The organism is Rhodococcus sp. 15-2388-1-1a (assembly GCF_002259145.1).
Taxonomy (GTDB): domain Bacteria; phylum Actinomycetota; class Actinomycetes; order Mycobacteriales; family Mycobacteriaceae; genus Rhodococcoides.
The window spans coordinates 518,485-633,827 of the sequence record NZ_NPFP01000008.1; the positions used below are offsets into that span (position 1 = coordinate 518,485).

The 115,343-nt window shown below is 65.6% G+C and carries 104 protein-coding genes (2 of these 104 only partly in view); 78 read left to right on the top strand and 26 right to left on the bottom strand.

The features are described from left to right. On the top strand, nt 1-551 hold the 3' portion of the coding sequence (pdxS, locus tag CH302_RS06985) for a pyridoxal 5'-phosphate synthase lyase subunit PdxS (RefSeq protein WP_082323586.1). It extends 391 nt beyond the left edge of the window; the window shows 551 of its 942 coding nt (coding positions 392-942); the start codon falls outside the window, past its left edge; it ends in the stop codon at nt 549-551. 10 nt (nt 552-561) lie between these two features. Here the strand turns inward: pdxS and CH302_RS06990 are convergent, their stop codons facing one another. Next, nucleotides 562-1,212 carry a hypothetical protein gene (locus CH302_RS06990; RefSeq protein ID WP_230596215.1) on the bottom strand — a complete coding sequence of 217 codons (651 nt, stop codon included), beginning with the start codon at nt 1,210-1,212 and terminating at the stop codon, nt 562-564. A 41-nt stretch (nt 1,213-1,253) separates the two neighbouring features. Here CH302_RS06990 and CH302_RS06995 point away from each other — a divergent pair, with 41 nt between their 5' ends. From CH302_RS06995 to CH302_RS07050, 12 genes are all read left to right on the top strand, one after another. Beyond that, a complete protein-coding gene (locus CH302_RS06995; RefSeq protein ID WP_037189431.1) occupies nt 1,254-2,105 on the top strand; it encodes an acyl-CoA thioesterase in 852 nt (283 codons plus the stop codon). Next, a complete protein-coding gene (gene pdxT / locus CH302_RS07000) occupies nt 2,102-2,704 on the top strand; it encodes a pyridoxal 5'-phosphate synthase glutaminase subunit PdxT (RefSeq protein ID WP_037189430.1) in 603 nt (200 codons plus the stop codon). Before CH302_RS06995 ends, pdxT begins: the two co-directional genes overlap by 4 nt. Nucleotides 2,705-2,791: 87 nt before the next feature. Then, on the top strand, nt 2,792-3,550 hold the full coding sequence (locus CH302_RS07005; RefSeq protein ID WP_037189429.1) for a YebC/PmpR family DNA-binding transcriptional regulator: 759 nt from the start codon (nt 2,792-2,794) through the stop codon (nt 3,548-3,550). Nucleotides 3,551-3,656: 106 nt separating this feature from the next. Next, complete coding sequence (ruvC, locus tag CH302_RS07010) at nt 3,657-4,274, top strand: crossover junction endodeoxyribonuclease RuvC (RefSeq protein ID WP_037189428.1); 618 nt, start codon at nt 3,657-3,659, stop codon at nt 4,272-4,274. Continuing rightward, the gene (gene ruvA, locus CH302_RS07015) at nt 4,271-4,876 is read left to right on the top strand and encodes a Holliday junction branch migration protein RuvA (RefSeq protein WP_037189426.1); all 606 of its coding nucleotides are present in this window, start codon (nt 4,271-4,273) and stop codon (nt 4,874-4,876) included. Before ruvC ends, ruvA begins: the two co-directional genes overlap by 4 nt. Before the next feature lie 54 nt (nt 4,877-4,930). After that, nucleotides 4,931-5,959, top strand: a complete 1,029-nt coding sequence (ruvB, locus tag CH302_RS07020) for a Holliday junction branch migration DNA helicase RuvB (RefSeq protein ID WP_052047563.1) — start codon at nt 4,931-4,933, stop codon at nt 5,957-5,959. A 138-nt stretch (nt 5,960-6,097) separates the two neighbouring features. Continuing rightward, on the top strand, nt 6,098-6,508 hold the full coding sequence (gene yajC / locus CH302_RS07025) for a preprotein translocase subunit YajC (protein WP_037189424.1): 411 nt from the start codon (nt 6,098-6,100) through the stop codon (nt 6,506-6,508). Nucleotides 6,509-6,669: 161 nt separating this feature from the next. After that, on the top strand, nt 6,670-8,463 hold the full coding sequence (gene secD / locus CH302_RS07030) for a protein translocase subunit SecD (RefSeq protein ID WP_176460656.1): 1,794 nt from the start codon (nt 6,670-6,672) through the stop codon (nt 8,461-8,463). 1 nt (nt 8,464) lies between these two features. Continuing rightward, entirely contained in the window at nt 8,465-9,646 is a 1,182-nt protein-coding gene (secF, locus tag CH302_RS07035; protein ID WP_037189423.1) for a protein translocase subunit SecF, read from the top strand. A 24-nt stretch (nt 9,647-9,670) separates the two neighbouring features. Next, entirely contained in the window at nt 9,671-11,374 is a 1,704-nt protein-coding gene (locus tag CH302_RS07040) for an ABC transporter substrate-binding protein (protein WP_037189422.1), read from the top strand. Continuing rightward, nucleotides 11,371-11,910 carry an adenine phosphoribosyltransferase gene (locus CH302_RS07045; RefSeq protein WP_037189421.1) on the top strand — a complete coding sequence of 180 codons (540 nt, stop codon included), beginning with the start codon at nt 11,371-11,373 and terminating at the stop codon, nt 11,908-11,910. Before CH302_RS07040 ends, CH302_RS07045 begins: the two co-directional genes overlap by 4 nt. Nucleotides 11,911-11,982: 72 nt before the next feature. Next, nucleotides 11,983-14,457, top strand: a complete 2,475-nt coding sequence (locus tag CH302_RS07050) for a RelA/SpoT family protein (RefSeq protein WP_094649915.1) — start codon at nt 11,983-11,985, stop codon at nt 14,455-14,457. Nucleotides 14,458-14,523: 66 nt separating this feature from the next. On the opposite strand, the gene CH302_RS07055 is transcribed toward CH302_RS07050, so the two are convergent. Both CH302_RS07055 and CH302_RS07060 read right to left on the bottom strand, forming a co-directional pair. Beyond that, the gene (locus tag CH302_RS07055) at nt 14,524-15,318 is read right to left on the bottom strand and encodes a peptidylprolyl isomerase (RefSeq protein ID WP_037189420.1); all 795 of its coding nucleotides are present in this window, start codon (nt 15,316-15,318) and stop codon (nt 14,524-14,526) included. Beyond that, on the bottom strand, nt 15,315-16,178 hold the full coding sequence (locus CH302_RS07060) for a peptidylprolyl isomerase (protein WP_037189419.1): 864 nt from the start codon (nt 16,176-16,178) through the stop codon (nt 15,315-15,317). Before CH302_RS07060 ends, CH302_RS07055 begins: the two co-directional genes overlap by 4 nt. Nucleotides 16,179-16,369: 191 nt before the next feature. On the opposite strand from CH302_RS07060, the gene CH302_RS07065 reads away from it, so the two are divergent. Genes CH302_RS07065 through CH302_RS07075 form a run of 3 tightly spaced genes read left to right on the top strand, consistent with a single transcriptional unit; the run spans nt 16,370 to nt 18,979 of the window. Then, complete coding sequence (locus CH302_RS07065; protein ID WP_037189418.1) at nt 16,370-17,062, top strand: MBL fold metallo-hydrolase; 693 nt, start codon at nt 16,370-16,372, stop codon at nt 17,060-17,062. Nucleotides 17,063-17,064: 2 nt separating this feature from the next. Further along, nucleotides 17,065-18,336: a histidine--tRNA ligase gene (hisS, locus tag CH302_RS07070; protein WP_037189417.1), complete on the top strand. Its 1,272-nt coding sequence runs from the start codon at nt 17,065-17,067 to the stop codon at nt 18,334-18,336. Continuing rightward, nucleotides 18,308-18,979: a hypothetical protein gene (locus CH302_RS07075; protein WP_230596214.1), complete on the top strand. Its 672-nt coding sequence runs from the start codon at nt 18,308-18,310 to the stop codon at nt 18,977-18,979. The genes hisS and CH302_RS07075 overlap by 29 nt, the downstream gene beginning before the upstream one ends. 7 nt (nt 18,980-18,986) lie before the next feature. On the opposite strand, the gene CH302_RS07080 is transcribed toward CH302_RS07075, so the two are convergent. Further along, complete coding sequence (locus CH302_RS07080) at nt 18,987-19,457, bottom strand: DUF3237 domain-containing protein (RefSeq protein WP_037189416.1); 471 nt, start codon at nt 19,455-19,457, stop codon at nt 18,987-18,989. A gap of 123 nt (nt 19,458-19,580) precedes the next feature. On the opposite strand from CH302_RS07080, the gene CH302_RS07085 reads away from it, so the two are divergent. Further along, nucleotides 19,581-20,609, top strand: a complete 1,029-nt coding sequence (locus CH302_RS07085) for an Rv2578c family radical SAM protein (RefSeq protein WP_037189415.1) — start codon at nt 19,581-19,583, stop codon at nt 20,607-20,609. 11 nt (nt 20,610-20,620) lie between these two features. On the opposite strand, the gene ypfJ is transcribed toward CH302_RS07085, so the two are convergent. Beyond that, nucleotides 20,621-21,535, bottom strand: a complete 915-nt coding sequence (gene ypfJ / locus CH302_RS07090) for a KPN_02809 family neutral zinc metallopeptidase (protein WP_037189414.1) — start codon at nt 21,533-21,535, stop codon at nt 20,621-20,623. A 170-nt stretch (nt 21,536-21,705) separates the two neighbouring features. Here ypfJ and aspS point away from each other — a divergent pair, with 170 nt between their 5' ends. Further along, a complete protein-coding gene (gene aspS / locus CH302_RS07095; RefSeq protein ID WP_037189413.1) occupies nt 21,706-23,490 on the top strand; it encodes an aspartate--tRNA ligase in 1,785 nt (594 codons plus the stop codon). A gap of 72 nt (nt 23,491-23,562) precedes the next feature. On the opposite strand, the gene CH302_RS07100 is transcribed toward aspS, so the two are convergent. Together CH302_RS07100 and CH302_RS07105 are read right to left on the bottom strand one after the other, a co-directional pair. Further along, entirely contained in the window at nt 23,563-24,615 is a 1,053-nt protein-coding gene (locus CH302_RS07100) for a hypothetical protein (RefSeq protein ID WP_037190061.1), read from the bottom strand. A 125-nt stretch (nt 24,616-24,740) separates the two neighbouring features. After that, complete coding sequence (locus tag CH302_RS07105; RefSeq protein WP_230596213.1) at nt 24,741-25,343, bottom strand: RDD family protein; 603 nt, start codon at nt 25,341-25,343, stop codon at nt 24,741-24,743. Nucleotides 25,344-25,549: 206 nt separating this feature from the next. Between CH302_RS07105 and CH302_RS07110 the strand changes: the two genes are divergently transcribed. From CH302_RS07110 to aroB, 13 genes are all read left to right on the top strand, one after another. Next, nucleotides 25,550-28,939: a transglutaminase family protein gene (locus CH302_RS07110; protein WP_037190057.1), complete on the top strand. Its 3,390-nt coding sequence runs from the start codon at nt 25,550-25,552 to the stop codon at nt 28,937-28,939. Nucleotides 28,940-29,067: 128 nt separating this feature from the next. Continuing rightward, complete coding sequence (locus CH302_RS07115) at nt 29,068-31,791, top strand: circularly permuted type 2 ATP-grasp protein (RefSeq protein ID WP_082323585.1); 2,724 nt, start codon at nt 29,068-29,070, stop codon at nt 31,789-31,791. Then, nucleotides 31,791-32,690 carry a transglutaminase family protein gene (locus CH302_RS07120; RefSeq protein ID WP_037189412.1) on the top strand — a complete coding sequence of 300 codons (900 nt, stop codon included), beginning with the start codon at nt 31,791-31,793 and terminating at the stop codon, nt 32,688-32,690. Before CH302_RS07115 ends, CH302_RS07120 begins: the two co-directional genes overlap by 1 nt. A 155-nt stretch (nt 32,691-32,845) precedes the next feature. After that, complete coding sequence (locus CH302_RS07125; RefSeq protein ID WP_037189411.1) at nt 32,846-34,015, top strand: kinase; 1,170 nt, start codon at nt 32,846-32,848, stop codon at nt 34,013-34,015. 49 nt (nt 34,016-34,064) lie between these two features. Next, on the top strand, nt 34,065-35,474 hold the full coding sequence (locus CH302_RS07130; protein ID WP_176460657.1) for a replication-associated recombination protein A: 1,410 nt from the start codon (nt 34,065-34,067) through the stop codon (nt 35,472-35,474). 42 nt (nt 35,475-35,516) lie between these two features. Continuing rightward, nucleotides 35,517-38,183 carry an alanine--tRNA ligase gene (gene alaS, locus CH302_RS07135; RefSeq protein WP_037189410.1) on the top strand — a complete coding sequence of 889 codons (2,667 nt, stop codon included), beginning with the start codon at nt 35,517-35,519 and terminating at the stop codon, nt 38,181-38,183. Between the two features lie 5 nt (nt 38,184-38,188). After that, on the top strand, nt 38,189-38,719 hold the full coding sequence (ruvX, locus tag CH302_RS07140; RefSeq protein WP_037189409.1) for a Holliday junction resolvase RuvX: 531 nt from the start codon (nt 38,189-38,191) through the stop codon (nt 38,717-38,719). Continuing rightward, complete coding sequence (locus CH302_RS07145) at nt 38,716-40,128, top strand: endolytic transglycosylase MltG (protein WP_037189408.1); 1,413 nt, start codon at nt 38,716-38,718, stop codon at nt 40,126-40,128. The genes ruvX and CH302_RS07145 overlap by 4 nt, the downstream gene beginning before the upstream one ends. A gap of 1 nt (nt 40,129) precedes the next feature. Next, nucleotides 40,130-40,942 carry a shikimate dehydrogenase gene (locus CH302_RS07150; protein WP_037189406.1) on the top strand — a complete coding sequence of 271 codons (813 nt, stop codon included), beginning with the start codon at nt 40,130-40,132 and terminating at the stop codon, nt 40,940-40,942. 103 nt (nt 40,943-41,045) lie between these two features. Beyond that, nucleotides 41,046-41,618, top strand: coding sequence for a prepilin peptidase (locus tag CH302_RS07155; protein ID WP_230596211.1), 573 nt, complete (start codon nt 41,046-41,048; stop codon nt 41,616-41,618). 12 nt (nt 41,619-41,630) lie between these two features. After that, complete coding sequence (aroC, locus tag CH302_RS07160; RefSeq protein WP_037189405.1) at nt 41,631-42,818, top strand: chorismate synthase; 1,188 nt, start codon at nt 41,631-41,633, stop codon at nt 42,816-42,818. Beyond that, entirely contained in the window at nt 42,815-43,366 is a 552-nt protein-coding gene (locus CH302_RS07165) for a shikimate kinase (RefSeq protein WP_037189404.1), read from the top strand. Before aroC ends, CH302_RS07165 begins: the two co-directional genes overlap by 4 nt. Nucleotides 43,367-43,380: 14 nt before the next feature. Then, nucleotides 43,381-44,493, top strand: coding sequence for a 3-dehydroquinate synthase (gene aroB, locus CH302_RS07170; protein WP_037189403.1), 1,113 nt, complete (start codon nt 43,381-43,383; stop codon nt 44,491-44,493). Nucleotides 44,494-44,583: 90 nt separating this feature from the next. On the opposite strand, the gene CH302_RS07175 is transcribed toward aroB, so the two are convergent. Beyond that, entirely contained in the window at nt 44,584-45,243 is a 660-nt protein-coding gene (locus CH302_RS07175; RefSeq protein WP_037189402.1) for a B-4DMT family transporter, read from the bottom strand. Between the two features lie 106 nt (nt 45,244-45,349). Here CH302_RS07175 and CH302_RS07180 point away from each other — a divergent pair, with 106 nt between their 5' ends. The 17 genes from CH302_RS07180 (at nt 45,350) to CH302_RS07260 (ending at nt 63,812) form a co-directional block, all read left to right on the top strand. Beyond that, nucleotides 45,350-46,453 carry a M24 family metallopeptidase gene (locus CH302_RS07180; RefSeq protein WP_037189401.1) on the top strand — a complete coding sequence of 368 codons (1,104 nt, stop codon included), beginning with the start codon at nt 45,350-45,352 and terminating at the stop codon, nt 46,451-46,453. 74 nt (nt 46,454-46,527) lie between these two features. After that, nucleotides 46,528-47,091: an elongation factor P gene (efp, locus tag CH302_RS07185; protein ID WP_027496978.1), complete on the top strand. Its 564-nt coding sequence runs from the start codon at nt 46,528-46,530 to the stop codon at nt 47,089-47,091. Between the two features lies 1 nt (nt 47,092). Further along, nucleotides 47,093-47,647, top strand: a complete 555-nt coding sequence (gene nusB / locus CH302_RS07190; RefSeq protein ID WP_037189400.1) for a transcription antitermination factor NusB — start codon at nt 47,093-47,095, stop codon at nt 47,645-47,647. Between the two features lie 139 nt (nt 47,648-47,786). Next, nucleotides 47,787-48,374, top strand: a complete 588-nt coding sequence (gene pyrR / locus CH302_RS07195; RefSeq protein ID WP_037189399.1) for a bifunctional pyr operon transcriptional regulator/uracil phosphoribosyltransferase PyrR — start codon at nt 47,787-47,789, stop codon at nt 48,372-48,374. Further along, a complete protein-coding gene (locus CH302_RS07200; protein WP_037189398.1) occupies nt 48,371-49,417 on the top strand; it encodes an aspartate carbamoyltransferase catalytic subunit in 1,047 nt (348 codons plus the stop codon). Before pyrR ends, CH302_RS07200 begins: the two co-directional genes overlap by 4 nt. Further along, nucleotides 49,414-50,730 carry a dihydroorotase gene (locus tag CH302_RS07205; protein ID WP_037189397.1) on the top strand — a complete coding sequence of 439 codons (1,317 nt, stop codon included), beginning with the start codon at nt 49,414-49,416 and terminating at the stop codon, nt 50,728-50,730. The genes CH302_RS07200 and CH302_RS07205 overlap by 4 nt, the downstream gene beginning before the upstream one ends. Before the next feature lie 4 nt (nt 50,731-50,734). Further along, complete coding sequence (locus CH302_RS07210; protein ID WP_037189396.1) at nt 50,735-51,241, top strand: PH-like domain-containing protein; 507 nt, start codon at nt 50,735-50,737, stop codon at nt 51,239-51,241. Beyond that, nucleotides 51,238-52,368, top strand: a complete 1,131-nt coding sequence (gene carA, locus CH302_RS07215) for a glutamine-hydrolyzing carbamoyl-phosphate synthase small subunit (RefSeq protein WP_037189395.1) — start codon at nt 51,238-51,240, stop codon at nt 52,366-52,368. The genes CH302_RS07210 and carA overlap by 4 nt, the downstream gene beginning before the upstream one ends. After that, nucleotides 52,368-55,742: a carbamoyl-phosphate synthase large subunit gene (carB, locus tag CH302_RS07220; RefSeq protein WP_037189394.1), complete on the top strand. Its 3,375-nt coding sequence runs from the start codon at nt 52,368-52,370 to the stop codon at nt 55,740-55,742. The genes carA and carB overlap by 1 nt, the downstream gene beginning before the upstream one ends. Next, nucleotides 55,739-56,569 (top strand): orotidine-5'-phosphate decarboxylase, encoded by an 831-nt coding sequence (gene pyrF, locus CH302_RS07225; protein WP_037189393.1) that lies wholly within the window; start codon nt 55,739-55,741, stop codon nt 56,567-56,569. The genes carB and pyrF overlap by 4 nt, the downstream gene beginning before the upstream one ends. Before the next feature lie 209 nt (nt 56,570-56,778). After that, nucleotides 56,779-57,099, top strand: coding sequence for an integration host factor, actinobacterial type (gene mihF / locus CH302_RS07230; RefSeq protein ID WP_027496987.1), 321 nt, complete (start codon nt 56,779-56,781; stop codon nt 57,097-57,099). Nucleotides 57,100-57,104: 5 nt separating this feature from the next. Beyond that, nucleotides 57,105-57,716, top strand: coding sequence for a guanylate kinase (gene gmk, locus CH302_RS07235; RefSeq protein WP_037189392.1), 612 nt, complete (start codon nt 57,105-57,107; stop codon nt 57,714-57,716). 72 nt (nt 57,717-57,788) lie between these two features. Beyond that, nucleotides 57,789-58,094, top strand: a complete 306-nt coding sequence (gene rpoZ / locus CH302_RS07240; RefSeq protein WP_032377808.1) for a DNA-directed RNA polymerase subunit omega — start codon at nt 57,789-57,791, stop codon at nt 58,092-58,094. A 23-nt stretch (nt 58,095-58,117) separates the two neighbouring features. Further along, nucleotides 58,118-59,368: a bifunctional phosphopantothenoylcysteine decarboxylase/phosphopantothenate--cysteine ligase CoaBC gene (gene coaBC / locus CH302_RS07245; protein WP_037189391.1), complete on the top strand. Its 1,251-nt coding sequence runs from the start codon at nt 58,118-58,120 to the stop codon at nt 59,366-59,368. Nucleotides 59,369-59,550: 182 nt separating this feature from the next. Then, entirely contained in the window at nt 59,551-60,765 is a 1,215-nt protein-coding gene (gene metK / locus CH302_RS07250) for a methionine adenosyltransferase (RefSeq protein WP_037189390.1), read from the top strand. Between the two features lie 147 nt (nt 60,766-60,912). Then, on the top strand, nt 60,913-62,880 hold the full coding sequence (locus CH302_RS07255; protein WP_176460668.1) for a primosomal protein N': 1,968 nt from the start codon (nt 60,913-60,915) through the stop codon (nt 62,878-62,880). Between the two features lie 80 nt (nt 62,881-62,960). Then, complete coding sequence (locus CH302_RS07260; protein WP_037189389.1) at nt 62,961-63,812, top strand: cyclase family protein; 852 nt, start codon at nt 62,961-62,963, stop codon at nt 63,810-63,812. Here CH302_RS07260 and CH302_RS07265 read toward each other — a convergent pair. Continuing rightward, a complete protein-coding gene (locus tag CH302_RS07265; RefSeq protein ID WP_230596210.1) occupies nt 63,728-65,458 on the bottom strand; it encodes a diguanylate cyclase domain-containing protein in 1,731 nt (576 codons plus the stop codon). The two genes, CH302_RS07260 and CH302_RS07265, sit on opposite strands and share 85 nt — an antisense overlap. A gap of 301 nt (nt 65,459-65,759) precedes the next feature. Between CH302_RS07265 and CH302_RS07270 the strand changes: the two genes are divergently transcribed. The 3 genes from CH302_RS07270 to CH302_RS07280 all read left to right on the top strand — a co-directional run bounded on the left by CH302_RS07270 (nt 65,760) and on the right by CH302_RS07280 (nt 68,971). Continuing rightward, nucleotides 65,760-66,494, top strand: a complete 735-nt coding sequence (locus CH302_RS07270; RefSeq protein ID WP_037190049.1) for a PadR family transcriptional regulator — start codon at nt 65,760-65,762, stop codon at nt 66,492-66,494. An 87-nt stretch (nt 66,495-66,581) separates the two neighbouring features. Further along, on the top strand, nt 66,582-67,505 hold the full coding sequence (gene fmt / locus CH302_RS07275) for a methionyl-tRNA formyltransferase (RefSeq protein ID WP_037189388.1): 924 nt from the start codon (nt 66,582-66,584) through the stop codon (nt 67,503-67,505). Continuing rightward, a complete protein-coding gene (locus CH302_RS07280) occupies nt 67,502-68,971 on the top strand; it encodes an RsmB/NOP family class I SAM-dependent RNA methyltransferase (RefSeq protein WP_037189387.1) in 1,470 nt (489 codons plus the stop codon). The genes fmt and CH302_RS07280 overlap by 4 nt, the downstream gene beginning before the upstream one ends. 17 nt (nt 68,972-68,988) lie before the next feature. On the opposite strand, the gene CH302_RS07285 is transcribed toward CH302_RS07280, so the two are convergent. Then, entirely contained in the window at nt 68,989-69,378 is a 390-nt protein-coding gene (locus CH302_RS07285; RefSeq protein WP_037189386.1) for an MmcQ/YjbR family DNA-binding protein, read from the bottom strand. 36 nt (nt 69,379-69,414) lie between these two features. Between CH302_RS07285 and rpe the strand changes: the two genes are divergently transcribed. The 15 genes from rpe to ppc all read left to right on the top strand — a co-directional run bounded on the left by rpe (nt 69,415) and on the right by ppc (nt 85,561). Next, nucleotides 69,415-70,089 carry a ribulose-phosphate 3-epimerase gene (gene rpe / locus CH302_RS07290; protein WP_037189385.1) on the top strand — a complete coding sequence of 225 codons (675 nt, stop codon included), beginning with the start codon at nt 69,415-69,417 and terminating at the stop codon, nt 70,087-70,089. Continuing rightward, nucleotides 70,089-71,120: a bifunctional diaminohydroxyphosphoribosylaminopyrimidine deaminase/5-amino-6-(5-phosphoribosylamino)uracil reductase RibD gene (gene ribD / locus CH302_RS07295; RefSeq protein ID WP_037189384.1), complete on the top strand. Its 1,032-nt coding sequence runs from the start codon at nt 70,089-70,091 to the stop codon at nt 71,118-71,120. Before rpe ends, ribD begins: the two co-directional genes overlap by 1 nt. Beyond that, on the top strand, nt 71,121-71,732 hold the full coding sequence (locus tag CH302_RS07300) for a riboflavin synthase (RefSeq protein WP_037189383.1): 612 nt from the start codon (nt 71,121-71,123) through the stop codon (nt 71,730-71,732). 86 nt (nt 71,733-71,818) lie between these two features. Then, on the top strand, nt 71,819-73,108 hold the full coding sequence (locus CH302_RS07305) for a bifunctional 3,4-dihydroxy-2-butanone-4-phosphate synthase/GTP cyclohydrolase II (protein ID WP_052047558.1): 1,290 nt from the start codon (nt 71,819-71,821) through the stop codon (nt 73,106-73,108). Then, the gene (gene ribH / locus CH302_RS07310; RefSeq protein WP_037189382.1) at nt 73,105-73,602 is read left to right on the top strand and encodes a 6,7-dimethyl-8-ribityllumazine synthase; all 498 of its coding nucleotides are present in this window, start codon (nt 73,105-73,107) and stop codon (nt 73,600-73,602) included. The genes CH302_RS07305 and ribH overlap by 4 nt, the downstream gene beginning before the upstream one ends. Before the next feature lie 29 nt (nt 73,603-73,631). Further along, nucleotides 73,632-74,072: a PH domain-containing protein gene (locus tag CH302_RS07315; protein WP_037190047.1), complete on the top strand. Its 441-nt coding sequence runs from the start codon at nt 73,632-73,634 to the stop codon at nt 74,070-74,072. Between the two features lie 71 nt (nt 74,073-74,143). Beyond that, on the top strand, nt 74,144-76,234 hold the full coding sequence (gene uvrC, locus CH302_RS07320; RefSeq protein WP_094649918.1) for an excinuclease ABC subunit UvrC: 2,091 nt from the start codon (nt 74,144-74,146) through the stop codon (nt 76,232-76,234). A gap of 83 nt (nt 76,235-76,317) precedes the next feature. After that, a complete protein-coding gene (rapZ, locus tag CH302_RS07325; RefSeq protein ID WP_037190045.1) occupies nt 76,318-77,184 on the top strand; it encodes an RNase adapter RapZ in 867 nt (288 codons plus the stop codon). Beyond that, nucleotides 77,181-78,206, top strand: a complete 1,026-nt coding sequence (locus CH302_RS07330) for a gluconeogenesis factor YvcK family protein (protein ID WP_037189381.1) — start codon at nt 77,181-77,183, stop codon at nt 78,204-78,206. The genes rapZ and CH302_RS07330 overlap by 4 nt, the downstream gene beginning before the upstream one ends. Then, entirely contained in the window at nt 78,197-79,180 is a 984-nt protein-coding gene (whiA, locus tag CH302_RS07335) for a DNA-binding protein WhiA (protein WP_032398005.1), read from the top strand. The genes CH302_RS07330 and whiA overlap by 10 nt, the downstream gene beginning before the upstream one ends. A gap of 120 nt (nt 79,181-79,300) precedes the next feature. Next, nucleotides 79,301-80,320: a type I glyceraldehyde-3-phosphate dehydrogenase gene (gene gap / locus CH302_RS07340; RefSeq protein WP_037189380.1), complete on the top strand. Its 1,020-nt coding sequence runs from the start codon at nt 79,301-79,303 to the stop codon at nt 80,318-80,320. A gap of 5 nt (nt 80,321-80,325) precedes the next feature. Then, nucleotides 80,326-81,537, top strand: coding sequence for a phosphoglycerate kinase (locus CH302_RS07345; protein ID WP_037189379.1), 1,212 nt, complete (start codon nt 80,326-80,328; stop codon nt 81,535-81,537). A 3-nt stretch (nt 81,538-81,540) separates the two neighbouring features. Further along, nucleotides 81,541-82,326, top strand: coding sequence for a triose-phosphate isomerase (tpiA, locus tag CH302_RS07350; protein ID WP_037189378.1), 786 nt, complete (start codon nt 81,541-81,543; stop codon nt 82,324-82,326). Between the two features lie 118 nt (nt 82,327-82,444). Then, on the top strand, nt 82,445-82,678 hold the full coding sequence (secG, locus tag CH302_RS07355; RefSeq protein ID WP_032398009.1) for a preprotein translocase subunit SecG: 234 nt from the start codon (nt 82,445-82,447) through the stop codon (nt 82,676-82,678). Nucleotides 82,679-82,729: 51 nt separating this feature from the next. After that, nucleotides 82,730-85,561 carry a phosphoenolpyruvate carboxylase gene (gene ppc / locus CH302_RS07360; protein WP_037189377.1) on the top strand — a complete coding sequence of 944 codons (2,832 nt, stop codon included), beginning with the start codon at nt 82,730-82,732 and terminating at the stop codon, nt 85,559-85,561. A 224-nt stretch (nt 85,562-85,785) separates the two neighbouring features. Here the strand turns inward: ppc and pgl are convergent, their stop codons facing one another. Genes pgl through tkt form a run of 5 tightly spaced genes read right to left on the bottom strand, consistent with a single transcriptional unit; the run spans nt 85,786 to nt 92,220 of the window. Beyond that, nucleotides 85,786-86,532, bottom strand: coding sequence for a 6-phosphogluconolactonase (gene pgl, locus CH302_RS07365; protein ID WP_037189376.1), 747 nt, complete (start codon nt 86,530-86,532; stop codon nt 85,786-85,788). Then, on the bottom strand, nt 86,525-87,433 hold the full coding sequence (gene opcA, locus CH302_RS07370) for a glucose-6-phosphate dehydrogenase assembly protein OpcA (RefSeq protein ID WP_176460659.1): 909 nt from the start codon (nt 87,431-87,433) through the stop codon (nt 86,525-86,527). The genes pgl and opcA overlap by 8 nt, the downstream gene beginning before the upstream one ends. Further along, entirely contained in the window at nt 87,430-88,986 is a 1,557-nt protein-coding gene (gene zwf, locus CH302_RS07375; RefSeq protein ID WP_037189374.1) for a glucose-6-phosphate dehydrogenase, read from the bottom strand. Before zwf ends, opcA begins: the two co-directional genes overlap by 4 nt. A 6-nt stretch (nt 88,987-88,992) precedes the next feature. Then, nucleotides 88,993-90,117 carry a transaldolase gene (tal, locus tag CH302_RS07380; protein ID WP_037189373.1) on the bottom strand — a complete coding sequence of 375 codons (1,125 nt, stop codon included), beginning with the start codon at nt 90,115-90,117 and terminating at the stop codon, nt 88,993-88,995. A gap of 3 nt (nt 90,118-90,120) precedes the next feature. Next, nucleotides 90,121-92,220, bottom strand: a complete 2,100-nt coding sequence (gene tkt / locus CH302_RS07385; RefSeq protein WP_037190044.1) for a transketolase — start codon at nt 92,218-92,220, stop codon at nt 90,121-90,123. Between the two features lie 407 nt (nt 92,221-92,627). Between tkt and CH302_RS07390 the strand changes: the two genes are divergently transcribed. Beyond that, nucleotides 92,628-93,635 (top strand): heme o synthase, encoded by a 1,008-nt coding sequence (locus tag CH302_RS07390; protein WP_037189372.1) that lies wholly within the window; start codon nt 92,628-92,630, stop codon nt 93,633-93,635. Between the two features lie 24 nt (nt 93,636-93,659). Here CH302_RS07390 and CH302_RS07395 read toward each other — a convergent pair whose 3' ends face one another. Continuing rightward, nucleotides 93,660-94,625, bottom strand: a complete 966-nt coding sequence (locus CH302_RS07395; protein ID WP_037190042.1) for a quinone oxidoreductase family protein — start codon at nt 94,623-94,625, stop codon at nt 93,660-93,662. 136 nt (nt 94,626-94,761) lie between these two features. On the opposite strand from CH302_RS07395, the gene CH302_RS07400 reads away from it, so the two are divergent. Then, nucleotides 94,762-95,133: a hypothetical protein gene (locus CH302_RS07400; RefSeq protein ID WP_037189371.1), complete on the top strand. Its 372-nt coding sequence runs from the start codon at nt 94,762-94,764 to the stop codon at nt 95,131-95,133. Between the two features lie 139 nt (nt 95,134-95,272). On the opposite strand, the gene CH302_RS07405 is transcribed toward CH302_RS07400, so the two are convergent. Beyond that, complete coding sequence (locus CH302_RS07405; protein ID WP_037189370.1) at nt 95,273-96,259, bottom strand: COX15/CtaA family protein; 987 nt, start codon at nt 96,257-96,259, stop codon at nt 95,273-95,275. 555 nt (nt 96,260-96,814) lie between these two features. Here CH302_RS07405 and CH302_RS30980 point away from each other — a divergent pair. Both CH302_RS30980 and CH302_RS07415 read left to right on the top strand, forming a co-directional pair. After that, nucleotides 96,815-97,072 carry a site-specific integrase gene (locus CH302_RS30980; protein ID WP_371828436.1) on the top strand — a complete coding sequence of 86 codons (258 nt, stop codon included), beginning with the start codon at nt 96,815-96,817 and terminating at the stop codon, nt 97,070-97,072. Between the two features lie 201 nt (nt 97,073-97,273). Then, nucleotides 97,274-97,771 carry a hypothetical protein gene (locus tag CH302_RS07415; RefSeq protein WP_141216607.1) on the top strand — a complete coding sequence of 166 codons (498 nt, stop codon included), beginning with the start codon at nt 97,274-97,276 and terminating at the stop codon, nt 97,769-97,771. On the opposite strand, the gene CH302_RS07420 is transcribed toward CH302_RS07415, so the two are convergent. The 4 genes from CH302_RS07420 to mptB all read right to left on the bottom strand — a co-directional run bounded on the left by CH302_RS07420 (nt 97,765) and on the right by mptB (nt 102,597). Continuing rightward, complete coding sequence (locus tag CH302_RS07420) at nt 97,765-98,271, bottom strand: hypothetical protein (RefSeq protein WP_037189367.1); 507 nt, start codon at nt 98,269-98,271, stop codon at nt 97,765-97,767. The genes CH302_RS07415 and CH302_RS07420 overlap by 7 nt on opposite strands. A 935-nt stretch (nt 98,272-99,206) precedes the next feature. Continuing rightward, the gene (locus tag CH302_RS07430) at nt 99,207-100,007 is read right to left on the bottom strand and encodes an ABC transporter permease (RefSeq protein ID WP_037189365.1); all 801 of its coding nucleotides are present in this window, start codon (nt 100,005-100,007) and stop codon (nt 99,207-99,209) included. Beyond that, the gene (locus CH302_RS07435) at nt 100,004-100,948 is read right to left on the bottom strand and encodes an ABC transporter ATP-binding protein (protein ID WP_032398020.1); all 945 of its coding nucleotides are present in this window, start codon (nt 100,946-100,948) and stop codon (nt 100,004-100,006) included. The genes CH302_RS07430 and CH302_RS07435 overlap by 4 nt, the downstream gene beginning before the upstream one ends. After that, on the bottom strand, nt 100,945-102,597 hold the full coding sequence (mptB, locus tag CH302_RS07440; RefSeq protein ID WP_094634589.1) for a polyprenol phosphomannose-dependent alpha 1,6 mannosyltransferase MptB: 1,653 nt from the start codon (nt 102,595-102,597) through the stop codon (nt 100,945-100,947). Before mptB ends, CH302_RS07435 begins: the two co-directional genes overlap by 4 nt. A 337-nt stretch (nt 102,598-102,934) precedes the next feature. On the opposite strand from mptB, the gene CH302_RS07445 reads away from it, so the two are divergent. From CH302_RS07445 to CH302_RS07475, 7 genes are read left to right on the top strand one after another with little or no spacing between them, the layout of a single operon-like run. Then, entirely contained in the window at nt 102,935-103,681 is a 747-nt protein-coding gene (locus tag CH302_RS07445; protein ID WP_371828435.1) for a helix-turn-helix transcriptional regulator, read from the top strand. After that, nucleotides 103,678-105,123 carry a Fe-S cluster assembly protein SufB gene (gene sufB / locus CH302_RS07450; RefSeq protein WP_032377835.1) on the top strand — a complete coding sequence of 482 codons (1,446 nt, stop codon included), beginning with the start codon at nt 103,678-103,680 and terminating at the stop codon, nt 105,121-105,123. The genes CH302_RS07445 and sufB overlap by 4 nt, the downstream gene beginning before the upstream one ends. A 24-nt stretch (nt 105,124-105,147) precedes the next feature. Beyond that, nucleotides 105,148-106,338 (top strand): Fe-S cluster assembly protein SufD, encoded by a 1,191-nt coding sequence (gene sufD / locus CH302_RS07455; protein ID WP_094649919.1) that lies wholly within the window; start codon nt 105,148-105,150, stop codon nt 106,336-106,338. 39 nt (nt 106,339-106,377) lie between these two features. Next, nucleotides 106,378-107,154: a Fe-S cluster assembly ATPase SufC gene (gene sufC / locus CH302_RS07460; protein ID WP_032403380.1), complete on the top strand. Its 777-nt coding sequence runs from the start codon at nt 106,378-106,380 to the stop codon at nt 107,152-107,154. Between the two features lie 2 nt (nt 107,155-107,156). Continuing rightward, the gene (locus CH302_RS07465; protein ID WP_037189363.1) at nt 107,157-108,449 is read left to right on the top strand and encodes a cysteine desulfurase; all 1,293 of its coding nucleotides are present in this window, start codon (nt 107,157-107,159) and stop codon (nt 108,447-108,449) included. After that, nucleotides 108,450-108,947: a Fe-S cluster assembly sulfur transfer protein SufU gene (gene sufU / locus CH302_RS07470; RefSeq protein WP_037189362.1), complete on the top strand. Its 498-nt coding sequence runs from the start codon at nt 108,450-108,452 to the stop codon at nt 108,945-108,947. Further along, nucleotides 108,944-109,321 carry a metal-sulfur cluster assembly factor gene (locus CH302_RS07475; RefSeq protein WP_037189361.1) on the top strand — a complete coding sequence of 126 codons (378 nt, stop codon included), beginning with the start codon at nt 108,944-108,946 and terminating at the stop codon, nt 109,319-109,321. The genes sufU and CH302_RS07475 overlap by 4 nt, the downstream gene beginning before the upstream one ends. A 21-nt stretch (nt 109,322-109,342) precedes the next feature. On the opposite strand, the gene ku is transcribed toward CH302_RS07475, so the two are convergent. Genes ku through CH302_RS07490 form a run of 3 tightly spaced genes read right to left on the bottom strand, consistent with a single transcriptional unit; the run spans nt 109,343 to nt 112,266 of the window. Beyond that, complete coding sequence (ku, locus tag CH302_RS07480) at nt 109,343-110,284, bottom strand: non-homologous end joining protein Ku (protein ID WP_037189360.1); 942 nt, start codon at nt 110,282-110,284, stop codon at nt 109,343-109,345. Between the two features lie 51 nt (nt 110,285-110,335). Beyond that, the gene (locus CH302_RS07485) at nt 110,336-111,481 is read right to left on the bottom strand and encodes a lycopene cyclase family protein (protein WP_037189359.1); all 1,146 of its coding nucleotides are present in this window, start codon (nt 111,479-111,481) and stop codon (nt 110,336-110,338) included. After that, a complete protein-coding gene (locus CH302_RS07490; RefSeq protein WP_037189357.1) occupies nt 111,478-112,266 on the bottom strand; it encodes an SDR family oxidoreductase in 789 nt (262 codons plus the stop codon). The genes CH302_RS07485 and CH302_RS07490 overlap by 4 nt, the downstream gene beginning before the upstream one ends. A gap of 150 nt (nt 112,267-112,416) precedes the next feature. On the opposite strand from CH302_RS07490, the gene CH302_RS07495 reads away from it, so the two are divergent. Then, entirely contained in the window at nt 112,417-114,048 is a 1,632-nt protein-coding gene (locus CH302_RS07495; RefSeq protein ID WP_037189356.1) for an ABC-F family ATP-binding cassette domain-containing protein, read from the top strand. Nucleotides 114,049-114,079: 31 nt separating this feature from the next. Here CH302_RS07495 and CH302_RS07500 read toward each other — a convergent pair whose 3' ends face one another. Both CH302_RS07500 and CH302_RS07505 read right to left on the bottom strand, forming a co-directional pair. Then, a complete protein-coding gene (locus CH302_RS07500) occupies nt 114,080-114,646 on the bottom strand; it encodes a TetR/AcrR family transcriptional regulator (protein ID WP_037189354.1) in 567 nt (188 codons plus the stop codon). A 113-nt stretch (nt 114,647-114,759) separates the two neighbouring features. After that, a protein-coding gene (locus tag CH302_RS07505) for an aconitate hydratase (protein ID WP_037189352.1) crosses the window boundary here: on the bottom strand, nt 114,760-115,343 show its end. It continues 2,227 nt past the right edge of the window; 584 of the gene's 2,811 nt are visible here — the last part of the coding sequence; its start codon lies off the right edge, out of view; the stop codon is at nt 114,760-114,762.

Here is a 115,343-nt window from a genome sequence, read left to right on the forward strand (position 1 = left end):
ACGCCAACCACATCGACAAGTGGAACTTCACCGTTCCTTTCGTCTGTGGTGCCACCAACCTGGGTGAGGCACTGCGTCGAATCACCGAGGGTGCGGCCATGATTCGCTCCAAGGGCGAGGCCGGAACCGGCGACGTCTCGAACGCGACGACGCACATGCGCAAGATTCGCGACGAGATCCGTCGTCTCACCTCGCTTCCCGAGGACGAGCTGTACGTGGCGGCGAAAGAACTGCAGGCCCCGTACGACCTCGTCGTCGAGGTCGCCCGGGCCGGCAAACTGCCCGTCACACTGTTCACCGCCGGCGGCATCGCGACTCCCGCAGACGCAGCGATGATGATGCAGCTCGGTGCCGAGGGCGTGTTCGTCGGATCGGGAATCTTCAAGTCCGGCAACCCCAAGGAGCGCGCCGAGGCGATCGTCAAGGCCACGACGTTCTTCGACGACCCCGACGTGCTCGCCAAGGTCTCGCGCGGTCTCGGCGAGGCCATGGTCGGAATCAACGTCGACGATCTCCCCGTCGGACACCGTCTCGCCGAACGTGGCTGGTGACAGTTTTACGTCAGTTGCGTTCGAGTGCCGGGCGGTCCGGATGGTCCCATCGGACCAGAAAATCCGGCCGCTCGGCCGAGGGGTCCAGGCTGTCGTAGTAGTCGATCAGTGGGGCGCACGTCCACTGATCGGCGGCGCTGGTTCTGCGGCGTAAAGCGCTCGCGGACAGGCGTAGATGCACCGACAGGTCGGCGTTCAATCCCCGTCCGAGCAGCATGGGTCCCGCGATCAGGACGATCTGATTCGCTGCCGCCGAGGCGCTGCGGGCCCGAGCCGAACGGTCGGCGGCCTCATCCCACAGTCGCGGTAGAAAGTGACCTCCGCCACCGGGCCGCAGTGGGACGATGACCTCTCGAACGAGGGCGTCGTAGTCGAACCACAGTGTGCGATAGCTCAATTCGTCGGTGCGCGAGTACTCGAATCGAATCGATGCAGGTCGGACGTAGTCGTGCAGGTCGACGACGGCAGCCGGACGGCCCCGTGAGCGGGCGTGTTCGGCTGTGCGCGAGGCGAAGTCGACCGGCCGCGCGGCATCCGCGCCGTCGATCACGATGATCGAGCGCGCCCCGTCCTGGCACGAATCGACGATCGACTCCACCAGAAGATCGGGAAATATCGGCACCGGTTGACCCACACCGACCATCTTGCCTGGTCCGTCCATTGTTAGCCTGAGCCGTTGTCACAGAAAGGTGGACACCAGCCATGGCCAGCATCGAGGACATTCTCGAATTGGAGCGGATCGAGAACGACATCTATCGGGGACGGACTTTCCCGAGTCGGCTGCCCCGTACGTTCGGCGGTCAGGTCGCGGGCCAGGCGCTCGTCGCGGCGGTGCGCACAGTGGCACCCGAGTTTCGTGTGCACTCGCTGCACGGCTACTTCCTGCGTCCGGGAAATCCGAACGAACCGGCCGTGTTCATGGTCGACCGGATTCGCGACGGACGTTCGTTCTGCACGCGCCGCGTCACCGGAATTCAGCACGGCAAGGCGATCTTCACGATGTCTGCCTCGTTCCACGGCGACGACGACGGCATTTCGCATCAGGACGTCATGCCCGAGGTCGTGGGGCCGGACAGCCTGCCCGATCCCACCACCCTCGCCGAGTACGACCACTCGTACTACAAGGAGTGGTCGGAATGGGACATCCGTCTCATTCCTGATGACCAGACCGTCAAGCATCCCAGTTTCGCTGCGCAGCAACGTGTGTGGTTCCGCTACCGAGACACGTTGCCCGACGATCAGGTGTTCCACGTCTGCGCACTCGCCTACATGAGCGACATGACGCTGCTCGGATCGGCCAAGGTGCCACACCCGGACGCCGTCACGCAGACGGCCTCGCTCGATCACGCGCTGTGGTTCCTTCGTCCCTTCCGGGCAGACGAATGGTTGCTCTACGACCAGACGTCGCCCTCGGCCGATTTCGGGCGCGCACTGACCCAGGGGCGAATCTTCGACACGTCCGGACGGCTGGTTGCCGCAGTGGTGCAGGAAGGTCTCATGCGGTACGAGCGGGACCCCGACGCGCCCCATGTCGATCCCTTCGGGCGCAAGTGAACGCTCCGACCATCGGAGTTCTCGCACTGCAGGGCGACGTTCGCGAACATCTGGCTGCGCTCGAGTCGAGCGGCGCGCGCGGTGTCACGGTGCGTCGGCCCGCCGAGCTCGCGCAGATCGACGGACTGATCATCCCCGGCGGGGAATCGACGACCATGAGTAACCTGCTCGCCGTGTTCGATCTCCTCGAACCGTTGCGCGCCCGGTTGGCCGACGGGCTGCCCGCCTACGGTTCGTGCGCGGGCATGATCCTGCTGGCGTCCGAGATTCTCGACACCAGGCCCGACGCCCGGCATCTCGATTCTCTCGACATCACCGTGCGACGCAACGCTTTCGGCCGTCAGGTCGATTCCTTCGAGACCGACCTCGACGTCACCGGCATCGCCGGTGGGCCGGTGCGGGCGGTGTTCATCCGAGCGCCCTGGGTGGAGCGGGTGGGCGAGCACGTCGAGGTGCTCGCCACGGTGCCGCACGGACCGGCCGCCGGACGCGTGGTGGCCGTTCGTCAGAACTCCGTTCTCGCGACGAGCTTTCACCCCGAGGTCACCGGCGACGATCGAGTACACGCACTCTTCGTCGACATGGTGCGAGGCCGCTAGAACCTTCGACGGTCGGTCGGTGCCGAGCGCCGAACCGGGCGAGTAAAGTCGACAACACTGATTTCGAGCAGGAAGGGGCCCTATCGCATGAGCGGCCACTCAAAATGGGCCACCACCAAGCACAAGAAGGCGGTGATCGACGCCCGACGCGGCAAGTCTTTCGCCAAGCTCATCAAGAACATCGAGGTGGCGGCCCGCACGGGTGGCGGTGACCCCACCGGCAACCCGACCCTCTTCGACGCCATTCAGAAGGCGAAGAAGACCTCGGTTCCGATCGACAACATCGAGCGGGCCCGTAAGCGCGGAGCGGGCGAAGAGACCGGTGGAGCCGACTGGCAAACCATCATGTACGAGGGCTACGGACCCAACGGTGTCGCCATTCTCATCGAGTGCCTCACCGACAACCGCAACCGCGCCGCAGGCGAGGTGCGTGTCGCGATGACTCGCAACGGCGGAAACATGGCCGACCCGGGTTCGGTGTCCTACCTGTTCTCGCGCAAGGGTGTGGTGACCCTCGAGAAGAACGGTCAGAGCGAGGACGACGTTCTGATGGCCGTTCTCGAAGCCGGTGCCGAGGAAGTCAACGACAACGGTGACACCCTCGAGATCGTCAGCGAGCCGACCGACCTGATCGCCGTGCGCACCGCGTTGCAGGAGGCCGGAATCGACTACGACTCGGCCGAGGCGAGCTTCCAGGCGTCGGTGAACGTTCCGGTCGATGCCGACGGTGCACGCAAGGTGTTCAAGCTCATCGATGCACTCGAAGACAGTGACGACGTCCAGAACGTGTGGTCCAACGTCGACCTCTCCGACGAGGTCATGGCGGAGCTCGACGCAGAGGACTGAGCCTGGCGCACCCGACGACGTGATCGACCGGGTGTCGTATCCCTGATCCGACGGTGGGCTCCGCTACGCTATCGAACAACAGTTCGTAAGCGGAAGGTGTGGTGGCGTGCGGGTGATGGGTGTCGACCCCGGTCTCACCAGGTGTGGGCTCAGTCTGATCGAGGGTGGCGTGGGCCGAACGGTGGTCGCGCTCGATGTCGATGTGGTGCGGACGCCCGCGGACATGGATCTCGCGCAGCGTCTGCTGAGGATTTCCGAGGCCGCGGAGTACTGGCTCGATACCCACAAGCCCTCGGTGGTCGCGATCGAGCGAGTCTTCGCCCAACACAATGTGCGGACGGCGATGGGCACGGCCCAGGCCGGTGGCGTCATCGCCCTCGCGGCGGCCAGGCGCGGCGTCGACGTCTGCTTCCACACTCCCAGCGAGGTCAAGGCCGCAGTCACGGGCAACGGCTCGGCCGACAAGGCTCAGGTGACCGCCATGGTCATGCGCATTCTCGGCCTGCAGACCGCACCGACTCCCGCCGACGCGGCCGACGCTCTGGCCCTCGGCATCTGTCACTGCTGGCGAGCGCCCATGATCGCCCGGATGGCGAAGGCCGAAGCGATGGCCGCCGAACAGAAACGCAAGTACGACGCGCGTCTGGCCGAGGAGCGCAAGGCGCGTGCCGTCGTGGCACGCAGGATCGAGAAGATGGCCAAGAAGGAGGCGGGCGCACGATGATCGCGTCGATCAGGGGTTCGGTGTTCGACATCGCGCTCGATCACGCCGTGCTCGAGGCGGCGGGCGTCGGGTACCGGGTCAACGCCACTCCGGCGACGTTGGCCACGCTGCACCGGGGGAGCGAAGCGACCCTTTTGACGACCATGATCGTGCGTGAGGATTCGCAGACGCTGTACGGGTTCCCCGACAAGGAGTCGCGTGAGCTGTTCGAGTTGCTCCTCACCGTGACCGGCGTCGGCCCGCGAATCGCCATGGCAACTCTTGCTGTACACGAGCCCGATGCGCTGCGAACTGCGTTGGCGGACAGTGATATCGGAGCTCTGACAAGGGTGCCCGGTATCGGGAAGCGCGGCGCGGAGAGAATGGTCGTCGAGCTGCGCGACAAGGTCGACGCGGTGGTCGGACGAGCCGGAAGCGCGGCCGTGCCGGGATCCGGTGCGGGCAATTCGATGCGAGACCAGATCGTCGAAGCGCTGATCGGTCTCGGATTCCCCACGAAGCAGGCCGAGGAAGCAACCGACGCGGTACTCGCTCAGCAGCCGGAGGCCACGACGTCGACCGCGTTGAGGTCGGCGCTGGCGTACCTCGGCAAGTCCAGGTAGGCCCGGGTGACCGAGGACGACCAGTTCGCCGAATCCCAGGTCGGTGCGGACGCGATGTCCGACGACTTGGACGTCGAAACGAGTCTGCGTCCGAAGAACCTCACCGATTTCATCGGCCAACCTCGCGTGCGGGAGCAGCTCCAACTCGTGTTGTCGGGTGCCAAGATGCGCGGCGGCACCCCTGATCACATCCTCATGTCCGGGCCGCCGGGCCTCGGCAAGACCAGTATGGCGATGATCATCGCCGCAGAGCTGGGAACCTCGCTACGGCTCACGTCGGGTCCGGCGCTCGAGCGGGCAGGCGATCTGGCGGCGATGCTCAGCAACCTGGTCGAAGGGGACGTGCTGTTCATCGACGAGATCCATCGCATCGCCCGTCCGGCCGAGGAGATGCTGTACCTGGCGATGGAGGATTTCCGGGTCGACGTCATCGTCGGCAAGGGGCCGGGAGCGACGTCGATTCCACTCGAGGTCGCGCCGTTCACCCTCGTCGGCGCCACCACCAGGTCGGGTGCGCTGACCGGGCCGTTGCGCGATCGGTTCGGATTCGTGGCGCACATGGATTTCTACGAGCCCAGCGAGCTCGAACGAATCCTGATGCGGTCGGCAGGGATTCTGGGCGTACCGATCGACCGGGACGGCTGCGCAGAGATCGCCGGGCGCTCGCGCGGAACCCCCCGAATCGCGAACCGATTGCTCCGTCGAGTCCGCGACTACGCGGACGTCCGTGGCGACGGCACTGTCACCCAGGACACCGCGAAGGCCGCGCTGGTGGTCTACGACGTCGACAAACTCGGGCTCGACCGACTCGACCGCGCAGTACTGAGCGCGCTCATCCGGAGCTTCGGCGGGGGACCGGTGGGTGTATCGACACTGGCCGTCGCCGTCGGCGAGGAACCGTCGACGGTCGAAGAAGTGTGCGAGCCGTTCCTGGTGCGTGCCGGAATGATCGCCCGTACCCCCCGCGGGCGCGTCGCGACCGCTGCTGCGTGGCAACACCTCGGTCTGACGCCGCCGCCGGACCTCGCAGTGGGTGGAATTTCGGTCCGATCCTCGGAGGTCCAGCAGGGATTATTCGAATGAATCGGGCACAACGGGACACGAACGGACCGGACCGGTTCCAGGTAATGGCACACTGGGTAGCTGCGAGGCCCGCACCGGCGACGTTCTCGCACGAGACAATGACGTATTTCGAACCCGACTTCGAGGACTGACCTTCCGATGGATTTGCTGTTTCCGCTGCTGATCGTGGCCCTTCTGGTACCGCTGTTTCTCAATGCGCGTCGACAGAAGAAGGTGTTGGCCAAGACCACGGAAATGCAGGACTCGCTGAAGATCGGCGACGAGGTCGTCACCACCGCAGGACTGTATGCCCGCGTCGTCCTGGTCGAGGACGACACGATCGACCTGGAGATCGCCGACGGCGTCATCACCACCTGGTCGCGTGCAGTCGTACGTGAGGTGTTGCCCGACGACACCGAGTTCGACGACACCGACATCGACGCGGCCACCGAGGCGGACCTCGCGGCCCTCGGCTCGAACGACACCGCGGGTCCGTCCCTGAGCAAGGCAGACGCGACCCGGCCGGACGAGACGATCGAGCAGACGTCGAAGAGGCTCGAAAAAGAGTGAGCACGATGTGAACGAACCGCTGTCGGAGACAGTATCCGGCAGCGGTTTTCTCTGCGGTGACCGATGTGGTGCACAATCGCACCGCTCACTGCTGACACAGCGGGCCGCCAGGCCCTGCAGGAACCGACACTTTCCATCGCCTCAGAGGAGAAACACACACCGTGGCACCTTCCAGCGGACCGGTGCAACCCGCCCGCTATCTCGCCGTTTTTGCGGTGCTGATGGCAGCGGTGTACGCCATGGTCTTCTTCACCGGAGACAAAGACCCCTCGCCGAAGTTGGGAATCGACCTGCAGGGCGGCACACGCGTGACACTCACCGCGCGGACCCCCGACGGCAATGCACCGACGCAGGACAGCTTGAAGCAGGCGCAGCAGATCATCGAGACCCGCGTCAACGGTCTCGGTGTCTCCGGCTCCGAGGTGGTCATCGACGGTGACAACCTCGTCATCACGGTGCCCGGCGACGACAGCTCCCAGGCGCGCACCCTCGGGCAGACCGCGCGACTGTTCATCCGGCCCGTCGTTGGATCCGTTGCTCCGTCGACGGGCGAGGGTGCTGGCACGCAGCAGACCCCGGTCGACCCGGCCGCGCCGGTCGACCCGGCCGCGCCGGTCGATCCTGCGGCACCGGCAGACCCTGCTGCTTCGGCGGATCCGGCTGCGCCCGCAGATCCGGCCACTCCGCAGAACCGTGTGTTCCCGGCGCAGGATCCGTCTGCGGTCGATCCGACGCCTGCTCCTGCGACCGACGCACCCGCTACAGACGAACCCGCGACAGACGATCCCGCCGCGGATGCTTCGCTGTCCGACGCGGATCGCGCTGCCCAGGAGATCGCCGACGCCAAGACGCTTCGGCAGAGCGAAGACCCGCAGGTCCAGCAGCTCGCGATGCAGTCCCTCGACTGCAACGCAGCAGACCCGCTCGCCGGTAACGACGATCCGGCGCTGCCCCTCGTGGCGTGCTCGACCGACGGAACAGCCGTCTACCTGCTCGGTCCCACGATCATCGACGGTCAGCAGATATCCGACGCCACCTCCGGCTTCGACAGTCAGCAGGCCCAGTTCCAGGTCAGCCTGACGTTCGACTCGGAAGGCTCGAACACCTGGGCTCAGTTCACCGCGGCCAATCTGCAGAAGCAGGCGGCGTTCGTGCTGGACTCGAAGGTGATCAGTGCACCGGTCATTCAGGGGGCCACCCCAGCGGGCAGCGCCACCTCGATCACCGGCAACTTCAACAACCAGACCGCGTCCGAGCTCGCCAACACCCTCAAGTACGGCTCTTTGCCGCTCTCCTTCGTGTCCTCCGAGGCCGAGACGGTGTCGGCAACACTGGGATTGGCCTCGCTCGAAGCAGGTCTGCTCGCCGGTGCCATCGGACTGGCGCTGGTGTTGGTCTACTGCCTGCTCTACTACCGTGCCCTCGGGCTGCTCACTGCGCTGTCGTTGGCGCTGGCCGGTCTCGTGGTCTACGGAATCATCGTTCTGTTGGGCCGATGGATCAGCTTCACACTCGACCTCGCAGGCATCGCAGGCCTGATCATCGGTATCGGTATGACCGCGGACTCGTTCGTGGTGTTCTTCGAGCGCATCAAGGACGAGATCAGGGAGGGCCGCAGCTTCCGATCGGCGGTTCCTCGCGGTTGGGCACGCGCCCGCAAGACGATCCTGTCGGGCAATGCGGTGAGCTTCATCGCTGCCGCAGTGCTCTACGTGTTGGCGGTCGGTCAGGTCCGCGGCTTCGCGTTCACCCTCGGACTGACGACGATCCTGGACATCATCGTCGTGGTGCTGGTGACATGGCCGCTGGTGTACCTGGCATCGAAATCCACGTTCTGGTCCAAGCCGTCCGTCAACGGACTCGGTGCCGTCCAGCAGATCGCGCTCGAACGCAAGCGCGCAGCCAACAAGGCACTCGCCGTCAAGACCGGCACTGCGCCGTCGAAGGAGGCATGACATGTCGGACACGACCACGTCGACCCCATCGCCCCTCGACGATTCGGGTGTCGATCAGTCCACCCAGCCGAAGCACAGCTGGCTGTCCAGGTTGTACACCGGTACCGGTGCCTTCGACATCGTCGGTCGTCGCCGGTTCTACTACATCCTCACCGGCGTCATCGTGCTGGTGTGCCTGCTGAGTTTCCTCGTTCGCGGCTTCACCCTCGGTATCGACTTCGAGGGCGGAACCCGGATCGCGCTGCCCGCGGCCGACAACATCACTACCGAGCAGGTCGAGACCGTGTACGACGACGCGCTCGGCATGCCGCCGGTGTCGGTACAGACCGTCGGTGCGGGTGCCGCAGCAACGGTGCAGATTCGCTCCGAAGCTCTCGACCCCGCCGAAGTGGACACTCTTCGCCAGGCGTTGTTCGAGGCATTCCAGCCGCAGGACAATTCGGGTACCGCGACCCCCAACGCCATCAGCGTGTCGGACGTCAGCGAGACCTGGGGCAGCCAGATCACCCAGAAAGCTCTGATCGCGCTCGTAGTCTTCCTGGTCATCGTCAGCATCTACATCGCTGTCCGGTACGAGCGAGACATGGCGTTGGCGGCGCTGGCCGCCTTGGGATTCGACCTCCTGGTGACCGCAGGCGTGTACTCGCTCGTCGGATTCGAGGTGACGCCGGCAACCGTGATCGGCCTGCTGACAATCCTCGGTTTCTCGCTGTACGACTCGGTGGTGGTGTTCGACAAGGTCGAGGAGAACACCCGCGGCATCCTGAACCTGCATCGCAAGACGTACGCCGAACAGGCGAACCTGGCCGTCAACCAGACCCTGATGCGCTCGATCAACACCACCGTGATCGGTGTCCTCCCGGTGATCGCACTCATGATCATCGCGGTATGGCTACTCGGAGTGGGCACGCTGAAGGATCTGGCTCTGGTGCAGTTGGTCGGCATGATCGTCGGTGCCTACTCGTCGATCTTCTTCGCCACTCCGTTGCTGGTGACGCTCAAGGAGAAGTGGGGCCCCGTCGCAGTCCATACCCGCAAGGTCCACTCCAAGCGCGCCGAAGCGGCAGCCCGCGCAGCCGGCCTCGCTCCGGAGCCGGTTGCCGTCGGTGTGGCCGCCCCGAAGGCGTCGGCTCCGCAGCCGGGCAACCGCCCCACCGGGAAACGAAACAAGAAGCGTCGGTAGAACCACCCTCGACAGGGACGGAGAGTGCACGTGAGACGACGGTGGAGCGCGGCACTGGTGGCAGCGAGTGTCGGCGCAGTGTCCATCACTGCGTGTTCGTCGCCCGAGGACAAGGTGCCCTCGATCGGCTACTCGTTCGACAACGTGGTGAACACGTACAACGCCAGAACCGTCGACGGCGCGGCGTCGGGAGCCCGGCAGGCGTTCACTCGGGTGCAGGTGGGCTTCAGCTACCTCGGGCCCGAGGGAGACGCGTTGTCGGACAACGACATCGGAACAGCCACGGTGGTTCCCGGTGACACGCTGACCGTGCAGTACTCCATCGCCCCGGCCGCGACGTACTCCGACGGTGCGCCGATGGCCTGCGACGACCTGGTGTTGGCCTGGGCGGCGAACAGCGGAAGGTTCGCCACCGACCGCCCCCTGTTCGACGCGGCGTCGACAGCCGGGTACTCCGACATCGAGCGCATCGATTGTGTTCCTGGGGCCAAGGAAGCCACGGTCGTCTTCGCGTCCGGCCGCAGCTACCAGAACTGGCGCGCCCTGTTCGGTGCCACCGACCTGCTACCGGCGCACGTCGCGGCTCGGGCTGCGGGCGTGCCGAACGTCGTCGATCCCATCCTGGGCGAGGACGACGACGTGGTGAGCCGCATCGCCGGCTTCTGGAACACCGGATGGACCCTGACACCGGGCTCGATCGACCTCTCGCTACTGCCCTCGGCCGGCCCGTACCGGGTCGAGTCCTACTCCGCCGAGGACGGTCTCGTGCTCGTGGCGAACGACGCCTGGTGGGGAAACCCGCCCGAGACCGCGCAGGTGGTCGTCTGGCCCAAGGGCACCGACCTGACGGCGAAGGCTGCGGACGGCTCGCTGGACGTGATCGACCACGGGGCCGGTGCCGTCGATCTCGGGACCCCCGAGGGATTCACGACCACCGAGCAACCGTCGCGAGGCGTCGAGCAATTGACGTTCGCAACCCAGGGGGTGTTGGCCGACGCGAGTGCGCGTCGAGCAGTGGCCGCGTGCATCCCGAGATCGGATCTGTTCGACACGTTGGGTCACCCCGGTTTCGAGGCGGCTGCGGCGGGCCTCGGCTCGGGCCTCGTCGACTCTCGTCTCGTCCAGCCCGACACACTCGAGTACCCATCGGTCGCAGCGGTGGTGGGTGATCGATACCAGCGTTCGGACCTGGACCAGGCGGGCCGAGAACTGGAGGCCGCAGGCGCGGACGCACTGACCGTTCGTGTCGGCTACCGGGGACCGGACGCGCGCCGCGCCCAGGTGGTGAGTCGCATGGCTGCCGATTGCGCGGCCGCAGGCATCACCGTCGAGGACGCGAGCTCACCGGACTTCACACCGTCCGCCCTGCGGGCCGGGGCGGTCGATGCCGTCCTCGGTAGCAGCGGATCGCTTCCCGGACCGTCGGGTTCGGCTCCCGCGGTCACCGCACGGTATTCGTTGCGGACGGGCATCGGTCTGAACGTCGGCGGATACAGCAACGGCAGGATCGACTCCATCGTCGATCAGTTGGCGGTGACCGACGATCCCGAGCGCATTCTGGCGCTGGCCACCGAGGGCGAGAACATCCTGTGGAACGACATGCCGTCGCTTCCCCTGTACAACGAGCCGCGTACGACTGTCGTCAGTGACGGCATGCAGGACGTGGTGCCCAACCCGACGGCCGCTGGTGCCGGATGGAACATGGATCGGTGGGTGCTTCTTCGATGAACGACGCAGGCGGTGCAGTGGGTGCTGCCGCTGCCGTGACCAGGCTGACGCGGTGGGTCGACGACTTCCCCGTCCCCGGTGTGCGCTTCGGCGATCTGACACCGGTGTTCGCTGACGGGCCGGCGTTACGCAGTGTCGTGTCGGAGCTGGCGCAAGGGTTCGAGGACGTCGACCTGGTGGCGGGTATCGACGCACGGGGATTCCTGCTGGGGGCCGGAGTCGCCCTCGAACTCGGGTGCGGTGTGCTCGCGGTGCGCAAGGCGGGAAAGCTTCCGCCTCCGGTGCATTCACGGTCGTACGATCTCGAGTACGGAACCGCCGAACTGCAGATCCCGACTGCGATCGACGTGGCCGGACGACGAGTTCTGGTGGTCGACGACGTGCTGGCGACCGGCGGTACCGTCGATGCGACGGCTCGGTTGTTGGCCGAGCAGGGCGCGGTGATCGCCGGTGCTGCTGTGGTTCTCGAGATCGCTGTTCTGGGTGGGCGCGACAAGTGCAGTGGCTACCCGCTCGGCTGCCTGGTTCGAGTATGAGGACTAAAGTCTCTTTCACAATGCGTTGATGTTCCGGCGTCAGCGCGGAACGTGTGGCAGGAGGTGATGAGAGTGACCCGTTACATCGATCAGCCCTTGCCCGATCGGCCTGCCGTCCCCGAGCGGCCCGCAGTTGCCGATCAGACCGGCGTTACCGATCGGACCGGTGGACTCGTCACGACCGACGAGGCCGCGTCCGGAGATGCAGGCCCGGCCGTCGACACTCCGGTTTCCCGCGATCCGGTGGCGTCCGATTCGCAGGTGCCGTCGGGAACCCGTAACTCGGCACCTGTCCCCACTTCGGCGTCGCGGCGGGTGCGAGCACGTCTGGCGCGCCGCATCACCGCTGGACGCAGCGCCGCGGTCAAGCCGGTGCTCGAGCCACTGGTGAGCCTGCACCGCGAGCTCTATCCCAAGGCCGACCTGGCGTTGCTGCAGCGGGCCTACGACGTGGCGGACGAGCTGCATGCGTCGCAGATGCGCAAGTCCGGGGACCCCTACATCACGCATCCGCTCGCCGTGGCCAACATTCTGGCCGAGTTGGGGATGGACACGACCACTCTGGTTGCGGCGCTGCTGCACGACACTGTCGAGGACACCGGATATTCGCTCGCCAAGTTGACCGAGGAATTCGGCGACGAGGTGTCTCATCTCGTGGACGGAGTGACCAAGCTCGACAAGGTCGTGCTCGGAACCGCGGCCGAGGGCGAGACGATCCGCAAGATGATCATCGCGATGGCGCGAGATCCACGGGTGTTGGTCATCAAGGTCGCCGATCGGTTGCACAACATGCGCACCATGCGGTTCCTGCCTCCGGAGAAGCAGGCGCGCAAAGCCAAGGAGACGCTGGAAGTCATTGCGCCGCTTGCTCATCGGCTCGGGATGGCCACGGTCAAGTGGGAGCTCGAAGACCTGGCGTTCGCGATTCTTCATCCGAAGAAGTACGACGAGATCGTGCGTCTCGTCGCCGATCGTGCGCCGTCCCGCGACACCTACCTCGAAAAGGTTCGGGCCGAGATCAACGCGACACTCGCCGCGTCGCGAATCAGTGCCGTCGTCGAGGGTCGCCCGAAGCACTACTGGTCGATCTACCAGAAGATGATCGTCAAGGGCCGCGACTTCGACGACATCCACGACCTCGTCGGCGTCCGCATTCTGTGCGACGAGATCCGTGACTGCTATGCCGCTGTCGGCGTGGTCCATTCGTTGTGGCAGCCGATGGCGGGCCGTTTCAAGGACTACATCGCGCAGCCGCGTTACGGGGTCTACCAGTCGCTGCACACCACGGTGATCGGCCCCGAGGGCAAGCCCCTCGAGGTGCAGATCCGCACGCGCGACATGCACCGCACAGCCGAGTTCGGCATCGCTGCGCACTGGCGTTACAAGGAGACCAAGGGCAAGCATTCGCAGGACAATGCCGAGGTCGACGACATGGCGTGGATGCGTCAGCTTCTCGACTGGCAGCGAGAAGCCGCCGATCCGGGGGAGTTCCTCGAGTCGCTGCGCTACGACCTCGCGGTCAAGGAGATCTTCGTCTTCACCCCCAAGGGTGATGTCGTCACCCTGCCTGCCGGATCGTGTCCGGTCGACTTCGCGTACGCGGTGCACACCGAGGTGGGGCATCGCTGTATCGGCGCGCGGGTCAACGGTCGACTCGTCGCACTGGAACGGACTCTCGACAACGGTGAAGTGGTCGAGGTGTTCACCTCGAAAGCCGCCACTGCCGGTCCCAGTCGGGACTGGCAAGGGTTCGTCGCCTCCCCGAGAGCCAAGACCAAGATTCGCCAGTGGTTCGCCAAGGAGCGGCGCGAGGAAGCCCTGGAGGCAGGCAAGGACGGCATCGCCAAGGAGGTTCGTCGAGGCGGACTTCCCTTGCAGCGCTTGATGAATGCCGAGTCCATGTCGGCGATCGCGCACGAACTACGGTACGTCGACGTCTCCGCGCTCTACACCGCGGTCGGCGAGAATCATGTGTCCGCCCGCCACGTGGTGCAGCGACTGGTCGCCCATCTCGGTGGCGTCGGCGATGTCGAGGAGGAGCTCGCCGAGCGGTCGACACCGTCGACGATCCCGACTCGACCCCGTCAGGTCGGCGACGCGGGAGTGCTGGTCACCGGTGCCGAGGGTGTTGTCGCGAAACTGGCGAAGTGCTGCACTCCGGTGCCGGGAGACGAGATCCTCGGATTCGTCACCCGTGGTGGATCGGTGAGTGTCCACCGCACCGACTGCACCAACGCACGCTCGCTCGAAGAGCAGTCCGAACGGTTCATCGAAGTTCAGTGGGCACCGTCGGCGTCCTCGGTGTTCCTGGTCGCCATTCAGATCGAGGCACTCGACCGTCACCGGCTGCTCTCCGACGTCACCAAGGCGCTCGCCGACGAGAAGGTCAATATTCTCTCGGCGTCCGTCGCGACGTCGGGGGACCGGGTTGCGATCAGCAAGTTCACGTTCGAGATGGGCGACCCGAAGCACCTCGGGCATGTGCTGAACGTCGTGCGCAACGTCGAGGGAGTGTACGACGTGTACCGCTTGACGTCTGCGGCCTGAGCGGCAGTCCACGGAAGCAACGAGAGGGTGAGCAGATACTCTGCTCACCCTCTCGTCTTTCTGAACTCAGGCTGCGGACTCCACGATCACCGGATTCGCCGGTGCACCGTCCTCGGAGCCACCTGTGACCCCGCCCGCTGCGATGGCGTCGAGGGTTTGCAGACCGGCGTCCGAGATGGTGCCGAACACCGTGTACTGCGGCGGCAGCACCGAATCGGCGTACACCAGGAAGAACTGGCTGCCGTTGGTATCGGGGCCTGCATTGGCCATGGCCAGCGTTCCGCGGGGGTAGACCACCGGATTCTCGGCCTGCGCCGGATCGTCGGTGTACGCGGTGGTGGGGTACTCGTTGGCGAAGGTGTATCCCGGTCCGCCTCGACCGGACCCGGACGGGTCACCGCACTGCAGCACTTCGAGGCCCGGTGACGTCGTCAGACGGTGACAGGGCGAGCCGTCGAAATATCCCTGCTGGACGAGGCCGACGACGCTGTTGACGGTGCACGGTGCCTGAGTCCGGTCGAGCGTGATGTCGATCGGACCCTGATTGGTGGACAACGTCACATCGACGTTTCCGTACACGTCGATGTTGTCGGTCGCGGGCGCCTCGACCTCCTTGGCGGCCGGGGACTCGGCCGGATACGAGCAGGACACCGTGTCGGTCGTCGGCTGCGGCACGGGCGGCAACGCGCCGAAACGGGACAGATCGAGGGCAGGCCGCGGCGCGGGTGCTGCGGTCGTCGTCGTCGTTGTCGACGACGGTGTGGTGGCCGGTGCAGCTGTCGGTTCGGCCGAACTGGAACACCCTGCGAGTACCAGCGCGGTGGCCGAGACCGCGATCGTCAGCGCCGAGGTGCGCTTCACAGGTCGCTCAGCATGGACGTGATGTCGACCGGTTCGGCGGGGGCTCCGTCGGATGCGCCGCCCTCCACTCCCTTGGCTGCGATGGCGTCGAGAGTGGCGAGTCCGGTCTCGTCGATGGTGCCGAACGCGGTGTAGGCGGGCGGCAGTTCCGAATCGCCGTAGACGAGGAAGAACTGGCTGCCGTTGGTACCCGGGCCTGCGTTGGCCATGGCCAACGTTCCGCGTGGGTAGGAGATCGGGGTCTGAGCAGCGGGGTCGCCCTCGGCATAGGTATCGGTGGGGAATTCGTCGGCGAACTGATAGCCCGGTCCGCCGGAGCCGGTGCCCGTGGGATCGCCGCACTGCAGAACCTGCAGGCCCGCGCCCGTGGTGAGTCGATGGCAGGTGGTGCCGTCGAAGTAGCCCTGATTGGCGAGCGAGACGAAACTGTTGACCGTGCACGGAGACTCGGGATTGTTCAGCGTCAGCCCGATGTTCCCCGCAGACGTGGTCATGCTGTAGCTCAGCGGCTCGTCGCTGGTGGGGACGTTGTCGGTGCGCGGGGGAGTGTTCTCCTTGGCCGCAGGCTGTGTCGCGGCGGGATAGGAGCAGTTCACCGTCTCGGGCAGCGGCTCGGTGCGCCCTGCTGCGATGATCGAATCGGCGGGTGCCGACGTCGTCGACTCCTGGGCGGTGCTCGCATCGTCGTCACCGCGGGTCACCACGAACACGACCGAGACGACGGCCACGACCGCGACGACACCGAGAATGGAACCGGCGATCGTCAATTGCTTACGACGTCGCGCTCGCTCGGCGCGGCGTACGAGTTGGCGTTCGAGCTTTCGTTTGGCAGCCTCGCGCCGTTGCTCGTTGCTGGGCAATTCGTGTTCCTCCCGCTTGTCGAAAAACGACCTCGCCCGCTCGCTGCACGGACCGATCGTGTGGTAATCGGCCGAGAATCGGCCAACGCGAGTTTGCCATCACTGCCTGAGAGCATGCTGGGGGGACCCGGCGGGAGCGGCCCCACTAAGCTTGCTCGGTACTTCGGCCTCAGCCTTTAGGAGCGTTTGTCTTGCTCGTCACCGGATTCCCCGCAGGCATGTTTCAGACGAACTGTTACATCCTGGCCCAGGACGACGCGTCCGAGTGTGTCGTCGTCGATCCCGGTCAGGACGCCGCTGATCCGTTGATCGACTTCCTGACGCAGTCCTCGCTCACCCCCACCGCAGTACTGCTCACGCACGGTCATCTGGACCACACGTGGTCGGTGGAGCCGATCTGCGCAAAGTACGGCATCCCGGCGTACATCGCACCCGAGGACCGCTACATGCTGTCCGATCCGATCAAGGGAACGGGTCCGACGTTGGCGGCAGTGCTCGGCGACCTCGAGTTCCACGAACCGGCAGAGGTGATCGAGCTCACGGACGGTCTACGGCTCGAGCTGGCCGGCATCGAATTCACGGTGGTGCACACTCCCGGGCACACCCAGGGGTCGGTGGTGTTCCTCGCCCATGCCGACGGGCCCGACGGATCGGTTCCGCTGGCCCTGACCGGGGACACCCTCTTCGCGGGATCGATCGGGCGCACCGATCTGCCCGGCGGCGATCACGACCAACTGCTGAGGTCCATCGCGACTCGGCTGCTCCCGCTGAGCGACGACACGGTGGTGCTCCCGGGGCACGGCGGACAGAGCTCGATCGGCCAGGAGCGCGGGTCCAACCCGTTCCTCGTTGGACTCACCGACCCCGAGCAAGGAAAGCTGTGAGCGTGAGCAAGCCGACCGCCTTTTCCGCCCCCAAGGGGATTCCCGATTATTTTCCCCCGAACTCGGCCGAGTTCGTCGCCGTTCGCGAAGGGCTGCTCGACGCGGCCCGCAACGCCGGCTACGGCCACATCGAACTGCCGATCTTCGAGGACACCGGCCTGTTCGCCCGCGGGGTCGGGGAGTCGACCGATGTGGTGAGCAAGGAGATGTACACGTTCGCCGATCGTGGAGACCGATCGGTGACGCTGCGCCCCGAGGGCACCGCAGGGGTCATGCGCGCGGTGATCGAGCACGGTCTGGATCGGGGAGCACTGCCGGTCAAGCTCGCCTACGCCGGGCCGTTCTTCCGTTACGAGCGCCCACAGGCCGGGCGGTACCGGCAGCTGCAGCAGGTTGGTGTCGAGGCGATCGGCGTCGACGACCCGGCGCTGGACGCCGAGGTCATCGCCGTGGCCGATGCCGGTTTCCGTGCCCTCGGGCTCACCGGGTTCCGACTCGAGATCACCTCGCTCGGTGACGACACCTGCCGCCCGCAGTACCGAGAGCTGTTGCAGCAGTTCCTGTTCGCCCTTCCCCTCGACGAGGACACCCGTCGACGCGCCGAGATCAACCCACTGCGGGTGCTCGACGACAAGCGGCCCGAGGTGCGTGAAATGACCGCGGACGCGCCGTTGATGCTCGATCACCTCTCCGATTCGGCGAAGGAACACTTCGACGAAGTGCTGGCATACCTGGACGTGATGAACGTTCCGTACCTGGTGAATCCGCGGATGGTGCGTGGCCTCGACTACTACACCAAGACGACGTTCGAATTCGTGCACGACGGGCTCGGCGCACAATCGGGCATCGGCGGCGGTGGACGCTACGACGGATTGATGGAACAGCTCGGTGGGCAGGCGCTCTCCGGAATCGGGTTCGGTCTCGGCGTCGATCGCACAGTGCTGGCACTCGCCGCCGAGGGCAAGACCGCGGGCGCGACGGCACGATGCCAGGTCTTCGGCGTTCCGATGGGGGCCGGTGCCAAGCTGGCGATCGTCGACATCGCGGCTCAGCTTCGCGAACGAGGAATAGCCGTGGACATGGCCTACGGAAATCGCGGAATCAAGGGTGCCATGAAGGCCGCCGACCGATCCGGCGCGCGGTTCGCGTTGGTGCTCGGCGACCAGGAATTGGCTGCGGAATCGGTTCTGATGAAAGACCTTTCGAACGGCGAGCAGGAGACCGTTCCGATGGCCGACGTGGTCGATGCCCTCGGAGCGCGCCTTGGCCGGTGATCCTCGGCCCGGTGACTCCGGGTCCAATGCGGGGCCGGTAGCCCTGGACCTGGTCTCGGTGGAGTTCCTGGCACCGCGCCTGCGCAAGATCATCGTCGGGTCGGCCGCGATCGGGATTCTTCTCGCCGTCGTCCTGGCGCTGTTCGCGCCGGTATGGGTTGCAGTTCTCGTCGGGGTGATCGTCGGCGGTCCCGCAGTACTGTCGGGTTGGCTCGGTCTGCGCCGACGGGTGTGGCTCGACGGCCCGCAACTGTGCGCGCGGGGGTTGCGCACTCGCCGGCTGAAGATGCCGGAGGTGGTGACGGCCGAACTGACGATTCGGACGGCCGGAATCGATCAGATCTCGCTGCGGCTCTACGACGGGCGTACCCACATCGTGCTTCCCCTAGCGCTCTACACCAGGGATGGGGGCCGTGAACTGCCGATTCTCGCGTTACGCACCCTCGCCGACTCCCTGTGGACCACCGAGCTGGTGCCTGCCGCGGCGATCGCATCGGTGCTGGTGGATCAGCTGCGCGCCGAGGCACGCGACGCCGGACTCGACCAACGGCCGCTCTACCGCGCCGTCGAACTCGTCCGGAGCAAAGGACGAACTCCGCAGGCGACGCTGACCGACCGTGAGGTCGCTCAGCTGCTCGACTGAGTCGTGGTCAGGTGACCAGGAAGGCGTCGAGCACGACGGCTTCGGCGGAGCGAGATCCGGACGTGACGACGAGTGCGCGGTTGAGATAGGTGAACTTCGGAACTGCGGTCGACACGCTGAGGGTGCCGCGGAAGTAGTAGGTGGCGGGATCGACCTCACGTTCGGGATCGTTCAGAGCGTCGATGACGTCGGCAGGCCCGAACTGAACCCCGCGGTAGTCGAGCGAGAGGTAACCGCCGGTCGCCAATTCGAGAACGAGATCGCTGCTGAACTCGGTGCATCCGTCCGGCCGAGTGACGCTGACGACGGTCGACCCTGCTGCGAGGGTGCCCTCGATGTCGGGGCCGGGAGCTGCGCCGCCGAGCACGGTGGTGACCACCCGCTCACCGGCGGGTACCGAACCGATGTCGATTCCCGGTCCCAGCGTGAGGCCGAGACGCAGAATGGGTTCGAGGGTCGGTGTGTTCGGGGCGGTCACGGCGGTGCACTCCTAGGATCGACTGTGGGCCTACGCTATCGCCCTCCGGTGACCACACCCGAGCGGGTACCGGCGGGGTCGGCCGGCCTTGACACGACATAGAACAAATGTTCGACTGTGTGCATGCGATGGGCCGGTCAGACTCTCGACGCCGCGGACGACGGGGCGCTCCCGGGGCTCGAGCGGTCCGGGCTGGTCCGAAGCGTGCAGACGCCCGAGTTCGAGGGCATCACCTTCCACGAGGTGCTGTGCAAGAGCGCCCTGAACGAGGTGCCGAGCGAATCGCAGGTGCCGTTCTCCTGGACCGTCAATCCGATGCGTGGGTGCTCACACGCATGCCGGTACTGCTTCGCTCGCCCGACGCACGAATATCTGGATCTGGACTCCGGCAACGATTTCGACACGCAGATCGTCGTGAAGACGAACGTGGCGGCGGTACTGCGCAAGGAACTCTCGCGCCGGTCGTGGAAACGGGAGCCGGTGGCCCTCGGTACCAACACCGACCCCTACCAACGCGCGGAGGGTCGATATCGGTTGATGCCCGGCATCATTCGGGCACTGACCGAATCGGGCACGTCGTTCTCGATTCTCACCAAGGGCACCTTGCTGCGGCGTGATCTGCCCCTGTTGACGCTCGCCGCGCAGCAGGTCGACGTGCAGGTGAGCATCAGCCTGGCCATTCACGACGCCGACCTGCAGAAGCAGCTCGAGCCCGGAACCCCCAGTCCGCGAGCGCGATTGGACCTCATTCGTGCGGTACGTGATGCGGGACTGGACTGCGGGGTTCTGGTGGCACCGGTCATTCCGTTTCTCACCGACGGGGCCAAGCAACTGGACGGTCTGATCGGTGCCCTGGCCGAGGCCGGTGCGACGACCGTGACGGCCCTGCCGATGCATCTGCGTTCGAGCACCAAGGACTGGTACATGAGCTGGCTGGTGAAGGAACACCCCGCGTTGGTGCGTCGATACCGTCAGCTCTACGGACACGGGGCGTACGTGACTCCCGAGTACAAGCAGTGGCTGAAAGCCAGAATCGATCCGCTGCTCGACACCTACGGGTTCGCCGCAGAGCAGACCCGCTCGCTGCCCGCCAACGAGCCGGCCGATTCCCGAGAACTGGTGACCTCGGGGCCCGCTCTCACCCTGTTCTGATCGGTGCCGGTTCAGGGATTGTTCAGATCGCGTGCCGCGAACGTGTCGCAGGCCGCCACCTGTCCGGTCTCGTAGCCCGCGGTGAACCACGCCTGTCGCTGCGCGGACGAACCGTGAGTCCAGCCCTCGGGGTTGACGCTGCCCGTGGATGCCTGCTGAATTCGGTCGTCGCCCACCGACGATGCCGCGGAGAGGGCGTCGTCGATGTCGGTGGTGGTCAGCGGCTCGAGGAACGGAACCCCGGTGTCCGGATCGACGGTGTCGGCTGCGTAGTGCGCCCAGATTCCCGCGTAGCAGTCGGCCTGCAACTCCACTTTGACGCCACCGGACTCGGGTCCCTGCGGATCGGCCTGGGCGCGGCCGATGTCGCCCAGTTGGTTCTGCAGGTGGTGGCCGATCTCGTGCGCCACCACGTACTCCTGCGCCAACGGGCCGCCGCTGGAGCCGAACTGGTCGACGAGAACCTGAAAGAAGCTCGTATCGAAGTAGGCGGTGGAATCGGCCGGGCAGTAGAACGGCCCGACGGCGCTGGTGGCGTTGCCGCACCCCGTGTTCGTCGATCCGGAGAACAGTCGCACGTCGGGCTGCACGTAAGCGACACCGGTCTGCGACTGCAGTTGCGATTCCCACACGGTATCCAAGCTCGCGACCGTGAAGTCGACTCGGCAGTCGACATTGCTGTTCGCTTCTGTGACGTCACAGTCGAGCGTTCCGGACGACCCGGAGTCGCTTTGTCCAGCGGAACTGTCGCCACCGCTGATCTGGTTGAGGATGGCCCCCGGGTCGCCGCCGAACAACAGGGCAAGGACGATGATGACCAAGCCACCCGCTCCGCCACCGATGGCCAACTTGCCGCGTCCGCCGCCACTTCCGCCGCCGACCGAGACTCGGCCCGGTTGCGATCGCGAGCCTTCTCTGAAGGTCATGCCCGAGTTCCTCTCCGCCGAGCTCCCACCCTGTGGCGAGAACACACATCGCTGCTGTCGGCCATAGCTTCGCACGCCGCGGCGCGATCTCGTTTCCTTCTACGGTCATGTGCTCCGTAGGATCGGTGAGCGAAGAACACGATCAGCGGATTTTTCTCGAAAGGACACCCGTGCTGCGCACCCACCTCGCCGGCTCATTACGCCCCGAGCACGTCGACCGAACCGTGACGCTGACGGGATGGGTGGCCCGCCGACGCGATCACGGCGGCGTCATCTTCATCGATCTGCGCGACGCGTCCGGTGTGTCCCAGGTCGTCTTCCGCGAGGGAGCAGCACTCGAGCAGGCGCACCGCCTGCGCGCCGAATACGTCGTGAAGGTGACCGGCAAGGTCGAAGGCCGCCCCGAGGGCAACGCCAACTACGAGATCCCGACCGGCGCGATCGAGGTCGAGGCCTCCGAGATCGAGGTTCTGTCCGAGGCCGCACCGCTGCCGTTCCAGCTCGACGACCAGCCGGGTGAAGAAGCGCGTCTGAAGTACCGCTACCTCGATCTGCGTCGTGAGGGCCCCGGGCGTGCCATTCGCCTGCGCTCGCACGTCAACGCTGCGGCCCGATCGGTGCTCGCGCATCACGAGTTCGTCGAGGTCGAGACTCCGACGCTCACGCGATCCACCCCCGAGGGTGCCCGCGACTTCCTGGTGCCGGCGAGGTTGCAGCCGGGTAGCTTCTACGCTCTGCCGCAGAGTCCGCAGCTGTTCAAGCAGCTGCTCATGGTCGGCGGCATCGAGCGGTACTACCAGATTGCTCGGTGCTACCGAGACGAGGATTTCCGCGCCGACCGTCAGCCGGAGTTCACGCAGCTCGACGTCGAGATGAGCTTCGTCACCCAGGACGACGTCATCCTGCTGGCCGAGGAGATCCTGGCCTCGCTGTGGAAGCTCGTCGGCCACCACTTCACGGCTCCGATTCCACGGATCACCTACGCCGAGGCGATGCGTCGCTACGGTTCGGACAAGCCCGACCTCCGCTTCGACATCGAACTGGTCGAATGCACGGACTTCTTCTCCGACACCACGTTCCGAGTGTTCCAGGCCCCGTACGTCGGCGCGGTCGTCATGCCCGGTGGCGCGAGCCAGCCCCGAAAGCAGCTCGACCGGTGGCAGGAATTCGCCAAGCAGCGAGGCCACAAGGGCCTCGCGTACGTTCTCGTCGGTGAGGACGGCACGCTGGGCGGCCCGGTTGCCAAGAACCTGACCGACGCCGAGCGCGACGGCCTTGCAGCACACGTCGGTGCGAACAACGGCGACGCGATCTTCTTCTCCGCGGGCCCGGTCAAGGCATCACGTGGATTGCTCGGTGCAGTGCGCGGCGAGATCGCTCGCAAGCTCGACCTGATCGACCCGGAGGCATGGGCGTTCGTGTGGGTCGTCGACGCTCCGTTGTTCGAGCCCACGTCCGACGCCACCGCCAGTGGCGACGTGGCCGTCGGGTCAGGTGCGTGGACTGCAGTGCACCACGCCTTCACGTCGCCCAAGCCGGAGTCGATGGACACGTTCGACACCGACCCCGGATCTGCTCTGGCCTACGCCTACGACATCGTCTGCAACGGCAACGAGATCGGCGGTGGCAGTATTCGTATCCACCGCAAGGACATTCAGGAACGGGTGTTCGCGATCATGGGTATCGGCAAGGAAGAAGCTCAGGAGAAGTTCGGCTTCCTCCTCGATGCCTTCTCCTACGGCGCACCGCCGCACGGCGGCATCGCGTTCGGCTGGGATCGCATCACTGCGCTGCTCGCCGGAGTCGATTCCATCCGTGAGGTCATAGCGTTCCCGAAGTCCGGTGGCGGCATCGACCCGTTGACCGATGCACCCGCACCGATCACGCCGCAGCAGCGTAAGGAATCGGGCGTCGACTTCAAGCCGGAGAAGAAGGAAGAACCGGCCGAAGCCTGAGAAGGTTCGAAGACGAATGTCCCCGTAACGCTCTGCGCTACGGGGACATTCGTCTGTTCGGGAGCAGTCGGGTCAGCGTGCGGGGGACAGCGGACCGCCGGTCAGGACGCGGTACGCGTAGTTGGTGGCGATCACCGAAATCGGAATGGTGAAGAGCAAACCGAGGCCACACAGCAGAGCACCGACGATGTTGATCGCGGCCAACAGCAGGAGGAGCAGCAGCAGCGGGCCGAAGTTCTTGACGGTCAGGTCGACACTGGACTTGATGGATTCGATCGCCGACTGGTTCCGATCGATCAGGAACGTCAGGGCGAAGTTGGCCAGGAAGCCGATCACGAGCAGAAGGACCGTTCCGAGGAACGGGATGAAACTGAACACCACGCTGACGACGGTCCAGATCAACGCCAGGATGGCGATCTGCCCGACGTTGGTGAGTTGAAAGAACCGCCCGAAGGACGGCTTCTCGGGTGCACCGGTCTCGTCCAAAGCTCCGCGAACATAGGCGGCGTTGACGAAATACGACGCGAACGTGGCAATGGCCGTCATGACGATGGCCACCCCGGATGTCGTGGTCGTGAAGGTCGTGTCGCCGGCGTCGGCGGCTGCCATTGCTGCGCTGAACGTCGAGACGAAGATCACGGCGAGTCCGATAGCGCTGACGGCCCAGACGATGGCGGTGATGCCCAGCCACGGGCCGACGTTGGCCTTGAACTTCGCGAACCCGTAGCTCAGCGCCGCGCCTGCGTCCAGACGACCGGGATTGGGACCCAGGGGCGTGTGCCCGTACCCCTGGTTGCCGTAATTGCCGGGAGGCGGTGGGTACGCCCCGGGAGGCGGCGGATAGCCGCCGGGTGCGCCGCCCTGCGGTGGAAAGTTTCCGGGCGGGGGTGGGTAGCCACCGGGAGGCGGGTAACCACCCTGCTGTGGGTAGTTGCCCTGCGGTGGGTAGTTGTCCGGAGATGGGTAGCCGCCGGGAGGCGGGTAGTTTCCGGGCGGGGGCTGGTACTGACCACCAGGAGGCGATGGGGTGTTTCCCGTGTTCGGCGGGGGAGTGTTCGGCGTTTCGGGGCGGTCGGGATCGGATCCCTCGCCGGGCCGCGGTTCGTCGGTCGAGTTGTCGCTCACGTCGTTCTCCTGGTCTGTGGTCGGGACGAGTGGGGTGCTCTGCAGCACCGAGGTCCGGGAACACCCGAACGCAGACGAGCGGGCCTCCAGGAACTTCGGAGGTCCGCTCGTGCGTGGACGGGTTGTTACGAGATGCTGATGACCTGGGTTCCGCCGGCGATCTCGTCGTGCTTGCCCTGCTTGGTCGGGCTCGAGTTGATGGTCACCGCAATGACGATGTACGCCACGATCACCAGGAAACTGCCGAGCAACGGCACGATGTTCAGCAGCATGAATGCGTTGCGCTTGGCTGCCTCGGCCTGCGTGGGCAGTCCGCCCGTTGCACCGAGGGTGCGCAATCCGAGGGCCTGTTTGCCCAGGGTCTGGCCGCGGGAGGACTCGAGCAGTGTGAAGTACGCGAACCCGAGAAGCGCCGCCGCGAGGCCGAACAAGAATGATCCGAAGAACCCGCTCGGGAGAATCACGTACAGGATGATCTGCACGACAGCGAGAATCAGCCCGTCCACGAAGCGGGCCGCGAACCGTGATCCGAGGCTGCCTGGCTGCGCGCCGCCGGGCAACTGCGAGCCCATTCCGAATGCCGCGTTGCCACCCACGGGCGGCGGTGGGTAGTTGCCCGGGGGTGGGTAGTTGCCGGGTGGCGGGTAACCGGACGCCGGATTCGTGGGGTACTGGGGTTGGTTCGGATCCGAGCCGTACTGCGGTCCGTTGGGTGGATTGTCGCTCACGAGATTCCCTTTGGTTGCAAAGTGTGGCGTGCGTCGAACGAATACTCGATTCTCGCTGAGCGAACCGCACCACGAAGAGGGTGTCAAGCAGTACACACCCGCCCGGTCAGTACATTTCGGACACGATTTCTCGCCGAGCGCACCGGGCCCGGTCCTACTAGGGTTGGGTGTTCTACCCATACCGGGACTATCACGAGGGGCTCGCCGTGGGCATCAAGGTTGCACTCGAACACCGCACCAGCTACAAATTCGACCGCACCGTCAAGATCTTTCCGCACGAAATTCGGCTGCGACCGGCACCGCATTCGCGTACACCGATCGAGGCGTACTCGCTGAAGATCGAACCGGCGGAGCATTTCGTCAACTGGCAGCAGGACGTGTTCGGAAACTTTCTCGCTCGGGTGGTCTTCCCCGAGCGAACCGACCATCTGTCGATCACCGTCGGACTCGTCGCGGACATGGCGTCGATCAATCCCCTCGACTTCTTCGTCGAGGAATGGGCCGAGCACTTCGGTTTTGCATACGAAGAGCACGACCTTCCCGACCTCGAGCCGTACCTGCGCCCGGTGGACGAGGGCAAGGCCGGATCCGGACCCGGCCCGGTGGTCTCGGCCTGGGTGGAGAAGCTGCAGGCGGCCGTCGTCGAGCGCGGAGAATCGTTGCGCACCATCGATTTTCTCGTGATGGCAAACCAGGCCGTCATGGGGGACGTCGGGTACTCCGTGCGCATGGAACCCGGAGTGCAGACCCCTGATCTGACCCTGACGTCCGCCGTAGGGTCGTGCCGCGACTCGGCATGGTTGCTGGTGTCGGTACTGCGTCAGGTGGGTCTGGCGGCGCGCTTCGTGTCGGGTTACCTGGTGCAGTTGTCCTCCGACGTCAAGTCGTTGGACGGCCCGTCCGGGCCGGTGGAGGATTTCACCGATCTCCACGCCTGGACCGAGGTCTATCTCCCCGGTGCGGGCTGGGTCGGGATGGATCCGACCTCCGGCCTGTTCGCCGGCGAAGGCCACATCCCACTGTCGGCGACGCCGCACCCGTCGACTGCCGCCGCCATCTCCGGTGCGACGAGCAAGTGCAAGGCCGAACTCGACTTCTCTAACACCGTCGTGCGCGTCCACGAGGATCCGCGAACGACCTTGCCCTACACCGCCGAGCAGTGGGAGTCGATCAAGGCGACAGCCGAGAAGATCGACAAGCGGATGCTCGATCAGGACATTCGATTGACCGTCGGCGGCGAGCCCACGTTCGTGGCGATCGAGAATCAGGAAGCGCCCGAGTGGAACACCACGGCCGATGGCCCACACAAGCGCAAGCTGGCCAGTGTGCTCGCCGAACGGCTTCGCACCATCTACGCACCGGACGGTCTGGTGCAGCGCAGTCAGGGCAAGTGGTACCCCGGTGAACCCCTGCCGCGGTGGCAGGTGGGACTGTTCTGGCGCACCGACGGTCAAGCCCTCTGGCACGACTCCGACCTGATCGCCGATCCCTGGTTGGCGGAAGATCTGCGCCCGGAGCCGGTGGACAACTCGGCGTCGCAGGAACTGATCGACGAGTTGGTCAAGGCGCTCGGACTGCCTGCCTCACAAGCGCGTCCCGCCTACGAGGACCCGTTGGTGAAACTGTTGGATCTGGTTCGCCAGCCCTACGGTGACCCGCCCGCCGACGACGAGGATCTCGAACCGGGAGCCGATTCCGCGGACGCCAGAAAACGACTGCTCGAACGGCTCGATGCCAGCACCGACGAGCCTGCGGCCTTCGTGCTGCCCATCTCCCGTACCGATGACGGGTCCGGCTGGGAGAGCTCGGACTGGAAGTTGCGCCGTGGCCGAATAGTGTTGTTGGAAGGCGATTCTCCCGCGGGGCTGCGGCTGCCACTGCGAGCGATCTCCTGGGACGGCGGACCCGTCGAGAACCCGGCGGACCCCACCGCTCCCAAGGCGGATCTGCCCACACCGCAGCTGACCCAGCAACCGCCGCGTGCGGTGAACCCGGCCGAGTCGCGGTACGCGCAGTTGGTGAACGAGACCTCCGGGGTGGGTGGCACCGCCGTCACCGCGCTGGTCGCCGAGGTCCGTGACGGCGTCCTGCACGTGTTTATGCCGCCGATGGATCGGTTGGACGACTTCGTCGACCTCGTTTCACGCGTCGAGCAGGCGGCGTCGACCATCAGCACGCCCGTCGTGATCGAGGGCTACGGTCCGCCGTCCGATCCGCGTATCCAAACCCTCACCGTCACACCGGATCCCGGTGTGATCGAGGTCAACGTGCAACCGACCTCCTCGTGGGCCGAACAGAACGAGCTGATGGAGCGTCTCTACCTAGAGGCGCGTCAGTCCCGCTTGAGCACAGAGGGATTCGACAACGACGGCACCACTCGTGGAACGGGCGGTGGAAACCACATCACCCTCGGCGGCGTGACGCCGGTGGATTCACCCGTTCTGCGTCGACCGGACCTGCTGGTCTCGCTGCTGACTCACTGGCAGCGGCACCCGTCGCTGTCGTACCTGTTCTCGGGCCGCTTCATCGGCACCACGTCGCAGGCTCCTCGCGCCGACGAGGGCCGCGAGGAATCGCTCTACGAGCTCGAGGTCGCGTTCAGCGAGATCGAACGACTGACCGGGGCCGACCGATCGGCGTCGCCCTGGGTCGTCGACCGAGCGCTGCGGCACCTGCTCACCGACATCACCGGCAACACCCACCGCGCCGAGTTCTGCATCGACAAGCTCTACAGTCCCGACTCCACTCGCGGACGATTGGGACTGCTCGAACTGCGCGGGTTCGAGATGCCGCCGCACCATCAGATGGCGATGGTGCAGTCACTGCTCGTGCGATCGATGGTCTCGCGGTTCTGGGACACCCCGCTGAAAGCACCTCTCATCCGGCACGGTGCCAACCTGCACGGTCGGTACATGTTGCCGCACTTCGTCATCAACGATATCGGTCGTGTCGTCGAGGACCTCCGTGAGCACGGCATCGATTTCGACACCAGTTGGCTCGATCCGTTCACCGAATTCCGTTTCCCCCGAATCGGTACCACCGTGGTCGGGGACGCCGAGATCGAATTGCGTGGCGCGATCGAGCCATGGAACACCCTCGGCGAGGAGTCGACGTCCTCGGGCACCGCGCGGTACGTGGACTCTTCGGTGGAACGAATCCAGGTTCAGGTCGCCGGAGCCGACGCGGGCCGATACATGGTGACGTGCAACGGGGTGCCGGTGCCGATGTTGCGCACCGAGCGTCAGGACGTGCAGGTCGCCGGCGTGCGTTACCGCGCTTGGCAGCCGCCGAGTGCACTGCACCCGACGATCGAGGTGCAGAGTCCACTGCGTTTCGATCTGGTGGAAATGCAGACCGGACGCGCGGTCGGTGGGTGCTCGTACCACGTCGTGCACCCGGGCGGTCGCTCGTACGAGGGGCCTCCCGTCAACTCGGTGGAAGCCGAAGCACGCCGCAACGGCCGCTTCGAGGAGGGCGGGTTCACCTCGGGCAAGGTGGACGTAGCAAGATTGCTCGAGATGCACGCTCGCCAAGCGATCGATGTGTCCGCGCCCGGCATGCTCGACCTGCGCCGGACCGGAGTCATCACGTCCTGACGCGCGACTGCACAGGAGAACGAGTCGACCGGTAGCGATCTCGGTCCGACGCGTATCGGGTGGTTCCGCAGGCAGCGAAGTCACCCGGCGGCGGAGTGTGATCGACCGACGGAAGGAACAACGGCTCGATGGTGCCCGTGGATACCACCCTGAGTGGAGCCGGCAGGAACGATGATGTTTCGAGTGGAGCCGGCAGGAACGATGATGTTTCGAGTGGAGCCGGCAGGAACGAAGAAGTGTCGACCGGAGCCGGGTTGCCGTGGCTCGCGTATCGCGGTCGGCGCGAGGCCGTGAGCGGTCGCGTCGATCGGTTCGACGAGATGCTCGACGCCGACGACGCCGTGCGTCCGCATTGGGCGGAGTTGGTCGACGGGATGCGTGAGGCCGGCCCGGGTGCCATGCAGACGTTGCAGTCGCGGGTGAGCCGTCTGGTCGACGACCACGGCATCACGTACAACCCGATTCCGTCGGGTGGCAGCGAGGCGGTGCCCAGTGCTGTTCGGTGGGGGTTGGACAGTGTTCCGTTGGTTGTCGCGGCCGACGAGTGGGATCGTCTGGAAGCAGGTTTGGTTCAGCGGTCGATGCTGCTCGACGCGGTGCTCACCGACATCTACGGTGCCCAGGAAACCGTTCGTCGGGGGTTGATTCCGCCGGAGTTGGTCTTCGGCAACCCGGGCTATCTGCGGACGGCGCACGCGATCACCATTCCGGGGCCGCATCAGCTGTTCATGCACGCCGCCGATGTCGCCCGAGGTTCCGACGGCGAATTCCGAGTCATCGCCGACCGCACGCAGGCACCGTCGGGAGTGGGCTACGCGCTCGCCGACCGGCGAGTGATGTCGCGCGCGATGCCCGAGTTGTTCCAGGCCAGCAATCCCAGGCCGCTCTCGACGTTCGCTCGCGCAGTGCGATTGGCGCTTCGCGACGCGGCTCCCGCATCGGCCGAGAACCCGGTCGTGGTGGTGCTCAGTCCCGGTTCGCATTCCGAGACGGCATTCGATCAGGCTTATCTGGCAACGGTTCTCGGCTTTCCTCTCGTGGAGAATGCCGATCTCGTCGTCCGCGACGGTTGTCTGTGGATGCGGTCGCTGGGCAAGTTGCGTCGGGTGGATGTGGTGCTGCGCCGAGTCGACGCCGAGTTCGCCGACCCACTCGATCTACGCCCGGATTCGCACCTGGGTGTCGTCGGTCTGGTCGAGGTGCTGCGGCGCGGCGCCGTGAGCGTGGTGAACACCCTCGGTAGCGGTGTGCTCGAGAACCCGGCTCTGCTTCCGTTGCTTCCGGCGTTGAGCCGTGCCCTGTTGGACGAGGACCTGATTCTCGGTTCGGTGCAGACGTACTGGGGCGGTGATCCGAACCAGCTCTCGCACATCGGAAATCGGCTGCGTTCGCTGGTGCTGCGGTCGACCACCTCACGTCGCACGGTGGTGGGGCACGATCTCACCGATGTCGCAGCCAGGGAGCTGTGGAATCGAATCGTCGCCGAGCCGTGGAAGTGGACCGGGCAGGAAGTCCCCGAGTTCTCGTTGGCTCCGGTCGGTTCGTCGATCGACGGCGGATCGGGTTCCCAGTTGTCGGTGGCCCCAGCGCAAGTGGGGATGCGGCTGTTCACGGTTGCGCAGCGCGGCGGGTACACACCGATGCGCGGCGGTCTGGGGCAGGTGGTGCTCACCGCACCGGTCACCGATCCGCTCATCACGGTGGCGTCGAAGGACGTGTGGGTCAAGTCGGTGGAACGGGTCACCCCGGCCGACTCGGCACCGCACACTCCGCCCGCCACGGTGGAGGAGTTGCCGCAGTACGCCGCGTCCAACGTCGATGTCGTCAGCTCTCCACGTGTACTCGGCGACCTGTTCTGGTTCGGCCGCTACAGCGAGCGTGCCGAGGACATGACTCGATTGCTCATCGCTGCGCGCGAACGCAATCAGGACTACCGCTCGATGCCGTGGCTCGAAGGCAGCGAAAGTCTGCCGATTCTGCTCGAAGCGGTCACCAAGGTCTCGCGCACCTGGCCGGGATTTCTCGACGAGAAGAACCGCGGCGACGCGATCGTGGAGATGCGCTCGTTGATGCTCTCGGCGGGACGTATGGGTTCGCTGGCGCAATCGGTGGATCGGATGCAGCAGGCGGCGCGCGCGGTCCGCGACCAGCTCTCGAACGACACCTGGGCGGTTCTGAACCGCATCGACACCGCGCTCGAGGAGCTGGCCGAGTCGCCGGTTCACAACGGCGCACAACTGGCGTCGTCGCAGTCGAGTGTGCTCCGTGGTCTGCTCGCGCTGGCCGGCTTGGCGTCGGAATCGATGGTGCGAGACGCGGGCTGGTATCTGATGGACGCCGGCAAACGGATCGAGCGTGGTCTTCAGCTGACTGCGCTGCTTTCGGCCACGCTCAGCCACGCTCTCACGCCGTCCACCGAACAGGCGGTCATCGACTCGGTGCTGTCCGCGGCGGAGTCCTCGGTGATCTACCGCAGACGTAACAGTGGGCGCGCGCGTCCGGCAGCCGTCGCGCAGTTGCTGTTGTTCGACGAGGGCAACCCGCGGGCCTTGGTCTACCAGCTCGATCGGCTTCGAGACGACCTGGGTTCGTTGCCCGACGCCTCGGGTACGTCGCGGCCCGAGCAGCTCGTCGAGCAGATGCGGGTGCGATTGCGGCGGGTCGACCCGGGTGATCTGGAATCGGTCGACGCGAACGGCCGACGGGTGGAGTTGATCGAGCTGGTGGACGGCATCCACGACTCACTCGAGGAATTGTCTCGCGTTGTCCTCGCCACGCACATGTCGTTGCCCGGTGGCACGCAGCCGCTGTGGGGTAGCTCGAACATCCGAACTGCGAACGGGGTGCGGTGATGAGTCGTCGGTACCGGATCAAGCACATCACCACCTACACGTATTCCGACCGCGTGACCTCGTCCTACGGGCGGGGATTCCTCGCGCCGCGGGACATGGACGGGCAGCACTGCGTGGAGAAGTCGGTCACGGTGGAGCCGCCACCCACGGACCAGTCCTTCGGAGTGGATGTCTACGGCAACGAAGACGTGTACTTCCATGTGACGAACGATCACGAGAAGTTGGTCGTCACGGCAGATTCGCTCGTCGAGGTGTATCCGCGCCCGGTGGACGAGACCACGTCGTGGCCGGCGACGGCATCCTGGGAGTCCGCTCGGATGGCGCTGTTCGGTGCGAACGTGCCTGCGGATCCGGCCCGTGCATCGGCTGTGGAGTTCGCTCTGGATCTGCCGACCCCGGAGATCACCGACGAGGTACGCGCCTACGCTGCACCCAGCTTCTGGCCCGGTCGACCGCTGGCGGACGTCATCGTCGATCTGACACATCGGATCTTCACCGATTTTCGCTATCTTTCCGGTTCGACGACGGTCTCGACCACCGTTGTCGATGTCCTCGCCGCGCGATCAGGGGTGTGTCAGGACTTCGCTCGCCTTGCCATCGCGTGCTTGCGGTCCCAGGGTCTGGCGGCCCGGTACGTGTCGGGATACCTCGCCACCGAACCTCCGCCCGGCAAAGAGCGGATGATCGGTGTCGACGCGACCCACGCGTGGGCAGCGGTGTGGATGCCGAACGATCGCTGGCTCGCCTTCGATCCCACCAACGATCAGCTGGTCGACGAGCGGTACGCGACCGTGGCGTGGGGACGCGACTACGCCGACGTACCTCCATTGCGAGGGGTGATCTACACCGAGGCGGAAGAGAGCACCATCGCCGTATCGGTGGACGTTGCACCGCAGTAGCGAACCCTGCATAATTCGGTGGCCCGGGGGTAACCGACCATCTGGTCGAATCTGCGAATGCAACGTGCGAAAAGCCGCAAAACGGACAATCGTTTCTCATTCGTAGCCACCGAGACGGCACAGCAGAACACACCGAACGGGTAGCTTGGACATCGATGACCGCAACACTGGCAGACCCCGTATCAGAGGTAGTAGCAGCAGCTCAGCGACTCCTCACCAAACGCACCGGAGCTCCGGTGACGTTGATCGACCCGGTGAATCTGGGGGGTAGCGGCCAAGCGATCGTGTTGCGAGTCCGAGTCTCCGAGAACCCGTTTCAGCTGCCCCGCACCCTGGTGATCAAGCAGGTTCGCGACCTGCCCGACGAATCGGAACTGCACGCCGAGCTCGCCGACATCTCCGGTTCCAGTGCCTTCCTTCGCGAGGCAGCGTCGTACCAGTTCGCCAACGCTCTGGCCACGGACAGCAGGCCAGGACCCGAGCTGCACGCCTACGATCTCGATGCGCGGCTGCTGGTTCTCAGCGATCTCGGCGACGCCAGTCCCATCACCACTCTGCTGCGCAACTCGGACGAAGCCGCGGTGACCAACTCGTTGATGGCCATGGCTCAGGCGCTCGGCCGCATGCACGCCGCCACCGTCGGCCGCGAGGACGACTTCGCGGCTCTGCTGCGCCGGGTGGGGCAACCCGACTCGACCGACGGGATCTCCGCCCAGATACCCGATGCTCTCGCCGAGGTTCCCGGCCTGCTGACCGATCTCCTCGGCGTCGGAACGACCCCGGATGCGATTCTCGATCGCGTCTCTCGCAGCGGGCGGTTGTTCGCGCACGGAGCCTTCCGTGCCTTCAGCCCGTCCGACCTGTGCCCTGACAACATCATCGTCAACGACGAAGGTGTGCGGTTCCTCGATTACGAGTGGGGCGGATTCCGTGACGCCACCCTCGACATCACCTATGCGCTGGCGTCGTTCCCCGGTTGCCTGTGCAGCTTCGAGCTCTCGCACGATCGCGAGCAGGCCATGATCGACGCGTGGCGCTCGGAAGTGGTGGGAATCTGGCCCGCGTTGGCCGACGACACGACGCTAGCGAGCAAGATCCTCGACGCGCGTCTGATCTGGGTATGGCTCAGCACCTACTGGTTCCTGCCCGACGATCACACCCGCATCGCAGCGGCGCGTGCTCACCATCTGTCGGTTCCGCGGTCGCAGGCGCTGATGTCGCGGTGGGCGGTCCTGGCAGACAGTGCTGCGCGCGTCGGCGAGACCGGTATCGCCGAGTACGCGACGTCGGTCGGAACTGCGCTGCGCACGAAGTGGGAGCGCTGAGGAAGACGTCGTTCGCGCATCCGGCGGTCGGATCGGTAGCGTTCGACCGGTGAGCGGCGGTTTCGGAAGTGACATCTCGGGCGGGGACATCTCGGGAAGCGACGAGTTCGGCGACGACGGACTCTTCGAGACGCCTGCGGCACCGGAGGCCACGGTCGCCGAGTCCCGTCCGACGTCCACCTACATCAGGCCCGACGCCCCGCTGGCGGTGCGCATGCGTCCGACGAGCCTCGACGAGGTGGTGGGGCAGTCTCATCTGTTGGCTCCCGGGGCACCGCTGCGCCGGCTCGTCGAGGGCTCCGGCGCATCCTCGGTGATGCTCTACGGTCCACCGGGAACCGGCAAGACGACGCTGGCGTCGTTGATCTCGGGCGCGACCGGACGCAAGTTCGAGGCGCTGTCGGCCCTGTCGGCCGGAGTCAAGGAAGTACGCAACGTCATCGAACTGGCGCGACGCCGACTTCTCTCGGGCGAGCAGACGGTGCTGTTCATCGACGAGGTGCACCGCTTCTCCAAGACGCAGCAGGATGCACTGCTGGCAGCCGTCGAGAATCGCATCGTGTTGTTGGTCGCTGCGACCACCGAGAACCCGTCGTTCTCGGTGGTCTCTCCGCTGCTGTCCCGATCGTTGGTTCTGCAGTTGCAGCCGCTGGGATCCGAGGACATCGAGTTGTTGCTCACTCGCGCCGCGAACGATCCGCGCGGACTCGACGGTGCGGTGACCATCGCCGAGGACGCGATGGATCATCTGGTGCGTCTCGCGGCCGGTGACGCCCGACGAGCGTTGACGGCCCTCGAGGCGGCGGCAGGTGCCGCGACCGACGGAACGCTCGACCTCGCGACGGTCGAGGCCAGTGTCGACAAGGCCGCCGTGCGCTACGACCGCGACGGAGACCAGCACTACGACGTCATCAGTGCGTTCATCAAGTCGATCAGAGGGTCCGACGTCGACGCCGCCCTGCACTATCTGGCGCGGATGATCACGGCAGGCGAGGACGCGCGGTTCATCGCGCGGCGCCTCGTCGTGCACGCCAGCGAGGACATCGGCATGGCCGATCCCACGGCGCTGCAGACGGCGACGGCCGCTGCCAGCGCCGTGCAGATGATCGGGATGCCCGAGGCACGGCTGGCGCTGGCGCAGGCCACGATTCACCTGGCGACCGCGCCCAAGTCCGGTGCCGTGATCGGCGCACTCGGTGCGGCCATGGCCGACGTCGCGGCAGGCAAGTCGGGATCGGTTCCGCCGCATCTACGCGACGGCCACTACAAGGGAGCGCAAGGGCTGGGAAACGCCGTCGGGTATCGGTACCCGCACAGCAGTCCTGGCGGCGTACTGGGGCAGCAGTATCCGCCGGACGAACTGGTGGGCGTGAACTATTACGAGCCCACCGAACACGGTGCCGAGCGCGAAATCGCGACCAGGGTGGGGAAACTGCGGCGCATCATCCGAGGCCGATAGGCCCTCGAGTCGGCACAGGGTCTCGGACGCTAACCTGTATCAGTGCAGACCCATGAGATCCGCAGGCGTTTCCTCGACCATTTCGTGAAGGCGGGGCACACCGAAGTACCCAGTGCGTCGTTGATCCTCGACGACCCGAACCTGCTGTTCGTCAACGCGGGCATGGTTCCCTTCGTGCCGTTCTTCCTCGGTCAGCAGACGCCGCCGTACAAGACGGCGACGAGTGTCCAGAAGTGCGTGCGCACCCTCGACATCGAGAACGTCGGTATCACCACCCGCCACAACACGTTCTTCCAGATGGCCGGCAACTTCTCGTTCGGTGACTACTTCAAGCGCGACGCGATTCGGCACGCCTGGTCGTTGTTGACCGACAGCGTGGAGGACGGTGGGTACGGGTTCGACCCCGAGCGCATCTGGGCCACTGCATATCTCGACGACGACGAGGCGATCGAACTCTGGAAGGAGATCGCAGGCCTGCCCGACGAGCGGATTCAGCGTCGAGGAATGGCCGACAACTACTGGTCCATGGGCATTCCCGGCCCCTGCGGCCCGTGCTCGGAGATCTACTACGACCGTGGACCCGAGTTCGGTGCCGAGGGTGGTCCCGAGGCCGACGAGGATCGGTACATCGAGATCTGGAACCTCGTGTTCATGCAGAACGAACGCGGCAAGGGAATCAGCAAGGACGACTTCGAGATCCTCGGTCCGCTGCCGAAGCAGAACATCGACACCGGCATGGGCGTCGAGCGCGTCGCCTTCCTGTTGCAGGGCGTGGACAACGTCTACGAGACCGATCTCGTCCGGCCGGTGATCGCCAAGGCCGAGGAGCTCTCGGGACGCGCCTACGGTGCCAACCACGACGACGACGTGCGCTTCCGCGTCATCGCCGATCACGCCCGCACCGCCGCGCTGCTGATCTCCGACGGCGTCAACCCCGGTAACGACGGGCGAGGCTACGTACTGCGCCGACTGCTGCGCCGCATCGTGCGATCGGCACGCCTGCTCGGTGCCCCGGACGAGACGATGGCGCAGTTCGTCACCGTCGTGCGCGACACGATGGCCGAGTCCTACCCGAACCTCGTCACCGACTTCGATCGCATCCTCACCGTCGCAGTGGGGGAGGAGACGGCGTTTCTCAAGACCCTCACCTCGGGTTCGCGGCTGTTCGAGGGTGCCGCCGAGGCGGTCAAGGCGTCGGGCGCGAAGAAGATCGGCGGCGCAGAAGCATTCGCGCTGCACGACACCTACGGTTTCCCGATCGATCTGACGCTCGAGATGGCCGCCGAGGCCGGCCTGTCTGTCGACGAGGACGGTTTCCGGTCGCTGATGGCCGAGCAGCGCACCCGGGCCAAGGACGACGCCCGCGCCCGCAAGCACGCACACGCAGACCTCACGGTCTACAAGGATTTCGTCGACGGTTCGCCGACCGAGTTCACCGGATTCGACGAACTCGGCTCCGAGGCAACGGTATTGGCCTTGATCAAGAACGGTGTTCGCGTTCCGACCGCGGTTGCGGGCGAGAGCATCGAGATCATCCTCGACCGCAGCCCGCTCTACGCCGAGTCCGGTGGTCAGATCGCCGACATCGGCACCATCACCGCACCCGGCCTCGGCGTCAAGGTCAACGACGTGCAGAAGATCGCCAAGAAGGTCTGGACGCACAAGTCCGTGGTCGAGTCGGGCCAGATCACCGAGGGCGACACCGTGCACGTCGACGTCGACCACGCGTGGCGCAAGGGTGCGACTCAGGGCCACTCGGGTACCCACATGGTGCACGCGGCGCTGCGACAGGTGCTCGGGCCCAACGCGACCCAGGCCGGATCGCTGAACAAGCCCGGCTACCTGCGCTTCGATTTCTCGTGGCAGGGCGCGCTCTCGGAGGCGCAGCGCGACGACATCGAGAATGTCGCCAACGATGCGGTCGGTTCGGACTTCGCGGTCAACACCATGGTCACCGACCTCGACAGTGCCAAGAAGATGGGCGCGATGGCCCTGTTCGGCGAGAACTACGGCGACGAAGTGCGCGTCGTCGACATCGGCGGACCGTTCTCGATGGAACTGTGCGGTGGTACGCACGTGCAGCACTCGTCGCAGATCGGCCCGGTCACCATTCTCGGTGAATCATCGGTCGGCTCGGGAGTGCGCCGAGTCGAAGCATTCGTCGGCCTCGATTCCTACCGCTATCTCGCCAAGGAACGCGCGCTGCTGGCCGGCATCGCGTCCTCGCTGAAGGTGCCGTCCGAGGAGGTCCCGGCTCGCATCGAGACCCTCGTCGAGCGTCTGCGTGTCGCGGAGAAGGAACTCGACGCGGTCAAGGCCGCTGCCGTGCTGGCCTCGGCGGGCGAGTTCGTCGGAAAGGCCGAGCGGTTCGGCGACCTGCGGGCGGTGATCGCGCAGGCACCCGACGGTGTCGGCGGCAACGACCTGCGCACCCTGGTGACCGATATCCGAGGGCGGCTGGGCGCGGATCCGGCCGTGGTGGTGCTGTTCGGCACCGTGAACGGCAAGGTCCCGTTCGTGGTCTCGACCAACAAGGCAGCTCAGGATGCGGGCATCGCGGCAGGCGATCTCGTGGCGGCCTTCGGTCCGAGCATCGGTGGCCGAGGCGGCGGCAAGCCCGAGCTGGCACAGGGGTCGGGATCGGACGTCGCCGGAATCGCAGCCGGTATCGACGCCGCCCGGGCTCGACTGACCGAACTCACCCACTGACGATCGTGGTAGCTCAGGGGCGCGGCCCCGATCGGCCGGGCGTCGACGATCCCGGCCGCGGCCGTCGTATCGGCATCGACGTCGGTAGTGTCCGCATCGGCATCGCCTCGAGCGATCCCGACGGTGTACTCGCCACGCCGGTCGAAACCGTGCCGCGATCGAAGATCAAGGGTCCCGACGCGCCGGACGTGGTGCGTGTGGCGGAGATCGTCGCCGAATACGAAGCCGTCGAGATCGTGATCGGGCTGCCTCGGACGCTGCGCGGAGAGCGCGGCAGTGCGGTCGACGCAGCCGAGAGATTCGGCCGTTCCCTGTACCGGCGGTTGGGTGATGTGCCGATTCGGATGGCCGACGAGCGACTGACTACCGTGAGTGCTTCGCGCGCGCTACGGGACAGTGGAGTGCGAGCCAAGAACCAACGATCGGTGATCGATCAGGCTGCGGCGGTGGCGATACTGCAGGGCTGGCTCGACGAGCGCCGTGCCGTATCGGAACGTGCAGCGAACAATTCAGGATCGACGGAGGTCGACGAGTGAACTACGAAGGGTCCGATCGGGACCGGCGAGATGCGCGCTCGGACGAGGCGCACACCGACCCGATCGGCTATCGCGTGGACGAGGGCAGTGAGTTCCACCGCAGCATGCAGGGCCATCCGCAGCGTCAGGAGCCGCACCCTCGGGCCTCTCGCAACGCAGACCGGGAGCCCGGTCACGAGGCCGAGCGCGCAGCGGTGCCACAGGAGGTCGGTCGCAGCCGCGCCGCGACCCGCAAGGACCGAGCTGCGTCCAGCCGTAAGCGTCGCGGCCGGCTGGTGGCTCTGGTGCTCGGGCTCGTTCTGATCGTGGCAGTGGCGGGCGGAGGGTATTTCGCGGTGAACAAATTCGGCAATCGCACGACACCGAACGCCGACTTCACCGCAGGCTCGCCGGGTGACGGTGTGGTGATTCAGGTTCATCCCAACGACACCGCGCAACAGATCGGTACCCAGGCAGCGGACAAGGGTGTGGTGGCCAGCTCGGGGGCGTTCCTCGAAGCAGCGCTTCTGAACAACGCCATCACCTCGGTTCAACCCGGCTTCTATCTGCTCACCAGCAACGTGCCTGCCTCGCAGGCCGTGGGTCAACTCGTCGACCCCGCATCCCGAGTGGGCAACATGGTGATCTCGGAGGGCCGCCAGCTGCACGACGCGCGCGACGTGAACACCGGTGCCGTGAAGAAGGGCATCTACACCCTGATCTCCGAGGCCAGCTGTGTGGACCGAACCGGTAGTGGAACCCCCACGTGCGTGAGCTACGACGACCTCAACGTGGCCGGCGCTGTGGACGACCCGGCTGCTCTGGGCGTTCCCGACTGGGCCACCGATCGCGTCGAGGGAGTCCCGGACCGCGATCGGCAGCTCGAAGGCCTGATCGCCGCGGGAACCTGGGACTTCGACCCCAGCGCGACTCCGACCGACATTCTGAAGCAGTTGGTGTCCGAGAGTGCGACCCGCTACGAGGACACCGGAATCCTCACCGCGGGCACCAACTCCGGGCTGACTCCGTACGACACTCTCGTCGCCGCGTCGCTCGTCGAGCGTGAGTCGCTGCCGCAGGATTTCAGCAAGGTGGCCCGGGTGATCCTCAATCGCCTCGCCGTGCCGCAGAAGCTCGAGTTCGATTCGACGGTCAACTACTCGCTCGATACGACCGAGGTGGCCACCACCGACGCCGACCGCGCCCGCGTCACCCCGTGGAACACCTATGCCAGCGAGGGGCTGCCGGCAACCCCGATCTCGTCGCCGAGTATCGGGGCGGTGCAGGCGGTCGAGATGCCTGCCGACGGTGATTGGCTGTACTTCGTGACCATCAACCAGGCGGGCGAAACCCTGTTCACCCGCAGCTACGAGGAACACCTGGCGAACATCACCAAGGTCGAGGGCGGCTTCCTCGACAGCGGCCGCTGACGTGCGCGCCGCCGTTCTGGGTAGCCCTGTCGAACACTCGAAGTCGCCGGTGCTGCACTGTGCTGCGTACCGCGCGCTCGGCCTCGCCGACTGGACCTACGAGCGCATCGACTGCACCGGCGAGCAGTTGCCCGGCCTGCTCGACGGTTTCGGTCCGGAATGGGTCGGCGTGTCGGTCACCATGCCGGGCAAGGTTGCGGCTCTGGCGTACGCGACCGAGCGGACCGCCCGGGCAGTGCTGGCCGGCTCGGCGAACACCCTGGTGCGCACTGCGTCGGGTTGGCGCGCCGACTGCACGGACGTCGACGGAATCGTGGGTGCTCTGCGCGACGCCGGAGTCGAGGACCTGTCCGGTCGCACCGTGACGGTGGTCGGCGCAGGAGGAACGTCGAGGCCGGCGATCGTCGCGCTGGCCGGACTCGGCGCGACTGCGGTCACCGTCGTCGCGCGGTCGGCCGACCGCGCCCGGGACACACTGGACTGCGCCGTCGCCGCGGGGATGCGCGCAGAGTTCGCAGAGATGACCGACCCACGTCTTGCCACCGTCGCAGCGGAGTCCGCTGTGCTGGTCAGCACCGTCCCCGCGGCCGGAGCGGCGGATATTGCGTCGGATCTCGCCCATGCGCCCCTGGTCCTCGACGCCATCTACGATCCGTGGCCGACGCCCCTGGCAACGGCCGTGGACGCTGCCGGTGGAACCGTCATCAGCGGATTGTCGATGCTGCTCAATCAGGCGTACGGGCAGGTGGAACAGTTCACCGGCAGGCCGGCGCCGCGAGCGATCATGCGGGACGCGCTGTTCACCGTGTTGTGAGTTCGAGCCGGCGGTAGTCCACAGGCACCGAGTTGTGCACAGGGCAATGTCCCACCTGGGCTTTCGCCGCAACCGATCGCCGCCTCGGTGCAACCCTTCGATCGTGACGATTGTGTGTGGTGCGGTCGTGGTCGGTGCCGTTGTCGGGCTGACGATGCGCCGCTGCCTGATCCGATGGAATCCTCGGCTCCTGCCGCTGCTGTCTGCGATCGGCACCGGATGGGTCTGGTGGCGGTTCGGCGGTACCGAGTACGCGGTTCCGTTGTGTGTGACGACCTGGTGGTTCGCCGCACTCAGCGCGGTCGACTTGCAGCGACGCCGGTTGCCGAACGCCCTGACCGTCCCCGGGGCGATTCTCGTGACGGTCGCGCTCGTGCTCACCGGTTCCGCGAAGGCGCTGCTGGGCGGCGCTCTGCTGTTCGCGATCTACCTGGTCGTTCACCTTCTCGCGCCCGCGGCGTTCGGCGCGGGCGACGTCAAACTCGCCTGGTCGGTCGGATCGGTCGCGTGCGTCGGCGGCGGGGGAGGATGGGCGATCGCCGCGCTGTCGGCACCGGTGGCAACTGCCGTGGTGGGGACGATCGCCGCGGCGTTCGGGCACGGGCGAGCCCGCATCCCGCACGGCCCGTCCATGTGCGCGGCCACCCTGCTGGCATCCGCGGCGTCCCTGGCGTGAAAAGATGTTCGAGTGCTGCGCTGGATAACTGCCGGAGAATCCCACGGACCCGCTCTCGTCGCCATTCTCGAAGGAATGGTCGCGGGAGTAGAGGTGACCTCGGACGACATTGCCTCTCAACTCGCTCGTCGTCGCCTCGGCTACGGCCGTGGTGCCCGCATGAAGTTCGAGGCCGACAAAGTGACCCTCACCGGCGGTGTCCGCCACGGGCGCACCATGGGTGGTCCGGTCGCGATCGAGGTCGGCAACACCGAGTGGCCCAAGTGGGAGCAGGTGATGTCGGCCGACCCCGTCGACGACGCCGTGCTCGCGGATCTCGCCCGCAACTCCCCGTTGACGCGGCCCCGGCCCGGCCACGCCGACTTCTCCGGAATGCTCAAGTACGGCTTCGACGACGCTCGTCCGGTGCTCGAACGTGCCAGCGCACGTGAAACCGCGGCTCGGGTCGCCATCGGCACCGTGGCCCGTCTGTTCCTGAAGCAGGCATTCGGAGTCGAGGTCGTGTCCCATGTGATCTCGATCGGGGCATCCGACCCGTACGTCGGACCGCCGCCCGCAGGTGCCGACCTCGATGCGATCGACGCCTCCCCGGTGCGTGCCTTCGACAAGGCCGCCGAAGTATCGATGATCGCCGAGATCGAAGCAGCGAAGAAGGACGGCGACACCCTCGGCGGCGTCGTCGAGGTCGTCGTGCACGGCCTCCCCGTCGGCCTCGGATCGTTCGTCTCCGGAGAACGCAAGCTCGACGCCAGGCTGGCAGCAGCCCTGATGGGTATTCAGGCCATCAAGGGGGTCGAGATCGGGGACGGCTTCGAGACCGCGCGTCGACGCGGAAGCGTCGCCCATGACGAGATCAAGCCCGGCCCGGACGGTGTGTTGCGCTCGACCAACCGGGCAGGCGGCATCGAGGGCGGTATGACCAACGGTGAGGCACTGCGAGTGCGGGCGGCGATGAAGCCCATCTCCACGGTCCCGCGCGCGTTGGCAACGGTCGACATGACGACCGGAGACGAGGCAGTGGCCATTCATCAGCGCTCGGACGTCTGCGCTGTCCCGGCCGCCGGTGTCGTCGCCGAGACGATGGTCGCCCTCGTGGTCGCGCAGGCAGCGTTGGAGAAGTTCGGTGGGGACTCGCTGGCGGAGACGACGAGCAACGTCGACCACTACGTGAAGGGCACCGCCGCCCGACCTCCACGATGACCCCGTACGCGGTCCTCGTCGGACCGCCGGGAGCAGGGAAGTCGACGATCGGTCGACGGCTCGCACAGGCTCTCGACCTGGACCTGTTCGACACCGATGTGGCCATCGAGCGAGACACCGGTCGTACGATCGCCGATATCTTCTCGCACGACGGCGAACCGGCCTTTCGGCAAATCGAGGAGCGGATAGTCGCCGGTGCTCTGGCCTCGCACGACGGGATCGTCTCCCTCGGTGGTGGTGCTGTGCTGTCGCCCGCGACCCGCGCCCTGCTGTCCGGGCACACCGTGGTGTACCTGGAGATCAGCGTGGCCGAAGGGCTTCGGCGTACCGGTGCGAACACGGTTCGGCCGTTGCTCGCCGGTCCTGATCCGCGTGCGAAGTACCAGGAACTGATGCGGCATCGGCGACCTCTCTATCGATCGGTGGCCACGGTGCGAGTGCGCACCGACAGTCGCAGTCCCGCTCGGGTCGTGGGCCAGTTGGTGGCGAAGCTGACGGCCATCGCCCCTGTTCCCGGGCGCAATGCGAACGAGAGAAACCCCCAGTAGATGAAGGTGATTCGATGACAGAGCCAGTACGCGTCCAGGTCGAGACTGCCAACCCGTACCCGGTGATCATCGGCCGAGGTCTGTTGACGGACCTCGTCGACGAGCTCGCCGGAACGGCCACCGTGGCGATCTTCCACCAGCCTCCGCTGGCGGAGACCGCGGAGGCAGTGCGAGCTGCGTTGGCGGACAAGGGAATCGACGCTCACCGCATCGAGATCCCGGATGCCGAGGACGGTAAGGATCTGGCAGTGGCCGGGTTCTGCTGGGAAGTTCTCGGCCGAATCGGTCTCACTCGCAGCGACGCCATCGTCAGTCTGGGCGGCGGAGCGGCAACGGACCTGGCCGGATTCGTTGCAGCGACATGGATGCGCGGAGTTCGTATCGTCCACGTCCCGACGACGCTGCTGGCCATGGTCGACGCGGCCGTGGGCGGCAAGACCGGCATCAACACCGATGCGGGCAAGAACCTCGTCGGTTCCTTCCACGAACCCGCCGCCGTAATGATCGATCTGGCCACGCTCGAGACCGTCCCGAAGAACGAGATCGTCTCGGGCCTGGCCGAGGTGATCAAGACCGGGTTCATCGCCGATCCGAAGATTCTGGACATCATCGAGGCCGATCCTGCCGCGGCGCTCGATCCGACCGGTGACGTTCTGCCGGAGTTGATCCGGCGCTCGGTCGAGGTCAAGGCGAAGGTCGTTGCGGCCGATCTGCGTGAGTCGAACCTGCGCGAGATCCTGAACTACGGCCACACGCTCGCGCACGCCATCGAGCGGCGGGAGCAGTACCGCTGGCGTCACGGTGCCGCGGTGTCGGTCGGTCTGGTGTTCGCGGCCGAGCTGGGACGCCTGGCCGGTCGCCTGGACGACGCCACTGCCGACCGCCACCGTTCGATTCTCGAATCGGTCGGCTTGCCGGTCACCTACGACGAGCATGCGTTCTCGGATCTGCTCAAGGGCATGCAGACGGACAAGAAGAACCGGGCCGGGCTGCTGCGATTCGTCGTTCTGGACGGTCTGGCCAAGCCCGGACGGCTCGAGGGTCCGGATCCGGCACTGCTCGTCGCAGCATTCTCCGCGGTCGGTCGCGAGGCCCCGGCCACAGGTGGGTCGGCCATTCTGTTGTGACGCCGTCGGCCCCACTCGGGGCCCGACGACAACGGGCGGTGATCGACGCATACAGCGTCGATCACCGCCCGTAGGTCGATGTGGGGGAGTTCAGGAACCGTCGGCGCTGCCGTGCCTGCCGCGCTTGTCCAGCCGCGGCTTGCCGTCCGCGTCCACCGCCGAGAACACCTCGGTGTCGGCTTCGCCGTGCTCGGGAGCCCACTGAGGTTCCGAACGCGTGGGCTCGGCCTGCGTCGCCTGTGCCCGACCCGACCCATTCTCCTGGCCAGCGTTGACCAGTTGGCGGTCGTGCGCGCGTTCGGCGTCCGATGTGGCCAACTTCTTCTTGGCCTCGCGGTTCACGATCTGTCGTCCCACGAACACCGCGACGCTGGCGGCGATGAAGATGGTGAGAATCGTGAACGCGGCTCCGGAGGTGAGCTCGAAGACCAATCCGTTCTGGCCCAGGCTGAAGTCGACGAAGAAGTCGACGATCCAGCTCAGGAGACCGCCGAGCAGTCCACCGACCACAGCGGCTTTGAGCCAGACCATGGTCAGGTCCTCGCCGTCTTCGGGGTCGGGATGCTTACGTCGGTCGCGGATTCCGTCGATGCCGGCCCACACGATGATGATGAGCAGCACGAGGGCGTATGCCACCCAGCGCAGTGCCGATCCGCTCAGCGGCCACATCGACACAGCTGCCCCCAGCAGCAGTCGAACCACGACGTTGACCAATCCCATACTTATGCCACGCACTGCCCACCCAGTCATGCGGCACAGCATATCCGCACGTCGAAGTTCATGTGTCGCGGCCCACACGTTCGATGACCCGGTCGACTGAAATGGGGCCTGTGAAACGAACGGTAATGTCGAGGGCATGCCTGCCGATTTCGGTGCCCGTCGTGGTGCCCTACGAGAACTGTTGGCCGCCGACGGACTCGATTCGATGTTGATCACCGATCTTCTCAACGTCCGATACCTGTCGGGCTTCACCGGGTCGAACGCGGCATTGCTGGTCTCGGTGGCCGACTCGCCCGGCGACGAGGATCGGACGGTCATCTGCACCGACGGCCGGTACGTCACTCAGGTGGCCGAGCAGGTTCCGGATCTGCGGGCCGAGATCGACCGGGCGTCCGCGGTGCATCTGCTTCGTTCGGGTTCGTCCGGCCGCGGCGGTCGAGTGGGTTTCGAGAGCCATGTGGTGACCGTCGACGCTCATCGCGCGTGGTCCGAGCTCGACGGCGCTGCGGAGTTGGTACGTGCACCGGGTGTCGTGGAGTCGTTGCGCATGGTCAAGGACGAGTTCGAGGTGGGGTTGCTCCGAGACGCCTGCCGCGCCGCCGATGACGCTCTGGCTCGATTGATCGGTGGAGGCGGTATCCGCGCCGGCCGGACCGAGCGGGAGGTCGCCCGCGAGCTGGAGTCGTCGATGCTCGACCACGGTGCCGATGCGATCTCCTTCGAGACCATCGTCGCAGCAGGAGCCAACTCGGCGGTTCCGCATCACCGGCCGACCGATGCGGTGCTCGCCGACGGCGACTTCGTCAAGCTCGACTTCGGCGCACTCGTCGGCGGCTACCACTCGGACATGACTCGGACCTTCGTCATCGGGACTGCCGCGCAGTGGCAGCGCGACCTGTACGAGTTGGTTCAGCGGTCCCAGACGGCCGGGCGAGAGGCGCTGGCACCAGGGGTGAATACCGCTTCGGTCGACGCGGCGTCGCGCTCGGTGATCGAGGACGCAGGGTACGGGGAGTACTTCCTGCACGGGCTCGGCCACGGCGTCGGCCTGGAAATCCACGAAGCGCCGGGAATCGCGAAGACGAGCACCGGTACACTGCTGAGCGGTGCAGCGGTCACCGTCGAGCCGGGTGTCTACTTCTCCGGTCGCGGCGGCGTTCGGATCGAGGACACACTCGTCGTTCGCGACGGGGGTTCGGAACTGCTCACCCTGACAAGCAAGGAACTCACGTCCGTCTAGCGCGGGCGGGAGCGAATCCCGCACGTGACCGACGGCGCGTCACGCGCACAAACGATTGAGGAGACGCGAAGCAAGTGGCTTCCACCAGCGATTTCAAGAACGGACTGGTTCTCAACCTGGAGAACCAGCTGTGGTCGATCATCGAATTTCAGCACGTCAAGCCCGGCAAGGGGCCCGCATTCGTGCGGACCAAGCTCAAGAACGTGCTCTCGGGCAAGGTCGTCGACAAGACGTTCAACGCCGGTGTGAAGGTCGAGACCGCAACGGTCGACCGCCGCGACATGACGTACCTCTACCACGACGGTAGCGACTACGTGTTCATGGACGCCGACACCTACGACCAGCTCTCGATCGGTGAGGCCACCGTCGGTGACGGCGCGCGTTTCCTGCTCGAGAACCTGCGCGTTCAGGTCGCCATGCACGAGGGTGTTCCGCTGTACGTCGAGCTTCCCGTCACCGTCGAGCTCGAGGTCAAGCACACCGATCCCGGCCTGCAGGGCGATCGCTCCACCGGCGGCACCAAGCCTGCGACCCTCGAGACCGGAGCCGAGATCTCGGTGCCGCTGTTCATCAACACCGGCGACAAGCTCAAGGTCGATTCGCGTGACGGAAACTACCTCGGGCGTGTGAACTCCTAACGTGTCATCGAAGAAGTCGACATCCTCCGCCTCGCAGAACGGTGCCCCCGGTGCGAAGAAGCTCGGTGCGCGCCACAAGGCCCGCAAGCGTGCGGTGGACTTTCTGTTCGAGGCGGAGGCGCGCAACGTCGACCCGGTCGACCTGACCACCGAGCGCATCGAACTCGCACGCGGCGACGACACGATCGCTCCCGTCAGTGATTACACCTCGACCTTGGTCGAGGGCGTCGCCGAGAATCTCGATCGACTCGACGGCGTGATCGCCGATCACCTCAAGGACTGGACGCTCACCCGTCTGCCTGCAGTCGACCGGGCCATCCTCCGCGTTGCGGTGTGGGAGTTGTTCCACGCCACCGATGTGCCACCGGTCGTCGCTGTCGACGAGGCCGTCGAGCTGGCCAAACAGCTGTCCACCGACGACTCGCCCGGCTTCGTCAACGGCGTGCTGGGTCAGATCGTTCTGGTCGCGCCGCAGGTACGTGCCGCGGCCGCGGCGGTCTCCAGCCGTACGCAGTCCGACGCGTCCGGTGCAGCGTCGGTCGACGCCGAGCAGTGATCGGACGTTCGACGCCCGTGTGACCGAACGCTCTGCGAGCCTGCTGGTCATGGTTCGCAGAGCGTTGCTAGGCTCTACGCAGTTCTTGTCAGACATCCTTTAACGATCCGTCCAGAGAGGCGGAGAAGGAGGTCGTAGTTTGCCTGCGCCCGAAAGCTCGCCCGCGAACCCCGCCGTTCGCGAATTGCTGTCCTCGGCCGATGTGGGACGCACCATCTCCCGCATGGCCCATCAGATCATCGAGAAGACGGCCCTCGATGCCGCGGACTCGCCGCGCGTGGTGCTACTCGGCATTCCCACTCGCGGAACCACGTTGGCGGAACGACTCGTCGAACGTATCGAGGCATTCTCCGGTGTGCGTCCTCCGCTCGGGTCCCTCGACATCACCCTCTACCGCGACGACCTGCGAAACAAGCCGCACCGTCCGCTCGAACGCACGTCGGTGCCCGCAGGCGGTGTCGACGACGCACTCGTCGTACTGGTCGACGACGTGTTGTTTTCCGGACGAACCGTCCGATCCGCGCTCGACGCTCTTCGTGACCTCGGCCGCCCCCGGGCCGTGCAGCTCGCAGTCCTGATCGACCGCGGCCACCGCGAGCTCCCGCTTCGTGCGGACTACGTCGGCAAGAACGTCCCCACAGCCCGCACCGAGGACGTCTCGGTGCTGCTCTCCGAACACGACGGCCGCGACGGGGTCAGCCTGTCCGAGGGAGGATCCGCTCGATGAAGCATTTGCTCTCGGTCGCCGACCTGACGGCCGAATCGGCCACGGAGCTTCTCGACGAAGCCGAACGATTCGAGCAGGCGCTTCTCGGCCGCGAAGTCAAGAAACTCCCGACACTGCGCGGACGCACCATCATGACGGTGTTCTTCGAGAACTCGACGCGTACCCGCGTCTCGTTCGAGGTGGCAGGCAAGTGGATGAGCGCCGACGTCATCAACGTCAGCGCCAGCAGCTCGTCGGTGTCGAAGGGGGAGTCCCTGCGCGACACCGCGATGACGCTGCGCGCCGCCGGTGCGGATGCGCTCATCGTCAGGCACCCGGCGTCCGGTGCCGCTCACCAGATCGCCCAGTGGACCGCCGATCAAGGCGCCGGCCTCGACGGTCGTTCCACAGGCTCCACTCCTGGCCTCGATGGTCGTTCCACAGGCTCCACTCCTGGCCTCGACGGTCGTTCCGCAGGCTCCACTCCTGGTGGCGGCCCTGCGGTGATCAATGCCGGTGACGGTACCCACGAACATCCCACCCAGGCGCTGCTCGACGCCCTGACGGTTCGCCAACGACTCGGAGACATCGCCGGCCGACGAGTCGCGATCGTCGGCGACATTCTGCACAGCCGGGTGGCGCGCTCGAACGCGATCCTGCTGGCCAAGCTCGGTGCCGAGGTAGTGCTGATCGCGCCACCGACCCTGCTTCCCGTCGGAGTGACCGGCTGGCCGGTGCGGGTCTCGCACGACATCGACGCCGAACTGCCCGGTCTGGACGCGGTGTTGATGCTCAGAGTGCAGGCCGAGCGAATGAACGGCGGGTTCTTCCCCTCCGCTCGTGAGTACTCGATCACGTACGGGCTCTCGCAGCGCCGGCTCGACCTGCTGCCCGAGCATGCCGTCGTACTGCACCCGGGTCCGATGCTTCGCGGTATGGAGATCGCGTCCTCGGTGGCCGATTCTCCGAAAACTGCAGTTCTGCAACAGGTTACGAATGGAGTTCACGTGCGGATGGCGGTGCTGTTCCGATTGCTGGTCGGTTCGGACGGGGGTGCATCGTGAACGCGCCTGCGACCTCCGTTCTGCTCCGCGGCGTCCTTCTGTACGGCGAGGGACCCGAAACCGACGTGATGATCACCGGCGAAGAAATCGTCGGAATCGGTTCGGACCTCGACGCCGACGATGCCGAGGTGATCGAAGCCCGCGGCCAGATTCTGCTGCCCGGATTCGTCGACATGCACACGCACCTGCGCGAGCCCGGCCGCGAGGACACCGAAACGATCGAATCCGGTTCGGCAGCAGCGGCTCTGGGTGGCTACACCGCCGTGTTCGCGATGGCGAACACCGATCCGGTTGCCGACTCGGTGGTGGTCACCGATCACGTCTGGCGGCGGGGACAGGAAGTCGGCCTCGTCGACGTCCACCCGGTGGGTGCGATCACCGTCGGTTTGAAAGGCAAGCAGCTCGCCGAGATGGCCACGATGGCAGCAGGAATCGGCCGGGTGAAGATGTTCTCGGACGACGGACACTGCGTCGACGATCCACTGATCATGCGTCGAGCGCTGGAGTACTCGAGTTCGCTCGGTGTGCTCATCGCTCAGCACGCCGAGGAGCCCAGGCTCACCGTCGGTGCCGTCGCACACGAGGGGCCCACTGCAGCGCGGCTCGGACTGGCCGGTTGGCCGCGCGCGGCAGAGGAATCGATCGTCGCACGGGACGCGCTGCTGGCCCGGGACGCCGGTGCGCGAGTGCACATCTGCCATGCTTCCACCGCGGGAACCGTCGAGTTGATGAAGTGGGCACGCGGACAGGGCATTTCGATCACCGCCGAGGTCACTCCGCACCACCTGCTGCTGGACGATTCGCGGCTCGAGACGTACGACGCGATCAACAAGGTGAACCCGCCGCTGCGTGAGAAGTCCGATGTCGAGGCCCTGCGCAAGGGCTTGGCCGACGGTGTGATCGATTGTGTGGCAACCGATCACGCTCCGCATGCCGAACAGGACAAGTGCTGTGAGTTCTCGATCGCCCGTCCCGGCATGCTCGGGCTCGAAACCGCACTGTCCATCGTCGTCGACACGATGGTGACCCCGGGACTGCTCGATTGGCGCGGCGTGGCGCGGGTGATGAGCGAGCGGCCCGCTCGGATCGTCGGATTGGCCGATCAGGGGCGGCCCATCGAAGTCGGCGAGATCGCCAATCTCACGCTGGTGGACCCGAATGCGAGCTGGACCGTCTCGGGCAAGAAGCTGGCCAGCGTCGCGCACAACACGCCGTTCGAGGACATGACCTTCTCCTCGAAGGTGACCACGACCGTGTTGCGCGGACGAATCACCGTTCGCGGCGGAGTCGTGGCGAACAGGGCAGGGGAGTAGAGCCGTGGACAGAGTTCTCATCGTCATCGGATTCATCCTGTTCTGGGCGCTGATGATCGCGCTGATCTTCTGGGGTTGGCGCGGACGCCAGAAGCGGCAGGAAGAGCGAATCGGCGACTTCCCGGCCGTGCCCCAGGATCTCGGTGCCACCCACATCGAGCCCAGCACAGGCCTGTACGTCGGCAGCACCATCGCGCCGAGCTGGCAGGACCGCATCGCCGTCGGCGACATCGGCCACCGCGCCACCGGTGAGCTGTCGCGACACGAGAAGGGCATTCTGCTCGACCGAGACGGCGAATCTCCCATCTGGATTCCGGCCGAATCGATTCGCGCGATCCGCACCGAACGCGGGTTGGCAGGCAAGGTCATGACCAAGGACGGGCTCCTGGTCATTCGCTGGGAGTTGCCGACGGGGACCGAGATAGACACCGGCTTCAGGGCCGACGACAAGCATATCTACCCGGTGTGGACAGCGAGTTCCACCGGAGAAACCAAGGAGGAAACCGCGTGAGCAGCGCAGTTCTTGTTCTGGAGGACGGCCGGACATTCCGCGGCACCACATTCGGCGCACAGGGGCGCACCCTCGGCGAGGCCGTGTTCTGCACCGGAATGACCGGCTACCAGGAGACACTCACCGACCCGAGCTACCACCGACAGATCGTCGTCGCGACCGCGCCGCAGATCGGCAACACCGGCTGGAACCAAGAGGACGGTGAAGCCGCGAGCGCCCAGGATCCCAACAAGATCTGGGTGGCCGGATACGTCGTCCGCGATCCGGCTCGCCGCACCTCGAGCTGGCGCTCGACCGGAACGCTGCAGGATCAGCTCGAGGCCCAGAACGTCGTGGGCATTGCCGGAATCGACACACGCGCCCTGGTACGGCACCTGCGCACCCGCGGCTCCATGCGTGCGGGAGTGTTCTCGGGTGACGCGCTCGGCACCTCGGACGAGATGCTCGAGCAGGTGGTCGGCCAGCCGTCGATGCTCGGTGCCGACCTCGCCGGTGAAGTGACCACCGGAGCGGGCTACACCATCGAGCCGTCCGGTGACGCTCGATTCACCGTCGTCGCAGTCGATCTCGGTATCAAGACCAACACTCCGCGGATGTTCGCCGAGCGCGGTATCCGCGTGCACGTGGTGCCGTCGAACACCACCATCGAGCAGGTTCTGGAACTGAACCCCGACGGCGTCTTCCTGTCCAACGGACCGGGCGACCCGGCCACGGCCGACACCAGCGTCGCGTTGACCAGGCAGGTACTCGAACGTGAGCTGCCGCTGTTCGGTATCTGCTTCGGCAACCAGATCTTCGGGCGGGCACTGGGCCGTGGCACCTACAAGATGAAGTTCGGCCACCGCGGCATGAACATCCCGGTCATCGAGCACACCACCGGTCGCATCGCGATCACCGCGCAGAACCACGGATTCGCACTCGAAGGCGAAGCGGGCGAGGAGTTCGACACCGACTTCGGCCGCGCCCGGATCAGCCACACCTGCGCCAACGACGGCACCGTCGAGGGCGTCGAACTGATCGGCGGCAGCGCCTTCTCGGTGCAGTACCACCCCGAGGCCGCGGCGGGTCCGCACGACGCCGCCTACCTCTTCGACCGTTTCACCAGCGTCCTTCAGGAGAAGAAGTAATGCCACGCCGCACAGACCTGAACCACGTCCTGGTCATCGGATCGGGCCCGATCGTCATCGGCCAGGCCTGCGAGTTCGACTACTCCGGCACCCAGGCCTGCCGAGTGCTGCGCGAGGAAGGACTCCGCGTCAGCCTCGTCAACTCCAACCCCGCGACGATCATGACCGACCCCGAGTTCGCCGACGCCACCTACGTCGAGCCGATCACCGCGGAGTTCATCGAGAAGATCTTCGCCCGCGAGGCCGAGCAGGGTCACCCCATCCAAGCTGTGCTCGCCACCCTGGGTGGGCAGACGGCGCTCAATGCCGCTGTCGCACTGCATGATCAGGGCATTCTCACCAAGCACGGCGTCGAGCTGATCGGTGCCGACTTCGACGCCATCCAGCGCGGCGAGGATCGACAGAAGTTCAAGGACATCGTCGCCAAGGTCGGTGGCGAATCCGCCAAGTCGGCCGTCTGCTACACGATGGACGAAGTGCGCGAGACCGTCGCCGAGCTCGGCTTCCCGGTCGTCGTACGTCCGTCCTTCACCATGGGAGGTCTCGGATCGGGACTGGCCTACAACGACGAGGACCTGACCCGCATCGCCGGCGGCGGGCTCGCGGCCTCGCCCACGGCGAACGTCCTCATCGAGGAGTCCATCCTCGGCTGGAAGGAATACGAGCTCGAGCTGATGCGCGACGGCCGCGACAACGTGGTCATCGTGTGTTCCATCGAGAACGTGGATCCCGTCGGTGTGCACACCGGCGACTCGGTGACCGTCGCGCCTGCGATGACGCTGACCGACCGCGAGTACCAGAAGATGCGCGATCTCTCCATCGACATCCTGCGTGAGGTGGGCGTCGACACCGGCGGCTGCAACATCCAGTTCGCGATGGATCCGGCGGACGGGCGCCTCGTCGTCATCGAGATGAACCCCCGCGTGTCGCGCTCGTCGGCGCTGGCGTCGAAGGCCACCGGTTACCCGATCGCGAAGATGGCCGCCAAGCTGGCCATCGGCTACACCCTCGACGAGATCGTCAACGACATCACCCGCGAGACCCCGGCGTGCTTCGAGCCGACCTTGGACTACGTGGTCGTCAAGGCACCCAGATTCGCGTTCGAGAAGTTCCCCGGTGCCGACGGCACGCTGACCACGACGATGAAGTCCGTCGGTGAGGCGATGTCGATCGGCCGCAACTTCACCGAGGCATTCGGCAAGGTGATGCGCTCGCTCGAAACCAAGCGCGCGGGGTACTGGACCGGCCCCGACGTCGAGGCGGAGAGCCTCGACGCTCTGCTGGCGGACCTGTCCGTTCCTCAGGACGGCCGGATGTACGGAATCGAGAAGGCGTTCGCGATGGGCGCCACCCTCGAGCAGCTCTTCGAGGCGACCAAGATCGACCCGTGGTTCCTCGACCAGTTCCAGCAGATCCACGAACTCGGCGTCCAGGTTCGCGAGGCGGCCGAATTCGACGAGGCGCTGCTGCGGCAGGCGAAGTACCACGGGCTGTCCGACCGTCAGATCGCCGCTCTGCGCCCCGAACTCGACGGCGAGGACGGAGTGCGTGCGCTGCGCGACGAGCTCGGCGTGCACCCGGTCTACAAGACGGTCGACACCTGCGCCGCCGAGTTCGAGGCCAAGACGCCGTACCACTACGGCACCTACGAACTCGACCCCGACGCCGAGACCGAGGTGGCCCCGCAGCCGGACCGGCCCAAGGTCCTGATCCTCGGATCGGGTCCCAACCGCATCGGTCAGGGCATCGAATTCGACTACAGCTGTGTGCACGCAGCGCTGACGCTGTCCGAGGCCGGCTACGAGACGGTCATGGTCAACTGCAACCCCGAGACCGTCTCCACCGACTACGACACCGCCGACCGCCTGTACTTCGAGCCGCTGACCTTCGAGGACGTTCTCGAGGTGTACCGGGCCGAGGCCGCCTCGGGCACGGTGCGAGGAGTTATCGTCCAGCTGGGCGGCCAGACTCCGCTCGGCCTGGCGAAGCGGCTGAAGGCCGCGGGCGTCCCTATCGTGGGAACATCGCCCGAGGCCATCGATCTCGCCGAGGACCGCGGCGAGTTCGGCAAGGTCCTCGATGCGGCAGGCCTGCCCGCTGCCAAGTACGGCACGGCGACCACGTTCGACGGGGCCCGTGAGATCGCGTCGGGCATCGGCTACCCGGTACTGGTCCGCCCGTCCTACGTTCTCGGCGGACGCGGCATGGAGATCGTGTACGACGAGGCATCGCTCGCCACGTACATCTCCAACGCGACGGAGATCTCGGACGACCGTCCGGTTCTGGTCGACCGGTTCCTCGAAGATGCAGTCGAAATCGACGTCGACGCACTGTGCGACGGCAGCGAGGTCTACATCGGCGGCATCATGGAACACATCGAGGAGGCCGGTATCCACTCCGGCGACTCGGCGTGCGCGTTGCCTCCGATCACGCTCGGCAAGACCGACATCGAGAACGTCCGACGGTCCACCGAGGCTCTGGCGAAGGGCATCGGCGTGCGCGGCCTGCTCAACGTTCAGTACGCACTCAAGGACGACATCCTGTACGTCCTCGAGGCCAACCCGCGTGCGAGCCGCACCGTTCCGTTCGTCTCCAAGGCGACTGCCGTGCAGCTGGCGAAGGCATGCGCCCGAGTGATGCTCGGGGAGACCATCGCCGAGCTGCGGACCGCAGGCATCCTGCCCGAGACCGGGGACGGTGGCACCGTCCCGGCCGGTGCCCCGATCGCAGTCAAGGAAGCGGTGTTGCCGTTCAACCGGTTCCGTCGTGCGGACGGAACCGGAGTGGACACCCTGCTCAGCCCCGAGATGAAGTCCACCGGCGAGGTGATGGGAATCGACTTCGATTTCGGTACCGCATTCGCCAAGAGCCAGACCGCCGCGTACGGCTCGTTGCCCGCGGGCGGCGCGGTGTTCGTATCGGTGGCCAACAAGGACAAGCGATCACTGATCTTCCCGGTGAAGCGACTCGCGGATCTGGGCTTCACGATCCTGGCAACCGAAGGTACCGCCGATGTGTTGCGGCGCAACGGAATCAAATGTGAGCAGGTCTACAAGCAGTCCGGTGAGGATGTGCCGGAGGGGGAACGGACCATCGTCGACCGGATACTCGCCGGGGACATCGCCATGGTGATCAACACCCCGTACGGCAACTCCGGCCCCCGCGTCGACGGGTACGAGATCCGGAGCGCCGCAGTGGCGCAGAACATTCCGTGCATCACCACGGTGCAGGGCGCGTCCGCGGCGGTGCAGGGCATCGAAGCCGGAATCGCCGGCGGAATCGGCGTCCGCTCGTTGCAGGATCTGCATGCGGGATTGAAGCAGGGGCTGGGAGTGGAGCCTGCGGAACGACCCGGGAATGGGGGAGTGGAGTGAGCCATCATCGCAGTTGGTCGGATCGGTTGCGCGCCGCGGTCGCGGCGCGCGGTCGACTGTGTGTCGGAATCGATCCGCATCCGGCGCTGCTCGAGGCGTGGGAGTTGCCACGCTCGGCGGACGGTCTCGAGGTGTTCGCCGAACTGTGCGTCGAGGCATTCGTCGGTGAGGTGGCGATCGTCAAGCCTCAGGTGGCGTTCTTCGAGGCGTACGGATCTGCCGGGTACGCGGTGCTCGAACGCACCGTCAGTGTGTTGCGCGACGCGGGCACCCTGGTGATCGCAGATGCCAAGCGCGGCGATATCGGCACGACGATGGATGCGTACGCACAGGCCTGGCTCGAGCCCGACTCTCCGTTGTCCTCGGATGCTGTCACGGTGTCGCCGTACCTGGGTGTGGATTCACTGGGGGAGACGGTCGATCGTGCAGTGCGACACCAGCGAGGTCTGTTCGTGCTGGCTCGAACCTCCAATGCGGAAGGCGCTGCTCTGCAGCAGGCGGCGACGTCGAACGGCGGGTCGGTGGCTCAGTCGATCGTCGACGCTGCGGCGACGCGTAATCGCATCGATGCCGACACGCTGGGCCTGGTCGTGGGTGCCACTCGTGATCATGGTCTCGACCTGTCGAACTACACCGGACCCATACTCGCGCCGGGTCTGGGAGCGCAGGGAGCGACGGTGGCCGATCTCGCGGAGATCTTCCGTGATTCGCGTGAGCTGTTGCTGCCCAACTCCTCTCGGGGTGTCCTGGCCGCAGGACCGTCGGTGACGGCATTGCGCGACGCGGCGATGCGGTTACGCGACGAGATCGAAGCCGGTCTCGCATAGTCGACGCTGCTGCGCTCCGGCACGCGGGGGTGAGTTAGCGGTGAACGCGAGTCGTCGGTACGGTCGCTAGCGCTGCCGACGAACAGTGCGGATCTCCGGTGCGGAGCGCCGACGACCGCGGTCCGTGGCAGTGGAACACCGATGGTCGACGTGCCGACAACGATCGTGTGCGTCGTACCGCCCAGAACGAGAAGACGGAGGAACCGACAGTGGCCCTTCCCCAGTTGACCCCCGAGCAGCGTGCCGCTGCCCTCGAGAAGGCAGCGATCGCACGGAAAGCGCGCGCCGAGCTCAAGGAGCGCCTCAAGCGCGGCGGCACCGATCTCAAGCAGGTGCTCAAAGATGCCGAGACGGACGAGATTCTCGGAAAGATGAAGGTCTCCGCGTTGCTCGAGGCCCTGCCGAAGGTGGGCAAGGTCAAGGCCGCGGAGTTGATGACGGAATTGGAGATCGCGCCCACCCGTCGACTGCGCGGTCTCGGCGATCGGCAGCGCAAGGCGCTGTTGACGAAGTTCGATTTCGAGGCCTGACGGCGGTGAGTGACGCTGCGGCGACCTCGGTCCCGGAGACGAAGCGCGGCCGGTTGGTGGTGCTGTCCGGACCCTCCGGCGTCGGCAAGTCCAGTGTCGTTCGGCTCGTGCGCGCGGCGCTGCCCGAGCTGGTGTTCAGCGTGTCGGTCACGACGCGATCGCCGCGGCCGGGCGAGGTGGACGGTCAGGATTACCACTTCGTGTCGGCCGGCGAGTTCGATCGGATGATCGCCGACGACGAGCTGCTCGAGTGGGCGAGCATTCACGGTGGCCTGCAGCGGTCGGGGACTCCGGCTGCACCCGTGGAGGCCGCGCTCGAGGCGGGCAGCCCGGTGTTGCTCGAGCTCGATCTTGCCGGTGCCCGTGCCGTCCGGGTGTCCAAGCCCGAGGCTCTGCTGGTGTTCATGGCACCACCGACGTGGGACGATCTGGTCTCTCGCTTGGTCGGACGCGCGACCGAGGAAAGCGCGGCCACCGAGCGGAGGCTCGAGACCGCACGGGTGGAATTGGCCGCACAGAACGAGTTCGACACGGTGGTTGTCAATACCGATGTCGACCATTCGTGCGAACAGTTGGTATCCTTGTTGGTCGGTAGGTCGTCGGTCGGCAACAGCTGACCAGTTTCACGGCGCACGAGGCCCCGACCAGCTAGTTCGTAGCACCAACGATGCAATTTCAGGAGATCATCAGTGAGCAGCATTTCAGCGGCCGTTTCCGACTTCGACGGACGCAGCGCTCTGCCGGCCTACGACACGCCGCTCGGCATCACCAATCCGCCCATCGACGAGCTGCTCGCCCGCACCTCGTCCAAGTACGCCCTCGTGATCTACGCAGCCAAGCGTGCGCGTCAGATCAACGACTACTACAACCAGCTCGGTGACGGCATCCTCGAGTACGTGGGACCGCTGGTCGAGCCGGGTCTGCAGGAGAAGCCGCTGTCGATCGCTCTCCGCGAGATCCACGCGGACCTCCTCGAGCACACCGAAGGCGAATAAGAACCTCACAGAGGACATCTGACTTGCACGTTGTCGTCGGAGTCGGCGGAGGTATCGCCGCCTACAAGAGTTGTTCGCTCATCCGCAGTTTCACCGAGAGCGGGCATCAGGTACGGGTGATTCCGACCGCGTCCGCTCTGGAGTTCGTCGGGCGCGCGACGTTCGAGGCGCTGTCCGGGCAACCGGTGCAGACCGGAGTTTTCGCGGACGTGCCGGAAGTCCCGCACGTGCGCCTGGGTCAGGAGGCGGACCTCGTCGTAGTCGCCCCCGCCACTGCGGACCTCATGGCCCGCATCGCCGGGGGACGTGCCGATGACCTTCTGACGGCCACCCTGCTCACCGCGCGGTGTCCGGTGGTGCTCGCTCCCGCGATGCACACGGAGATGTGGGAGCACCCCGCCACGGTCGCGAACGTCGCGACCCTGCGCTCACGCGGTACGCACGTGATCGAACCTGCATCGGGTCGTCTGACCGGCCGAGACACCGGGTCGGGTCGGCTGCCGGAGCCGGACGAGATCTTCGCGCTCTCGATGCTGGTGACCGAGCGAGCGGATGCTCTTCCTCGGGACCTCGAAGGACGCCATGTTCTGGTGTCTGCCGGCGGCACTCGTGAGCCTCTCGACCCGGTCCGCTTTCTGGGCAATCGAAGCTCCGGAAAGCAGGGATACGCCCTGGCGCGAGTGGCTGCGCAACGCGGAGCCCAGGTGACGCTGGTCGCCGGGTACACCAGCGACCTCGACGCGCCGGCCGCGGTGGACGTGGTGCACGTCAAGACGGCGTCGGACATGCAGGACGCCGTTCGCAAACTTGCCGTCGGTGTCGACGCGGTGGTGATGGCGGCCGCGGTCGCCGACTTCCGCCCGGAGTCCATCGCAGGCAGCAAGATCAAGAAGGGCTCCAACGAGCCGTCGTCGATCCCGCTGGTTCGCAACGACGACATACTCGCCGGCCTCGTTTCCGCTCGCCGCGACGGTGAACTCGAATCGTCGACGGTCATCGTCGGATTCGCCGCCGAGACCGGAGACGCGGACGGAGACGTGCTGACCTATGCGCGGGCCAAGCTCGAACGCAAGGGCTGTGACCTGCTCGTGGTCAACGCGGTCGGTGACGGCAAGGCATTCGAGGTGGACCACAACGACGGCTGGTTGCTGGGGTCCGACGGTTCCGAGGCTGCGCTCGGCGAGGGCTCCAAAGCTCTGCTCGCGAGCCGCGTACTGGATTCGGTAGCGCAGATGCTCGGCGCGCGGAGTCCTCGACCGAGTTCGAATCCGTGATGATGCCGAGGGTGCACGAGCGATGTCGCACCGGCTACCGTGCTGAGCACCACGTGTAGTGCCGTAGAGGTTTGCCTGGCTCTGGCAGGGGCGATAACACCGAGGGAACGTCAAATTTTCGTGGAGTGCCCGACCGGCGCGAGGCGTCGGGTCGGGCAGGAACATGCGTCGAGAGGAAGTCCGTGAGCAAGTCCGGTAGTCGGCTTTTCACCAGCGAGTCCGTCACAGAGGGTCATCCCGACAAGATCTGCGACGCCATCAGCGATTCGATTCTCGATGCACTGTTGACGGAGGATCCGCGTGCCCGGGTGGCCGTGGAGACTCTGGTCACCACCGGTCAGGTGCATGTCGCGGGTGAGGTCAACACCACCGCGTATGCCGACATCCCCAAGATCGTGCGCGAGAAGGTGCTCGAGATCGGGTACGACTCGTCGGCCAAGGGGTTCGACGGAAATTCCTGCGGTGTCAACGTTGCGATCGGCGCGCAGTCTCCCGAGATCGCTCAGGGCGTCGATCATTCGCACGAGGCCCGAGTCGAAGGACTGTCCGACGACGAGATCGACCGTCAGGGCGCGGGGGATCAGGGGTTGATGTTCGGCTACGCCAACACCGACACTCCCGAGCTGATGCCGTTGCCGATCGCGTTGGCGCACCGGCTTTCTCGGCGGCTGACCGAGGTCCGCAAGAGTGGGGTGCTGCCCTACCTGCGTCCCGACGGCAAGACGCAGGTGACGATCGAATACGACGGCGACAACGCCGTTCGCCTCGACACCGTGGTGATCTCGACTCAGCACGCGGCCGACATCGATCTCGACAACCTGCTCACTCCCGATATTCGGGAGAAGGTGCTCGGGTCGGTGCTCGCCGAGTTGGACGTGCCGACGCTGGACACGTCGAATGTGCGTCTGTTGGTCAATCCCACCGGAAAGTTCGTGCTCGGTGGGCCGATGGGTGACGCCGGGCTGACCGGTCGCAAGATCATCGTCGACACCTACGGCGGCATGGCACGGCACGGCGGTGGCGCGTTCTCCGGCAAGGACCCGTCCAAGGTCGACCGCAGTGCTGCCTACGCGATGCGCTGGGTTGCGAAGAACGCTGTTGCCGCCGGGCTGGCGGATCGCATCGAGGTCCAGGTGGCGTACGCCATCGGCAAGGCTGCACCGGTCGGGTTGTTCGTCGAGACGTTCGGCACCGAGAAGACCGATCCCGCGCGTATCCAGGCGGCGATCAGCGAGGTGTTCGATCTACGTCCCGGTGCCATCATTCGTGATCTTGATCTGCTCCGACCGATCTACGCGCCCACTGCGGCGTACGGTCACTTCGGCCGCACCGACATCGATCTGCCGTGGGAGTCCACCGATCGCGCCGGCAAGCTTCGCGAGGCCGCCGGACTCTGAGTTCGGCTTCGACCGTTCTGCACGTACCCTGCTCGCACCGGCTCGGTGCTCCGACATCGAGTGTGGGGTGAGAATCGAGGAGGAGGTGCGGTGGCAGGCGTAGCGCGGGTGGCGGCGTCGGATCTTCCGATCGCGCGCATTCTCCCGATGTTGCCGCTGCCGCATCTCGACCGCGAGTTCGACTACCTCGTTCCCGAGGAGGTGAGCAGTGATGCTCAGCCCGGTGTCCGAGTTCGGGTGCGGTTCGCAGGACGATTGGTCGACGGTTTCGTGCTGGCGAGACTGGCAGAGACCGAACACTCCGGCAAGCTCGGCTGGCTCGATCGGGTGGTGTCGGCGGAGCGAGTTCTGACCCCGGAGATCGCGGAACTGGCCGAGGCGGTGGCCGATCGGTATGCCGGGACCAGAGCGGATGTGCTGCGTCTGGCGATCCCGGCTCGCCATGCCCGAGTCGAGGCGGAACAGACACCTGTCGTCGAGCCGCCCGCCGAGCCCGACATCGACCGAGCAGCCTGGTCGGCCTACACCCACGGCTCGAACTTCCTCGATGCGTTGGCATCGGGACGCATACCGCGAGCGGTATGGCAGGCGTTGCCCGGTGAGCGCTGGCCGATGCGGTTGGCGGAGGCCGCCGCCGTGACCGTGGCAGGCGGTCGTTCCGCGGTGGTGGTGGTACCCGATCAGCGAGACCTCGATCGACTGGAGACGGCCTGTGTGGCCCTGCTCGGTGCCGACCGGGTGGTGGCGCTATCGGCCGGACTGGGCCCGGCGAAGCGGTATCGGCAATGGTTGCGTGGTCTGCGATCGGGCCCGGTCGTCGTGGTGGGGACACGCAGCGCCGTGTTCGCTCCGGTGACCACTCTCGGCATGATTGCCATCTGGGACGACGGTGACGACAGTTTCGCCGAGCCCAGATCACCGTATCCGCACGCCAGAGAAGTGGCGTTGCTTCGGGCGCACGTGTCAGGGGCAGCAGTGGTGATCGGAGGACATTCACGGACGGCGGAGGCGGAAGCTCTCGTGGATTCCGGTTGGGCACACGACCTGGTGGCCTCCCGTGAGCTGGTCCGTGAGCGTCAACCCCATGTGGTGGCCTTGGCGGACTCGGACCATGCGCTCGCGCGGGATCCGGCAGCCCGTGTCGCCCGGTTGCCCGCGATCGCGTTCGAGGCGGCGCGAGCCGCACTGAAGGCCGATTCGCCTGTGCTGGTTCAAGTTCCGCGCGGCGGATACGTACCGTCACTGGCGTGTGCCAAGTGTCGGCACCCGGCTCGGTGTCGCCGGTGCAACGGGCCGCTGGCACTGCCCTCCGCCCCGGGTAGCGACGGAGCGGGCAGTCCGACGTGCTCGTGGTGTGGAATCGCCGACACCGCGCATCGGTGCACGGTATGCGGATCACGCAACCTGCGTGCGGTCGTGATCGGAGCGGGCCGCACCGCCGAGGAACTCGGACGGGCATTTCCCGGCGTACCGGTACACAACTCGGGAGGTGCCGCCGTGCTCGACGCCGTCCAGCCGGGTGCCGGTCTCGTCGTGTCCACCGTCGGTGCCGAACCGACGGTCGACGGTGGGTACGGCGCTGCCCTCTTGCTGGACGGTTGGGCGCTGCTCGGCCGGGCAGACCTGCGCGCGGCAGAAGAGACACTGCGTCGGTGGATGACGGCCGCCGCCTTGGTTCGGCCGGGTGCGGCAGGTGGCCGCGTGGTCGTCGTCGCCGAATCCGAGATACCCACGGTGCAGGCGCTGGTTCGCTGGGATCCGCTGTGGCACGCCAGAAGTCAGTTGGACGAGCGAGTCGAGGTACGGTTCCCGCCCGCCGTGCACGTCGCGGCGATCGACGGAACCACCGATGCGATCACTGCGTTGGTGGAGAGCGCAGATCTGCCCGAGGCAGTGGAAATACTCGGACCCGTCGATCTGCCGGACGGCCAACGGGCACCTGCGGGCAGCGGTGAGGACGTACTTCCCGGTGATGTGCAGCGGCTGTTGATACGCGTGCCGCGGAGCACAGGGGCGGCGTTGGCGCGAGCGCTGGCCACCGCGCAGGCGTCTCGTAGCGCCAAGAAACTCGGTGCGGGAGTGCGGGTTCAGATAGACCCGATTCGAATCGGTTGACACTGCCGTCGGGGCTCGCCGTGGCCTAGGGTTGCCTCGGGGCGGTGCACGGGGCGCCGACGAGAGATGGGTCGGGGGACATGAAGAGAAGACAGCTTTTTCGCCGTGTGACAACAGGTTTGGCAGTGGTGATCGGGGCCCGTCTGGTGTCGCCCACCACCGCCGACGCCCTGCCCGGTACCGGCTCGGCGCAGCCACCGATACCGGCCGTTCCGTTGGACCGACTGCTACGGATCGTGTCGCTCTCGCACATCAACGATCCGGCGCTCACCCCGATCTTTCCCGGCGATCCCGAATTCTCGCTCGAGACGGCGTTCACCGTCGCGGACGACGGCTTCTACCTCCAGTACGTCAAGGAGGGCGAGCACACCGGCACGCACTGGGGAGCGCCTGCGCACTTCCAGGAAGGTGGGCTGACCGCCGACCAGCTCGATCCGGAGGATCTGTTTCTGCCTGCGGTGAAGATCGACATCCGTGATCGGGCGGCGGCCGACGCCGACTACGCCGTGACCGTGGCAGACCTGCAGAACTGGGAAGCAGTCAACGGAGCCATTCCGCCAGGGGCGGCTGTCGTTCTGTGGACCGGCTGGGAGTCACGGTGGGGGACCGATGCGTACGCCAACGCGGACGCGGACGGGGTGACGCACCAACCCGGGTTCTCCGCGGAGGCTGCGCAGTGGTTGATCGACACGGGCAGGCTCGCCGACAGAGGTGCCCTCGGCACCGACACCTTCGGGCCCGATCTGGGCAACGACGACACCTATCCGGTGTCCGTCAAGCTCTACGACCGGCGTCGGATAAGCCTGGAGAACCTGACCAATCTGGAGTCGATTCCGACCACCGGCGCCTACGTTCTGGTCGGTGGTCCGATCAACCGAGCCGGATCCGGCTCGCCTGCAACCATTTTCGGTTTGGTCCCGCGAGTCGCGTGACCGGAGCCGCTCGGCACCGCGCTGAGTGTGCCCGCGGTGTCGTAGGCGTAGATTCCGGCCTTGCCCTCGCGTTTGGCCTTGTACATCGCGCGATCGGCCAGCCGCATCAACTCGTCCTCCTCGTCGACGTCGGCGGTGTCGGTGCAGGTGTCGGATCCGGCCACGGTCGTGGAGTCGTGGGGTGTGCGGTCGAGTCGACCGATCTGCACCACGCCCACGCACACGCCGACCGACACCGAATGGCCGTCGATCTCGTGGGCTGTCCGCATCGCGTCGGCGATGCGGACAGCCGTCGCTCGACCGGCATCGAGGTCGGCGTACACCAGGGCGGTGAACTCGTCACCGCCGAAGCGCGCCACCACACCGTCGACCACGCATCGGTCGAGGCGGCGTGCGAGTTCGACCAGTAGTCGATCACCGCCGCCGTGGCCGAATCTGTCGTTGACGCTCTTGAAGTCGTCGAGGTCGATCAGCAGTAGGACGGCGGGGCCTCGGCCCGCTCGGGCGTCGTTCACCGCCGCTCGAAGGTGTTCGTCGAACGACGACCGGTTGAGCAGTCCGGTCAGTCCGTCGTGGTGCGCGCGGTACGTCAGCTCGGCCTGTGCCCGAGTCAGGCTCCGAAGCAGATTGTCGTTCTGAACCAGCGTGATCACCTGGCGAACCAGGGAGAGCAGCACCACTGCAACCCCGAGGACGATGACGGTCGAATCCAGGTTCCCGGTCTGCACACGCAGTATCGCCAACACGATCCCTATCGCACCCATGAGCCCGTACGGCAACAGCAGCTGCGTTCTCTCACCGGTGACGGTCTCGGTACACGCCCCTGCGGTGGGCTCCGATCCGTACCGAGACGATCCGTGTGACGACGAGCCGAGCGGCGACGGGGTTTCGTCGACGGTCCGCGGGGAGGCGGCCGCGAGAGCGATGAGCGCAGTGCCGGCGATGAACCCGCCGTCGGTCAGAACCGGCATGAAGTCCGCGCCGGTGGCGACGAGGTACGCGTAGATGCTGTCGGATACCGCCATCATCAGGATGCCGGCACCGAGCAGGGTGAGCTGCGTTCGGTATCGCGCCGCGATCTTCGGGATCACGGCGAGAAGCACGATCATGGCCACGAGAACCAGGTCGGTGATGGGATACATGATCGCCACGAGGAACTCGATCGATTCGGATTCCGACGAGTGCACGACCGCACCGAGCACGGTGGCCCAGGAGAGAACGAACAGGGACCCGACGACGACGGCCCCGTCGAGCAACGACATCACCCAGACATGGCGTGCACCTGCGGCAGCTCGTCGGGGCGACAGACCGACGAAGGCGAGCAACGCGGGCACGGCGAAGATCGGGAAGAGAAAGAACCCGACGTCGGCGATCGATGCGGTCGGCAGCGGCATGTCGAGAGCGGATCGATAGAAGGCCCAGACCGCCATGCCTGCACTCCAGCACGCCATTCCTGCGGCCATCAGAACGCGCCACTGCCGTTCGGAGCCCGTCCTCGTGGGCGCGGTACGCCAACACACGATCGTCGCGGTGATCCCACCCGCGAGCTGTGCGACGTCGTCGATCAGCACGGAGATTCGCTGGCCGAGAACGTTGGAGCCGGCGAGCAGGACGATGGCGAGGACGCAGCCGAGAACGACGGTCACGCGTCGCCTCGTCGATCCGGCCACACGGCCCCCCTCGTTCGTGAGCGGGCGCTGTCGAGCCGGCCGCTGGATTCCGGTGCGGTCCACGAGAGCTCGTACCGACCGCGCCATTCTAACGAGCGAGAGCGATCCACGACGCGTTCCTCGGATGCAGAAACTCGGAGGTTGCCTCTGGGCCTTGCCAAAGATCTATTGCCGATATATCGTCGACGTGTCAATCGATACGAAGGAGTACGACATGAACTACGCATTCGAAGGATTTGCACACGAATTCGGACGTCGCGCAGGCGCACGTCGACACATGCGAGGAGCACCGTTCGAGATGTGGGTCGCGCAGAGTGACGATCGCGGCCCGTCGGACGATCACGGTCCGCGAGAGCGAGGCCGCGGAAAGAGAGGGCACAGCGAACGCAGTCGGCATGCCGGTGGCCCGTTCGGACGAGGACGAGAGGGCATGCGCCCCGGCTTCGGCCCCGGCGGTTTCGGGCCCGGCGGTTTCGGACCCAATGCAGATTTCGGTCGAGGCCGGGGTCGGGGAGGGCGAGGGCGACGCGGGGACGTGCGTGCTGCAATCCTCCTCTTGCTCGAGGAACGTCCGATGCACGGATACGAACTGATCCAGCAGATCGCCGAGAAGAGCAACGGCACCTGGAAGCCGAGCCCGGGCTCCATCTATCCGGCCCTGTCGCAACTCGAAGACGAGGGTCTGGTCCTCATCGACAAGGTGGCCGGTCGAAAGACGGCTGCGTTGACCGACGAGGGGCGAACACACACGGAGAATCATCGAGTCGACCTGGGCAGCCCATGGGACGACGTGGCCGAGTCCGTCGGTGTCGACGCCAGGGATCTTCGGGCGCTCATCGGTCAATTGATGGGCGCCGCCGGTCAGGTAGCCGGAGTCGGCACACCGAAACAGGTGGAACAGGCAGCCGAGATTCTCACCGAGGCACGCAGGTCGCTGTATCGGATCCTCGCCGACGACGGTCCGGCCGATCGAGATCCCGACGACACGGTCGACGCCCCCGACGCGACGTGATCGACAGGTGCGGAATCGTCCGCAGCGCTCGCGACTCCCTAGGATGAACACCCGAGATCCTTTCGTCCATCCCAGGGAGTTGCTCGAGTGCGCGTCGTCTTTGCCGGTACACCGGAGCCTGCAGTCCCGTCGCTGCGGCGACTGCTGGAGTCCGAACGCCACGAGGTGATCGCGGCGGTGACCCGGCCCGACGCCTCTGCAGGCAGGGGTCGCAAGACGATGCGGTCACCGGTCGGGCAGTTGGCCGACGAGCACGGAATCCCGGTGTTCACACCCGCGAAGCCCTCGGATCCGGATTTCGTCTCACAGCTCACCGAACTCGCACCCGACGTGTGTCCGGTCGTCGCATACGGTGCACTGCTGCCGCAGCCGGTGCTCGATATCCCTCGCTTCGGCTGGATCAACCTGCACTTCTCGCTGCTGCCTGCGTGGCGAGGTGCCGCACCGGTGCAGGCGGCCATCGCCGCAGGTGACGAGATCACCGGTGCCTCCACCTTCCTGCTCGACGCGGGAATGGACACCGGGCCGGTATTGGGCGTCGTCACCGAGCGGGTACGCGCAACCGATACGACAGGGGACCTGCTCACCCGACTGGCATCGAGTGGAGCAGACCTACTCGCTGCCACCCTCGACGCAATCGAGGACGGGACGGCATCCGCGCACCCGCAGCCCGAGGACGGAATCTCCTACGCGAGCAAGGTGAGCGTCGACGCCGCCCGCATCGACTGGACTCGATCTGCAGCTTTCGTCGACCGGCACATCAGATCGGTCACCCCCGCACCGGGCGCATGGACGACGATCGGTGAACTCCGCGTCAAGATAGCCCCGACGACGCGCTCCGAGGACACGTTGGCCCCGGGCGAGATAGCGGTGCGCAAGTCCGGCGTGCACATCGGAACAGGCACGACCGCAGTCGTTCTCGGCGATGTTCAACCGCAGGGCAAGAAGCTCATGAAAGCACTCGACTGGGCGCGAGGCGCTCGGCTGGACGATACGGCGGTAGCGCGATGACAGAACCCGACAGGCCTCGAAAGCGCGAGTCGAGTCCAGCCCGAAAGACCACCAAGAAGTCGCCCGGTGCGCGCGGTCCGAAGGGAAACCGACCCCCGCAGGGTGCAGGACCCCGTGCCGTCGACGCGATCGACCCGGCCCGACGTGCCGCCCGGGACGTCCTCAAGGCGGTGCGTGAACGGGATGCGTACGCCAACCTGGTGCTCCCCGGACTGCTGCGCGAGCGCAAGTTGGATTCGCGCGACGCCGCGCTGGCCACCGAACTCGCCTACGGTGCGTCCCGAGCGCGTGGCGTGCTCGACGCGGTGATCGCCCATGCCGCCGGTCGGCCCGCCGCCGAGATCGACGGGCCGCTGCTCGACATTCTGCGGCTCGGCTCCTACCAACTGCTCCGCACCCGGGTAGCACCCCACGCGGCCGTCGCCACGTCGGTGGACCTGGCTCGGTCCGAATTCGGTACCGGCAAGGCAGGTTTCGTCAACGCGGTGCTGCGGCGCGTGTCCGAGCGTACGGCCGAGCAGTGGGTGGACGAGCTCGCACCCGAGGCGGCGATCGATCCCGTCGGCCACCTCGCGTTCGAGTACGCCCACCCCAAGTGGATCGCGCAGGCCTTCGCCGACGCACTCGGGGCGGACGCCGGTGAACTCGCCGCCGTCCTCGAGGCCGACGACGCGCGTCCCTCGGTACACCTGGTGGCCCGGCCCGGCGAGATCTCCGCGGAAGAGCTGGCGCTGATCACCGGGGGAGAAGAAGGTCCCTATTCGCCGTACGCCGTGCACCTCGACGGCGGAGATCCCGGCAAGATCGACGCCGTCCGTGACGGCCTCGCCGGAGTGCAGGACGAGGGCAGTCAACTCGTCGGCCGGGCGCTCACCCTCGCGCCACTCGTCGGCGAGGACGGGGGCCGGTGGCTGGACCTGTGCGCCGGACCGGGCGGTAAAGCTGCCCTGCTCGGGGCCATCGCCGAAATCGACGGAGCCACGGTCGACGCCGTCGAACCGACACCGCACCGAGCCGATCTGGTGTCCAAGACGACCAAGGACCTTCCGGTGACGGTGCACACCGTCGACGGTCGAACGTCCGGACTCGACCGCGGCTACGACCGAGTGCTCGTCGATGCGCCGTGCACCGGACTCGGTGCCCTGCGCCGCAGGCCCGAGGCCCGGTGGCGTCGTCGACCCTCCGATGTGGCGGCATTGGTGACACTGCAGAAGGAACTGCTGGCAGCGGCGATCGACCTGGTACGCCCGGGCGGAGTGGTGCTGTATTCGACGTGTTCTCCGCACCTGTCCGAAACCACCGCCGTCGTCGCCGACGCGGTCCGCCGCTACGGCGTCGAACAGCTCGACACCCGTGAGCTCGTGCCAGGAGTGCCGCAACTCGGCGACGGTACGTCCGTGCAACTGTGGCCGCACCGGCACGGTACGGACGCGATGTTCATGGCGGCGCTGCGTAAACCGATGTGACTTCGACGGTGGCAGAATCAGCTGCCCGCCAGGAACGTCTCGGCGACGTTCTTCGGGGCGTGGACGAGCCACCCGTCGATCAGCAGTTCCCGTAGTTCGTCGTCGTCGGTGTTGTCGAGATCCACCAGAACGGCTGCGAACCCGTCGAAATGCGAGATGGTGAAGCACGCCCGCGGGTGTGCGGCCAGGATGGCTTCCTTCTCGTGGAGGTCGGCGGTGCGGACGGCGAGGATCGGCCCGCTGGGCGGAATCTCGCTGCCGAACCGCTTCAGATCGGCTTTGCTGAACGGGCGGACCCACACGAACACGTTCTTGCCCACCGACCACGCCGGGTGGCCGTACCTGACACTCTCGGTGACCTCGGGAAGCTCGGCGATCACCGCCGTCACGGAATCCATGGCGGTCATGGGCGAACGATACCGGCTCGGCTAGGCTCGTCAATCGTGGTTTCCCCGATGATTGCCCCCTCGATCCTGTCCGCAGACTTCGCGCGTCTGGCTGCCGAAGCCGATGCCGTGTCCGGAGCCGACTGGCTGCACGTCGACGTCATGGACGCGCACTTCGTACCCAACCTCACCCTGGGGCTTCCGGTCGTGGAGAGTCTGCTGAAGGCGACGAACATCCCCCTCGACTGCCACCTGATGATCGAGGACCCGGCCCGCTGGGCCCCGCCGTACGCCGAGGCAGGCGCGTACAACGTCACCTTCCACGCCGAGGCGACCGACGACCCGTCCGCGGTCGCACGCGACATCCGGGCAGCGGGAGCCAAAGCAGGCCTGTCCGTCAAACCGGGAACACCCATCGAGCCGTACCTCGAGATGCTGCGCGACTTCGACACGTTACTGGTGATGAGCGTCGAACCGGGCTTCGGCGGACAGTCGTTCATGCCCGAGGTGCTGTCCAAGGCGAAAGCCGTTCGGGCACTCGTCGATTCCGGTGACCTCAGACTTGTGGTGGAGATCGACGGCGGCATCAACTCCGACACGATCGAGCAGGCCGCAGAGGCCGGAATCGACTGCTTCGTGGCCGGATCGGCCGTCTACAACACCGCCGACCCCGCAGCCGCCGTGCGCGACCTGCGCGACCGAGCTGCCCGCGCTTCACACCACCTGTCGTAATGAACGGCCAGGGCGCAGCAATGTCCATCGCGGACGCCATGGCCCTCGCCGTCGAGGCATCCGAGTCCGCCCGGGGGATCAGCAGTCCCAACCCTGCCGTCGGCGCGGTGATTCTCGACGCCGGTGGCGTCGTCGTCGGCATCGGCTCGACACGTCCGCCCGGCGGTCCGCACGCCGAGATCGTCGCGCTGGCCGAGGCCGGTGACCGAGCTCGCGGCGGCACCGCGGTGGTGACTCTCGAACCCTGCAATCACACGGGCCGCACCGGTCCGTGCTCACAGGCCCTGATCGACGCGGGCATCGTCGCGGTGGTGCATGCCGTCGCCGATCCGAATCCGCTCGCGTCGGGCGGCGGAACGGCCCTACGTGCGGCCGGCGTTCGCGTCGAACAGGGGATGGGCGAGACCGAGGTGCGGCAGGGGCCACTGCGAGCCTGGTTGCACAAGCAACGCACCGGGCGACCGCACGTGACCTGGAAGTACGCTGCCACCCTCGACGGACGTAGCGCCGCCGCGGACGGCACGAGCCAGTGGATCACCGGACCCCAGGCCCGGGCGCACGTCCACAACGAGCGCGCCAAGCTCGACGCCATCGTCGTCGGGACCGGCACCGTACTGGCCGACGACCCACGACTGACCGCACGACGTCCCGACGGGACCCTTGCGCCCCATCAACCCGTGCGCGTCGTCGTCGGATCGAGGCCGATACCGTCGACCGCGGCAATCCGTGGTTCCGACGCACCCACGGTGTTCCTCGACACACACGACCCAGCGGCCGTGATCGACGCCCTGAACGAGCACACCGACATCCAGATCGAAGGCGGTCCGACGCTGGCCGGAGCATTCCTCGCCGCGGGCCTGGTGGACCGCGTCGTGGCGTACGTCGCACCGGCGGTGTTGGGCAGCGGACCCGCAGCGGTGGAGAATGCGGGCATCGGAACAATTGCCGACGCAATTCGGTTCCGCACGGAGACAGTCACCATGATCGGCAACGACATTCTGATCGGCGTCGTGCCCGAAGGAGCGAAGTAGATGTTCACCGGAATTGTCGAAGAGCTCGGCGAGATCGTCGCCAAGGACGAACTGCCCGACGCCGCGCGGTTCACCGTTCGGGGCCCGGTGGTGACCTCGGATGCAGGCCACGGCGACTCCATCGCGGTGAACGGGGTCTGCCTGACCGTCGTCGAGGTGCTGCCCGACGGCGGATTCACCGCCGACGTCATGCAGGAGACGCTGAACCGCTCGAGCCTCGGTGCCCTCGACGTGGGCAGCCGCGTCAACCTCGAGCGTGCAGCCGCGCTCGGCAGCCGTCTCGGCGGGCACCTCGTGCAGGGCCATGTCGACGGCACCGGGAAGATCATCGGCCGGTCCCCGTCCGAGAACTGGACCGTCGTGCGCATCGCACTGCCCACCTCGGTCGCGCGGTACGTCGTCGAGAAGGGCTCGATCACCGTCGACGGCGTCTCGCTCACCGTCTCCGGCCTCGGCGTCGACGACGGAGCGCACTGGTTCGAGATCTCCCTGATCCCCACCACCCTCGACCTGACCACTCTCGGCACGGCCGAGGTCGGATCGCCGGTCAACCTCGAAGTCGACGTCATCGCCAAGTACGTGGAGCGGCTGCAGACGATCGACGCACAGTAAGTACTGTTGACGTGCACGCAGTCGATGGTGCATCGGAGAATTTCCAGGGCGCTGAGCCAGGCCCGAGACGTATGGAGTACACCGTGGTGACCAGGTTCGACAGTATCGAGCGCGCAGTTGCGGACATCGCTGCGGGCAAAGCAGTGGTGGTCGTCGACGACGAGGACCGCGAGAACGAAGGCGACCTCATCTTCGCCGCCGAGAAGGCCACCCCGGAACTGGTCGCCTTCATGGTCCGCTACACCTCCGGCTACCTCTGCGTTCCGCTCTCCGGTGAGGACTGCGACCGCCTCGGCCTGCCGCCGATGTTCGCCACCAATCAGGACAAGCACGGCACCGCCTACACCGTCACCGTCGACGCCCGCGAGGGCATCGGCACCGGAATCTCGGCGTCCGACCGTGCGGCCACGATGCGACTGCTCGCCGACCCAGACACCGGGGCCAACGACTTCACCCGTCCCGGCCACGTCGTACCCCTGCGCGCCAAGGACGGCGGAGTGCTGCGTCGCCCCGGCCACACCGAGGCTGCCGTCGACCTCGCGCGCATGGCGGACCTACGGCCTGCGGGCGTCATCTGCGAAATCGTCAGTCAGAAGGACGAGGGCGCGATGGCCCAGACCGACGAGCTGCGCGTCTTCGCCGACGAACACGACCTCGCCCTCATCTCCATCGCCGACCTCATCGCCTGGCGCCGCAAGCACGAGAAGCATGTCGTCCGCGTCGCCGACGCCCGAATCCCCACCAGCCACGGCACTTTCCGAGCCGTCGGCTATCAGAGCATCTACGACGAGGTCGAACACGTCGCGCTCGTTCGCGGCGACATCGCAGGCCCCGACGGAGACGGCAACGACGTGCTCGTTCGAGTGCACTCCGAATGCCTCACCGGCGATGTGTTCGGATCACTGCGCTGCGACTGCGGACCACAGCTCGACGCGGCCCTGGAAATGGTCGCCGCCGAGGAGCGCGGCATCGTGCTGTACATGCGCGGACACGAGGGGCGCGGCATCGGTCTGCTGCACAAACTCCAGGCATACCAACTCCAGGACGCGGGCTCCGACACCGTCGACGCCAACCTGCAGCTCGGACTCCCCGCCGACTCCCGCGACTACGGGATCGGTGCCCAGATCCTCGTCGACCTCGGCGTGTCCTCGATGCGGCTGCTGACCAACAACCCCGCCAAGCGGGTGGGTCTCGACGGCTACGGCCTGCACGTCACCGAGCGGGTGCCGATGCCGCTGCGTGCCAACGCGGAGAACCTCACCTATCTGCGCACCAAACGCGACCGGATGGGCCACGACCTCACCGGGCTCGACGAGTACGAAAACGGTCATTCCGCAGGCTCCACTCCCGCCCACGAAAATGGGACCACCTCATGAGCGGCGAAGGCGAACCCACCCTGCAGCTGGCAGGCGCGAGTGATCTCAAGCTGGCGATCGTCGCCGGTCAGTGGCACCAGAAGATCTCCCAGGCGCTGCTCGACGGTGCACTCCGCAAGGCCGAGTCGGCGGGGATCGCAGACGTCACGGTCATCCGTGTGGCCGGAGCCATCGAACTGCCCGTCGTGGCGCAGGAACTGGCCCGCAACCACGACGCCGTCGTTGCTCTCGGTGTCGTCATTCGCGGGGGCACACCGCATTTCGAGTACGTGTGCGACGCCGTGACGGCCGGCCTGACGCGAGTCTCGCTCGACGAGGGCACTCCGGTCACCAACGGCGTGCTCACCACTAACGACGAGCAGCAGGCGCTCGATCGCGCCGGACTGCCCGGTTCGTTCGAGGACAAGGGTGCGCAGGCCACGGCGGCCGCGATCGACACAGCTCTCACCCTCAAGCACCTACGCCAGCCATGGACGAATCAGGAGTTCACGTGACCGGCAGCGCACCGTCCGCCGAGTGGGACATGGAAGTGAAGTCGCGCAAATCGGCTCGGTACGCCATCGCGACGGCGGTACTGCTCGTGGTGGCGCACTCCACCGTCGCCGTCCTGCTGCGAGTGTCGCCGACCGGTGTGTACTTCAGAACCGCCGACCAGCTGGCGATGGCGGGAATCGGACTTCTTCTGGGAGGCCTGGCGCTCGTGCTGACGCGCCCGCGCATTCGCGTCGGGCCTGCGGGTGTCGCGGTACGGAACCTGTTGTCGGAGCGTCTCATCGAGTGGGATCTGGTGCGTGGTCTGTCCTTCCCCGACGGCGCGATGTGGGCCAGGGTCGACATTCCCGACGACGAGTTCATCAACGTGATGGCCATCCAGTCCAACGATCGTGACCATGCGGTGTCGGCGGTACGAAAGTTCCGCACCCTCGAACGCAAATACGCGCCCGCTCAGGTCGATCAGGACTGACGTCGTTCCTTCGCACCACAGCTGAGCTGCGGATGCGGAGAACGTCGGACCCGACGGCTAACGTGGATGCCGTGTCCGACCCCGCTACCTACCGCCCGGCCACCGGAACCATGCCGGTGGAGCCGGGGGTGTACAAATTTCGAGATCCGCACGGTCGCGTCGTCTACGTGGGAAAGGCCAAAAGCCTCCGCAGTCGGCTCAATTCCTACTTCGCAGACATAGCGTCTCTGCATCCACGTACTCGTCAGATGGTCACCACCGCGGCATCGGTGGAGTGGACCGTGGTGACCACCGAAGTCGAGGCCCTGCAGCTCGAGTACAACTGGATCAAGGAATTCGATCCACGGTTCAACGTCCGCTACCGCGACGACAAGAGCTACCCGATGCTCGCGGTGACGATGAACGAGGAATACCCGCGGTTGTTCGTCTACCGCGGACCCAGACGCAAGGGCGTGCGCTATTTCGGCCCCTACGCGCACGCGTGGGCCATTCGCGAGACGCTGGATCTCCTGCTGCGAGTATTTCCCGCGCGCACGTGCTCGACCGGAGTGTTCAAGCGCCACAATCAGATCGGCAGGCCATGCCTGCTGGGGTACATCGACAAGTGCTCGGCACCGTGCGTCGGCCGGGTCAGTGCCGACGAGCATCGCCGCACCGTCGAGGACTTCTGCGACTTCCTGGCCGGAAAGACGGACAAGCTGGTTCGTCAGCTCGAGAAGAAGATGCAGGCTGCATCCGAGGACCTGGATTTCGAGACCGCTGCGCGTCTTCGAGACGACGTCGGTGCGCTGCGTCGAGCATTGGAGAAGCAGGCGGTGGTGCTCGGCGACGGCACCGACGCCGATCTCGTCGCCTTCGCCACCGATGCCCTGGAAGCTGCCGTTCAGGTCTTCCATGTCCGAGGCGGCCGTGTACGAGGGCAACGCGGCTGGGTGGTGGAGAAGGCAGGCGAGGTGATCGAACGCCAGGACGAGGCCGATCTCCCCGCTCTGGTCGAACAGTTTCTGACGCAGTTCTACGGCGAGCAGGCTGCCCTGTCCGCACAGGCACCGGGCGGCGACGACGGTGGTTCCAATGCAGTCCCGAGGGAAGTGCTGGTTCCGGTCCTGCCGGACAACGCCGACGAGGTACAGGTCTGGCTCAGTGAACTCCGGGGCTCGAACGTGACCCTGCGTGTTCCCCAACGCGGCGACAAGAAGGCGTTGGCCGAGACCGTCGAACGCAACGCCAAGGAGGCCCTGCAGCAGCACAAACTCAAACGCGCAGGCGACTTCACGTCGAGATCGGCTGCGCTGCAAGGCATCCAGGAGGCACTCGATCTCGATTCCGCACCGCTGCGCATCGAGTGCATCGACATCTCCCACGTGCAGGGAACCGACGTGGTCGCCTCGCTCGTCGTCTTCGAGGACGGATTGCCCCGCAAGAGCGACTACCGCCACTACGCGATCAAGGAAGCGGCAGGCGACGGGCACTCCGACGACGTGGCGAGTATCGCCGAGGTGACTCGTCGCCGATTCCTGCGGCACTCCGCGGACGGTTCGGCCGAGGGGACCGGGGGCGATCTGGCCCCCGAAGCGGCGCTGGATCCGCAGACCGGACGACCGCGAAAATTCGCGTATCCACCCAACCTGTTCGTCGTCGACGGTGGTGCCCCTCAGGTGGCCGCTGCCGCGGCGGTACTGGACGAGCTCGGCGTGACCGATGTTGCGGTGGTCGGCCTGGCGAAGCGGCTCGAGGAGGTATGGGTTCCGGGGGAGGAGGATCCGGTCATCCTGCCGCGCACGAGCGAGTCGCTGTACCTGCTGCAGCGGGTTCGCGACGAAGCGCACCGGTTCGCGATCACGTTCCATCGCAGCAAGCGATCACGGCGGATGACGGCGTCGGCTCTCGATTCGGTCCGCGGACTCGGCGAGTCGCGTCGAACGGCGCTGGTGGCACACTTCGGTTCGGTTGCCAACCTCAAGCGTGCGACGGTCGCGGAGATCGTCGAGGTTCCCGGGATCGGAGAGACCACGGCCAAGTCGGTGCTGGCCGCGCTGGGTTCCGACACGGACGACGCCGATGTAGGCGATGATGGCAGCGCAACTGCAACGACATCGGGCGAGAACACGGCGGAACATGCGATCGCACCGCGTGTGGAATCGGCGGGACAGGCTTCGTAGTGAGCGAACACCAGACACAGAGACATCCACCGTCCGAAGAGCACCTCGAACAGTCCTCCGAGGGGGAGTCGCGGCACGACGAGATCGAGGTGGCGTTGGTCACCGGGGTGTCCGGCGCCGGATTGCGCACTGCGGCCAAAATTCTCGAGGATCTCGGCTGGTACGTCGCCGACAACCTGCCGCCGGAGCTCATCTCCAAGATGGTCGATCTCGGGCTCGAGTCCCAGCCCAGAATCGAGCGCCTGGCACTGGTGATGGACGTTCGAAGCCGCCTGTTCACCGGCGATCTGGGCTGGGTCGTGAAAGAACTCGACTCCAAGGGCGTACGCAACAGAGTGCTCTTCCTCGACGCGTCCGACGCCGTGCTGATCCGTCGATTCGAGTCCAACCGGCGCAGCCATCCTCTGCAGAACGACGGCCAGGACGGAACGTTGACCGAGGGCATCACCGCCGAACGGCTGCGACTCGCCCAGGTCAAGGCAGCTGCGGATCTGACCGTGGACACCACGTCACTGTCGGTGCACCAGTTGCGGCGCAAGATCGAGACGGTGTTCGGCGACGCCGACACCACCGGCGTCGGCGTCACCGTCCAGTCGTTCGGATTCAAGTACGGCCTGCCGATGGACGCCGACCTGGTGTGCGACGTGCGCTTTCTGCCCAATCCACACTGGGTCCCCGAGCTGCGCGAACACACCGGCCAGGACGCGGACGTCCGCGATTACGTGCTGGGGCAGGACGGGGCACGCGACTACCTGCAGACATACACGCACCTGCTGAATTTGACGATCGAGGGATACGTGCGGGAAGGCAAGAGATACATGACGGTGGCCGTCGGTTGCACCGGAGGAAAGCACCGAAGTGTCGCGATGACCGAAGCACTGGCCGCAATTCTCGCCGATCAGGGCGATGTGTCGGTGCGCGTGCTGCATCGGGATCTGGGTCGCGAATGAGCGAGTTCGACACCGAAGTACCGGTATCCGGCCCGAAGATCGTCGCGCTCGGAGGCGGCCACGGCCTGTACGCCACGCTGTCGGCGGCCCGGTTGCTCGGTCACGACGTCACCGCCGTCGTCACGGTCGCCGACGACGGGGGATCCTCGGGGCGTCTGCGCGCCGAGCTCGGCGTCATTCCGCCCGGGGACCTGCGTATGGCACTGGCCGCGCTGGCACGCTCGGACGAGAGAACGCAACTCTGGACCGATGTCCTGCAGCACCGCTTCGGTGGCACGGGCGCTCTGGCCGGACATTCTGTGGGTAACCTCATCCTCGCCGGCCTGACCGAGGTACTGGGCGACCCGATCGCCGCACTGGACGAGATGGTGCGGATGCTCGGAATCGAAGGACGAGTGCTTCCGATGTCGCCGATCGCACTCGACATCGAGGCCGACGTCTCCGGTCTCGAGGACGACCCACGCGTGAGCCGTGTCATTCGCGGACAGGTGGCAGTGGCGACGACTCCGGGCAAGGTCCGCCGCGTCCGACTGCGTCCACCCGAACCGCCCGCCTCCGCGGATGCGCTCGCTGCGATCGAGAAGGCCGACCTCGTGGTGCTCGGACCGGGATCGTGGTTCTCCAGCGTCATCCCACACGTGCTGGTGCCGGATCAGCTCGCCGCGCTGGCTCGCACGAGCGCGCCGAAAGTACTGGTGTTGAACCTGGCACCCGAACTGGGCGAGACCACCGGATTCTCCGCCGAGCGCCATGTCCACGTACTCTCCCAACACGCACCGGATTTGGGAATCGACTACGTGTTGGTCGATTCCGCCTCGGTCCCGGAAGGCAGCAACCGCGAGCACGTGGCGCGGGCGGCAGCCCGGCTCGGTGCCGAGGTCGTCTACGTCGACGTTGCCGAAAACGGCACCCACGCACATCATTACGGCAAGCTTGCTGCGGCTCTCGGCTCCATCGTGTCGTCCACCGACGGCACCGTACCGACTGCCGCACGCAGAGAGGGGATCACTTCGTGGCCATGACAGCGGAGGTCAAGGACGAGCTGAGCAGGCTCACCGTCAGTCAGGTCAGTTGCCGCAAGGCCGAGGTGTCCGCACTGCTGCGATTCGCAGGCGGACTGCACATCGTGGCGGGCCGGGTGGTGGTCGAGGCCGAGGTGGACCTCGGGTCCATTGCGAGACGGCTGCGTCGGGAGATCTTCGAGCTGTACGGCTACTCCTCCGACGTGCACATGCTCGGAGCAGGCGGGCTCCGCAAGACCTCTCGCTACGTGGTGCGCGTCGCCAAGGACGGCGAGGCGCTGGCGCGGCAGACCGGCCTGTTGGACCTACGCGGTCGCCCGGTTCGCGGTCTGCCCGCGCAGGTCGTCGGCGGAACGGTGGGGGACTCCGAGGCAGCATGGCGTGGGGCTTTCCTGGCGCACGGTTCACTCACCGAACCGGGTCGATCCTCGGCCCTGGAGATCAGCTGCCCGGGCCCCGAAGCAGCGCTCGCGCTCGTCGGAGCCGCTCGACGTCTCGGCGTCGCCGCCAAGGCACGCGAGGTCCGCGGCACGGATCGAGTGGTCGTCCGCGACGGCGAGGCGATCGGGGCACTGCTCACGCGGATGGGCGCACAGGACACCCGGTTGATCTGGGAAGAACGACGCATGCGACGCGAGGTCAGGGCCACCGCGAACCGGCTCGCCAACTTCGACGACGCCAACCTGCGCCGCTCGGCCAGGGCCGCCGTGGCCGCCGCAGCGCGTGTCGAGCGGGCCCTGCACATTCTCGGCGACGACGTGCCGGATCATCTGGCCGCGGCGGGCTCGCTCCGAGTCCAGCATCGGCAGGCGTCTCTGGAGGAACTGGGCCAGTTGGCCGACCCACCGATGACCAAGGACGCTGTGGCAGGCCGAATCCGACGTCTGCTGTCCATGGCCGACCGCAAGGCGAAGGAAACCGGAATTCCGGACACCGAGTCGGCGGTCACCGCCGAACTGCTCGACGAGGCGTGATCGGCTCGATCGTGTGATGCGCGCGCTCTGCCTGCGCGCACACTAGGGTGGGAACCGCGTGTGGCACCCCGCACGCAGGAACAATCAGACATCTGTTTTCACAACTTTTAGGAGCGAACAGTGACGATCCGGGTAGGCGTCAACGGCTTCGGCCGCATCGGGCGTAACTTCTTCAGGGCTGTCGATGCGCAGAAGGCGCTCGGTACCACCGACATCGAAATCGTTGCTGTCAACGACCTGACCGACAACGCATCGCTCGCACACCTGCTCAAGTACGACTCGATCCTGGGCCGCTTGCCGCACGACGTCTCGCTCGAGGGCGAGGACACCATCGTCGTCGGTGGCCAGAAGATCAAGGCGCTGTCGCTGCGCGAGGGCCCGTCCGCACTTCCGTGGGGTGACCTGGGCGTCGACGTCGTCGTCGAGTCCACCGGCATCTTCACCGACGCTGCGAAGGCACAGGGCCACATCGACGCCGGTGCCAAGAAGGTCATCATCTCCGCGCCTGCCAAGGGCGAGGACATCACCATCGTGATGGGCGTCAACGACGACAAGTACGACGGCAGCCAGAACATCATCTCCAACGCGTCGTGCACCACCAACTGCCTCGGCCCCATCGCCAAGGTTCTCGACGACGAATTCGGCATCGTCTCGGGTCTGATGACCACGATTCACGCGTACACGCAGGATCAGAACCTGCAGGACGGCCCGCACAGCGATCTGCGTCGCGCCCGCGCCGCAGCGCTGAACGTCGTGCCGACCGGCACCGGTGCAGCCAAGGCCATCGGCCTGGTTCTCCCGCAGCTGCTCGGCAAGCTCGACGGCTACGCGCTTCGGGTTCCGATCCCCACCGGCTCGGTCACCGACCTGACCGCACTGCTGAAGAAGTCGGCTTCCGCCGAGGACATCAACGCTGCGATGAAGGCCGCTGCCGAGGGCCCGCTGAAGGGCATCCTCAAGTACAACACCGATCCCATCGTGTCCTCGGACATCGTCACCGACCCGCACTCGTCGATCTTCGATGCGCCGCTGACGAAGGTCATCGACGACCAGGTCAAGATCGTCTCCTGGTACGACAACGAGTGGGGCTACTCCAACCGCCTCGCCGACCTCATCGGTCTCGTCGGCAAGTCCCTCTGACACCGATGGCTGTCAAGACACTGCAGGATCTGCTCGATGCCGGTGTCGAAGGCCGTGGCGTCCTCGTGCGATCGGACTTCAATGTCCCGCTCGAGGACGGCACGATCACCGATCCCGGCCGTATCCAGGCGTCGATCCCGACTCTTCGGGCACTGGTCGAGGCGGGTGCCAAGGTCATCGTCACCGCACACCTCGGTCGTCCGGACGGCAAGCCCGACGCGAAGTACAGCCTGGCTCCGGTCGCAGCGAAGCTCGGCGAGCTGCTCGGACGCCACGTTCAGCTCGCGGGCGACGTGGTGGGTCAGGATGCCGAGGCTCGCGCCGAGGGTCTGACCGACGGCGACGTGCTGCTGCTCGAGAACATTCGCTTCGATCCGCGCGAGACCAGCAAGGACGAGTCCGAGCGAGCTGCTCTGGCTCGTGAGCTCGTTGCTCTGGCCGGCGACGACGCAGCATTCGTCTCCGACGGATTCGGCGTCGTGCACCGCAAGCAGGCGTCGGTCTACGACGTGGCGCAGTTGCTGCCGCATTACGCGGGCACCCTCGTCGCGGCCGAGGTCGAGGTGCTGGCCAAGCTCACCGAGGACGCTGCACGTCCGTACGCGGTGGTGCTCGGCGGCTCCAAGGTCTCGGACAAGCTCGGCGTCATAGAGGCGTTGGCCCCCAAGGTCGACACCCTGGTCATCGGCGGCGGCATGGCATTCACTTTCCTTGCCGCACAGGGCTATTCGGTCGGAAACTCGCTGCTGCAGGAGGATCAGATCGGGGTCTGCAAGGACCTGCTCGAGCGTTTCGGCGATGTGATCCACCTGCCCGTCGACATCGTCGTCGGAGACAAGTTCGCGGCGGACGCCGAGGCGAAGACCGTCAAGGCGTCCGAGATTCCGGACGGCTGGATGGGCCTGGACATCGGACCCGACTCGGTCAGTCGTTTCTCCGTCGTTCTGTCGAATGCCAAGACCGTCTTCTGGAACGGACCGGCAGGAGTGTTCGAGTTCGACAAGTTCTCGGCCGGCACCAAGGGCATCGCGGAAGCGATCATCGGCGCCACCGAGAAGGGCGCGTTCAGCGTCGTCGGTGGCGGCGACTCCGCGGCTGCGGTGCGCACCCTCGGACTGCCCGACGACGGCTTCTCGCACATCTCCACCGGCGGCGGTGCTTCCCTCGAGTACCTCGAAGGCAAGCAGCTCCCCGGCCTATCCGTCCTGGAGGCGTAACGCATGGCACGTAAGCCGCTCATCGCGGGCAACTGGAAGATGAACCTCAACCACCTCGAGGCGATCTCGCTGGTGCAGAAGATCGCGTTCTCGTTGCCCGAGAAGTACTTCGACAAGGTCGACGTGACGGTGATTCCGCCGTTCACCGACATCCGCAGCGTGCAGACTCTGGTCGAGGGCGACAAACTCCTGCTCACCTACGGTGCACAGGACGTCTCGTCCGAGGACAAGGGAGCCTTCACCGGCGAGATCAGCGGATCGATGCTGGCCAAGCTGGGGTGCACCTTCGTCGTCGTCGGTCACTCCGAACGACGCACGTTGCACAGCGAGGACGACGCCGTCGTGCTCGCCAAGACGAAGGCGGCCCTGAAGAACGGCCTCACCCCGATCGTGTGCATCGGAGAGGGTCTGAACATCCGCGAGGCCGGCGAGCAAGTTGCCTACAATGTCACGCAGCTGCGTGGTTCGCTCAGTGGATTGTCGGCGGAGGACATCTCCAAGATCGTCATCGCCTACGAGCCGGTGTGGGCGATCGGAACGGGCCGTGTCGCGTCGGCGTCGGACGCGCAGGAAGTGTGCGGCGCCATCCGCGAGGAACTGAAGTCGCTGTCCTCGGACGAGGTCGCCGCAGGCGTCCGCGTGCTGTACGGCGGCTCGGTCAACGCGAAGAACGTCGGCGAGATCGTCGGCCAGCCCGACGTCGACGGCGCATTGGTCGGTGGCGCTTCGCTCAAGGCGGACGAGTTCGCCACACTGTCGGCTATCGCCGCAGGTGGACCCCTGCCCTGATCGATGATCGGCAACGCCGACCGAACGATTTTCGGACACCTCGCTCCGGCGGGGTGTCCGAAGCCGTTCGTGGGGCCAGGTAGGCTGCTGGAGGCATCGAATCGAGTTTGAGGTGGACATGGATCTGTTTCTGGATATTCTGCTGGTCATCACCAGTCTGGCGTTGATCTTGCTGATCCTGCTGCATCGCGGCAAGGGTGGCGGATTGTCCAGCCTGTTCGGTGGCGGTGTGCAGTCCAGCCTGTCCGGCTCCACCGTTGTCGAGAAGAACCTCGATCGCCTTACGGTCTTCACAGGCATCATCTGGCTCATCGCCATTCTCGGTATCGGTCTGGAGATCAAGTACACCTGATCGAATTCGGCTCCGAGTGCGAGTTGGTGACGGAGCGACGATACTGGGTGGATGAGCGAATCCTCCTACGAGTCAGTCGGTTCCCCAGCCTTCGTCCCACCGACAGCTCAGGGTCGGGAGTTGACAGAGCCTCTTCGTGAGGACATCCGCTATCTCGGCGGCATCCTGGGTGAGATCATTCGCGAGCACGAGGGCGACGACGTATTCGAGTTGATCGAAGCGGCGCGAGTCGAATCCTTCGCGGTACGCAGATCCGAGATCGAGCGCGACGACTCGGTCGGGCGCTACACCGATGTCGAAGTGGCACAAGCGGTTCCACTCATTCGAGCATTCAGTCACTTCTCGCTGCTGGCCAATCTTGCCGAGGACCTGCACCGCGAACGTCGTCGCGCGATTCACCTCGACCGCGAGGACCCGCCGCAGGACAGCAGCCTCGACGCCACCTGGCTCAAGATCGATGCCGCGGCCCCGTCGCGCGAGCAGGTGGCCGCGGCGCTGACGGATGCGCTGGTCGCACCGGTGATCACCGCGCACCCCACCGAGACGCGTCGACGCACCGTGTTCGATGTGCAGTCCAAGATCACCGAGCTGATGCGGCGCCGCGATGTCGCCGCCGCGGCGCGTGAGGGCAAGGCCGCCAGCGCGGCGAAGGAACTGGCCGCCATCGACGTGCAGATCCGCAGGCAAGTGCTGACCCTGTGGGAGACGGCTCTGATTCGGTTGTCGCGCTTGCGGATTCAGGACGAGATCGAGGTCGGCCTCCGGTACTTCGAGTCCTCCCTGTTCGATGTCATGCCGGCGTTGAACGCGGACGTGCGGGCAGCCCTGCGGGCACGGTGGCCCGAGGACGACCTACTGCCACGGCCCATTCTTCGCCCCGGCTCATGGATCGGCGGCGATCGGGACGGCAACCCGAACGTGACCGCAGAGGTGGTCCACACCGCGACCCATCAGGCGGGATACGTAGCGTTCGAGCACTACCTGGACGAATTGGTCGCGCTGGAGAAGGAATTGTCGATGTCCGCGCGTCTGGTGGATGTCACCGAGGATCTGAAGGCTCTGGCCGGCGCATCGACCGAGCCGGACGACCGTCGATCGGACGAGCCGTATCGGGTCGCGGTCGTCGGTATCCGGGCCCGGCTCACCGCCACCGCCCAGACCGTGCTCGACGCGGTGCCGGTCTCCGGGATCGATCTCGGGGCGCAGAAGTACGACGGTCCGCAGGGCATCCTCGACGACCTCGACATCATCGACCGCGCGCTGCGGGCGGACGGCGATGCCCTGATCGCCGACGATCGACTGCTCCGGCTCCGACAGTCGGTCGAGACGTTCGGCTTCCATCTGCAGGCGTTGGACATGAGGCAGAACTCCGAGACTCACGAAGAGGTGGTCGCCGAGCTGCTGGCCTGGGCCGGTGTACATCCGGACTACATGTCCCTCGGGGAGGACGAACGGGTCTCGGTTCTGTCGCACGAACTTGCGACCAGGCGGCCGCTCGTCGGCCCCAACGCGCAACTCAGCGAGCTCGCCACCAAGGAACTGGGCATCGTCAGGGCCGCCAAGGAGGCAATCGACCACCTGGGCCCCGACACCATCCAGAACTACATCATCAGCATGTGTCAGTCGGTCAGTGACATGCTCGAAGCGGCGTTGCTGCTCAAGGAAGCGGGGATATTCGACCCCGGCACCGACGGCTCGGCGCCCACGTCGACGGTGGGTGTCGTTCCGCTGTTCGAGACCATCGAGGATCTTCAGCAGGGCGCAGCGACGTTGCTCGCCACGCTCGACGTTCCGATCTACCGTGCGCTGGTGGCCGGGCGCGGCATGAATCAGGAAGTCATGCTCGGGTATTCGGATTCGAACAAGGACGGTGGATACCTCGCGGCGAACTGGGCGCTGTACCGCGCCGAGCTCGATCTGCTCGAGGCCTCACGCAAGACGGGTATTCGCCTGCGGCTCTTCCACGGTCGCGGAGGCACGGTCGGCCGCGGCGGCGGTCCCAGTTACGACGCGATCCTGGCGCAGCCGCCCGGAGTGGTGCAGGGATCGCTGCGGCTCACCGAGCAAGGCGAGATCATCGCGGCCAAATACGCCGAGCCGTCCATGGCGCGTCGCAACCTCGAGTCTCTGGTTGCGGGAACCCTCGAATCGACTCTGCTGGACGTCGAAGGTCTCGGGGACGGCGCAGAAGCCGCGTACGACATCCTGGACGACCTCGCCGCGAAGGCCCGCGCGGCATACGGCCGGCTGGTGCACGAGGAGCCCGGGTTCGTCGAGTACTTCCGCACGTCGACTCCGGTCGCCGAGGTCGGTGAGCTGAACATCGGCTCCCGTCCGGCATCGAGGAAGCCGACGAACTCGGTGTACGACCTCCGAGCAATCCCGTGGGTGATGTCGTGGAGCCAGTGCCGCGTCATGCTGCCCGGGTGGTACGGCACCGGTTCGGCGTTCGAGGAGTGGGTCGGCGACGACGACGCCAAGCTCGAGGTACTGACCGACCTGTATCGGAAGTGGCCGTTCTTCCAAACCGTTCTGTCCAACCTCGCGCAGGTCATGGCCAAGTCGGATCTGGGTATCGCGGCGCGGTACGCGGAGTTGGTTCCCGACGCAGACCTGCGTGCGCGGATCTTCGGCATGATCGAAGCCGAACATGCCACGACGGTGCGGATGTACCTGAAGATCACCGGCCACAATCGCCTGCTCGAAGACAACCCGTCGCTGGAACGCTCCGTGCACAACCGGTTCCCGTACCTCGAGCCGCTCAACCAGATGCAGGTGGAGATGCTCCGGCGTTACCGCAACGGTGACGACGACGAACGGGTCAAGCGAGGAATCCTGCTGACGATGAACGGTCTCGCGACGGCACTGCGCAACAGCGGCTAGCCCCGCTTCGGGGGCGAGGAACCGGTCGGCGGCGGGTCGCGTCCAACGAGGTATGAGGCAGTGCTGCAGAACGATGGACACCTGGAGAGACGGATCCGCCTACCGCGCGAACGGTAGGCGGATCGGTCGCTCGAGGACAGGACGAGCCCGGTGCATCGGCGACTACGACTGCGAGCGGCCGGAATGTGACCCCGACGCTGCCGAACCCGACTAGTCGGGTGAGATCACACGGTGTCCAGCTTGGACGCTGCACCGGCATCGAGGAACCAGACCGTGGATTCGGTGCCCAGCGCGCCGGCCGACGGGACCTCGTCGGAATCGGCCCCGCCCACCGCGGCCGCGACGGCGTCGGCCTTGTTCGCTCCCGAGACGAGCAACCACACGTGCTGTGCGCGGCGAACAGCCGGCAGCGTCAGTGTGATGCGCACCGGCGGGGGCTTGGGGGAGTCCTCGACCGCCACGACGAAGCGGTGCTGTTCGCGCACTGCATCGGTGTGGGGGAAGAGTGAATTGATGTGGCCCTCACCGCCCATTCCGAGGAGATGGACGTCGAATTGGGGCGTCGGGCCACCCTCCGATCCGGAATGCAGGATCTGCGCATACGTTGCCGCGGCCACCTCGGGGTCGCTTCCGTGCGGTCCGTCGGATGCGGCCATCCGGAACACTCGGTCGGGATGGACATCGACGTGATCGAGCAAGGCCTCCGAGGCCTGTACCTCGTTGCGTTCCGGATCGCCCGAGGGCAGGAAGCGCTCGTCGCCGAAGTAGATGTCGACCTTGCCCCAGTCGATCGCGCCGGAGTCCGCGCGCAGCGCCTCCAGCAGCGCGATTCCGGTGCCACCACCGGTCAACACCACCGATGCGAAGCCTCGCTGGGCCTGTGCGGCCGTGACCACGTCGACGAAGCGAGATCGTGCGGCGTCGACCAGGGCCTGTGCGTCCAGGTACTGAAGTACCGTTGTCTTACTCATAGCTCACTTTCGACAGTCCGTGCAGGGCGAGTTCGTAGATCTCGTCCGTGTCGAGTCTGCGCAGTTCCTCGGCGAGGCACTCTCGCGTGTTGCGACGCGCCAGTGCGACTTCGGCGTCGGGTTGACCGGTGCGCCGAAGGGTCGCGGTCTTGCCGGTCTGCGGTCGCGTCAGCGAAATGCTGCTGTTCTCTCTGATCAGCTCCACCTTGAGCTCACCCGCACGGCGGTGGACCGGAACGTCCAGTTTGGCGGCCAACCAACCGGCCAGGATGTCGAGTGCGGGCTCCTCGGCCAGTCCCGACACCGTGGCCGAGACGACAGCCTCGAACGGAGCCTGGTCGAGTGCGGTGGCCAACAGACCGCGCCAGTAGGTGATGCGACTCCAGGAAAGATCGGTGTCGCCCTCGGTGTAGCTGCTGAGCCGACCCTTGATCGTTGCGGTGGTGTCGGGGGAGTTGGTGGCATCGGTAATCCGCCGAATTGCCAAGCGCCCCAGCGGATCCTTCGCCGGAACGGTCGGTGCGTCGTCCGGCCACCACGCCACGATCGGGGTATCGGGCAGCAGGAACGGGATGACCACACTGTGCTCGTGATCGGCGAGTTCGCCGTTCAAGCGCAGCACCACGACCTCCGACGCTCCGGCGTCGCCGCCCACCCGGATCTGTGCGTCGAGGCTCGACTCGGCGGATCGGTCTCCGTGGATGAGCACGATGACGCGGCACGGATGCTCACGGCTCGCTTCGTTGGCTGCGTCGATCGCTCGTTCGGCTTTGGCCGGATCACGGCTGGCGACGATCAGCGTCAGCACCCGACCGATGGTCACCGCACCGCCTGCTTCACGCACCTCCACCAACTTCTTGCCGACCTCGGCCGTCGTCGTGGCGGGGATGTCGACAATCACGGCCTTCTCCATTCGCGTCCGGTGCGGTGCATCATCTCGTCACCCGAGGAAGGCCCCCAGGTACCGGCTTCGTACGGTTCCGCGGTGCCGCCGGAAGCCCAGAATTCCAGAATCGGATCCAGGATCTTCCACGACAGTTCCACTTCGGCATTGACCGGGAACAGCGACGGCTCGCCGAGCAGCACATCGAGGATGAGGCGCTCGTATGCCTCGGGAGAGGACTCGGTGAACGCCTGGCCGTAGCTGAAGTCCATGCTGACGTCGCGCACCTGCATGCTCGATCCCGGCACCTTGGAGCCGAAGCGCATCGTCACGCCCTCGTCGGGCTGGACTCGGATCACCAACGCATTCTGACCGAGTTCTTCGGTCATCGTCGCGTCGAACGGCAGGTGCGGAGCGCGCTTGAACACCATCGCGATCTCGGTGACTCGACGCCCGAGTGCCTTGCCGGTGCGGAGATAGAACGGCACCCCACCCCAGCGCCGCGTATCCACCTCCAGGGTGATGGCGGCGTAGGTTTCGGTGTTCGACTCGGAGTCGAATCCCTCTTCCTCCTTGAGCCCCTTCACTTTCTGACTGCCCTGCCACCCCGCGGAGTACTGACCGCGCGCCGAGGTGCGATCGAGTGGCTCGGCAAGTTTGGTTGCCGAGAGCACCTTGATCTTCTCCGACTGCAACTCCTTGGGGTTGAAGCTGACCGGCTCCTCCATCGCAGTGATGGCGAGAAGCTGCAGAAGGTGGTTCTGGATGACGTCACGGGCGGCACCGATTCCGTCGTAGTACCCGGCGCGACCGCCCAATCCGATGTCCTCGGCCATCGTGATCTGAACGTGGTCGACGTAGTGCGCATTCCAGATCGGATCGAACAGCTGGTTGGCGAAGCGCAGTGCCAGGATGTTCTGCACCGTCTCCTTGCCGAGGTAGTGGTCGATGCGAAACACGGTGTCCTCGGGGAACACTCGGTTCACGACAGCGTTGAGCTCTTTCGCGCTCTGCAGGTCGTGTCCGAACGGCTTCTCGATGACCACGCGTCGCCAATTGCCGTCCTTGCTCTGCGCCAGGCCCGAGCGCGACAACTGCTCGAGGACGACAGGGAAAGCGCTGGGCGGGATGGACAGATAGAAGGCGTGATTACCGCCGGTGCCGCGGGTCTCGTCGAGCTCGGTCAGTGTTCGTGACAGCTCGTCGAACGCCTCGTCGTCGTCGAAGGAGCCCTGGACGAACCGGAATCCCTCGGCGAGGGTGTTCCACACCTCCTCACTGAACGGTGTTCGCGCGTGATCGCGCACGGAGTCGTGCACGATCTTGGCGAAGTCCTGGTTCTGCCATTCCCGCCGGGCAAATCCGACCAGGGCGAAACCGGGGGGTAGAAGCCCCCGGTTCGCCAGGTCGTACACCGCAGGCATGAGCTTCTTACGCGCGAGATCTCCGGTCACTCCGAAGATGACCATGCTGCACGGGCCCGCGATGCGGGGGAGCCGCTTGTCCCGCGCGTCGCGGAGAGGGTTGAGCCAGTCCGCGGAATGGAGAGGTTCGGTTTCTGCGGTGGGCACAGTCGGTCAGCTCTTCTGACCTGCTTGGCGAAGCTGCTCGCCGGTGGCCTCGAGCAACTCGTTCCAGGCGGCCTCGAACTTCTGGACGCCTTCGTTCTCCAACGTCACGAAGACATCGGTGATGTCGATACCGAGCGCCGAGATGCGGTCGAAGATCTCCTGCGATTCCGGTCCCTTGCCAGAGACGGTGTCGCCGACGATCTCGCCGTGATCGGCAACCGCGTCCATGGTCTTCTCGGGCATCGTGTTCACGGTGTTGGGCGAGACGAGCTCGGTGACGTACATGGTGTCCGGGTAGGCGTCGGACTTGACGCCGGTCGACGCCCACAGCGGCCGCTGAGCGCGCGCGCCACTGCCGACGAGCTCGCGGAACCGAGGAGCGACCTCGAAGATCTGCTGGTACGCCACGTATGCGAGCCGAGCATTGGCCAGAGCGGCCTTGCCCTTGAGCGCCTCGGCGTCGGGGGTGCCGATCGCATCGAGCCGGGAATCGATCTCGCTGTCCACGCGGGAGACGAAGAACGACGCGACCGAGTGGATCTTGTCGAGGTCGTGACCGGCCGCGCGGGCCTTCTCGAGCCCCTCGAGGTACGCGTTCATCACCAGTTCGTAGCGCTCGACGGAGAAGATCAGCGTGACGTTGACGCTGATGCCCTCACCGATCACCTTGGCGATTGCGGGAATTCCGGCCTCGGTGGCCGGAATCTTGATGAGCAGGTTCGGGCGGTCGACGATCTTCCACAGTTCGACGGCCTGCTCGTAGGTCTTGTCTGCGTCGTGGGCCATGCGGGGATCGACCTCGATCGAGACCCGTCCGTCCACGCCTGCACTGGCCTCGTACTGAGGCATCAGGATGTCGCAGGCCTCACGGACGTCGTCCGTGGTGACCGTACGGATCGTGGTCTCGACGTCGGCACCTTCACCGGCGAGCTTGGTCACCTGCTCGTCGTATGCCTCGCCCGAGCTCAGGGCTGCCTGGAAGATCGACGGGTTGGTGGTGACTCCGACGACACTCTTGGTGTCGATCAGGTCCTTCAGGTTGCCCGAGCGGATGCGGTCACGGGACAGGTCGTCCAGCCATACCGAGATTCCGGCGGCGGAGAGCTCTGCGAGATTCTTGTTCTGGGTCATGGATTATCCCTTCACATTGGTGATGGAGCGCTGTGCGGCTGCGGTGACGGCCTCGGCCGTGAAGCCGAACTCGCGGAAAAGTGTTGCAGCATCGGCAGATTCGCCATAGTGCTCGAGCGAGATGATCTCGCCGAAGCCGCCGACGATCTTCCACCACGGCATAGCGATACCGGCTTCGATCGACACCCGGGCCTTGACGGTGGGCGGGATCACCTGGTCGCGGTAGTTCTGGTCCTGGCTCTCGAACCATTCGACGCACGGCATCGAGACGACGCGGGCGGCGATGCCCTGCGCCTCGAGCTGCTTCTGCGCTTCCACGGCGTACTGCAGCTCCGAACCGGTGCCGATCAGCACGACGTCCGGGGTCGCCTTGGACGACTCGGCAAGGATGTATCCGCCCTTGGAGACGCCCTCGAAGCTGGTGCCCTCGAGAATCGGGATGCCCTGACGCGTCAGCGCGAGGCCGACGGGTCCGCTGCTGCTGGACTTGGCCAGCACTGCCTGCCATGCGAATGCGGTCTCGTTGGCGTCACCGGGGCGTACCACCGAGAGGTTGGGGATGGCCCGCAGCGCGGCGAGATGCTCGACCGGCTGGTGCGTCGGGCCGTCCTCGCCGAGGCCGATGGAATCGTGTGTCCACACGTAGATGGGGTCGATGTCCATCAACGACGCGAGCCGAACTGCCGGCCGCATGTAGTCGCTGAACTGCATGAACGTTCCGCCGTATGCGCGGGTCGGGCCGTGCATGACGATGCCGGAGAGGATGGCACCCATCGCGTGCTCACGGATGCCGAAGTGCAGCGTGCGGCCGTACGGCTCGGCGTCCCAGTCGTCGGTGGAGATGGACGTGGGGCCGAAGGACTTCGCGCCCTTGATCGTCGTGTTGTTGCTGCCGGCCAGGTCGGCCGAGCCGCCCCACAGCTCCGGGAGGACAGGTCCGACTGCGTTGAGGACCTCGCCCGACGCCGCACGTGTCGCGACGGCCTTGCTGCCGGGCTCCCAGGTGGGCAGAACGTCGGTCCAGTTCTCGGGCAACGTGCCCTGGGTGAGGCGGTCCAGCAGCTTCTTGCGCTCGGGCTCGCGCGCGGCCCAGGCGTCGAATTCGACGCTCCAGTCGGCGTGGGCCTTGCGGCCGCGTTCCTGCAGCTTTCGGGTGTGGCCGATGACCTCGTCGGTGACCTCGAACGTCTTGGCGGGGTCGAAATCGAGTGCCTGCTTGACCTTGGCGATCTCCTCGTCGCCCAGTGCGGCACCGTGGACTGCACCGGTGTTCATCATCGTGGGGGCCGGGAAACCGATGATGGTGCGCAGCACGATGATCGACGGCTTGTCGGTGACGGCCTTGGCAGCCTCGACGGCCTCTTCGATCGCGGTGACGTTCTCGCCGCCCTCGACCACCTGGACGTGCCAGCCGTAGGCCTCGTAGCGCGCGGCCGTGTTCTCGGAGAGGGCGATGTCGGTGGAGTGCTCGATCGAGATCTTGTTGTCGTCGTAGAACAGGATCAGGTTGCCGAGCTGCTGAGTACCGGCCAGCGACGACGCCTCGGACGTGACGCCTTCTTCGATGTCTCCGTCGGAGGCGATCACGTAGATGAAGTGGTCGAACGGACTCTCACCGAGAGCGGGCTCGGGATCGAACAGGCCACGCTCGCGGCGTGCCGCCATGGCCATGCCCACGGCGGACGCGAGTCCCTGGCCGAGAGGTCCGGTGGTGATCTCGACGCCGTCGGTGTGACGGAACTCGGGGTGTCCGGGAGTCTTCGACTTGTAGGTGCGCAGTGCCTCGATGTCGGCGAGCTCGAGTCCGAAGCCGCCCAAGTAGAGCTGCAGGTAGAGGGTCAGGCTCGAGTGCCCGCACGAGAGCACGAACCGGTCGCGGCCGATCCAGTGCGTGTCGGTGGGATCGTGGCGCATGGTGCGCTGAAAGAGGGTGTAGGCGAGGGGAGCCAGGCTCATCGCGGTTCCGGGGTGGCCGTTGCCGACCTTCTGCACTGCGTCCGCTGCCAGAACACGAACGGTGTCGACCGCTCGGGTGTCCAGGTCCGTCCAGTCGCTCGGGTGGTGCGCCGTGGTGAGGACGTCAATATCGTCTGTGATCGACACGAGCAGAAATCTCCTGACATTCGTTCGAGTTGTGGCTCCGAGGAATCGTCGCTCGGCGGCCACTGCGATGCGCCTGGGTGGAGCACGCACGCAGTCGGTGCCGAAGGACGTCCTTCACCAGCCTAGTTCTGTCCGACCCTACTGTCGTGCCTTCCCCCGGGCGATTGCGCACGGGTTACTCGTAGGCGACATATTCCTCACTTTGGGTGCCCTGCGAATTGGAGGTGCAAACCCAGCCGTCTACCATCGGTCGTAGTAGGCGCACGTTCGTCGGCTTCCGCGGTGGTGGATGAGGATGACTTCGTGCGCCCAGGTGCCGAAGTGTCGCCGTGGAGAGTCAACGCGTGCCGGAGGCATGCGAGCAAGTGGCCGAGCGCCAGAGAACGACAGTCGTGCGAGGAGACGCAGTGCGAATTGGGCAGCAGCCGGGCGGACACGGTTTCGCCGGCGGCCCCGGATTCGGAGCAGACGACAAGGGTGAGCCCACGCAGGCCGAGCCGGAGACGTCCGCCCCGCGCAGAGCGCTCGCACTCCTACTTGCGTATGTCGCGCTCACGAAGCCCCGGGTCATCGAACTCCTTCTCGTCACGACCATTCCGGCGATGCTTCTGGCCGACCGAGGAAACGTCGATCCGTGGCTGATCCTCACCACGCTCTTCGGTGGAATGCTGGCCGCGGCCAGCGCCAACACGTTGAACATGGTGGTCGACGCAGACATCGACAAGGTGATGAAGCGCACCGAGAAGCGTCCGCTCGCCCGCGGTGCCATGCCCGTCTCGCACGCCCTGATCTTCGGTCTCGTCCTGGGTGTGTTCTCGTTCTTCTGGCTGTGGGCCACCACCAATCTGCTCAGCGGTGTGCTCGCCGTCGTGACGATCTGCTTCTACATCTTCGTCTACACACTCGTGCTCAAGAGGCGCACATCCCAGAACGTGGTGTGGGGTGGCGCGGCCGGATGTATGCCGGTGATGATCGGTTGGTCCGCCGTGACCGGCACGATCGGGTGGCAGGCACTGGTGATGTTCCTGGTGATCTTCCTGTGGACGCCGCCGCACACCTGGGCGCTCATGCTCCGATACAAGGAGGACTACCAGGCGGCCAACGTGCCGATGCTGCCTGCTGTCGCCTCGGAAACGAAGGTCACCAAGCACATCGTGCTCTACGCGTGGGCCACCGTTGCCGCAACGCTCGCGTTGGCGCCGGGCTCGGGCATCATCTACGCAGCCGTCGCCGTGGCCTCGGGAGTGTGGTTCCTCGTCGTGGCCCACCGTCTCTACGCAGGCGTGCGAGCGGGAACACCGGTCAAGCCGCTCAAGTTGTTCATTCTTTCCAACGAATACCTGGCCCTGGTGTTCTGCGGCCTGGCCGTCGACTCCGTTGTCGGCTGGCAGACGCTCGCCCAGCTGCTCTCCTGAACGAGCGTCCACCCGACGTGTCGGTCAGGGAACGAGCACGATCGACCCTGTCGTCCTGCGTGACTCCAGATCGGTATGTGCGGTGGCCGCGTCCTCGAGCGCGTATCGCGCGCCGATCTCGACCGTCAGAGCACCGCTCGACATCGCATCGAACACGTCTCCGGCGCGCCATTCCAGTTCGGCGCGGTCTCGGATGTGATGGGCGAGCGTGGGTCGGGTCAGGAACAGTGATCCTGCGCCGTTCAGACGCTGCGGATCCATGGGCGGGACCGGACCGCTCGCGGCACCGAACAGAGCCAGAGTCCCTCTGATCCGAAGCGACGCGAGACTTGCCTCGAACGTGTCGGCCCCGACGCCGTCGTACACCGCATGCACGCCCTCGCCGTCGGTGATCTCACGCACGCGCGCGGCGATGTCTTCCTCGTATCGCACCACGTGGGCTGCACCGGCCTGCGTCGACCGCTCGGCCTTGGCATCCGTGGAGACCGTGGTGATCACGTTCACGCCCTTCGCCACCGCCATCTGCGTCAACAACAGTCCGACGCCACCAGCGCCTGCATGTACCAGCACGGTGTCGCCCCGTTGAGCGGGATAGGTGGACTCGATCAGGTAGTGCGCCGTCATGCCTTGGAGCAGCGCCGATGCAGCCTGATCGGCAGGTACGCCCTCGGGAACCGCGATGGCCGAGGAGGCGTCGACCAGGACGTGTTCGGCGTAGCTGCCCGGTGCTGCAGCCCAGGCGACGCGATGTCCCGGTGCAAATTCGGTGACGTCCGCTCCGACCTGTTCGATCACCCCTGATCCCTCGTCGCCCGGAACGTACGGCAGCGCGCGCGGATACAGTCCGCGCCGAAAGTACGTGTCGATGTAGTTGATGCCGATGGCGTCGATCCGGACGAGCAGTTGCCCGGGTCCTGGAGTCGGTATCGGAATGTCGACGACGTTCATGACCTCGGGTCCGCCGGTGTTGTCTATTCGAATGGCACGCATGAACACCGTTCTACACGGGTGCATCGCACCCGCGTGCTCGGATCGGGTCCGTTCACTCACGCGGCCGAAGTTACCGATCAGTAACGACTCGACGGGTGGATGCGGGCATCGCGATCGACCTCGGTATCGTGTCGGCATGGCTACCGAAATCGACAGTGCGGGCATCGAGAAGAACGAGTCGAACGAGGTCCCCAAGGGAACGCTCGCGGCAGTGAAGAGCTTTCTCGCCGACCACGGCAACTCTGCCAATGTGGTGATTCAGCCGATCGGTCGGGCCGGAACTCGGCTCACCATGGTCGGCGCGGACGGCGTGCTGGGGGACCAGGTGGTCGCGACGACCGCCATCGCCCGCGCGATCGTCGACGGTCTGGACCAGTTGACCGAGGCCGAATGGGACCGTGAGCTGGTCAGTTCGGTCAATCCGGCACCCGGACACCACGAGAAGATGGCCGGGTGGGTGGCCAACCAGAAGAAGTTCCCGAAGGCGCGCAACCAGGCGATCGTCTGAGCGGAGAACAGTCGCAGAACTTGTTCGATTCGGCGGGAACCATCTCGGCACCCGGTGCGTCGAAGTCAGTGGAGGGGCAGTCGGCCATCTGAGGGGGAGGTCGGCTGCCCCTCCACCCTGTTCGAAGCCGGACCGGTCGTCACGAGCGAACCGCGACGTCCTCGGTGGTCTCGATCTCCACGGTTGCGGCCGGGCCGCGGGTTCGGCAGGCCGCCCAGACAGCCGCGGTGGCGGCAGTACATGCGCCCGCACCGGCCACGTGGAAGGCGACGAGTACGGCCGGAACGCCGGTGAAGTACTGAACGAGTCCGATCAGGGACTGTGCGAGTACCAGGGCGATCAGGATGTTGAGTCGAAACGTGACCGCCTTCGGTGCACGCACCGCGTACAGGGCGAATGCCAATCCGACGAGCAGGGCCAGGTAGCCGACCAGGAACTGAGAGTGCGCGTGGACCAGCGTCACGATCTCGATACCGAGGCGCGGCACCGGTTCTTCGATGCTCTTGTCGCCTGCATGCGGGCCGGCCCCGGTCACCATGGTGCCCGCGATCAGCACGCCCGTCAGTGCGATCCCGGACAATCCCGTCAGCGCGCGCAGAGCGCCGGGCACCGTGGGCGTCGACCCCGACGGCGCATCGCTCTCGCCCACCTTGGCGTACAGCAGTGTGGCCAGCCAGACCATCGCCATCGACACGACGAGGTGAACGGCGACCGTCCACCACAGCAGTCCGGTCAGCACCGTGAATCCGCCGATGACGGCCTGCACGACGGTACCGAGTGGCATCAGCCAGGCGAAGAACAGCACTTCGCGACGTCGCCGCGCCCTGGTGACGGCGATGACGACCGCGGCGGCAGCGAGGACGACCACGAACGTGAGCAGGCGATTGCCGAACTCGACAGCCTGATGCAGTATCGGTACCTCGGACACGCCGACGGGAGTGAAGCTACCGGGGAAGCATTGCGGCCACGTGGGGCAACCGAGACCCGACCCTGTGACGCGAACGACGGCGCCGGTGACCGCGATGCCACCCTGCGTCAGGATCGCGATGAATGCCAGTACCCGCTGCACTCGAAGCGAGGGCAAGGGTAGGAGGTCGACGACGCGCAAGAACGCTCTGTACAGCACCCCACGATGGTAAACGCCGATCAACTACACAGCGTCGTTGGGGCAACCTGCGAAGTCTATGGAGTAGACGTGTCCACTACATTGGAAGTTGCCTTGGCTAACCTTGCTGAGAAGCAACTCAAATCCACCACCATCTATCAGTATCGAAGCACCTTGAGAGTCTTGGAGCTCGAAGATGTGCCGTTCGAGCAGTGCACCGTTGCGTTCCTTCACAACCGCCTGCAAACGGTCATCAACCCATCGACTCGAAACAAGCACGCGGTAGCTCTGCGCTCGATGCTCGGGGTGCAGTTGAAGGTCGGCAGGGGATCGAGGCGTTCGTATCGTCTGGCAGAGCTGGACTTGATGCACGATGCTCTCGGTGCCAGCAGATACAAGATGTTCGGATTTTCGATGCTCTACGCCGGTCTGCGTTTGGGTGAAGCGGTGGTGAAGCAACATCTTGAGGGCAACGTCCTTCATGTGGACAGACAGCGGATACCGAACGGCACGATCACAGCCGCCAAGAGTGTCGGACCCGTTGTGGTTCCTTCGTGGTTCGCAGAGCTGTATTCCATGTGGGAGCCAAAGACGACTCGTAACAATGTCTATCTGGGATTGCAGCGAACAGGCAACGCCAATGGTATGACCCTCAATCCTCATGCTTTGAGGCATAAGTTTGCTACAGAGCTGGTCAACAACGGTTGTTCTCCTGAAATGCTGAGAAGACAACTCAGACATCATGACGTGACTGTGAGTCTCAAATATTATGTTGAGGCAGAAGAACACAGGTTGGTTGAAAAGATAGAATCAACCTTCGGGGGCAATCGATGATCCTGTGCTGATCAGATGAAGTAAGAAGTAATCCCTCTGAAACCCCCGGCGATATGTCGGGGGTTTCTCTTTGTCCAGATGAATTGTCGAATGATTTGAAGATTAGCCGAAGTAATCGATTAAGACTTTAAGTAGGGAACAGATACCGAAGCGGTCATCAACTTTGTGAAGCCGAACGAGTACAAATTCGATTTCGAGGCCATGAACGACAAGACAGCAGATTCGGAAGTTCCACCGAAGGTAGAAAAGCTACCGAGCATGACACAGATTGCGAACAGATTCGTAGATACCGCCAGCGTCCAAAAATATGGTGAACGTGAAGCGAGTTTCAATGTTGTTCGTGGAACCGGTCAGTTGCAGGACATCAAGCTAGGCTATTTGGGCGGGGGATTCAAAGAGTGGTCATTCGCTATCTGTGACGATTATCAACTAGCCAAAAACAGAATCAGCAGAGCGATGGTCATTCCTGATAACTTCTATGATCTGAAGCTTCTATCGGAGCTTGATATCTTCGATGCCATTACCATTTTGTGGAAGAACGAGCAGCATGTTCTCTACATCAGAAAGATGGAATGGACCATAGCGGACAATCATGTTCGATTGGAACTGTACTTTTCGAGAGAGTCATCTGGTGTTGCATGGACGCCGGTATTTGAGGCAGCAGACTTCTACACAGACATCTACTTTGATATCTACTGATTATCGGTCTTATTCTTCCGTATTGAAAAAGATCGCAGGGAGTCGAGTTTCGCCTTGGCTCGTCTCAATCTTGTGAATCTTTTGAGTTCAATCTCATCTCTTGCCAGGTTCAACATGCGAGCTGTGAGTTCAGGTATGGCAAAAGCGCTGAGATGGATACCAACGTTGGGAGCCATTCGGTACATGCGGATTTGGCCGTCGAGTGAATTCAATATCTTTATGTAGTCATTGGAGAAGTTGTCGAATCCAAGGAGAAAGAAGATGTTGGAGTGATGACGCATTGCCATAATCTTCTCATGAAGTTGTTCATTGGTTTGGTTCGGATCGATTGAACCGACTCTGATGTTTTCAAGTTCTTCGATCACCGGGGTAAGAGCTTTGGTCAATGTGTCCCGTTGCCACCTGATGAGTTCACGTCTGTCTGTACGCATCTGCACATAGATGACGGTTCCGAGTGAGACGCACAGCGCCAGACCGGAGAGCAGCAGGGACCAGTTCATGGACGAATCTTAGGTGCACCGGGTGATCCTCTGGCACATCCCCATGCGGGTGGTTACACCCGGTGCGTCCACGAGCGTATCTGTACCTGTCATGTGAGTTGCGTTGCTCAGTTAAGTGACAGCTATAGTTTCCTGTTTTTGGTCGGAAGGTCAGAAGGTCGGAAGGAGGTCCGACACGCGAAGGAGCTGAGAATCTCCTGTGAAAATTTCTCCCGGTGGAGTGCCGCAGAGTGACGCATAGTGCCGCAAAGTGAGGGAAAAGAGATGCCCACCACCCCAGACGTTGGGTTTCCTGGGTTTCATGCGGTGTGGGTTTGTCGGTACGCGCCGTTAACGTTGTGAGCAGCACCGGGTGAAACCCACGCCAATGAAGATCACCCGGTGCCGCTGTTGTAGCCCAACGAGAGGACTCACATGGACAAGCCTAACCATCCACCACTAGGTAAGCATGACCCACCGACAAGAAATCGCATCATGGAGACGGTCAACCTCCTGGCAGCTGTCGGCCTGGCAGCGCAGATTCCGAACGTCACAACCGGTGTGCTCATCGCAGCAATCGGGCTGTGCGGGGTCATCGCCACAGAGAAGTAGCCGACTGGTGGTGCCCCATGACAGGACTTGTGGGGCACCATCGACAACTCTGCTCAACGCCAATCGCAAGTACGGGTGTTCGTCTTCAACAAGGATGGACACCGAAGGTCTCGAAGCTGTGTACGCCAAGTACATCGCCAACATCGACGAGGCCGTGAACGGCTACATCGATCACAACAACACCACGTTGCTACTCGAGTTTGGGCCGGTTCGGTGCTACGTTTTTTCCGTAAGGCCCCAGCTGAGTAGTAGACGGTTCCACCATCATCTGATGCGCTCTGTACAGCACCCCACGATGGTAAACGCCGATCAACTACACAGCGTCGTTGGGTAGCGAGCGTCGCTCAGGTGAACTTGAACGTGCGGACGGCGAGAGTGCTGCACACCGCTGCCCACGCCAGCAGTACGACCACGCCGAAGATGTCGAAGGACGAGGACACACCTCTGCTCAGTGCCTCGCCCAGCGCGCCGGACGGAACGATGCGTGCGACGTTCTGCAGTCCCTGGGGGATCTGGTCGTCCACGAACACCGCACTGCCGATGCCCAGCATCACGAACCAGGCGATGTTCGCCAGCGCCAGCACGATCTCGGCGCGCAGGGTGCCGCCGAGCAGCAGTCCCATCGAGGCGAAGGTGACGGTTCCCAGAGCGATGATGACGGCCCCGAGCAACAGACCCGTCGCGCTCGGGCGCCATCCCAGAGCGACGCCGATCGAGCCGAGCAGCACCGACTGCAGAATCACCACGATCACCACGGCGGCGGATTTGCCGCCGATGATGCCCCACCGTGGAAGTGGTGTCGCCCCGAGCCTCTTGAGAGCGCCGTAGCGGCGATCGAAGCCGACGGCGATCGCCTGGCCGGTGAACGCCGTCGACATGATGGCCACCATCATCACGGCCGGGACCACTCGGGCAACTCGATCGGTACCGAGTTCGCCGAAGGGCAGCAGGGTCAATCCGACCAGCAATGTGATCGGGATGAACATCGTCAGCAGCAACTGTTCACCGTTGCGCAGCAACAACTTCAGTTCGAGGCGGGTCTGCGCGAGCAGCATGCGCGCAGCCGACGCGGGCTGTGGGCGAGGCGCGAACAGACCTGTCTCGAATCGGTTGTCGGCGAGCCGGGCTTCTCTGCGCACGGTCACTTCCTCAACTCTCTGCCGGTCAGCTCGAGGAACACGTCCTCGAGGCGGCGCTGGTCGACCTGCAACTCGGTGGCCAACACGTCCTGCTGTGCACACCAGGACGTGACGATCACCAGAATCTGCGGCTCGATCACGCCGGAGACCACATACGAACCGGGCGTCGGTTCCGACGGTACGTAACCCGGTGGAAGAGCCGCGTCGAGCATGGACAATTCGAGTCCGGGGGGTGCGGTGAAGCGAAGCTGGCCCTCGGCACCCTGCTTGGTCAGTTCCGACGGTGTACCCGAGGCGACGACGCGGCCGTTGTCGATGATCGTCAGCCGGTCGGCGAGCTGCTCGGCCTCGTCCATGAGATGCGTCGTGAGCAGTACTCCGACACCGTCACGGCGCAGGGCGTCGATCAACTCCCACACCAGCAACCGAGCCTGGGCGTCGAGCCCGGCCGTCGGTTCGTCGAGGAACACCAGTTCGGGCCGTCCGACGATGGCGCAGGCCAGGGCCAGCCGCTGCTGCTGCCCACCGGAGAGCCGCCGGTACGGGGTGCGAACGGCCGAGGTCAGGCCGAGGCAGTCGAGCAGCCATGCCGGATCGAGTGGGTCGGCCGAGTACGAGGCGACGAGTTGGAGCATCTCCCCGGCTTTGGAACCGGGGTACGCGCCTCCGCCCTGGAGCATGACGCCGATGCGTGGCCGCAGCTGAGCCGATTGTGCGACGGGGTCCAATCCGAGGACCCGGACCGAGCCGCTGTCGGGTACGACGAATCCCTCGCACATCTCGACGGTGGTGGTTTTTCCGGCACCGTTGGGGCCCAGCAGCGCGAGAACCTCGCCGGGGCCGATGTTCAGGCTCAACCCGTCGACGGCACTGACACCGTCGTACGACTTGCGTACGTCGGTCAGTTGTACGACAGGTTGCGCCGCGTCGGACGTCCCGGAGATCACGAGGACTCAGCGTATTCGTCGGTGTTGCGGTCGCGTGCCGGTGGTCCGGTGCGGGTGGGCCACGGCATCCGGTTTCGCGTGAACAGGTAGAGCAACGCGATCGTCAGGATGGTCATGACTGCGGCCTGCACGATCTGGAACGGCTGGTACTCACTGCCGTTCGGCATGAGGATCACGCTCACCAACGACGAGAAGGCAATGGCAGGCCGCCGGAACGAGGGAGTCGTGGCCCACGCGGCCAGCGGAATCACCGCCCACAGCAGGTACCAGGGCTGCACCACCGGGAACAACAGGACGACGGCACCGAGCGCGACGCCGAGTGCGCCGACCGGATGCAGGCGGCCGCGCAGAACGGCGATCAGCATGCGGACGACGATGATTCCCGCGACGACGGCAGCGATCGGGCGAGTGAGACCCAACACAGCGGTGGTGTGGTCGCCGAGACCCAGAAGCACACCGACGAATCCGGTACCGAGACCGAGGATCGTGGGAATCGACATCCAGCTGCGCACCACTCCCGCGGTCCCCAGAGTGTTGATCCAGCCGAAGCCCAGCCCGCTACCCAGGCTCACGGCGACCTGGACCACGACGGCGATCGAGCCGAGCAACAGTGCCGCGTACATCACGGATCTGAGGGTCCCGCCCCATCGCCTCGACAGTGCCATCCCCACGAAGCCGAGCGCGATGAGCGAGGGAATCTTGATCGCAGACGACAGCGCGATCAGGCCGGCACCGCCGACGAGGAATGCAATATCGGTGCTGCGCAGGGGACCCGCGCGCTCGATCGCGCGAAGGGCCAGTTCGGTACCGGCCAGCATGAGCCCGATCATCAGGGCCTCGTTGTGGATACCGGCGACCAGGTGGAACAGCAGCAGCGGGTTCGCGGCACCGAGCCACAGTGCCGTGACCGACGCGACCCCACAGCGTCGGGCGAGACGTGGCAGCGACCAGACGATCAGCGCTACGCCCACCAACGCAAGCAGGCGATGGAGGAAGATGCCTGCGACGATGTTCTCACCGGTCAAGTACGTGATTCCACGCCCCATCCACAGGAACAGCGGACCGTAGGGTGCCGGGGTCTCCCGCCAGATGTTGGGAACCGTTCGGGTCAGCACGTTGTCGGCCCCGAGTGCATCGACCGGACCGACCTCGTACGGGTCGAGTCCCCGAGCGGTGATCTCGCTCTGGGCGAGGTACGAGTAGACATCGCGCGAGAACATCGGCGGTGCCACACTCAACGGCAGGATCCACAGCAGCAGCGTGCGGTCCATCTGGGAACGAGTGAGCCGACGTGGGGTGGTTCCCGATCGCGTGCGTCCCAACGCGAATCTTCCCAACAGCAACCACGCGAGCACCACGATGACGGTTCCGGTCATCGTGACGGTCAGTGCGGTGGTCGCCATCCGGGACGGCAGGCTCAGGAGTCGGACGCCTGCGATCGGGTTCTGCAGCACCGGCTGCGCGCCTGCGCCGAGTGCTCCGATCGCCATCAGTAGTGCGCCCGCGGCACCGAAACGTCGGATGTTCCTGAGCTGGTTCGTCTCCGTGGGATTGAGACCCGGCGCCTCCTGCTCGTCTCCGTGCAGGGTGGCGACCGCTCCGCCCGGAGGCGTCGGCTCGAGGCCGATGACTCGGCGTGCGGGGGTCAGGACGAACCTGTGGACGAGCGCAGCCGATCCGGACTTCGGGGTGCCGGGCGCCGGGAGAGACTCGGAACCCCTCGCGGAAGGTGAGCTCTCGGAACTGGGCTCACTGTCGGTCGATGGCACAGTGGGAGCGTAGCGGGGCACTCGCAGGCGGCCTGCACCGTGCTCCACCGGACCACCTGGGCATCGGCCACCGTGTTGGGTGAGCGACCTGCAAAGGGCACCCTTGCTGGACCGGGTACTGCAATTCCGTCACACTGGTGTTGTGAAAACAACCGAGAGCTCGCTCGTGCGTCCGGGAAGTGTCGAGTCGTCGGCCACCGGCGCAGGCGTTTCGTCGGTGCGACCCACGTCGGCCCCCGAGGGGCAGACGCGGAGCGCTGTGGTCACTCTGCTCCTCGAAGAGGGCCCCATCACCGCCTCCGACATCGGTACTCGACTGGGATTGAGCGCGGCAGGTGTTCGACGTCACCTCGACGCACTCATCGACGCGGGCGAGGCCCGCATCACCACTCCCGCGGGTGCTCGGCAACGGGGCCGGGGTCGACCGGCGAAGCATTTCCAGCTGACTGCAGCCGGACGCAATCGTCTCGGCCACACCTACGACGATCTCGCCGGCGCCGCCATGCGGCAGCTGCGCAAGATCGGTGGAGACGCGGCCATCGAGACGTTCGCGCGGCAACGGGTCAACACCATCGTGGCGGACGTGGAGCCGGCGACGGGATCCGATGCGCATGCCGTGGAGGACGCCGCCGACCGAATCGCCGGCGCGTTCAGCGCAGCCGGTTTCTCCGCCACCACCCGTCAGGTGGGCAACGGTGTGCAGATCTGCCAGCACCACTGCCCGGTGTCGCACGTCGCCTCCGAGTTTCCGGAGCTGTGCGAGGCCGAGCAGACCGCGTTCGCCGAGATCCTCGGCACGCACGTGCAGCGTTTGGCGACCATCGCCAACGGCAATTGCGCATGCACGACGCACGTACCGCTGTCACCGACGCGGTACTCGAACACCGATAGTTCCGACAAGAAGACTCCCGACGCGCAGCCCCGCGTCGGAGAACGCCCACGCCTCCGGAAGGAGCCCGCATGACCGTCACACCAGACCAGGTGACACCCACCGCGCCGCTGACCCAGGACGAGACCATCGCCTCGCTCGGCACCTACGGATACGGCTGGGCCGACTCGGACGTAGCCGGTGAAAGTGCCAAGCGCGGTCTTTCCGAGGCCGTCGTCCGGGACATCTCGCAGAAGAAGAGCGAGCCCGAGTGGATGCTCGAGGCGCGCCTCAAGGCGCTCAAGACGTTCGAGCGCAAGCCGATGCCGAACTGGGGTTCCAACCTCGACGGCATCGACTTCGACAACATCAAGTACTTCGTGCGGTCCAGCGAGAAGCAGGCTGCCACGTGGGAAGACCTGCCGGAAGACATCAAGAACACGTACGACAAGCTCGGCATCCCCGAGGCGGAGAAGCAGCGCCTCGTCTCCGGTGTCGCTGCCCAGTACGAGTCCGAGGTGGTCTACCACTCGATCCGTGAGGACCTCGAGGCTCAGGGAGTGTTGTTCCTCGACACCGACACCGCCCTCAAGGAGCAGCCGGAGCTGTTCCGCGAGTACTTCGGCACCGTCATCCCCGCGGGCGACAACAAGTTCTCCGCACTGAACACCGCGGTGTGGTCCGGTGGATCCTTCATCTACATCCCGCCGGGCGTCCATGTGGACATCCCGCTGCAGGCCTACTTCCGGATCAACACCGAGAACATGGGCCAGTTCGAGCGCACGCTGATCATCGTCGACGAGGGTGCATACGTGCACTACGTCGAGGGTTGCACCGCGCCGATCTACAAGTCGGATTCGCTGCACTCCGCCGTGGTCGAGATCATCGTCAAGAAGGGTGGTCGTTGCCGCTACACGACCATCCAGAACTGGTCGAACAACGTCTACAACCTCGTCACCAAGCGTGCCAAGGCCGAGGCAGGCGCAACGATGGAGTGGGTCGACGGCAACATCGGCTCCAAGGTCACCATGAAGTACCCCGCTGTCTGGATGACCGGTGAGTACGCCAAGGGTGAGGTTCTGTCGGTCGCGTTCGCAGGCCCGGACCAGCACCAGGACACCGGCTCGAAGATGTTGCACCTGGCACCGCACACGTCCTCGAACATCGTCAGCAAGTCCGTCGCTCGCGGCGGTGGCCGGACGTCGTACCGCGGTCTGATCCAGATCAACAAGGGTGCGCACGGCTCGCGTTCGACGGTCAAGTGCGACGCGTTGCTCGTCGACACGATCAGTCGTTCCGACACGTACCCGTACGTCGACATCCGCGAGGACGACGTGTCGATGGGCCACGAGGCCACCGTCTCGAAGGTCAGCGACGATCAGTTGTTCTACCTGATGAGCCGTGGCATGACCGAGGACGAGGCCATGGCAATGGTCGTCCGTGGCTTCGTCGAGCCGATCGCTCGCGAACTACCGATGGAATACGCGCTCGAGCTCAACCGGCTCATCGAGCTGCAGATGGAAGGGTCGGTCGGATAAGTGAACAACCCCCTCACCGGAGTCATGGGTGCCGTGGCATCCGAGAATCCAGAGTCGGCCAAGGAAGACAAGTCGAAGCTCGTCGAGAACAAGGGCGCTCAGTTCACGTCCTACGACGTCAATGCGTTCGAGATCCCGTCCGGCCGTGACGAGCTGTGGCGTTTCACGCCGCTGCGTCGGCTGCGCGGCCTGCACGACGGTTCCGCTGTCGCCGACGGGGCCGCTCAGGTCACCGTCGGTGCACCGGAATCGGTGGTCGTGGAGACCGTGGGCCGTGACGACGACCGACTGGGCAAGGCCGGTGTTCCTGCCGATCGTATTGCCGCTCAGGCATTCTCGGCGTTCACCGAGGCCACGATCGTCTCCGTGCCGAACGAGGTCGAGGTGGCCGATCCGATCGAGATCACTGTCGACGGTCCCGGTGTCGACCACGTCGCCTACGGCCATGTGCAGATCAGACTCGGCACGTTCGCTCGCGCCACCGTCGTGATCGATCAGCGGGGCAGCGGCACGTACGCCGAGAACCTCGAGTTCGTTCTCGGCGACAGCTCGCAACTGCACGTCGTACTGATCCAGGACTGGCAGTCCGACGCCGTGCACGTCGCAGCGCACCACGCGATGCTCGGGCGCGACGCCGTGCTGCGGCACTACAACGTCAGCCTCGGCGGCGATCTGGTCCGCATCAGCCCGACCGTGCGCTACAGCGCGCCCGGCGGCGACGCGAACCTGCTCGGTGTGTACTTCGCCGACGCCGGCCAGCACCTCGAGCAGCGACTGCTCGTGGACCACTCGGCACCGCACTGCAAGTCCAATGTGATGTACAAGGGCGCGCTGCAGGGCGAAACCGGACCCGGAACCGTCGACGCGCACACCGTGTGGATCGGAGATGTTCTGATCCGAGCCGAGGCCGAGGGAACCGAGACCTACGAGCTCAACCGCAACCTGGTGCTCACCGATGGTGCGCGGGCCGATTCGGTACCGAACCTCGAGATCGAGACAGGCGAGATCGTCGGAGCAGGCCACGCCAGCGCCACCGGCCGTTTCGACGACGAGCAGCTGTTCTACCTGCGCGCTCGTGGCATCTCGGAGGAGGTTGCTCGTCGACTCGTCGTCCGAGGCTTCTTCCACGAGATCATCGACAAGATTCCGGTCCCCGCCGTACGCGAGCGTCTCGACGCCGCCATCGAGACCGAACTCGCCGTCGCCGGCGCGTAGGTCCACCCGAACCTTTCTCGACTGCACAAAGGAACTGTGATGTCCACACTCGAAATCCGCGATCTGCACGTCAGCGTCGCCAACACCGATTCGTCCGCCGAGCCGATCAACATCCTCAAGGGTGTCGATCTGACCGTGAAGTCCGGCGAGACGCACGCGATCATGGGGCCCAACGGTTCCGGCAAGTCCACCTTGTCGTACGCCATTGCAGGCCATCCGAAGTACACCGTCACCTCCGGCACCATCACCCTCGACGGTGAAGACGTGCTCGAGATGAGCGTCGACGAGCGCGCCCGCGCCGGCCTCTTCCTGGCGATGCAGTACCCGGTGGAGGTGCCCGGCGTCTCGATGTCGAACTTCCTGCGCACCGCCGCCACCGCTGTGCGCGGTGAGGCTCCCAAGCTGCGGCACTGGGTCAAGGAAGCCAAGACCGCCATGAGCGAACTCGAGATCGAGGCCAACTTCCTCGAGCGCAACGTCAACGAAGGCTTCTCCGGCGGCGAGAAGAAGCGTCACGAGATTCTTCAGCTGGGACTGCTCAAGCCCAAGATCGCCATCCTCGACGAGACCGACTCCGGCCTCGACGTCGACGCTCTGCGAGTGGTGTCCGAGGGTGTCAACAAGTACAAGGAGCGCGAAGACGGCGGAGTGCTGCTGATCACGCACTACACCCGCATCCTGCGGTACATCAAGCCCGACTTCGTCCACGTCTTCGTCAACGGCGAAATCGTGAAGTCCGGCGGTGCAGAGCTGGCCGACGAGCTCGAGGCCAACGGATACGCCGGCTACACGCAGGCCGCGACCACCGGAGCATGAGTATGGCTGCACCCGCAGCTGCGGCGGTGGCGGCATCGTTCGATGTCGCCACGGTTCGCCGCGATTTCCCCATCCTCTCGCGCACCGTGCGAGACGGTAAGCCGTTGGTGTACCTGGACTCCGGTGCCACCTCGCAGCGGCCCGTGCAGGTACTCGACGCCGAGCGTGAGTTCCTGACCACGTGCAACGCGGCCGTACACCGCGGGGCGCATCAGTTGGCCGAAGAGGCCACCGATGCCTACGAGGGTGCCCGCGCCGCCATCGCGTCGTTCGTCGGGGCGGACGTCGACGAGATCGTGTTCACCAAGAACGCGACCGAGTCGCTCAACCTCGTGACGTACGTGCTTGCCGATCAGCGATTCGATCGCCATCTCGGTCCCGGCGACGAGATCGTCGTCACCGAACTCGAGCATCACGCCAATCTCGTTCCGTGGCAGGAGCTTGCCGCTCGAACCGGTGCCACCCTGCGCTGGTACGGCGTGACCGACGACGGACGCATCGATCTCGATTCACTCGAATTGTCTTCTGCCGTCAAGGTTCTCGCGTTCACGCATCAGTCCAACGTGACCGGTGCTGTGGCTCCGGTCGAGGAATTGGTGCGTCGGGCCAGGGCGGTCGGTGCGCTCGTCGTCCTCGACGCATGCCAGTCGGTGCCGCACATGACGGTCGATTTCCACGCGCTCGATGTCGACTACGCCGCGTTCTCCGGTCACAAGATGCTCGGTCCCTCGGGAGTGGGCGTGCTGTACGGCAAGGCCGCACTCCTCGCGGCGATGCCTCCGTTCATCACCGGCGGTTCGATGATCGAGACCGTCACCATGGAGAAGACGACGTTCGCCGCGCCTCCGCAGCGATTCGAGGCCGGGGTTCCGATGACCTCGCAGGTCGTCGGACTCGGTGCCGCTGTGCGGTACCTGGAGAACATCGGCATCGATGTCATCGCCGCGCACGAAAAGGCCTTGGTCGCAGCAACTCTCGCCGAGTTCGCGAAGATCGACGGTGTTCGCGTGATCGGCCCGACGGAGAACGTCGACCGCGGTTCGGCAGTGTCGTTCGTGGTCGACGGCATTCATGCCCACGACCTCGGACAGATCCTGGACGACGAGGGCGTCGCCATCCGCGTCGGGCATCACTGCGCGTGGCCGCTGCATCGACGCTTCGGTGTGGCTGCGACAGCGCGCGCCTCGTTCGCGTTGTACAACACGGTCGAGGAAGTACAGGTTCTCGCACAGGCGATTCGCCGCGCGCAATCGTTCTTCGGAACCACCGACCACGGCGGGGGAGGGCAGCTGTAGATGCGGATGGAACAGATGTACCAGGAAGTGATCCTCGATCACTACAAGCACCCGCACGGCCGCGGACTGCGCGAGCCCTTCGGCGCGGAGGTGCACCACGTCAACCCCACCTGCGGCGACGAGGTCACCCTGCGCGTGCAGATCGAGGACGGTGCCGTCGCAGACGTGTCGTACGACGGCCAGGGCTGCTCGATCAGTCAGGCAGCGACGTCCGTACTCACCGATCAGGTCGTCGGCCTGAGCGTGGCCGACGCACTGAAGACGGTCGACGCGTTCAGCGACATGGTCGGCAGCAGAGGTACCGTCGAGGGTGACGAGGACGTCATCGGCGACGGCATTGCGTTCGCCGGTGTGGCCAAGTATCCGGCTCGCGTGAAGTGCGCATTGCTGGGTTGGATGGCTTTCAAGGACGCGGTTGTTCAAGTAGTGGACGCAGATTCGACAGCTACGACGGGCGGGACCGCCCAGTCGGCACTTTCCGGAGGACAGCAATCATGACCGAAGCAACAGAGACGACTCCAGCCGTGACCAGTCCGGTGGAACTGACCGCCGACGAGATCAAGGTGCTCGAGGACCTCGAAGAAGCGATGCGCGACGTCGTCGACCCCGAGCTCGGAATCAATGTCGTCGACCTCGGGCTGGTGTACGACATCAAGATCGACGCCGACGACATCGTCACGGTCGACATGACGCTCACCTCGGCGGCATGCCCGTTGACCGACGTCATCGAGGATCAGGCCCGCGGTGCTCTCGTACGCAGCGGATTGGCCGCCGACCTGAAGATCAACTGGGTGTGGATGCCGCCGTGGGGCCCGGACAAGATCACCGACGACGGTCGCGAGCAGCTCAGGGCCCTCGGCTTCACCGTCTGACCCACTGACGAGTCGGCCCCCTCACGCACCCTTCGCTTCGTCGGCTTTGGAGTCGGCGGACTCGGCGGGGGTCGACTTCTTGGCCGCTGCCTTCTTGGCCGGGGCCTTCTTCGCTGCAGCTTTCTTGGCGGGAGCCTTCTTCGCCGGAGCAGACGAGGCGGACCCGGACTTCGCGTTCTTGCCTGCCGCCTCCACGCTCCGCTGCAACGCCGCCACGAGATCGACCACCTCGGCGTCCTCGCCGTCGTCGTCTTTCTCCGTCTCGGTGTGGATGACCTTCTCACCGCCGTTGGCGAGCGTCTCGTCGATCAGCTTGCGCAGCTCGATCTGATAATCGTCCGTGTACTCGGTCGGATCGAATTCCGAGGACATGCTTTCCACCAGGGAAGTCGCCATCTTCACTTCCTGTGGACGCGCGGACGGCGCGTCCACGAGCGAAGGAAATTCCGCGGCCCTGACTTCGTCCGGCCACAGCAACGTCTGGATCACCAGCACGTCGCCGCGCACGCGGAGGGCGGCCAGACGGGTCTTCTGACGCAGAGTGAAATGCACCAGCGCGGTGCGCTCGGTTTCTTCGAGAGTCTCGCGCAGCAGGACATACGCCTTCGGTGACGCGGAGTCCGGTTCGAGGAAGTAGCTCTTGTCGTAGAGGATCGGATCGATCTGCTCGGTGGGTACGAATTCGAGAACCGGAATTTCGTGTTTCTCCGCCGCAGGCAGCTTGTCGAAGTCGTCGTCGGTGAGGATGACGCGTTCGCCGTCGGGGGAGTCGTACGCCTTGTCGATGTCGGCGAACTGCACCGACTTACCGCACTCCTGACAGATCCGGTCGTACTTGATGCGACCGCCGTCCTTCGCGTGCACCTGATGGAACCGAATGTCGTGCTGCTCGGTGGCCGAGTAGACCTTCACCGGAACATTGACCAGTCCGAAGGCGATCGAGCCCTTCCAAATGCTGCGCATCTGTACATGATCGCCGACCGGGCGCCCGCGTGTCGACCGTTGGCGAGAAACTCAGCCGCGGCCCGGGGTGCGCACTATCGTGCGCGCGATCGCGAGCCTGGCCGACGCCGGGAGCGTCGGAAACATCTTCAGCATCGCGGTCATCGTCCCCACGGCGTCGTCGTGGCCGGACAGGTACGAGCGCTGCAGTTCGACCGGGAGCGAGAAGAAGCTGGAGAAGAACTGGGGGACCATCTCGGGTTCGAGAGCCAGTGCCGTGCGCAGGCCGAGGTTGCGAAGCTTCTGGACCGTCCACACGTGCACCGGGCGGACCGGGCGCGATCGACCGCCGCCTCGGAACCGCTCGACAAGGTGATCCGCCGATGCCAGCGAGGCCGCGACGCTGTACCCGGTGGCGGGATGCATCAGATTCGAGCGAGAGCCGAACAACACCGGACCGTCTCGGCCGGTGTGCAGTCGCGACCGAGGCGGCGGTTCGACCGAGAAGCGGACACGCTCGACATCCTCGTGGCCGGTCGGTTCCAGGTTGCGGTGGGTGAGGCGGTGGTGCAGCCGTGTTCGAAGCACCGAGAGCTCGAGAGCCGGTCGGCCCACCAGACAGGTCTCCTCGAGCAGGATCCGATCGTCGTCGAGCGCAACGGCGTACAGAAAACTCGGCGCCTCACCGGGCCGGGCACCGTTGTCGGTGCGCCAATCCATGAACCAGGCGTCGGATCCTTCGAGGATCGGTTCGGCGCGCTCCCGTTCGACGACGATGCCGTATGCGGTCTGCTGTGCCAGGTCGTGTGAATCGAGCGTTCCGCGAGCATCGACGACGTGCCGAGCGTCGACGATGGTGCCGTCGGACGTCGTCACGCGAGAACCTGTGACATCGACGGCCGTTCCGGCGAGCACTCGCACGCGGTCGAGAGACAAGGTCGCTTGCAATGCAGGCGTGTCCAGTACGCAGTACGTTCGGTCGATGATCCGATGGTGATCAGTCCATACCGCTGGCTTCTGCGCAGTCGAGGCGACGGCGGTCTCGGGCAACCACGGTGGCAACTCGTCGGCCCAGGCAGAATACGTCGGTGTCCAGGTGCGGGACGGATGCGGATCGACGACGAGCACGTCGAGTCCTGCCTCGGCGCATCGGTGGGCCACCGACCGTCCCGCCGGGCCGAGTCCGACCACCGCGACGTCGGCCGAGAAATCGTTCACATTCCGCCGGTGGCGAGCAAACCACCGTCCACCCGCACGGTCTCGCCGGTGATCCAGGAAGAGGCGTCCGACACCAGGAAGGCGACCAGGGCCGCGACGTCCTCCGGGTTTCCGAGACGCTTCATCGGGTAGCCGGCCGCTGCCGCGTCTTCTCCGTTGGCGACGAGGGCCTCGGCGAATTTGGTCTTCACCACCCCCGGTGCCACGGCATTGACGCGAATCCTCGGACCGAGCTGCCAGGCGAGCTCTTCGGTGAGGCGGATCAGGGCGGCCTTGGAAGCGCCGTACGCGGCGATCACGCCGGTGGAGCGGATGCCTGCCACGCTCGCGATGTTGACGACCGCGCCGCCGTGCTCGCCCATCCAGGCATGGAACGCCTGCTGAACGAAGCCGAGGGTACCCACCACGTTCGTGTCGAAGATCTTGCTCACGCCCGCCAGGTCGGCATCCATCAGCGAGCCGTAGACGGGATTGATGCCGGTGTTGTTGACCAGGATGTCCAGCGAACCGAAGGTCTCCACCGTGCTCGCCACCGCGTTGCGCCGGTGCTCCGGATCGCCCGCGTTACCGTCGATCGCGAGCACGGAATCGCCGAGCTCTGCGGCCGCGGCAACGAGAGGTTCGCGCTTGCGTGCGGTGATGGCGACATTCGCGCCGCGAGCGAGCAGTTCGGCGGCGATGGCCTTGCCGATGCCTCGGCTACCGCCGGTGACGAGAGCGGTGCGCCCGGTGAGGTCGGGGATCGGCGCGCTGGAGGGGCTGACGGTTTCGGGGGCGTCGGTCATCGATCAGACGTTACCGGTGTCACCGTCGTTCCTGGGTGAGGGCACGTGAATGCTGAGCTAAAATGGGGGTTTGCTGTGCCGCTCGACGGCATGGTTCGCCCGTCGGTCGACGGGCAACGATCTTGTTCGGCAATCGCTAGGAGTTCACGCGTGATCACCGCCACCGACTTGGAAGTTCGTGCCGGTGTGCGGACCCTTCTGTCCACCGAGGGGCCCGCGCTCCGCGTGCAGGCAGGCGACCGCATCGGGCTGGTGGGTCGAAACGGTGCAGGCAAGACCACCACTCTGCGCATCCTGGCAGGCGAGGGAGAGCCGTACGCGGGCGAGGTCGTGCGTACCGGAGAACTCGGCTACCTACCGCAGGATCCCAAAGAAGGCGACCTCGACGTGCTGGCCAAGGACCGAGTGCTCTCGGCTCGGGGCCTGGACACGCTCCTGCACAGCATGGAGAAGCAGCAGGCATTGATGGCCGAGGTGGCCGACGAGGCGCTGCTCGACAAGGCCGTCCGCAAGTACGGCGAACTCGAAGAGCGTTTCGCGTCCCTCGGCGGCTACGAAGCCGAGAGCGAAGCGGCTCGCATCTGCAACAGCCTCGGCTTGGCCGACCGCATCCTCGGCCAACCGCTGCGCACCCTGTCCGGTGGTCAGCGCCGACGCGTCGAACTGGCTCGCATTCTGTTCGCCGCGTCCGACGGCAGTGGCGGCCGCTCGAACACCACATTGCTGCTCGACGAGCCCACCAACCACCTCGACGCCGATTCCATCACCTGGTTGCGCGGATTCCTGCAGAGCCACGAGGGCGGACTCATCGTGATCAGTCACGATGTCGAACTGCTCGGAGACGTGGTGAACAGGGTGTGGTTCCTCGACGCAGTGCGCGGCGAAGCCGACATCTACAACATGAACTGGAAGAAGTACCTCGACGCCCGCGCCACCGACGAGCAGCGTCGCCGCCGTGAGCGCGCCAACGCGGAGAAGAAGGCCGGGGCACTGCGGGTGCAGGCCGCCAAGATGGGTGCCAAGGCAACGAAAGCCGTTGCGGCACAGAACATGGCGAAGCGCGCGGACAAGCTGCTCGCCAACCTCGACGCCGAACGTGTGTCGGACAAGGTGGCGCACATCCGATTCCCCGAGCCTGCACCGTGCGGCAAGACGCCGCTGATGGCGAAGAACCTGACCAAGATGTACGGATCGCTGGAGATCTTCGCAGGCGTCGACCTCGCCATCGACCGGGGCAGCCGTGTCGTGGTGCTCGGGCTCAACGGTGCAGGCAAGACGACGCTGCTGCGGATCCTCGCCGGAACCGAGAATGCGGACACCGGCGAGATCGAACCCGGCCACGGCATGCGCGTCGGATACTTCGCACAGGAACACGACACTCTCGACGATCACGCGTCGGTCTGGGAGAACATCCGGCACGCGGCACCCGATACCGGCGAGCAGGAACTGCGGTCTCTGCTCGGAGCCTTCATGTTCACCGGCCCCCAGCTCGACCAGCCGGCAGGGACATTGTCCGGCGGTGAGAAGACCCGTCTGGCACTCGCCGGGTTGGTGTCCTCCGCGGCGAACGTGCTGCTGCTCGACGAACCGACCAACAACCTCGACCCGATCTCCCGTGAACAGGTCCTCGACGCGCTCCGCAGCTACAAGGGTGCCGTCGTTCTGGTGACCCACGATCCCGGTGCCGCCGAAGCGCTCTCACCCGAACGGGTGATTCTGCTCCCCGACGGTACCGAGGACCACTGGTCCCAGGAATACCTGGAATTGATCCAGCTGGCCTGACCCGCAGGCCGGCTCGTCCGGGACGTCCCGCTCAGTCCTGCCTGCGGACCGATTCCTCGACCAGATCCAGGATCGCCGCGAGGTTGGACCTCCCGTGGCCCGACGCGATGCGCGCCACCAGGCCGTCCAACACGAGATCCAGGTAGTCGGCGAGGACGTCGTTGGGGACGTCGTCGCGCAATCTTCCTGCGGTCTTCTGGCGCTCGAGTCGCCCGAGTGTCGCGTCGGTCAGCTCTGCAGACCGTTCGGCCCAGCTGGACCGGAAGTCCGCGTCCGTGCGCAGTCGTCGGGTGATCTCGAGCCGCGTTCCGAGCCACTCGAATTGTTCGGGTTGCGCCAGCATGTCTCGCATCACCTGCACCAGACCCTGGGTGGCCGCGACCTCGGCCATGCGTCGAGCATCCTCCTGCGCCAGGGCGAGGAAGAGACCGTCCTTGTCCTTGAAGTGGTGGAATATGGCTCCGCGCGACAGGCCGGTGGCCTCTTCGAGACGCCGTACCGTCGCGCCCTCGTAGCCGAACTCGCCGAAGCACTTACGCGCGCCGTCGAGAATTTCGCTTCGACGGGCGGCCAGGTGGTCTTCGCTGACCTTGGGCACGTGTGGGTTTCCTACTTTCGATGAGGGCCTCGACCGATACGGCGATGGGCCCGGAAACACGTTGTCGGTTCCGGGCCCATCGCCGTTCGAGGCATACGTCAGACGACGCGCACTCAGCCTCTGATCATGTTGCGCAGCACGTACTGCAGGATGCCGCCGTTGCGGTAGTAGTCCGCTTCACCCGGGGTGTCGATGCGAACCACGGCCTCGAATTCGACCTTGGTGCCGTCTTCCTTGGTGGCGATGACGGTCATCGTCTTCGGGGTGGTGCCCTCGTTCAGCTTCGCGACGCCGACGATGTCGAAGGTCTCGGTGCCGTCGAGCTTGAGCGACGATGCGCTCTCACCGGCCGGGAACTGCAGGGGAACGACACCCATGCCGATGAGGTTGGAGCGGTGGATGCGCTCGAACGACTCGGTGATGACGGCCTTGACGCCCAGGAGCGAGGTGCCCTTGGCCGCCCAGTCGCGCGAGGAGCCACTGCCGTACTCCTTGCCACCCAGCACGACCAGCGGGATGCCGGCCTTCTGGTAGTTCTGCGACGCGTCGTAGATGAAGGACTGCGGTCCGCCGTCCTGCGTGAAGTCACGGGTGTAGCCGCCCGAGACATCGTCGAGGAGCTGGTTCTTGAGGCGGATGTTCGCGAACGTTCCGCGAATCATGACCTCGTGGTTTCCTCGACGCGAACCGAGCGAGT

Excerpts from the sequence above, each read along its gene's own strand:
- CH302_RS06990 (WP_230596215.1), bottom strand. The coding sequence starts at position 1,212 with ATGGACGGACCAGGCAAGATGGTCGGTGTGGGTCAACCGGTGCCGATA.
- CH302_RS06995 (WP_037189431.1), top strand. The coding sequence starts at position 1,254 with ATGGCCAGCATCGAGGACATTCTCGAATTGGAGCGGATCGAGAACGAC.
- CH302_RS07005 (WP_037189429.1), top strand. The coding sequence starts at position 2,792 with ATGAGCGGCCACTCAAAATGGGCCACCACCAAGCACAAGAAGGCGGTG.
- ruvA (WP_037189426.1), top strand. The coding sequence starts at position 4,271 with ATGATCGCGTCGATCAGGGGTTCGGTGTTCGACATCGCGCTCGATCAC.
- ruvB (WP_052047563.1), top strand. The coding sequence starts at position 4,931 with ATGTCCGACGACTTGGACGTCGAAACGAGTCTGCGTCCGAAGAACCTC.
- yajC (WP_037189424.1), top strand. The coding sequence starts at position 6,098 with ATGGATTTGCTGTTTCCGCTGCTGATCGTGGCCCTTCTGGTACCGCTG.
- secF (WP_037189423.1), top strand. The coding sequence starts at position 8,465 with ATGTCGGACACGACCACGTCGACCCCATCGCCCCTCGACGATTCGGGT.
- CH302_RS07045 (WP_037189421.1), top strand. The coding sequence starts at position 11,371 with ATGAACGACGCAGGCGGTGCAGTGGGTGCTGCCGCTGCCGTGACCAGG.
- CH302_RS07075 (WP_230596214.1), top strand. The coding sequence starts at position 18,308 with ATGCCCTCGGAGCGCGCCTTGGCCGGTGATCCTCGGCCCGGTGACTCC.
- CH302_RS07085 (WP_037189415.1), top strand. The coding sequence starts at position 19,581 with ATGCGATGGGCCGGTCAGACTCTCGACGCCGCGGACGACGGGGCGCTC.
- ypfJ (WP_037189414.1), bottom strand. The coding sequence starts at position 21,535 with ATGACCTTCAGAGAAGGCTCGCGATCGCAACCGGGCCGAGTCTCGGTC.
- CH302_RS07115 (WP_082323585.1), top strand. The coding sequence starts at position 29,068 with ATGGTGCCCGTGGATACCACCCTGAGTGGAGCCGGCAGGAACGATGAT.
- CH302_RS07120 (WP_037189412.1), top strand. The coding sequence starts at position 31,791 with ATGAGTCGTCGGTACCGGATCAAGCACATCACCACCTACACGTATTCC.
- CH302_RS07125 (WP_037189411.1), top strand. The coding sequence starts at position 32,846 with ATGACCGCAACACTGGCAGACCCCGTATCAGAGGTAGTAGCAGCAGCT.
- CH302_RS07165 (WP_037189404.1), top strand. The coding sequence starts at position 42,815 with ATGACCCCGTACGCGGTCCTCGTCGGACCGCCGGGAGCAGGGAAGTCG.
- aroB (WP_037189403.1), top strand. The coding sequence starts at position 43,381 with ATGACAGAGCCAGTACGCGTCCAGGTCGAGACTGCCAACCCGTACCCG.
- CH302_RS07175 (WP_037189402.1), bottom strand. The coding sequence starts at position 45,243 with ATGACTGGGTGGGCAGTGCGTGGCATAAGTATGGGATTGGTCAACGTC.
- CH302_RS07180 (WP_037189401.1), top strand. The coding sequence starts at position 45,350 with ATGCCTGCCGATTTCGGTGCCCGTCGTGGTGCCCTACGAGAACTGTTG.
- CH302_RS07200 (WP_037189398.1), top strand. The coding sequence starts at position 48,371 with ATGAAGCATTTGCTCTCGGTCGCCGACCTGACGGCCGAATCGGCCACG.
- carB (WP_037189394.1), top strand. The coding sequence starts at position 52,368 with ATGCCACGCCGCACAGACCTGAACCACGTCCTGGTCATCGGATCGGGC.
- CH302_RS07255 (WP_176460668.1), top strand. The coding sequence starts at position 60,913 with ATGTTGCCGCTGCCGCATCTCGACCGCGAGTTCGACTACCTCGTTCCC.
- CH302_RS07260 (WP_037189389.1), top strand. The coding sequence starts at position 62,961 with ATGAAGAGAAGACAGCTTTTTCGCCGTGTGACAACAGGTTTGGCAGTG.
- CH302_RS07270 (WP_037190049.1), top strand. The coding sequence starts at position 65,760 with ATGCGAGGAGCACCGTTCGAGATGTGGGTCGCGCAGAGTGACGATCGC.
- CH302_RS07280 (WP_037189387.1), top strand. The coding sequence starts at position 67,502 with ATGACAGAACCCGACAGGCCTCGAAAGCGCGAGTCGAGTCCAGCCCGA.
- CH302_RS07285 (WP_037189386.1), bottom strand. The coding sequence starts at position 69,378 with ATGACCGCCATGGATTCCGTGACGGCGGTGATCGCCGAGCTTCCCGAG.
- ribD (WP_037189384.1), top strand. The coding sequence starts at position 70,089 with ATGAACGGCCAGGGCGCAGCAATGTCCATCGCGGACGCCATGGCCCTC.
- CH302_RS07300 (WP_037189383.1), top strand. The coding sequence starts at position 71,121 with ATGTTCACCGGAATTGTCGAAGAGCTCGGCGAGATCGTCGCCAAGGAC.
- ribH (WP_037189382.1), top strand. The coding sequence starts at position 73,105 with ATGAGCGGCGAAGGCGAACCCACCCTGCAGCTGGCAGGCGCGAGTGAT.
- CH302_RS07315 (WP_037190047.1), top strand. The coding sequence starts at position 73,632 with ATGGAAGTGAAGTCGCGCAAATCGGCTCGGTACGCCATCGCGACGGCG.
- CH302_RS07330 (WP_037189381.1), top strand. The coding sequence starts at position 77,181 with ATGAGCGAGTTCGACACCGAAGTACCGGTATCCGGCCCGAAGATCGTC.
- CH302_RS07345 (WP_037189379.1), top strand. The coding sequence starts at position 80,326 with ATGGCTGTCAAGACACTGCAGGATCTGCTCGATGCCGGTGTCGAAGGC.
- tpiA (WP_037189378.1), top strand. The coding sequence starts at position 81,541 with ATGGCACGTAAGCCGCTCATCGCGGGCAACTGGAAGATGAACCTCAAC.
- secG (WP_032398009.1), top strand. The coding sequence starts at position 82,445 with ATGGATCTGTTTCTGGATATTCTGCTGGTCATCACCAGTCTGGCGTTG.
- ppc (WP_037189377.1), top strand. The coding sequence starts at position 82,730 with ATGAGCGAATCCTCCTACGAGTCAGTCGGTTCCCCAGCCTTCGTCCCA.
- pgl (WP_037189376.1), bottom strand. The coding sequence starts at position 86,532 with ATGAGTAAGACAACGGTACTTCAGTACCTGGACGCACAGGCCCTGGTC.
- tal (WP_037189373.1), bottom strand. The coding sequence starts at position 90,117 with ATGACCCAGAACAAGAATCTCGCAGAGCTCTCCGCCGCCGGAATCTCG.
- CH302_RS07395 (WP_037190042.1), bottom strand. The coding sequence starts at position 94,625 with ATGCGTGCCATTCGAATAGACAACACCGGCGGACCCGAGGTCATGAAC.
- CH302_RS07400 (WP_037189371.1), top strand. The coding sequence starts at position 94,762 with ATGGCTACCGAAATCGACAGTGCGGGCATCGAGAAGAACGAGTCGAAC.
- CH302_RS30980 (WP_371828436.1), top strand. The coding sequence starts at position 96,815 with ATGTGGGAGCCAAAGACGACTCGTAACAATGTCTATCTGGGATTGCAG.
- CH302_RS07415 (WP_141216607.1), top strand. The coding sequence starts at position 97,274 with ATGAACGACAAGACAGCAGATTCGGAAGTTCCACCGAAGGTAGAAAAG.
- CH302_RS07420 (WP_037189367.1), bottom strand. The coding sequence starts at position 98,271 with ATGAACTGGTCCCTGCTGCTCTCCGGTCTGGCGCTGTGCGTCTCACTC.
- sufB (WP_032377835.1), top strand. The coding sequence starts at position 103,678 with ATGACCGTCACACCAGACCAGGTGACACCCACCGCGCCGCTGACCCAG.
- sufD (WP_094649919.1), top strand. The coding sequence starts at position 105,148 with ATGGGTGCCGTGGCATCCGAGAATCCAGAGTCGGCCAAGGAAGACAAG.
- sufC (WP_032403380.1), top strand. The coding sequence starts at position 106,378 with ATGTCCACACTCGAAATCCGCGATCTGCACGTCAGCGTCGCCAACACC.
- CH302_RS07465 (WP_037189363.1), top strand. The coding sequence starts at position 107,157 with ATGGCTGCACCCGCAGCTGCGGCGGTGGCGGCATCGTTCGATGTCGCC.
- sufU (WP_037189362.1), top strand. The coding sequence starts at position 108,450 with ATGCGGATGGAACAGATGTACCAGGAAGTGATCCTCGATCACTACAAG.
- CH302_RS07475 (WP_037189361.1), top strand. The coding sequence starts at position 108,944 with ATGACCGAAGCAACAGAGACGACTCCAGCCGTGACCAGTCCGGTGGAA.
- ku (WP_037189360.1), bottom strand. The coding sequence starts at position 110,284 with ATGCGCAGCATTTGGAAGGGCTCGATCGCCTTCGGACTGGTCAATGTT.
- CH302_RS07490 (WP_037189357.1), bottom strand. The coding sequence starts at position 112,266 with ATGACCGACGCCCCCGAAACCGTCAGCCCCTCCAGCGCGCCGATCCCC.